This is a genomic window from Microbacterium phyllosphaerae (assembly GCF_050628115.1).
Classification (GTDB): Bacteria; Actinomycetota; Actinomycetes; order Actinomycetales; family Microbacteriaceae; genus Microbacterium; species Microbacterium phyllosphaerae_A.
In genome coordinates, this window is sequence record NZ_CP192502.1 from 3,207,020 (window position 1) to 3,318,203 (window position 111,184).

General features: G+C 67.6%; 110 protein-coding genes and 2 tRNA genes (2 of these 112 cut by a window edge). 40 read left to right on the forward strand and 72 right to left on the reverse strand.

The features are described from left to right. On the reverse strand, nt 1-145 hold the 5' portion of the coding sequence (locus ACQ4LY_RS15385; protein WP_431072868.1) for a cysteine desulfurase family protein. The gene continues 1,031 nt to the left of window position 1, outside the view; only the first 145 of its 1,176 coding nucleotides appear in the window; it begins with the start codon at nt 143-145; its stop codon lies beyond the left edge, outside the window. Between the two features lie 94 nt (nt 146-239). Between ACQ4LY_RS15385 and glgX the strand changes: the two genes are divergently transcribed. The 3 genes from glgX (at nt 240) to glgB (ending at nt 6,653) form a co-directional block, all read left to right on the forward strand. Further along, nucleotides 240-2,312: a glycogen debranching protein GlgX gene (gene glgX / locus ACQ4LY_RS15390; protein WP_431072870.1), complete on the forward strand. Its 2,073-nt coding sequence runs from the start codon at nt 240-242 to the stop codon at nt 2,310-2,312. A gap of 76 nt (nt 2,313-2,388) precedes the next feature. Beyond that, nucleotides 2,389-4,452: an alpha-1,4-glucan--maltose-1-phosphate maltosyltransferase gene (locus tag ACQ4LY_RS15395; RefSeq protein WP_431075703.1), complete on the forward strand. Its 2,064-nt coding sequence runs from the start codon at nt 2,389-2,391 to the stop codon at nt 4,450-4,452. Then, a complete protein-coding gene (glgB, locus tag ACQ4LY_RS15400) occupies nt 4,449-6,653 on the forward strand; it encodes a 1,4-alpha-glucan branching protein GlgB (RefSeq protein ID WP_431072872.1) in 2,205 nt (734 codons plus the stop codon). Before ACQ4LY_RS15395 ends, glgB begins: the two co-directional genes overlap by 4 nt. Nucleotides 6,654-6,668: 15 nt before the next feature. Here the strand turns inward: glgB and ACQ4LY_RS15405 are convergent, their stop codons facing one another. Continuing rightward, nucleotides 6,669-7,598, reverse strand: coding sequence for a tetratricopeptide repeat protein (locus ACQ4LY_RS15405; RefSeq protein ID WP_431072874.1), 930 nt, complete (start codon nt 7,596-7,598; stop codon nt 6,669-6,671). Then, nucleotides 7,595-9,583 carry a glycosyl transferase gene (locus tag ACQ4LY_RS15410; protein WP_431072876.1) on the reverse strand — a complete coding sequence of 663 codons (1,989 nt, stop codon included), beginning with the start codon at nt 9,581-9,583 and terminating at the stop codon, nt 7,595-7,597. The genes ACQ4LY_RS15405 and ACQ4LY_RS15410 overlap by 4 nt, the downstream gene beginning before the upstream one ends. A gap of 177 nt (nt 9,584-9,760) precedes the next feature. On the opposite strand from ACQ4LY_RS15410, the gene ACQ4LY_RS15415 reads away from it, so the two are divergent. Then, the gene (locus ACQ4LY_RS15415; RefSeq protein ID WP_431072878.1) at nt 9,761-10,822 is read left to right on the forward strand and encodes an AI-2E family transporter; all 1,062 of its coding nucleotides are present in this window, start codon (nt 9,761-9,763) and stop codon (nt 10,820-10,822) included. Here ACQ4LY_RS15415 and ACQ4LY_RS15420 read toward each other — a convergent pair. The 9 genes from ACQ4LY_RS15420 to rpsB form a co-directional block, all read right to left on the reverse strand. Next, the gene (locus tag ACQ4LY_RS15420) at nt 10,819-11,532 is read right to left on the reverse strand and encodes an alpha/beta hydrolase (protein WP_431075704.1); all 714 of its coding nucleotides are present in this window, start codon (nt 11,530-11,532) and stop codon (nt 10,819-10,821) included. The genes ACQ4LY_RS15415 and ACQ4LY_RS15420 overlap by 4 nt on opposite strands. A gap of 2 nt (nt 11,533-11,534) precedes the next feature. Continuing rightward, the gene (locus tag ACQ4LY_RS15425) at nt 11,535-11,822 is read right to left on the reverse strand and encodes a hypothetical protein (protein WP_431072880.1); all 288 of its coding nucleotides are present in this window, start codon (nt 11,820-11,822) and stop codon (nt 11,535-11,537) included. Between the two features lie 9 nt (nt 11,823-11,831). Continuing rightward, nucleotides 11,832-12,482 carry a transglycosylase SLT domain-containing protein gene (locus tag ACQ4LY_RS15430; RefSeq protein WP_431072882.1) on the reverse strand — a complete coding sequence of 217 codons (651 nt, stop codon included), beginning with the start codon at nt 12,480-12,482 and terminating at the stop codon, nt 11,832-11,834. A 66-nt stretch (nt 12,483-12,548) separates the two neighbouring features. Beyond that, nucleotides 12,549-13,133: a DivIVA domain-containing protein gene (locus ACQ4LY_RS15435; RefSeq protein WP_431075705.1), complete on the reverse strand. Its 585-nt coding sequence runs from the start codon at nt 13,131-13,133 to the stop codon at nt 12,549-12,551. Further along, nucleotides 13,133-14,272: a phosphatidate cytidylyltransferase gene (locus ACQ4LY_RS15440; RefSeq protein WP_431072884.1), complete on the reverse strand. Its 1,140-nt coding sequence runs from the start codon at nt 14,270-14,272 to the stop codon at nt 13,133-13,135. The genes ACQ4LY_RS15435 and ACQ4LY_RS15440 overlap by 1 nt, the downstream gene beginning before the upstream one ends. Nucleotides 14,273-14,277: 5 nt before the next feature. Next, nucleotides 14,278-14,832: a ribosome recycling factor gene (gene frr / locus ACQ4LY_RS15445; RefSeq protein WP_431072886.1), complete on the reverse strand. Its 555-nt coding sequence runs from the start codon at nt 14,830-14,832 to the stop codon at nt 14,278-14,280. Between the two features lie 66 nt (nt 14,833-14,898). Further along, the gene (gene pyrH, locus ACQ4LY_RS15450; RefSeq protein ID WP_056307902.1) at nt 14,899-15,615 is read right to left on the reverse strand and encodes a UMP kinase; all 717 of its coding nucleotides are present in this window, start codon (nt 15,613-15,615) and stop codon (nt 14,899-14,901) included. Between the two features lie 90 nt (nt 15,616-15,705). Next, nucleotides 15,706-16,533 (reverse strand): translation elongation factor Ts, encoded by an 828-nt coding sequence (gene tsf, locus ACQ4LY_RS15455; protein ID WP_056307904.1) that lies wholly within the window; start codon nt 16,531-16,533, stop codon nt 15,706-15,708. A gap of 44 nt (nt 16,534-16,577) precedes the next feature. Then, nucleotides 16,578-17,522, reverse strand: coding sequence for a 30S ribosomal protein S2 (gene rpsB / locus ACQ4LY_RS15460; protein ID WP_056307906.1), 945 nt, complete (start codon nt 17,520-17,522; stop codon nt 16,578-16,580). 306 nt (nt 17,523-17,828) lie between these two features. On the opposite strand from rpsB, the gene ACQ4LY_RS15465 reads away from it, so the two are divergent. After that, nucleotides 17,829-18,359, forward strand: coding sequence for a murein hydrolase activator EnvC family protein (locus tag ACQ4LY_RS15465; protein WP_431072889.1), 531 nt, complete (start codon nt 17,829-17,831; stop codon nt 18,357-18,359). Between the two features lie 52 nt (nt 18,360-18,411). Here the strand turns inward: ACQ4LY_RS15465 and ACQ4LY_RS15470 are convergent, their stop codons facing one another. The 9 genes from ACQ4LY_RS15470 to ACQ4LY_RS15510 all read right to left on the reverse strand — a co-directional run bounded on the left by ACQ4LY_RS15470 (nt 18,412) and on the right by ACQ4LY_RS15510 (nt 25,417). Continuing rightward, nucleotides 18,412-19,314: a tyrosine recombinase XerC gene (locus ACQ4LY_RS15470; RefSeq protein ID WP_431072891.1), complete on the reverse strand. Its 903-nt coding sequence runs from the start codon at nt 19,312-19,314 to the stop codon at nt 18,412-18,414. A 35-nt stretch (nt 19,315-19,349) separates the two neighbouring features. Continuing rightward, entirely contained in the window at nt 19,350-20,531 is a 1,182-nt protein-coding gene (gene dprA, locus ACQ4LY_RS15475; RefSeq protein WP_431072893.1) for a DNA-processing protein DprA, read from the reverse strand. Beyond that, nucleotides 20,528-22,057, reverse strand: a complete 1,530-nt coding sequence (locus tag ACQ4LY_RS15480; RefSeq protein ID WP_431072895.1) for a YifB family Mg chelatase-like AAA ATPase — start codon at nt 22,055-22,057, stop codon at nt 20,528-20,530. The genes dprA and ACQ4LY_RS15480 overlap by 4 nt, the downstream gene beginning before the upstream one ends. Then, on the reverse strand, nt 22,054-22,416 hold the full coding sequence (locus ACQ4LY_RS15485; protein ID WP_431072897.1) for a YraN family protein: 363 nt from the start codon (nt 22,414-22,416) through the stop codon (nt 22,054-22,056). Before ACQ4LY_RS15485 ends, ACQ4LY_RS15480 begins: the two co-directional genes overlap by 4 nt. Before the next feature lie 102 nt (nt 22,417-22,518). Beyond that, nucleotides 22,519-22,845, reverse strand: coding sequence for a DUF2469 family protein (locus ACQ4LY_RS15490; protein WP_042541663.1), 327 nt, complete (start codon nt 22,843-22,845; stop codon nt 22,519-22,521). A gap of 47 nt (nt 22,846-22,892) precedes the next feature. Next, nucleotides 22,893-23,552, reverse strand: coding sequence for a ribonuclease HII (locus ACQ4LY_RS15495; RefSeq protein ID WP_431072899.1), 660 nt, complete (start codon nt 23,550-23,552; stop codon nt 22,893-22,895). Continuing rightward, a complete protein-coding gene (gene lepB, locus ACQ4LY_RS15500) occupies nt 23,549-24,283 on the reverse strand; it encodes a signal peptidase I (protein WP_431072901.1) in 735 nt (244 codons plus the stop codon). Before lepB ends, ACQ4LY_RS15495 begins: the two co-directional genes overlap by 4 nt. A 118-nt stretch (nt 24,284-24,401) precedes the next feature. Beyond that, on the reverse strand, nt 24,402-24,749 hold the full coding sequence (gene rplS / locus ACQ4LY_RS15505) for a 50S ribosomal protein L19 (RefSeq protein ID WP_056311713.1): 348 nt from the start codon (nt 24,747-24,749) through the stop codon (nt 24,402-24,404). A 179-nt stretch (nt 24,750-24,928) separates the two neighbouring features. Beyond that, a complete protein-coding gene (locus ACQ4LY_RS15510; protein ID WP_431072904.1) occupies nt 24,929-25,417 on the reverse strand; it encodes an MFS transporter permease in 489 nt (162 codons plus the stop codon). A gap of 110 nt (nt 25,418-25,527) precedes the next feature. Here ACQ4LY_RS15510 and map point away from each other — a divergent pair, with 110 nt between their 5' ends. Next, nucleotides 25,528-26,310 carry a type I methionyl aminopeptidase gene (gene map / locus ACQ4LY_RS15515; protein WP_431072906.1) on the forward strand — a complete coding sequence of 261 codons (783 nt, stop codon included), beginning with the start codon at nt 25,528-25,530 and terminating at the stop codon, nt 26,308-26,310. Between the two features lie 15 nt (nt 26,311-26,325). On the opposite strand, the gene ACQ4LY_RS15520 is transcribed toward map, so the two are convergent. Then, on the reverse strand, nt 26,326-27,063 hold the full coding sequence (locus ACQ4LY_RS15520) for a class I SAM-dependent methyltransferase (RefSeq protein ID WP_431072909.1): 738 nt from the start codon (nt 27,061-27,063) through the stop codon (nt 26,326-26,328). A 69-nt stretch (nt 27,064-27,132) separates the two neighbouring features. Here ACQ4LY_RS15520 and ACQ4LY_RS15525 point away from each other — a divergent pair, with 69 nt between their 5' ends. After that, the gene (locus ACQ4LY_RS15525) at nt 27,133-27,726 is read left to right on the forward strand and encodes a histidine phosphatase family protein (protein ID WP_431072911.1); all 594 of its coding nucleotides are present in this window, start codon (nt 27,133-27,135) and stop codon (nt 27,724-27,726) included. Here ACQ4LY_RS15525 and trmD read toward each other — a convergent pair. Genes trmD through rpsP form a run of 4 tightly spaced genes read right to left on the reverse strand, consistent with a single transcriptional unit; the run spans nt 27,723 to nt 29,726 of the window. Further along, nucleotides 27,723-28,430 carry a tRNA (guanosine(37)-N1)-methyltransferase TrmD gene (trmD, locus tag ACQ4LY_RS15530; protein ID WP_431072913.1) on the reverse strand — a complete coding sequence of 236 codons (708 nt, stop codon included), beginning with the start codon at nt 28,428-28,430 and terminating at the stop codon, nt 27,723-27,725. The two genes, ACQ4LY_RS15525 and trmD, sit on opposite strands and share 4 nt — an antisense overlap. Nucleotides 28,431-28,450: 20 nt before the next feature. After that, nucleotides 28,451-29,053: a ribosome maturation factor RimM gene (rimM, locus tag ACQ4LY_RS15535; protein WP_431072915.1), complete on the reverse strand. Its 603-nt coding sequence runs from the start codon at nt 29,051-29,053 to the stop codon at nt 28,451-28,453. 1 nt (nt 29,054) lies between these two features. Continuing rightward, a complete protein-coding gene (locus ACQ4LY_RS15540; RefSeq protein ID WP_056307930.1) occupies nt 29,055-29,285 on the reverse strand; it encodes an RNA-binding protein in 231 nt (76 codons plus the stop codon). Nucleotides 29,286-29,291: 6 nt separating this feature from the next. Continuing rightward, nucleotides 29,292-29,726: a 30S ribosomal protein S16 gene (rpsP, locus tag ACQ4LY_RS15545; RefSeq protein WP_056307932.1), complete on the reverse strand. Its 435-nt coding sequence runs from the start codon at nt 29,724-29,726 to the stop codon at nt 29,292-29,294. A gap of 266 nt (nt 29,727-29,992) precedes the next feature. Here rpsP and ACQ4LY_RS15550 point away from each other — a divergent pair, with 266 nt between their 5' ends. Further along, entirely contained in the window at nt 29,993-31,087 is a 1,095-nt protein-coding gene (locus tag ACQ4LY_RS15550; protein ID WP_431075707.1) for a glutamate--cysteine ligase, read from the forward strand. A gap of 2 nt (nt 31,088-31,089) precedes the next feature. Here ACQ4LY_RS15550 and ACQ4LY_RS15555 read toward each other — a convergent pair whose 3' ends face one another. Further along, complete coding sequence (locus ACQ4LY_RS15555; protein WP_056307934.1) at nt 31,090-32,061, reverse strand: sugar-binding transcriptional regulator; 972 nt, start codon at nt 32,059-32,061, stop codon at nt 31,090-31,092. Nucleotides 32,062-32,161: 100 nt separating this feature from the next. On the opposite strand from ACQ4LY_RS15555, the gene ACQ4LY_RS15560 reads away from it, so the two are divergent. From ACQ4LY_RS15560 to glpK, 3 genes are all read left to right on the forward strand, one after another. Further along, the gene (locus tag ACQ4LY_RS15560; protein ID WP_431072918.1) at nt 32,162-33,874 is read left to right on the forward strand and encodes an FAD-dependent oxidoreductase; all 1,713 of its coding nucleotides are present in this window, start codon (nt 32,162-32,164) and stop codon (nt 33,872-33,874) included. A 92-nt stretch (nt 33,875-33,966) separates the two neighbouring features. After that, nucleotides 33,967-34,719, forward strand: a complete 753-nt coding sequence (locus ACQ4LY_RS15565; RefSeq protein ID WP_431072920.1) for an MIP/aquaporin family protein — start codon at nt 33,967-33,969, stop codon at nt 34,717-34,719. 29 nt (nt 34,720-34,748) lie between these two features. Further along, entirely contained in the window at nt 34,749-36,263 is a 1,515-nt protein-coding gene (gene glpK, locus ACQ4LY_RS15570; RefSeq protein ID WP_056307940.1) for a glycerol kinase GlpK, read from the forward strand. Nucleotides 36,264-36,265: 2 nt separating this feature from the next. Here glpK and ACQ4LY_RS15575 read toward each other — a convergent pair whose 3' ends face one another. After that, entirely contained in the window at nt 36,266-37,201 is a 936-nt protein-coding gene (locus ACQ4LY_RS15575; protein ID WP_431072922.1) for a LysR substrate-binding domain-containing protein, read from the reverse strand. A gap of 78 nt (nt 37,202-37,279) precedes the next feature. On the opposite strand from ACQ4LY_RS15575, the gene ACQ4LY_RS15580 reads away from it, so the two are divergent. Further along, nucleotides 37,280-38,191, forward strand: coding sequence for an EamA family transporter (locus ACQ4LY_RS15580; protein WP_431072924.1), 912 nt, complete (start codon nt 37,280-37,282; stop codon nt 38,189-38,191). Nucleotides 38,192-38,197: 6 nt separating this feature from the next. Here the strand turns inward: ACQ4LY_RS15580 and ffh are convergent, their stop codons facing one another. Then, on the reverse strand, nt 38,198-39,751 hold the full coding sequence (ffh, locus tag ACQ4LY_RS15585; RefSeq protein WP_431072926.1) for a signal recognition particle protein: 1,554 nt from the start codon (nt 39,749-39,751) through the stop codon (nt 38,198-38,200). A gap of 78 nt (nt 39,752-39,829) precedes the next feature. Continuing rightward, nucleotides 39,830-40,426 (reverse strand): TetR/AcrR family transcriptional regulator, encoded by a 597-nt coding sequence (locus ACQ4LY_RS15590; RefSeq protein ID WP_431072928.1) that lies wholly within the window; start codon nt 40,424-40,426, stop codon nt 39,830-39,832. A gap of 96 nt (nt 40,427-40,522) precedes the next feature. Between ACQ4LY_RS15590 and lipB the strand changes: the two genes are divergently transcribed. After that, nucleotides 40,523-41,176 (forward strand): lipoyl(octanoyl) transferase LipB, encoded by a 654-nt coding sequence (lipB, locus tag ACQ4LY_RS15595; protein ID WP_431072930.1) that lies wholly within the window; start codon nt 40,523-40,525, stop codon nt 41,174-41,176. Beyond that, complete coding sequence (lipA, locus tag ACQ4LY_RS15600; RefSeq protein ID WP_056509711.1) at nt 41,173-42,162, forward strand: lipoyl synthase; 990 nt, start codon at nt 41,173-41,175, stop codon at nt 42,160-42,162. The genes lipB and lipA overlap by 4 nt, the downstream gene beginning before the upstream one ends. 22 nt (nt 42,163-42,184) lie before the next feature. On the opposite strand, the gene ACQ4LY_RS15605 is transcribed toward lipA, so the two are convergent. The 3 genes from ACQ4LY_RS15605 to smc form a co-directional block, all read right to left on the reverse strand. Next, nucleotides 42,185-42,685, reverse strand: coding sequence for a DUF2004 domain-containing protein (locus ACQ4LY_RS15605; RefSeq protein ID WP_311245002.1), 501 nt, complete (start codon nt 42,683-42,685; stop codon nt 42,185-42,187). A gap of 44 nt (nt 42,686-42,729) precedes the next feature. Then, nucleotides 42,730-43,602, reverse strand: a complete 873-nt coding sequence (gene ftsY / locus ACQ4LY_RS15610; RefSeq protein ID WP_056509708.1) for a signal recognition particle-docking protein FtsY — start codon at nt 43,600-43,602, stop codon at nt 42,730-42,732. Nucleotides 43,603-43,699: 97 nt separating this feature from the next. Next, a complete protein-coding gene (gene smc, locus ACQ4LY_RS15615) occupies nt 43,700-47,245 on the reverse strand; it encodes a chromosome segregation protein SMC (RefSeq protein WP_431072933.1) in 3,546 nt (1,181 codons plus the stop codon). A 541-nt stretch (nt 47,246-47,786) separates the two neighbouring features. Here smc and ACQ4LY_RS15620 point away from each other — a divergent pair. The 5 genes from ACQ4LY_RS15620 (at nt 47,787) to ACQ4LY_RS15640 (ending at nt 52,349) form a co-directional block, all read left to right on the forward strand. Next, the gene (locus ACQ4LY_RS15620) at nt 47,787-48,068 is read left to right on the forward strand and encodes a hypothetical protein (protein WP_431072935.1); all 282 of its coding nucleotides are present in this window, start codon (nt 47,787-47,789) and stop codon (nt 48,066-48,068) included. A 13-nt stretch (nt 48,069-48,081) separates the two neighbouring features. Further along, entirely contained in the window at nt 48,082-49,170 is a 1,089-nt protein-coding gene (locus ACQ4LY_RS15625) for a GNAT family N-acetyltransferase (protein ID WP_431072937.1), read from the forward strand. Continuing rightward, on the forward strand, nt 49,167-50,246 hold the full coding sequence (locus tag ACQ4LY_RS15630) for a GNAT family N-acetyltransferase (protein WP_431072939.1): 1,080 nt from the start codon (nt 49,167-49,169) through the stop codon (nt 50,244-50,246). The genes ACQ4LY_RS15625 and ACQ4LY_RS15630 overlap by 4 nt, the downstream gene beginning before the upstream one ends. Nucleotides 50,247-50,334: 88 nt before the next feature. Next, the gene (locus ACQ4LY_RS15635; protein WP_431072941.1) at nt 50,335-51,030 is read left to right on the forward strand and encodes an ABC transporter ATP-binding protein; all 696 of its coding nucleotides are present in this window, start codon (nt 50,335-50,337) and stop codon (nt 51,028-51,030) included. Continuing rightward, nucleotides 51,027-52,349 (forward strand): permease, encoded by a 1,323-nt coding sequence (locus tag ACQ4LY_RS15640; protein WP_431072943.1) that lies wholly within the window; start codon nt 51,027-51,029, stop codon nt 52,347-52,349. Before ACQ4LY_RS15635 ends, ACQ4LY_RS15640 begins: the two co-directional genes overlap by 4 nt. Before the next feature lie 12 nt (nt 52,350-52,361). Here the strand turns inward: ACQ4LY_RS15640 and mutM are convergent, their stop codons facing one another. The 6 genes from mutM to ACQ4LY_RS15670 form a co-directional block, all read right to left on the reverse strand. Continuing rightward, the gene (gene mutM, locus ACQ4LY_RS15645; RefSeq protein WP_431072945.1) at nt 52,362-53,225 is read right to left on the reverse strand and encodes a bifunctional DNA-formamidopyrimidine glycosylase/DNA-(apurinic or apyrimidinic site) lyase; all 864 of its coding nucleotides are present in this window, start codon (nt 53,223-53,225) and stop codon (nt 52,362-52,364) included. After that, nucleotides 53,218-53,835: a ribonuclease III gene (rnc, locus tag ACQ4LY_RS15650; RefSeq protein WP_431072947.1), complete on the reverse strand. Its 618-nt coding sequence runs from the start codon at nt 53,833-53,835 to the stop codon at nt 53,218-53,220. Before rnc ends, mutM begins: the two co-directional genes overlap by 8 nt. Nucleotides 53,836-53,927: 92 nt before the next feature. Next, nucleotides 53,928-54,137, reverse strand: a complete 210-nt coding sequence (rpmF, locus tag ACQ4LY_RS15655) for a 50S ribosomal protein L32 (protein WP_017830754.1) — start codon at nt 54,135-54,137, stop codon at nt 53,928-53,930. Between the two features lie 2 nt (nt 54,138-54,139). Next, on the reverse strand, nt 54,140-54,688 hold the full coding sequence (locus ACQ4LY_RS15660) for a YceD family protein (protein ID WP_431075708.1): 549 nt from the start codon (nt 54,686-54,688) through the stop codon (nt 54,140-54,142). Between the two features lie 83 nt (nt 54,689-54,771). Continuing rightward, nucleotides 54,772-55,269, reverse strand: coding sequence for a pantetheine-phosphate adenylyltransferase (gene coaD / locus ACQ4LY_RS15665; RefSeq protein WP_259159297.1), 498 nt, complete (start codon nt 55,267-55,269; stop codon nt 54,772-54,774). A 30-nt stretch (nt 55,270-55,299) separates the two neighbouring features. Next, on the reverse strand, nt 55,300-57,474 hold the full coding sequence (locus ACQ4LY_RS15670; protein WP_431072950.1) for an ATP-dependent DNA helicase RecG: 2,175 nt from the start codon (nt 57,472-57,474) through the stop codon (nt 55,300-55,302). Between the two features lie 61 nt (nt 57,475-57,535). Here ACQ4LY_RS15670 and rsmD point away from each other — a divergent pair, with 61 nt between their 5' ends. After that, complete coding sequence (gene rsmD, locus ACQ4LY_RS15675; RefSeq protein WP_431072952.1) at nt 57,536-58,138, forward strand: 16S rRNA (guanine(966)-N(2))-methyltransferase RsmD; 603 nt, start codon at nt 57,536-57,538, stop codon at nt 58,136-58,138. Here the strand turns inward: rsmD and thiL are convergent. Next, nucleotides 58,108-59,103 (reverse strand): thiamine-phosphate kinase, encoded by a 996-nt coding sequence (gene thiL, locus ACQ4LY_RS15680; protein ID WP_431072954.1) that lies wholly within the window; start codon nt 59,101-59,103, stop codon nt 58,108-58,110. The two genes, rsmD and thiL, sit on opposite strands and share 31 nt — an antisense overlap. Before the next feature lie 23 nt (nt 59,104-59,126). On the opposite strand from thiL, the gene ACQ4LY_RS15685 reads away from it, so the two are divergent. Then, a complete protein-coding gene (locus tag ACQ4LY_RS15685) occupies nt 59,127-59,621 on the forward strand; it encodes a DUF3515 family protein (protein WP_431072956.1) in 495 nt (164 codons plus the stop codon). A 77-nt stretch (nt 59,622-59,698) separates the two neighbouring features. Beyond that, nucleotides 59,699-60,337: a hypothetical protein gene (locus ACQ4LY_RS15690; RefSeq protein WP_431072958.1), complete on the forward strand. Its 639-nt coding sequence runs from the start codon at nt 59,699-59,701 to the stop codon at nt 60,335-60,337. 53 nt (nt 60,338-60,390) lie between these two features. Here the strand turns inward: ACQ4LY_RS15690 and ACQ4LY_RS15695 are convergent, their stop codons facing one another. The 6 genes from ACQ4LY_RS15695 to leuC all read right to left on the reverse strand — a co-directional run bounded on the left by ACQ4LY_RS15695 (nt 60,391) and on the right by leuC (nt 66,743). Next, nucleotides 60,391-61,473 carry a D-alanine--D-alanine ligase family protein gene (locus ACQ4LY_RS15695; RefSeq protein ID WP_431072960.1) on the reverse strand — a complete coding sequence of 361 codons (1,083 nt, stop codon included), beginning with the start codon at nt 61,471-61,473 and terminating at the stop codon, nt 60,391-60,393. Then, complete coding sequence (locus ACQ4LY_RS15700) at nt 61,379-62,512, reverse strand: NAD(P)H-dependent glycerol-3-phosphate dehydrogenase (RefSeq protein ID WP_431072962.1); 1,134 nt, start codon at nt 62,510-62,512, stop codon at nt 61,379-61,381. Before ACQ4LY_RS15700 ends, ACQ4LY_RS15695 begins: the two co-directional genes overlap by 95 nt. Then, nucleotides 62,502-63,257: a lysophospholipid acyltransferase family protein gene (locus ACQ4LY_RS15705; RefSeq protein ID WP_431072964.1), complete on the reverse strand. Its 756-nt coding sequence runs from the start codon at nt 63,255-63,257 to the stop codon at nt 62,502-62,504. The genes ACQ4LY_RS15700 and ACQ4LY_RS15705 overlap by 11 nt, the downstream gene beginning before the upstream one ends. A 5-nt stretch (nt 63,258-63,262) precedes the next feature. Beyond that, entirely contained in the window at nt 63,263-64,630 is a 1,368-nt protein-coding gene (murA, locus tag ACQ4LY_RS15710; RefSeq protein WP_056307987.1) for a UDP-N-acetylglucosamine 1-carboxyvinyltransferase, read from the reverse strand. Between the two features lie 65 nt (nt 64,631-64,695). Next, entirely contained in the window at nt 64,696-65,295 is a 600-nt protein-coding gene (gene leuD / locus ACQ4LY_RS15715) for a 3-isopropylmalate dehydratase small subunit (RefSeq protein WP_431072966.1), read from the reverse strand. Between the two features lie 2 nt (nt 65,296-65,297). Then, entirely contained in the window at nt 65,298-66,743 is a 1,446-nt protein-coding gene (leuC, locus tag ACQ4LY_RS15720) for a 3-isopropylmalate dehydratase large subunit (protein WP_431072968.1), read from the reverse strand. 193 nt (nt 66,744-66,936) lie between these two features. Between leuC and ACQ4LY_RS15725 the strand changes: the two genes are divergently transcribed. Next, nucleotides 66,937-68,232 (forward strand): O-acetylhomoserine aminocarboxypropyltransferase/cysteine synthase family protein, encoded by a 1,296-nt coding sequence (locus ACQ4LY_RS15725; protein WP_431072970.1) that lies wholly within the window; start codon nt 66,937-66,939, stop codon nt 68,230-68,232. After that, nucleotides 68,229-69,542 carry an LLM class flavin-dependent oxidoreductase gene (locus ACQ4LY_RS15730; RefSeq protein WP_431072972.1) on the forward strand — a complete coding sequence of 438 codons (1,314 nt, stop codon included), beginning with the start codon at nt 68,229-68,231 and terminating at the stop codon, nt 69,540-69,542. Before ACQ4LY_RS15725 ends, ACQ4LY_RS15730 begins: the two co-directional genes overlap by 4 nt. Before the next feature lie 33 nt (nt 69,543-69,575). Here ACQ4LY_RS15730 and ACQ4LY_RS15735 read toward each other — a convergent pair whose 3' ends face one another. Then, a complete protein-coding gene (locus ACQ4LY_RS15735) occupies nt 69,576-70,073 on the reverse strand; it encodes a DUF427 domain-containing protein (RefSeq protein WP_431072974.1) in 498 nt (165 codons plus the stop codon). An 87-nt stretch (nt 70,074-70,160) separates the two neighbouring features. On the opposite strand from ACQ4LY_RS15735, the gene ACQ4LY_RS15740 reads away from it, so the two are divergent. Further along, nucleotides 70,161-70,754, forward strand: coding sequence for an LON peptidase substrate-binding domain-containing protein (locus tag ACQ4LY_RS15740; protein WP_431072976.1), 594 nt, complete (start codon nt 70,161-70,163; stop codon nt 70,752-70,754). Nucleotides 70,755-70,766: 12 nt separating this feature from the next. On the opposite strand, the gene ACQ4LY_RS15745 is transcribed toward ACQ4LY_RS15740, so the two are convergent. After that, a complete protein-coding gene (locus ACQ4LY_RS15745; protein WP_056308001.1) occupies nt 70,767-71,771 on the reverse strand; it encodes a TerC/Alx family metal homeostasis membrane protein in 1,005 nt (334 codons plus the stop codon). A 183-nt stretch (nt 71,772-71,954) separates the two neighbouring features. Between ACQ4LY_RS15745 and ACQ4LY_RS15750 the strand changes: the two genes are divergently transcribed. The 6 genes from ACQ4LY_RS15750 (at nt 71,955) to ACQ4LY_RS15775 (ending at nt 77,583) form a co-directional block, all read left to right on the forward strand. After that, a complete protein-coding gene (locus tag ACQ4LY_RS15750; RefSeq protein ID WP_431072979.1) occupies nt 71,955-72,596 on the forward strand; it encodes a TIGR00645 family protein in 642 nt (213 codons plus the stop codon). Between the two features lie 60 nt (nt 72,597-72,656). After that, entirely contained in the window at nt 72,657-73,214 is a 558-nt protein-coding gene (locus tag ACQ4LY_RS15755) for an RNA polymerase sigma factor (protein ID WP_431072981.1), read from the forward strand. Further along, on the forward strand, nt 73,211-74,305 hold the full coding sequence (locus ACQ4LY_RS15760) for a DUF4349 domain-containing protein (protein WP_431072983.1): 1,095 nt from the start codon (nt 73,211-73,213) through the stop codon (nt 74,303-74,305). The genes ACQ4LY_RS15755 and ACQ4LY_RS15760 overlap by 4 nt, the downstream gene beginning before the upstream one ends. 113 nt (nt 74,306-74,418) lie before the next feature. Continuing rightward, nucleotides 74,419-74,967, forward strand: a complete 549-nt coding sequence (locus tag ACQ4LY_RS15765; RefSeq protein ID WP_431072985.1) for an ArsR/SmtB family transcription factor — start codon at nt 74,419-74,421, stop codon at nt 74,965-74,967. Continuing rightward, nucleotides 74,964-76,205 carry an MFS transporter gene (locus ACQ4LY_RS15770; protein WP_431072987.1) on the forward strand — a complete coding sequence of 414 codons (1,242 nt, stop codon included), beginning with the start codon at nt 74,964-74,966 and terminating at the stop codon, nt 76,203-76,205. Before ACQ4LY_RS15765 ends, ACQ4LY_RS15770 begins: the two co-directional genes overlap by 4 nt. Nucleotides 76,206-76,263: 58 nt before the next feature. Beyond that, a complete protein-coding gene (locus tag ACQ4LY_RS15775; RefSeq protein WP_431072989.1) occupies nt 76,264-77,583 on the forward strand; it encodes an acyltransferase family protein in 1,320 nt (439 codons plus the stop codon). 74 nt (nt 77,584-77,657) lie between these two features. Here the strand turns inward: ACQ4LY_RS15775 and ACQ4LY_RS15780 are convergent. Continuing rightward, nucleotides 77,658-77,730, reverse strand: a tRNA-Glu gene (locus ACQ4LY_RS15780). A gap of 153 nt (nt 77,731-77,883) precedes the next feature. Here ACQ4LY_RS15780 and ACQ4LY_RS15785 point away from each other — a divergent pair. After that, the gene (locus tag ACQ4LY_RS15785) at nt 77,884-78,522 is read left to right on the forward strand and encodes an MBL fold metallo-hydrolase (RefSeq protein WP_431072991.1); all 639 of its coding nucleotides are present in this window, start codon (nt 77,884-77,886) and stop codon (nt 78,520-78,522) included. 2 nt (nt 78,523-78,524) lie between these two features. Next, complete coding sequence (locus ACQ4LY_RS15790; protein WP_431072993.1) at nt 78,525-79,403, forward strand: aminoglycoside phosphotransferase family protein; 879 nt, start codon at nt 78,525-78,527, stop codon at nt 79,401-79,403. On the opposite strand, the gene pepN is transcribed toward ACQ4LY_RS15790, so the two are convergent. Further along, the gene (gene pepN / locus ACQ4LY_RS15795) at nt 79,370-81,883 is read right to left on the reverse strand and encodes an aminopeptidase N (protein WP_431072996.1); all 2,514 of its coding nucleotides are present in this window, start codon (nt 81,881-81,883) and stop codon (nt 79,370-79,372) included. The genes ACQ4LY_RS15790 and pepN overlap by 34 nt on opposite strands. Nucleotides 81,884-81,985: 102 nt before the next feature. On the opposite strand from pepN, the gene ACQ4LY_RS15800 reads away from it, so the two are divergent. Next, on the forward strand, nt 81,986-82,432 hold the full coding sequence (locus tag ACQ4LY_RS15800) for a MarR family winged helix-turn-helix transcriptional regulator (protein WP_431072998.1): 447 nt from the start codon (nt 81,986-81,988) through the stop codon (nt 82,430-82,432). 35 nt (nt 82,433-82,467) lie between these two features. Then, nucleotides 82,468-83,325 (forward strand): 3-hydroxyacyl-CoA dehydrogenase, encoded by an 858-nt coding sequence (locus ACQ4LY_RS15805; protein ID WP_431073000.1) that lies wholly within the window; start codon nt 82,468-82,470, stop codon nt 83,323-83,325. A 7-nt stretch (nt 83,326-83,332) separates the two neighbouring features. On the opposite strand, the gene ACQ4LY_RS15810 is transcribed toward ACQ4LY_RS15805, so the two are convergent. After that, nucleotides 83,333-84,292, reverse strand: coding sequence for a DNA topoisomerase IB (locus ACQ4LY_RS15810; RefSeq protein WP_431073002.1), 960 nt, complete (start codon nt 84,290-84,292; stop codon nt 83,333-83,335). A gap of 160 nt (nt 84,293-84,452) precedes the next feature. Between ACQ4LY_RS15810 and ACQ4LY_RS15815 the strand changes: the two genes are divergently transcribed. Beyond that, nucleotides 84,453-85,370: a hypothetical protein gene (locus ACQ4LY_RS15815; protein WP_431073004.1), complete on the forward strand. Its 918-nt coding sequence runs from the start codon at nt 84,453-84,455 to the stop codon at nt 85,368-85,370. Nucleotides 85,371-85,421: 51 nt separating this feature from the next. Here ACQ4LY_RS15815 and ACQ4LY_RS15820 read toward each other — a convergent pair. From ACQ4LY_RS15820 to ACQ4LY_RS15855, 8 genes are all read right to left on the reverse strand, one after another. Beyond that, nucleotides 85,422-85,493 (reverse strand) — tRNA-Gln (locus tag ACQ4LY_RS15820). Nucleotides 85,494-85,676: 183 nt separating this feature from the next. After that, nucleotides 85,677-87,182: a glutamate--tRNA ligase gene (gene gltX / locus ACQ4LY_RS15825; protein ID WP_431073006.1), complete on the reverse strand. Its 1,506-nt coding sequence runs from the start codon at nt 87,180-87,182 to the stop codon at nt 85,677-85,679. Nucleotides 87,183-87,281: 99 nt separating this feature from the next. Continuing rightward, nucleotides 87,282-88,046: a class I SAM-dependent methyltransferase gene (locus ACQ4LY_RS15830; protein ID WP_431073008.1), complete on the reverse strand. Its 765-nt coding sequence runs from the start codon at nt 88,044-88,046 to the stop codon at nt 87,282-87,284. Continuing rightward, the gene (locus ACQ4LY_RS15835; protein ID WP_431073010.1) at nt 88,043-89,302 is read right to left on the reverse strand and encodes an MFS transporter; all 1,260 of its coding nucleotides are present in this window, start codon (nt 89,300-89,302) and stop codon (nt 88,043-88,045) included. The genes ACQ4LY_RS15830 and ACQ4LY_RS15835 overlap by 4 nt, the downstream gene beginning before the upstream one ends. Beyond that, nucleotides 89,299-90,075, reverse strand: a complete 777-nt coding sequence (locus ACQ4LY_RS15840; RefSeq protein WP_431073012.1) for a fumarylacetoacetate hydrolase family protein — start codon at nt 90,073-90,075, stop codon at nt 89,299-89,301. The genes ACQ4LY_RS15835 and ACQ4LY_RS15840 overlap by 4 nt, the downstream gene beginning before the upstream one ends. An 83-nt stretch (nt 90,076-90,158) precedes the next feature. Continuing rightward, complete coding sequence (locus ACQ4LY_RS15845) at nt 90,159-91,259, reverse strand: branched-chain amino acid aminotransferase (RefSeq protein WP_431073014.1); 1,101 nt, start codon at nt 91,257-91,259, stop codon at nt 90,159-90,161. Nucleotides 91,260-91,319: 60 nt separating this feature from the next. Continuing rightward, nucleotides 91,320-92,363: a 3-isopropylmalate dehydrogenase gene (locus tag ACQ4LY_RS15850; protein ID WP_431073016.1), complete on the reverse strand. Its 1,044-nt coding sequence runs from the start codon at nt 92,361-92,363 to the stop codon at nt 91,320-91,322. Between the two features lie 75 nt (nt 92,364-92,438). Next, on the reverse strand, nt 92,439-93,974 hold the full coding sequence (locus ACQ4LY_RS15855) for an MFS transporter (protein WP_431073018.1): 1,536 nt from the start codon (nt 93,972-93,974) through the stop codon (nt 92,439-92,441). A 111-nt stretch (nt 93,975-94,085) separates the two neighbouring features. Between ACQ4LY_RS15855 and ACQ4LY_RS15860 the strand changes: the two genes are divergently transcribed. Then, on the forward strand, nt 94,086-94,631 hold the full coding sequence (locus ACQ4LY_RS15860) for a TetR/AcrR family transcriptional regulator (protein ID WP_431073020.1): 546 nt from the start codon (nt 94,086-94,088) through the stop codon (nt 94,629-94,631). 79 nt (nt 94,632-94,710) lie between these two features. Here ACQ4LY_RS15860 and serA read toward each other — a convergent pair whose 3' ends face one another. The 3 genes from serA to ACQ4LY_RS15875 form a co-directional block, all read right to left on the reverse strand. Then, nucleotides 94,711-96,315, reverse strand: coding sequence for a phosphoglycerate dehydrogenase (gene serA / locus ACQ4LY_RS15865; protein WP_431073022.1), 1,605 nt, complete (start codon nt 96,313-96,315; stop codon nt 94,711-94,713). A 126-nt stretch (nt 96,316-96,441) separates the two neighbouring features. Next, nucleotides 96,442-96,777, reverse strand: a complete 336-nt coding sequence (locus ACQ4LY_RS15870; protein WP_431073024.1) for a hypothetical protein — start codon at nt 96,775-96,777, stop codon at nt 96,442-96,444. Then, the gene (locus tag ACQ4LY_RS15875; RefSeq protein WP_431073026.1) at nt 96,774-97,295 is read right to left on the reverse strand and encodes a hypothetical protein; all 522 of its coding nucleotides are present in this window, start codon (nt 97,293-97,295) and stop codon (nt 96,774-96,776) included. Before ACQ4LY_RS15875 ends, ACQ4LY_RS15870 begins: the two co-directional genes overlap by 4 nt. Before the next feature lie 77 nt (nt 97,296-97,372). On the opposite strand from ACQ4LY_RS15875, the gene ACQ4LY_RS15880 reads away from it, so the two are divergent. Then, complete coding sequence (locus ACQ4LY_RS15880; RefSeq protein WP_431073028.1) at nt 97,373-98,308, forward strand: hypothetical protein; 936 nt, start codon at nt 97,373-97,375, stop codon at nt 98,306-98,308. A gap of 62 nt (nt 98,309-98,370) precedes the next feature. Here ACQ4LY_RS15880 and ilvC read toward each other — a convergent pair whose 3' ends face one another. Genes ilvC through ACQ4LY_RS15915 form a run of 7 tightly spaced genes read right to left on the reverse strand, consistent with a single transcriptional unit; the run spans nt 98,371 to nt 107,130 of the window. After that, nucleotides 98,371-99,399 (reverse strand): ketol-acid reductoisomerase, encoded by a 1,029-nt coding sequence (gene ilvC / locus ACQ4LY_RS15885; RefSeq protein WP_431073030.1) that lies wholly within the window; start codon nt 99,397-99,399, stop codon nt 98,371-98,373. A gap of 47 nt (nt 99,400-99,446) precedes the next feature. Continuing rightward, on the reverse strand, nt 99,447-99,956 hold the full coding sequence (gene ilvN / locus ACQ4LY_RS15890) for an acetolactate synthase small subunit (RefSeq protein ID WP_056278631.1): 510 nt from the start codon (nt 99,954-99,956) through the stop codon (nt 99,447-99,449). Nucleotides 99,957-99,958: 2 nt separating this feature from the next. Further along, nucleotides 99,959-101,761: an acetolactate synthase large subunit gene (locus tag ACQ4LY_RS15895; RefSeq protein ID WP_431073032.1), complete on the reverse strand. Its 1,803-nt coding sequence runs from the start codon at nt 101,759-101,761 to the stop codon at nt 99,959-99,961. 59 nt (nt 101,762-101,820) lie between these two features. After that, nucleotides 101,821-103,539, reverse strand: a complete 1,719-nt coding sequence (gene ilvD, locus ACQ4LY_RS15900) for a dihydroxy-acid dehydratase (RefSeq protein WP_042541745.1) — start codon at nt 103,537-103,539, stop codon at nt 101,821-101,823. A gap of 9 nt (nt 103,540-103,548) precedes the next feature. After that, entirely contained in the window at nt 103,549-104,346 is a 798-nt protein-coding gene (otsB, locus tag ACQ4LY_RS15905; RefSeq protein WP_431073035.1) for a trehalose-phosphatase, read from the reverse strand. A 47-nt stretch (nt 104,347-104,393) separates the two neighbouring features. Next, a complete protein-coding gene (locus ACQ4LY_RS15910; RefSeq protein WP_431073037.1) occupies nt 104,394-105,803 on the reverse strand; it encodes an alpha,alpha-trehalose-phosphate synthase (UDP-forming) in 1,410 nt (469 codons plus the stop codon). A 52-nt stretch (nt 105,804-105,855) separates the two neighbouring features. Beyond that, on the reverse strand, nt 105,856-107,130 hold the full coding sequence (locus ACQ4LY_RS15915; protein WP_431073039.1) for an MFS transporter: 1,275 nt from the start codon (nt 107,128-107,130) through the stop codon (nt 105,856-105,858). Nucleotides 107,131-107,315: 185 nt separating this feature from the next. On the opposite strand from ACQ4LY_RS15915, the gene ACQ4LY_RS15920 reads away from it, so the two are divergent. Both ACQ4LY_RS15920 and ACQ4LY_RS15925 read left to right on the forward strand, forming a co-directional pair. Further along, nucleotides 107,316-108,521 carry a PLP-dependent aminotransferase family protein gene (locus tag ACQ4LY_RS15920; RefSeq protein WP_431073041.1) on the forward strand — a complete coding sequence of 402 codons (1,206 nt, stop codon included), beginning with the start codon at nt 107,316-107,318 and terminating at the stop codon, nt 108,519-108,521. Next, complete coding sequence (locus tag ACQ4LY_RS15925) at nt 108,518-108,796, forward strand: hypothetical protein (protein WP_431073043.1); 279 nt, start codon at nt 108,518-108,520, stop codon at nt 108,794-108,796. The genes ACQ4LY_RS15920 and ACQ4LY_RS15925 overlap by 4 nt, the downstream gene beginning before the upstream one ends. 14 nt (nt 108,797-108,810) lie before the next feature. Here ACQ4LY_RS15925 and ACQ4LY_RS15930 read toward each other — a convergent pair whose 3' ends face one another. The 3 genes in view from ACQ4LY_RS15930 to ACQ4LY_RS15940 are tightly spaced (at most 38 nt apart) and all read right to left on the reverse strand, a layout consistent with a single transcriptional unit that may run on beyond the window. Then, nucleotides 108,811-110,013, reverse strand: coding sequence for an acetyl-CoA C-acetyltransferase (locus ACQ4LY_RS15930; RefSeq protein ID WP_431073045.1), 1,203 nt, complete (start codon nt 110,011-110,013; stop codon nt 108,811-108,813). A 38-nt stretch (nt 110,014-110,051) separates the two neighbouring features. Then, a complete protein-coding gene (locus ACQ4LY_RS15935) occupies nt 110,052-110,702 on the reverse strand; it encodes a 3-oxoacid CoA-transferase subunit B (RefSeq protein WP_431073047.1) in 651 nt (216 codons plus the stop codon). Between the two features lies 1 nt (nt 110,703). Next, on the reverse strand, nt 110,704-111,184 hold the 3' portion of the coding sequence (locus tag ACQ4LY_RS15940) for a CoA transferase subunit A (protein ID WP_431073049.1). 293 nt of this gene lie beyond the right edge of the window; the window shows 481 of its 774 coding nt (coding positions 294-774); the start codon falls outside the window, past its right edge; its stop codon occupies nt 110,704-110,706.

Here is a 111,184-nt window from a genome sequence, read left to right on the forward strand (position 1 = left end):
GAGACTCCTCCAGCAGGCGCCTGGCGTCCTGCCCCGCTCCATGCGTCGATGACGCGTTGCCGACGATCGCGCTCGCATCCAGCCATGCCTCGCGCGCCTCCGGGCGCAGCGGGGTCGTGGCCGCGTGATCGAGATAGTGCTGCATCCCTCAACTCTCCCTCATATTCGCCCTCCGGAGCGCACATGGAACTGAGTGCATCGTGTCCTGAGACCCGAGCGCAGACCCCTATGGTGTATTCATGCCCGCGATCCGAGACATCACCGTGCCCGGCGGTACTGCACTCGACAACCTCGGCGTTCGCCTTCACGACGGCGTCGGAACCCTCCGCGTCTGGTCGCAGAACGCGTCGTCCATCGAGCTCGTCGTCTTCGATGCCACAGACCTGGACTGGGTGATCGATCAGGTCGACCTCGAGCGACTCCCCGGCGGCGTCTGGGAGGTCACGACCGAGCTGCTGCAGCCCGGCACCAGGTACGCGATCCGCGTCGGTGGACCGCACGGCCCCGGTAACACGTTCAACCCCGAGACCCTCCTCCTCGACCCGTATGCACGCGGACTCGCCCAGGGCGACGGCTACGAGGAGTGGCGATCCGTCGTGATCGTCGACGGTTTCGACTGGGGCGACTCGATCAAACCTCGAATCCCTCTCGATCGCACGGTCATCTACGAGGGCCATCTGAAGGGCCTCACCAAGCGTCAGCCGGACGTGCCCCCCGCACTGCACGGCACTTACGCGGGTCTCGCCCACCCCGCGATGATCGAGTACTTCCATGAGCTCGGCATCACCTCGATCGAGCTCCTTCCCGTGCATGCGTTCGTGCCGGAGCCTCGCCTGCTCGAGCGCGGGCTGACCAACTACTGGGGGTACAACACCCTCAACTTCTTCACGCCCCACAACGCGTATGCGACAGAAGACGCGCGAAAGGGAGGCCCCGAGGCAGTCCTCGCCGAGTTCAAGGGAATGGTGCGGCTGCTCCACGAGGCCGGACTCGAGGTCATCCTCGACGTCGTGTACAACCACACCTCGGAAGAGGGCCTCGGAGGTCCGCGCTCGAGCCTGCGGGGCATCGACAACGCCGGCTACTACCGCCAGGACGCGTCCGGGGCGTACATCGACACCACCGGATGCGGCAACACTCTCGACACCTCGACGGATGCCGGCGCCCGCCTCGTTCTCGACTCGCTGCGCTATTGGGCCCAGGAGATGCAGATCGACGGATTCCGGTTCGATCTCGCCGCCGCCATCGCGCGCGACGGCTCTCACACCTACACGCCCGAGCACCCGCTCCTCGTGGCGATCGCCGATGATCCGATCCTGAAGGAGACGAAACTCATCGCCGAGCCGTGGGACGTCGGCATGGGAGGGTGGCAGACGGGCAACTTCCCGAAGGGCTGGCTGGAGTGGAACGACCGGTACCGCGATCGGGTGCGCAACTTCTGGCTGAGCGACATCGACTATGCGCGCAGAGCGTCTGCCCCGGTCGGCATCGGTGGTTTCGCGACGCGTCTCGCAGGGTCTTCCAACACGTTCGCCGACGAGCGCGGCCCGCTCGCGAGCATCAACTTCGTGACCGCGCACGACGGCTTCACCCTGCACGACCTCGTCTCGTACGACGTCAAGCACAATGAGGCCAACGGCGAGCAGAACCGCGACGGCGCCGATATGAACCGTGCGTTCAACCACGGGATCGAGGGGCCGACGGACGACCCGGCCATCCTCGCGGCTCGCAGGAAGGCGATGCGCAACCTCCTGGGCACGCTTCTGCTGTCCGCGGGGATCCCGATGCTCACCGCGGGTGACGAGGTCGGGCGCACGCAGCGGGGCAACAACAACGCCTACGCCCAGGACTCCGCGATGACCTGGCTCGGATGGGATCCAGAGCCGTGGCAGGAAGACCTGCGAGCTCACGTCACGCGACTCATCCGGCTCCGGAGCGAGAACCCGGCCCTGCGCCCGAGCCGGTACGCCCGGCTCGGCGAGCACATTCCGAACGCCTCCGTCATGGACTGGTTCGACCAGAACGGCGAGACCATGGAGAGCGAGCAGTGGACCGATCCGGGAAACCGCACCCTGCAGTACGTCGCCGCCTCCACTCCGGACCGCGAGGCGGCGAATCGCATCCTCCTGATCGTGCATGGCACTGAGTCTCCGATCGACGTGCGACTGCCCGAAGAACTCGAGGATGCGACTCGGTTCGTATCGCTGTGGTCGAGCGCTGACGAGCGTCCCGGCGCCGACGGTGAGACATACGCGCCCGGCGACATCCTGCCGATCCCCGGCACCTCCATGCGACTGTTCCGAGTGGAATGACGGGCGGCGCGCCGGTGCCGTCTGCGAGCTACCCGCTCCACCTCGGGAGCGGTACATTCGGGGGGTGGCCGCACGTATGAGCAGCACCAGTCCGAAGGCTCTCCGAAGCCCTGCACAGATCCCGTCGCGCCCGCTGGGTGCGGCCTCGGACGGCGACGATCTCGTCGCGACCCGCATACCGCTGGTCGGCGGCACACCGTCCGTGCCCGGCGGATTCGCACCCAAAGCGTTCGTCGGAGAAGTGGTGCCCTTCAGCGTGGTCGCCTTCCGCGAGGGGCATGACCTGATCGGCGTGCAGCTCCGGCTGACCTCCCCCGACGGCGACGAGACTCTTCATCGCCTGACGCCCTTCCGGGACGGCAGTGACCGCTGGGGTACCGAGATCGCCGTGGACCTGCAGGGCAGCTGGACCTTTCGCTTCGAGGCGTTCTCCGACGACTTCGCGACCTGGGCTCACGCCGCCGAGGTGAAAGTGGCCGCCGGAGTGGACGTGCCCGTCATGGCGGCGCTCGGGGCTGAGCTTCTCGCGCGGGCCGCGACCGAGAAGGACCGCCCTGCTGCCCAGCGCAGACGCATGAGCGATCTCGTCGCCGCACTTGCCGGCGGCGATGCGGCGACCACTACCGCTGTCTCGACCGACGCCGAGCTCGCCGACCTCTTCCGAGACCGGCCGCTCATGACATTGCGGTCCGCGTCGGCCTCCCACACCCTGCTGGTCGAGCGGACTGCAGCAGGTGTCGGTGCCTGGTACGAGTTCTTCCCCCGCTCCGAGGGTGCGAAACGTCTCAAGGACGGCACGGTCAAGAGCGGTACGTTCCGCACCGCGGCGAAGCGACTTCCGGCCGTCGCCGCGATGGGATTCGACGTCGTCTATCTGGTTCCGATCCATCCGATCGGAACCACCAACCGCAAGGGACGCAACAACACCCTGACGACAGAGCCCGGAGACCCGGGTTCGCCCTATGCCATCGGCTCCGCTGACGGCGGTCACGACGCCATCCACCCCGAGCTCGGGAAACCGGCCGACTTCCGTGCCTTCGTCCGAGCCGCAAAGAACGAGGGGCTGGAGGTCGCCCTCGATCTTGCTCTGCAGGCGTCTCCAGACCACCCGTGGGTCGTCGAGCATCCGGAGTGGTTCACGACACTTCCCGACGGAACGATCGCATACGCGGAGAACCCGCCGAAGAAGTACCAGGACATCTACCCTCTGAACTTCGACAACGACCCTGCCGGGATCTATCAGGAGATGCTGCGCGTCGTGCAGCACTGGGTGCGCGAAGGCGTGAAGATCTTCCGAGTCGACAATCCGCACACCAAGCCGTTGCAGTTCTGGGAATGGCTCATCGCCACGGTGAACGCGCAGGATCCGGACGTGATCTTCCTCGCCGAGGCGTTCACGCGCCCTGCAGTCATGCGAGCGCTGGCTGCGGTCGGGTTCCAGCAGAGCTACAGCTACTTCACGTGGCGCAACACCAAGTCGGAGCTCGAGGAGTTCCTCACGAGCGTCTCGCACGAAACCAGCGACTACATGCGACCGAACCTCTTCGTGAACACGCATGACATCCTCACCGAGTATCTCCAGTTCGGCGGACGCGCCGCGTACCGCATCCGCGCGTGCATCGCTGCCACCGCAGCGCCGGTGTACGGCGTGTACGCCGGGTACGAGTTGTTCGAGAACGTCGCGCGGCCCGGTTCCGAGGAGAACATCGACAACGAGAAGTACGAGTTCAAGTTCCGCGATTGGGAGGGAGCCGACGCCGCCGGCGACTCGCTCGCCCCCCTCCTCCGTCGTCTGAACGAGATCCGACGCACACACCCGGCTCTCCGTCAGCTGCGCAATCTCTCGGTCCACTGGAGCGATGACGACTCGGTGCTCGTCTACAGCAAGCATCTCGACGCCGCGTTCACGGGAACAGGCACCGATGACACGATCCTCGTCGTCGCCAACGTCGATCCCCACTCGGTGCGTGAGACCACTGTTCACCTCGACACCACGATCTGGGGTGTTCCTCTCGGCGAACCATTCGAGGTCGAGGACCTTCTCACCGGAGCAGTCTGGACGTGGGCCGACCACAACTACGTGCGGCTCGACGCCTTCGCCGAACCGGTGCACATCCTGAAGGTGAGGAAGCATTCATGAGCTACCTGGAAGATGCGACGACGTCGTCGGAATGGGCCGCGGTGGCGGCAGGATCCCACCACGACCCGCATTCGGTGCTGGGGTCGCACCCGATCACTGACGCGAGCGACCGCACGGTCACCGTGATCCGCGCTCGCCGTCCCCTCGCCGCGACGGTGGCTGCCGTCTTCGGTGACGGCACCCGACTCGAGTTGAACCACGTCGCGCACGGCATCTGGGAAGGCCATCACGACGGCTCCCCTGTGCCGTATCGCCTCGCGACGGCGTACGGAGACGAAGCCGAGACCGTCAGCGGTGACCCGTACCGGCATCTCCCGACGCTGGGCGACGTCGATGTGCATCTGATCGCCGAGGGTCGTCATGAACGCCTCTGGCAGGTGCTGGGCGCACATCCCCAGAGCGTGGGAGGCGACACAGGCGTGGCCTTCGCCGTATGGGCTCCCAACGCCACCGCAGTTCGCGTGGTCGGTGATCACAACGGCTGGAACGGCGAGCCTCACGCCATGCGCTCGATGGGTGTGAGCGGGATCTGGGAGTTGTTCATCCCCGACCTCCCGGTCGGCACGACCTACAAGTACGAGATCAGGACGCGCGACGGTGCGTGGATCTTCAAGGCGGATCCGATGGCGCAGGCCGCGCAGGTCCCGCCGGAGACCGCATCCGTCGTCACCGAGTCCACCTACGCCTGGTCGGATGGCGCCTGGATGACCCGCAGGGCTGCAACCCATGCAGTCGCGCAGCCGCTGTCGGTGTACGAAGTGCATCTGGGATCGTGGCGAGGCGGACTGAGCTATCGGGATGCGGCTGAGCCCCTCATCGCTCACGTCGAGGAGGCCGGCTTCACCCATGTCGAGTTCATGCCGCTGGCCGAACACCCGTTCGGCGGATCCTGGGGCTATCAGGTGAGTGGCTACTACGCTGCCACCAGCCGCTTCGGCAGCCCGGACGACCTGCGCTACCTGATCGACCGCCTGCACCAGGCCGGCATCGGCGTGATCATGGACTGGGTCCCCGGCCATTTCCCGAAGGATGCGTTCGCGCTGGCGCGCTTCGACGGACAGCCACTCTATGAGCACCCGGATCCCCGGCGGGGCGAGCACCAGGACTGGGGCACGCTCATCTTCGACTACGGCCGTCCGGAGGTGCGAGGATTCCTCGTCGCGAACGCGTTGTTCTGGCTGAGCGAGTTCCACGTCGACGGTCTTCGCGTCGACGCCGTCGCCTCGATGCTCTACCTCGATTACTCCCGCAACGACGGCGAGTGGGAACCCAACATCCATGGCGGGCGCGAGAACCTCGAGGCGATCCGATTCCTGCAGGAGGTCAATGCGACCGCCTACCGTGTGCACCCCGGCGTGCTGATGATCGCCGAGGAGTCGACCAGCTTCCCCGGTGTCACCGCTCCCACCGATCATGCTGGTCTCGGCTTCGGCTTCAAGTGGAACATGGGTTGGATGAACGACTCGCTCCAGTACATCGAGCGAGACCCGATGTACCGCTCGCACCACGAAGGTGAGATGACGTTCTCCTTCGTGTACGCGTTCGGCGAGAACTATCTGCTGCCGATCAGCCATGACGAGGTCGTGCACGGCAAAGGCAGCCTGCTCGCGAAGATGCCAGGAGATCACTGGCACAAGCTCGCCAATGTGCGGGCCTACCTCGGGTACATGTGGGGACACCCGGGCAAGAAGCTGCTGTTCATGGGGCAGGAGTTCGGCCAGCTCGCAGAGTGGTCCGAGTCCCGTGAACTGGACTGGTGGCTGCTCGAGCAGCCGTCCCATGCCCAGTTGCAGAGCTTCGTCGGGCAGCTCAACCGCACCTATCGCGCGCAGGCTCCGCTCTGGGAGCGCGACAACGACGGCTCGTCGTTCTCGCGCCTCGGTGCGCCCAGCTGGGATCCGAACGTGATCGTGTTCGAACGCCGCGACGCCCACGGCGGCCGGCTGGTAGTGATCAGCAACTTCGCCGGGGTCGAGCGCAGCGGATATCGCCTCGCTCTGCCCAGCGCGGGAATCTGGCAGGAGATCCTCAACACGGATGCCGCAGAATACGGCGGACGAGGTTCAGGCAACCTCGGCGTGGTCGTCGCCGATCCCGCAGACGGCGGCACCCCGACGGCGACGATGACGATCCCCGCACTGTCGACGATATGGCTCCGCCATCAGAACGACCCGCACGTGCCGACGATCAGCCACGGCTGACCGCGGCACGCGCGGTCAGAACAACAGCGACGAGAGCCGGTTGCGTGCCGAGACGACACGCGGATCGGCCGCGCCGATGAGACCGAACAGTTCGATGAGCCGCTCCCGAACCGGCGTGCGCTGGTCCGAGGGAAGCTGAGCGAAAAGGTCGAGCAGGCGTCCGAACGCATCGTCGACGTGCCCGCCCGCGAGATCGAGGTCCGCGACGTCGAACTGCGCCCGGACATCGAGCGGACCGGCTGCCGCAGCTGCCCGAGCCTCCTGCAGATCGAGCTTCTGCACACGATCGAGCAGACGCACCTGGCCGAGACCGGCGATCGCGTCCTCGTCGCGAGGGTTCTCGGCGAGGGCCTTCTCGTAAGCGACGATCGCTGCGGCGTAGTCGCCGAGCTCGATCGCCGCGAACGCCTCCGCATGCAGAGGCGGCAGCGGCGGCTCCTCGGCGCCCTCCTCGGTCGCAGGGGCCTCCCCCACGTCCAGCGAGCCGGTGACACCGTTCTGCGCGGCGAGCTGAAGCAGCTGCGCGAAGACCTCGCGGACCTGCTGCTCGGGGACCGCTCCGGTGAACATCGGTACCGGCTGCCCCGCGATGAGAGCGACCACCATCGGAATCGACTGCGCACGGAAGCTCTGCGCGAGCTGGGGATTCGCGTCGACGTCGACCTTGGCGAGAAGTACCTTGCCACCGAGCTCGCGCGTCACCTTCTCGATGATCGGACTCAGCTGCTTGCAGGGTCCGCACCACTCGGCCCACAGATCGACGACCACGGGAACCGTCCGCGAGACCTCGAGGATCTGACCGAACGTCTCATCGGTCGCATCGACGACCACGTCGAGGACGCCCGCAGCGGGAGCGGGTGTTCCGGCCGCCGGCGCAGAAGGACGGTTGCGCAGAGTGGAGAGGTCGACGGCTCCTCGGAGCGCGGCAGGAGAGATATCGGTCACTTGATCACCTCGACGGAGAGAAGGTCCTGGCGCACGGCCAGGAGTCGGATCTGCTCCGTCGAACCCTGGGCGGGGACGGAGAAGAACAACTGGAATTCGTACTTGGTCGTCACGCCCTTGGCGGACTCGGTGACACCGGTCAACGCCTTCGCCTGGGCGTTGTCACCGAAACGGATCACCGCATCCGCAGAGGTCGGTGTGACCGTCTCGGTGTCGACCAGAGAGACGGCGACGATGGCACCGCTGCCCAGAGTGGTCATCGACACAGGAGCTGAGTCCGCCGGCGCTATGTCGAAGGCTGTCTGCGAAGTCGCGGCCGCACCGTTGTCGGCGAGGTTCTGCACCACAGCCTGGCGGCTGTCGCGGATCGACTTCGCGAGGTTCTGCGAGATCTCGTCGAACATTCCATACGACGCACTCTGCTCTCCCGCGTCGACGACGTCCGAGTACGTCGCCGCGAGTTCGCCCGGCGGCAGGCTGAGGAAGGCGGAGTCGTCCGGGACCATCGAGGTCCCGAGCCACGGAGCGGCCACCTCGGGAAAGACGGCGTCGGCCGACATCTCTGCCATGTTGTTGACCTTGTAGTTGGACCAGGGGTCCTGCTGGGTCATCGTCAGCACGACAGGGGGCACCGTGTCGTCACCGTCGCTCTTCGAGAGCATGAGAACAGTGCGAGGCCAGCGGTCGGTCGCCTCGGGCAGCATGACCTCGACGTCGTCGGTCGGGATGGCAGCGGGCACAGCGGTGTCAGGAAGTGCGGTGCGAAGCGCGTACTCGGTCTTGCGAGCCGTCAGCGCCGGACCGTCGAGGCGGGTTCCCGCCAGATCGATGTCCATGGCGGCATCGGCATCCGAGAGCGTCGCCGACACGTCCTGAAGGATGCGCTTGGCCTGAGCCTCGGTCACTGCCGGCGGCTTCTGGTTCTCGGGAGCGATCACGGTCGCGCTGGGCGAGGGACTGGGCGTCCCTTCACCGAACTGCGGCCAGGAGTCGGCCGAGCAGCCGGTCGCCAGCAGCGCGGTCAGCGCGAGAGCCGGGATGGCGATCATGCGGCGTCTACGGGTCGGCGACGCGGCACGCATCTCGGATCTGCGATCCCCGGCACTGTCTCCCTTCCTCGCAGAGTCAGGCTCTCCGTCACCCTGCGCGGTCTCCGCATCGACGGTGTGCTCGGCGGGAGCGGAGCCCGTGTCGGTCGCAGTCGTCGAGGATTCCTCGATCGCCTTCCGCTCCGACGGCGGCAACTGGGCCACATCGATCGGCTCGGTCGCAGGAAGGGGCCCAGGCCCCTTACGCCGGGGGCCGCGTCCGCGGCGCTGGTGGCGGATGCCGAGCACGTACAGGACGAGGCCGATCAGGAGCACGGCGGCACCGGCCGCCATGAGCGGACCCGCCAGAGGCGTCGACGTGTCGAGGGGCCACGACACCACGATGTCGTCAGGCGCGTCTGCAGTGCCGTCATGGGCGATGAGCAGGCTGACGCCCTCGGGGAGCTGCATGTCGGCGATGAGCGCGTCGGTGTCGGTGAACGAGTCGAGCCAGAGATCCGACCCAACCGGGCTGCGCCCGTCCTCGGCTGCGGCGCCGTCGTCTGCGGGCGTCTCCTCGGGAGCAGGGCTCGCCTCAGGGGCATCCGTGCTCGTGTCGTCGTCCTCCGCCGCGGCTGCATCGACGAGTTCGACGTCGAGCTCGCCGTCCTTGCCGACGGTGACGTGGTTGTACGAGGCGTCAGCCAGCCACGCCTCCATGTCGGCGGTGCGACCGTAGGCGGCGAAGATGTCGCCGTCGCCACGGACGAGCAGGGTCTGAGCGCCGGGGTGCTCCCTGAGGACGTCGCCGTCCATGAGCACATACGGCGCCGGTTCTTCCACGGCGACCGAGGTCTCCTGGGTCGACGGTCCCATGAAAACGGTTCGCTGCGCGATGCCCGCAGCGATCAGTCCCGCAGCCAGCACGAAGGCCACGACGGCCCATACGAAACGCACGAATAGTCTCCTCACGCAACCCGGACGAGCGCCCGAGTCACAACACTCGACATTTCAGACTAGCGAAATCACCTGTGTGTTGCCCACGAGGGCATGCCCGATCGTTCCGGCACGTCGTGACGATCAGGCATCCCGCGGTCGATAACCTTGCACCATCCGCATCTCCGAGGAGCACCGATGAAGATCCACAACCCGTTCCGCACCGCCCTCGTGGCGACGCTCGGCGTGGGGCTGGGAATCCTGCTGATCGGAAGCGTCGAGAGCCTGTCGACGGTTCTTCTCTACGTCGGCACGGCACTGTTCCTCAGCCTCGGGCTCGATCCGCTCGTGTCTTTCCTCGAACGCAAGAGGCTTCCCCGCTGGCTCGCGGTGCTGATCACCATCCTGGCCGTCCTCAGCATCTTCGCGGGCATCATCCTGATCGTGATCCCGGTGCTCGTCGACCAGATCTCCCAGCTGATCGCTCAGATCACGGCAATCGTCCAACGCGGCACCTTTCTCGCCGACCTCCGGGAGTGGATGGTCGACACCTTCCCCAACCTCAAGGTCGACGACGTGTTCGCCTACGTGACGAACTGGCTCGAGACGAACCTCACCCAGATCGGCGGGTCCATCGGGCAGAGCGTCCTCGCGGCCAGCGGCGCGGTCGTCAGCGGACTCTTCGGGGCATTCATCATCCTGATCCTGACGATCTACCTGACGGCTTCCACCCCCTCGCTGAAGCGAGCGGTGTACCAGCTCGCTCCCGCGTCGAAGCGGGAGCGCTTCATCGACCTCGCTGAGCAGATCACGGACTCGGTCGGTTATTACGTCATGGGTCAGGTGACACAGGGAGTCATCAACGGCATCCTGAGCATGATCTTCCTGACGATCATCGATGCGCCGTTCCCGGCCGTGCTCGCGGTCGTGGCCTTCTTCTTCTCGCTGATCCCGCTCGTCGGCACCCTGACGGGGTCGACGATCATCGTGCTCGTCTGCCTCATCCCCGGCCTCGGATCGCCCGCCACCGCGATCGCGGCGGCGATCTACTACCTCATCTACATGCAGATCGAGGCGTACGTGATCTCACCGAGGATCATGAGCCGCGCAGTCTCGGTCCCCGGAGCCGTCGTGGTGGTCGCCGCGCTGGCGGGAGGAAGCCTTCTGGGACTTCTGGGCGCGCTCATCGCGATCCCCGTCGCGGCCAGCATCCTGATCATCTACCGTCAGGTACTGATCCCCCGAATGAACGAGCTCTAAGCCACCGGCCACTCGTTCGGCAGTGGCAGCGCCGCAGGATTCACCGCAGCGACGATCTCGGTGAGCACGCGCCGGGTCTGACTCTCCCCCACCCAGAGATGCTTGCCGCCCTCGACCGCGATGAGCTTCGCGTGCGCGATCGCCGCGAACCGCTCTCGCGCCTCGGCAGGACGAAGATAGTCGTCAAGTTCGGGAACGAGGATGACGACCTCGACGTCGTCGTCCGCCCATGCGGCGACCTCGGCCTCCGTGGCTCGGTGGAGCGGCGGCGAAAGGAGGATGATCCCCTCGATGTCGTGCTTTCGTCCGTACTTGAGGGCGAGCTCCGTGCCGAAGGACCAGCCGAGCAACCACGGTCGCGGAAGGCCCCGCTCACGGACGAAGTCCATCGCCGCGGCGACGTCGAACTGCTCGGCTGCTCCCCCGTCGAACACGCCGTCGCTCGTTCCCCGAGGCGACGTCGTGCCGCGGGTGTTGAATCGCAGCACGGCGAGGTCGGCCAGCGCGGGGAGCCGTGCGGCCGCCTTGCGGATGATGTGCGAATCCATGAAGCCACCCGCTGTGGGCAGCGGGTGGAGCGTCACGAGCGTCGCGACCGGGGCGGACGACTCAGGCACCGCCAATTCACCCACGAGTGTCAGCTCATCCGCCGTCTCCAGGACGATGTCCTCGCGCCGAGCAGGAAGCTCCAGTGGTCCACGGATCTCGATGCTCACGCAATCCTCCAACAGTGTGTGTGCCAGTGCCGCCGGGCGGCGAGATCTGCGGCGTCACCGAGCACGCCGTCCGCGCGCCAGATCACGAGATGGGCGGTGCCCGGCGCGACGGAACGTCCGCAGCCAGGGCAGATGTACTCCTTGAGCGCCTGCGCCGCCGATACGGGCTGCACGGTCCACTCGGAGCCCCGGCGCACCTCAGTGCGCTTCCAGGAGGCCAAAAGGCGGTCCAGCGAGTCCTCGGTCTCAGGGCGCGCCGGACGGCGTCTGCGGGAGCGGGCCATGGCGGCCGCTCACCACCAGTGGTTGTTCGTCCAGAAGGCGTGCGCGCCGGCCCAGCTGCCGTATCGACCGGTGGCGTAGCCGGTCGCCCAGCGCAGGTTGTCGACCGGGTCGTATCCGTTGCCAGGCACCTTGCTGCAGGGCAGCGCCTGAACGAGACCGCACGCACCCGAGGACTTGTTCGTCGCGTTCGGGTTCCATCCGCTCTCGCGCGAGACGATGTAGTCGACGTATCCCCAGTCGGATTCGGCGATGCCCGCAGCAGCCATCCATTCGGCAGGCGCGCCGCCGCCGGTATAGAAGAGAGGCGCAGCACTGCTCGACTTCGAGGAGGACGCAGTCGTCGGTGTGGGCGTCGGCGTGGGCTTCGGCGTCACATAGACCGAGAAGGTTCCCCGCTGAATCGGTGCGATGGCGGCACCTTCGACGGACACGGTGAGGTTCTGGGTCTCCGTGAGTGCCACCGAGTACGCCGACTCGGGGCTCGCCTCGGCGGGCTGTTCTGCGAGAGCGACGCCTGTCGGAGCGACCATGGCCGCCGCGAAACCCACGACGGCGAGAGCGCTGAAGAATCCTACGACGCCGCGACGGCGGCTGCCCGTGCGCGCTGAAAGAGTCGCCGATGCGGGCACAGGCGTGACGTCGTTTCGCTGGGGAGTCATGTCGTTTCGGGAGTTCACGATGAGAGGGAGTCTACCCGCTACGGCCTGAGACGGCCATCGGAACGCTCAGCGAACCGCCAGGATCACATCGACGGCAGCGTCGAGCAGGGCATCGACGTGCTCTTCACGGTAGCCGCCACGCTGCATCCGGAATGCGGCGGCGCGCAACTGCTCGGCCGTCAGAGGCTCTCCGTCACGCAGGTAGCGAGCGATGCGCGTGCTCACATGATCGACCTCATCGATGCGGTAGCCGAAGGTGAGCACGCCGGTGCGCGCGAACCGGCGACGCTTCGGACGTGCCAGGTGATCGAGAATCACTTGCGCCTCGTCGCGTGCCTGCTCGACCCATGCACCCGCGCCGCGAGAGCGGACCACCCGATCACGAGCGCGCGCGGCCAGCGCGTCCTCGACCCGGCCGAGCGCTGCATCGACCTCCGCCACGACATAGCCGTTCTTCACCAGGGGGAACGACGCCACCCTCACGTCGGCCGCGTTCAGGTCGTCGGCGTCGCCCTCGAAGGCGGTACGCGCCGCCGCGAGGAAGGTGTCGACCGCTGCGCGGTGATAGCCACGGACGCGTCCGCTCGTGAGAGAGAAGGCGGGCGGCGCCTCCACGGCGCCGTCCGATATCTGTACGTCATCGGAGACCATCACAGCACCACCCAGGAGGAGAAGAGGAAATAGAGGCACAGCGCCGGCACCGTGGACGGCAGGATGCTGTCGAGCCGGTCGAGGAGTCCGCCGTGACCGGGAAGCCAGGAGCTCATGTCCTTGATGCCGAGGTCGCGCTTCAGCATCGACTCGCCGAGGTCACCCAGCGTCGCGGACAGCAGGATCGCGACGCCGAAGATCACTCCGATCCACCACGGGACATGGAGGAGGAAGATCGCGAGGAGCACGCCGGCCGCGATCGAACCGACGACCGCACCTCCGAACCCCTCCCACGTCTTCTTGGGACTGATCCTGGGAGCCATCGGATGCCGTCCGAAGGCGAGCCCTGCGGCATACGCACCGGTGTCGGCGACCACGGCGATCGCGATGAAGCTCAGCACCCACCACTGACCATCCTCCTGCTTGAGCAGGATCAGGGCGACTGAAGCGAGGAAGGGGACGTAGATCTGCACGAAGCCGCTGATGACGGCGTCCGTGAGCACGTCACCGTAGGTTCTGCCGTCCTTGGCGAGCATCTGGGCGACGAGTCGCCACACGATCACGAATGCGACGGCGAGGAACAGCATGACCCAGACGAGCCAGAGATCCAGGAAGAAGGCAGAGAGCACGAGAAGGGTGGCAGCGATGAACTGCGGCACCACGTCGATCCGCCGTCCCGACGCGCGGAGGGCGAGCGAGAGCTCGTAGACGCCGAGCAGTGCCGCTGCCAGCGCGAACGGCACGAACAAGACTTTGATGAAGAGCAGCGAAGCGAGCAGCGCGGCACCGAACGCCAGACCGATCAGAGTCGCGAGGATCAGGTCGCGGCCAGTGCGCTCCTTGATCCGCTCGTTGGCCTGATCGATCTGACCGCGAGCATGCGACACATGGTTGCCGAGCTCGTCTCTGGCCGCTCGCCACTGCTCGCGGATCGCGTTGTGGTCGGCAGTGTCCAGTGTGGGTGCCGTGACAGCGGGCCCCTCCGCGGGCAGCGGAGGCCGCGGAGGGATGCTCGTGGTGTCGAATGCCGGGAAGGCTTCGTCGACCAGAGGGATCCCGCCGGTCGGGGTCGACGAGTCGCGCGCCTCACGACGCGTCTGCGGCTTGTCGGTACCGTCACCGGTGGAGTCGTCGGACATGCCGCCTACACCTCGAGGAGTTCGGCCTCTTTGCGCTTGAGTGCGTCGTCGATCAGGTCGACGTGCTGGCGCGTGAGGGCGTCGAGTTCCTTCTCTCCCCTGGCGATCTCGTCTTCGCCGAGCTCGCTCTTCAGGGCGTCCAGTTCATCCTTGCCTTTGCGGCGGATGCCTCGGACGTGGACCTTGGCGTCCTCCGCCTTGGTCTTGACGAGCTTCACGTACTCCTTGCGACGCTCGGCAGTGAGCTCGGGCATCGTGACACGCACGAGGTTGCCGTCGTTGGTGGGGTTCGCGCCGAGGTTCGGCATGTCACGAATCGCCTGCTCGATGCCCTTCAACGCCGACTTGTCGTACGGCGTGATGATGAGCGTGCGGGCTTCCTGGTTCGCGAGTGAGGCGAGCTGCGCGAGAGGCGTCGGCGTTCCGTAGTAGTCGACGAGGACCTTCTGGAAGAGCTGCGCGTTCGCACGACCGGTGCGCACCGTGGAGAAGTCCTCCTTGGCGGCCTCGACGGCTCGTGCCATGCGGGAGGTGGTTTCAGCGAGGACATCCGCGATCACGGTGACTCCTATCGTCGGGGTGTTCTGAAATTCTATCGGGCCGGGCCCTCGAGCACCGGCAGGCGCTCAGGCCGTGACCAGAGTGCCGATGTGCTCGCCGAGAAGCGCACGCGTGACGTTGCCCGCAGGCTCCATGCCGAAGACGCGCATGTCCATGTTGTTGTCCATGCAGAGGCTGAACGCGGTCGAGTCGACGACCTTGAGTCCGCGTTGGAGCGCATCGCGATACGTAACGCGCTCGATGCGCTCGGCATCCGCGTGCTTGTTCGGGTCAGCCGTGTAGATGGCATCGACGCCGTTCTTGGCGACGAGGACCTCCTCCGCGCCGATCTCGAGAGCACGCTGTGCCGCGACGGTGTCGGTCGAGAAGTACGGCAGACCGGCGCCGGCGCCGAAGATGACCACACGACCCTTCTCCATGTGACGCTCCGCCCGCAGCGGGATGTACGGTTCGGCCACCTGAGTCATCGAGATGGCGGACTGCACGCGTGTGGGCGCACCCGCCTGCTCGAGGAAGTCCTGGAGAGCCAGAGCGTTCATGACGGTGCCGAGCATGCCCATGTAGTCGGCGCGACCGCGATCCATACCGCGCTGGCTGAGTTCTGCCCCACGGAAGAAGTTGCCGCCACCGACGACGATCGCGATCTCGACGCGGTCGACCGCTGCGGCGATGTCACGGGCGATCTGGCTGACGACGTCGGGGTTGACACCGAGCTGGCCGGCGCCGAACGCCTCGCCGGAGAGCTTGAGAAGAACGCGGCGGCGTCCTGTGCGGTCGGTCATGGGGTGATCCTCTCGTCCCGATTCAAGATAGTGCCTTCTGGGCATGAAGAAGGGGTCCGGATCGCGTTGATCCGAACCCCTTCGACGATGTTACGCGCCGACCTTGAAGCGCGCGAAGTCCGTCACGGTGATACCGGCGTCCTTCGCCACCTGGGCGACAGAGAGCTTGTTGTCCTTCGCGTAGTCCTGCTCGAGCAGGGCGACCTGCTTGATGAACGCGGAGACACGGCCCTCGACGATCTTGGGCAGAGCCGCTTCCGGCTTGCCCTCGTTGCGGGAGATCTCGGTGACGATCTCGCGCTCCTTCTCCACGGCGTCGGACGGAACGTCCTCGCGGGAGAGGTACGACGGGTTCGCGAACGAGATGTGCTGCGCGATGCTGCGAGCGGTCTCGGCGTCGTCACCCGAGTAGGCGACGACGACACCGATCTGCGGCGGCAGGTCCTTGCTCGTGCGGTGCAGGTAGACCTCGACCTTGTCGCCCGAGACCGTACGCACGCGACGCAGTTCGACCTTCTCGCCGATGATCGCAGCCTCTTCCGAGATGACCTGCTCGACGCTCTTGTCGCCCGCCTGGGCGGCAAGACCGGACTCGACCGAGTCCGCCTTGACTGCTGCGACGGCGTCGGCGACCTTGTCGGCCAGCGCGATGAAGCGCTCGTTCTTCGCGACGAAGTCCGTCTCGCAGGCGAGCTCGATCAGCGTCACTGCGCCGTCCTGCTCGCGAGCGACGATGAGGCCCTCGCTGGTGGAACGGTCGGCACGCTTCGCGTTGCCCTTGGCACCCTTCAGGCGCAGGATCTCGGTGGCCTTCTCGACGTCTCCGTCAGCCTCCTCGAGCGCCTTCTTGGTGTCGACCATTCCCGTGCCGAGCTGCTCACGCAGCGCCTTGAGGTCGGCGATGGTGAAGTTGGCCATGTGTGGTGGCTCCTTGCTTCGTGATGTGTGTGGTGGTCGCGGAATTACTTGGCGTCTGCTGCCTCGGCGGCGGCGACCTCAGAGGTCTCCTCACCGGAAGCGGCGGCGATCGCCTCGTCGTGTGCCTCAGCACCGGCCTCATCGGCAGCGGTCTCGTCAGCAGCCGGCGTCTCGACGACGGCAGCCTCATCGGCGGCGGCGTCGACGACCTCTGCTGCGTCAGCGGACTCCTGGACGGGAGCCTCGAGGAGCTCCTTCTCCCAGTCGGCGAGAGGCTCAGCGTCGCCCGTCTCGGGGTTGTGCTTCTGCTGCAGGCCCTCTGCCGCTGCATCCGCGATGATGCGGGTGAGCAGCGAGACCGAGCGGATCGCGTCGTCGTTACCGGGGATCGGGTACTGGAAGTCGTCCGGGTCGGCGTTCGTGTCGAGGATGCCGATCACGGGGATGCCGAGCTTCTTGGCCTCGTCGATGGCGAGGTGCTCACGCTTGGCGTCGACGACCCAGATGGCGGACGGCGTCTTGGTGAGGTTGCGGATACCGCCGAGCGACTTGTGCAGCTTGTCGAGCTCGCGCTTCTTGAGAAGCAGCTCCTTCTTCGTGAAGCCGCTGTTCGCCGGGGTCTCGTAGTCGAGCTCCTCGAGCTCCTTCATGCGTGCGAGACGCTTGGAGATCGTCTGGAAGTTGGTGAGGAGTCCACCGAGCCAGCGCTGGTTGACGAAGGGCTGGCCCACGCGGGTCGCCTGCTCGGCGAGGATCTCCTGCGCCTGCTTCTTCGTGCCGACGAAGAGGATCGTGCCACCGTGGGCGACGGTCTCCTTGACGAAGTCGTAGGCCTTGTCGATGTAGCCGAGCGACTGCTGCAGGTCGATGATGTGGATGCCGCTGCGCTCGGTGAGGATGAAGCGCTTGACCTTCGGGTTCCACCGACGGGTCTGGTGTCCGAAGTGCACGCCGCTGTCGAGCAGCTGGCGGATGGTGACCACAGCCATGGTCGTCTCCTTGTTCCGGCGCGGTTCTGCGCCATTGAGGTTGTCAAGTCGATCGGACGATCGAACTTCCTGGTGCCCGGCGCACACCCGCCTGCTCGGAAGCAGGACCTGTGGGAGCGGATGCCACGACCGGAGTCGCTCTGGGCACGCGTAGTCACCCCGAGATCGAGGTGCTCCCCCAGCATACAGGATGACGGGGTGCCACTCGCCCTGCACCGCGGAGCGAATCCGGGGACTCTGCACGGCTCCTGCGAGATTCGCCCCTCGTGTGAACCGAGCGAGACGCGCATCCCGGATCATGGCCCGATGCCCACCCGTCGCCGCCTGCTCGCCGTCCTCCTGATCGCCGCTCTGCTGGTCGTCGGACCGCACGCCGATGCGGATGCGGCCACGCCCTCCACTGCCACCGTCGCAGCCTCCGTGCCCTGGTCCTGGCCGATCGACGGGGTTCGCTCGGTCGCGATTGCGTATCGGGCGCCGGCCCATGAATACGGAGCCGGGCACCGGGGCATCGACATCGTTTCGGCGGTCGGCAGTGCGGTCCGCGCGCCGGCCGACGGCGTCGTCGCATTCCGCGGAACCGTGGTGGACCGGCCCCTGCTCACGATCGAACACCCCGAGGGATACGTGTCGACGTTCGAGCCGGTGATGTCCACTCTCTCCCCCGGCGATGTCGTGACGGCCGGGGACGATATCGGCGTCCTCTCGACGGGCGGCCATGCCTCGCGTGGCACGATGCATCTCGGCGTGCGGAGCGGCGGCGACTACATCAACCCGATGCTCCTGTTCGGAGAGGTGCCGCGAGCGGTGCTCCTCCCCTGCTGCGGTCCTCTGTGAGACGCGTCGGCGCGTCGCCCGCTGCACATCGCGGGTACCTGCCTCGGAGGACTCACGCCCGCGGATGCGCCAGCCGATAGGTCGCCGTGAGTCGCTCCGCGGAGACGTGCGTGTAGATCTGGGTGGTGCCGAGGCTGGCGTGCCCGAGTATCTCCTGCACCGCGCGCAGATCGGCGCCGCCGTCGAGCAGGTGCGTCGCAGCGGTGTGTCTGAGCGCGTGCGGCCCGACGGTGTCGGCTCCGACGTAGGGCGCGAGCACTTCCGCGACGAGTGAGTACACCGCGCGCGGCCCCACTCGCGCACCCCGCGCACCGAGGAACAGCGCGGGAGACGGACGGGTGGCGCGTGCGGCCAGAACAGGGCGACCGCGCGTGAGATAGGCGCCGATGGAGCCTCTCGCGGGCGCGCCGAACGGCACCACGCGCTCTTTCGATCCTTTACCGAGCACACGGGCGGTGCCACGGTCGAGGTCGAGATCGTCGATGTCGAGTCCGCAGAGCTCGGAGACACGGATCCCTGCACCGTAGAGCAGCTCGAGGATGGCATGGTCCCGCAGCGGGCTCGGCTCCCCTGTCGACGCCGCCGTCCGTTGCGCATCGAGAAGGGTGGTCATCGCATCCTGAGAGGCGATCGTCGGCAGAGTGCGTCCGCGCTTCGGTGCCACGAGGCGCAGGCTCGGATCGTGCGGGACGAGCTCCTGCTCCTGCGCCCAGGAGAAGAACGATCGGGCTGCAGCGGCTCGTCGTGCGAGTGTCGAGCGGGCGTCGCCGCGCTGAGTCGCCCGCCAGAGCCAGTCACGCAGCGTCTCGAGCGACACGTCTTCCACGCGAAGCCCCCCGACCGTCTGCGCCAGATCGCGCAGGTCGGACCGGTATGCACGAACCGTCGCGGGTGACAGCCTCCGCACCTGCTCGAGGTGATCGGTGAAGGCCTGTGCCGCAGCCGCGAACTCCATGGATCAAGCTTGCAGGAACGGTCCTCGGCATCACGTCAGCCGCGCCGCCTTGATCCGCCCGTCTTCTGCCACCCACCCTCGACCCGCCTGACCACCCCGTCGAGCTCAAGCACCCCGAGCATCGCGCTCACCTTCTCAGGAGCGAGTCCCGAACGCCGACAGATCTCGAGAATCGGTAGCGGCGAGCGACCGGTTATTGCATCGAGCAATCGCACCTGATCGGGGTCGGATCGCTCACCTTCTTCCGGCGCTTGCAGCGCGCCTCCCCAGAGTTCACGGATCTCCGCAGGAGTCGTCACGCACCGCGCGTCATACTCGCGCAGAAGGCGGTGACACCCGGCAGAGGCCGCAGACGTGACCGGACCAGGCACTGCGCCGAGGGGGCGACCCAGCGCTGCCGCGTGTCCTGCCGTGTTGAGCGAGCCGCTGCGCCACCCCGCCTCGACGACGACCGTCGCCTGGCTTGCTGCGGCGATGAGTCGATTCCTCGCGAGGAATCGCCATTTGGTCGGCGCAGTACCGCAGGGCACCTCGCTCACCACGGCGCCCGTGTCGACGATGCGTCGCAGCAACTCCCTGTGGCCTTGGGGGTAGGCGCGATCGACTCCGCCGGCCAGGAACGCCACTGTGCGCCCGTCCACGCCGAGCGCCGCCCGGTGGGCGGCGCCGTCGATGCCGTACGCACCACCTGAGACGACGACCGCGCCGCCCATGGCCAAGTCACCCGCGAACTCTGCGGCGAGCATCTCCCCGTAGCCGCTCGCCGCACGAGCACCGATGATCGCGACGCGCGGCTCGGCAGAGAGGAGCCGTGGGTCACCTCGCACCCAGAGCAGCGTGGGCGCGTGCTCGCCGAGGTCGTCGAGAGCGATCGGCCAGCCACCGTCGCCCGGAAGGACGAGTCGCGCACCGACATCGCGCGCACTTCGAATCGCCTGCGCCACGGCGCGCGTATCGGCACGCGCCCGCCACCGCGCGCGTCCCTCAGCGAGTGCCCGTCCGCCCACCCCCGACTGCGCACCATCTCGGTCTGCAAGTGCGAGTTCCAGGGACTCGTGCGCGCCGAGCTCGGCGATGAGAGCGCCCGCCACGCCGTCACCCGGTTCCGCGAGAACCGACCATGCGACCCTCGAGAGCGCGTCCTCCGCCTGGCCGTGCGGCCGCATCGCGTCGAGCGCCGCACGGACATCTGGGTCTTGCCTCAGCGATTCGATCATGATGTGTATCCCCTTTTCAGAAACAGAGCACGCCCGACCTCGTCGCGCCCCGGCTTGTCGATCCCCGCCAGGTCCGCCATCGTCCACGCCAGCCTCAGAACGCGGTCGTAGCCCCGGAGGGTGAGCGCGCCCCGTTCCAACGCACGGTCGAGCGGTGCTCGGGCAGGCGGTGCTAGTCGCAGATCGGGCTGACGCAGGCGCGTCCCCGGCACTTCTCCGTTGCGATGCCACGGCGTTCCTCTCCAGCGCGCGACGGCTCGCTCTCGCGCACCGATGACGCGTTCGCCCGCCAAGGCGCTCGTGACGGAAGTCCGTTCTGCGGTCATCGCCCGGACTGCGGAGACGCGCGCCACCTGCAGCTCGATGTCGATACGGTCGCGCAGCGGACCTGACAATCTCGTCGCGTATCTGCGGATCGCCAGAGACGGACACACGCATTCGGCACCCCGCACCCCGTAATTGCCGCAGGGGCACGGATTCATGGCGAGGATGAGCTGGAACCGCGCCGGGAACAGGGCAGTGACGCCTGATCGGCTCACTTCGATCGATCCGGATTCGAGCGGCTGTCGTAACGCGTCGAGTGCGACGCGTGAGAACTCCGCGGCTTCGTCGAGGAACAGCACCCCGCGGTGCGCTCGTGAGATGGCGCCGGGGCGGACCGCTCGTGATCCCCCGCCCACGAGAGCGGCTACCGAGGCGCTGTGGTGCGGCGATTCGATGGGCGGCGTGACGTCGAGACGTCGCACCGGCTCACCGGCGAGGGAGCGGATCGAGGCCACCTCCAGTGCCTCCGCCTCGGTGAGCTGTGGCAGGATCCCGGGGAGACGCCTCGCGAGCATCGTCTTGCCGGCACCCGGTGGACCACTCAAGAGCAGATGGTGGCCGCCGGCAGCCGCGACGATGAGCGCCTGGACAGCATCCTCCTGGCCGACGACCTCGGACAGGTCCAGCGACTCGACCGGCTCATGGGCGGAGGCGGCTGCGACGACAGGGTCGCCATCGAGCACGTCGACCTCCGCTCCGTGCCAGACGGCGACCTGCGAGAGCGTCGCAGCCGGGCGTACCTCGATACCGGGCACAAGTGCCGCCTCGGCCTCGTTCGCCGAGGGGACGATCACCGTCGCGAAGCCGGCGCGCTCAGCCGCGAACACGGCGGGCAGCACGCCGGGCACTGGCCGTAGCCTTCCGTCGAGCCCCAGCTCGCCGATGTGCACGGTTCGCGCGATGGACGTTCGCGAAAGCGAACCGCCGGCAGCCAGTGCCGCCACGGCGATGCTCACGTCGAAGCCCGAGCCCTGTTTGGGGAGGCTCGCCGGCGAGAGATTGACCGTCAGTCGGCGGCGCGGAAGATCGAGCGCGCTGTTCTTGCACGCGTTGTGCACGCGCTGCACAGCTTCTGCGAGGGACTTGTCGGGAAGCCCGATGATCTTGAAGTCAGGCGTCTGGTTCGACAGGTCCGCTTCGACCTCGACCATGTGGCCGTCGACACCGGTCAGGGCGACAGCCCAGGTTCGCGCCGTCGTCACGACAGCGCCACGAGGTGCTCGAGAGTGCCGCGCGAGGGATCTGCGCCGATGATCCCGATCGCGTCGATCCGAATGGTCATCCCTTGCGCGCTCTCGGCATGATTAGCAGCCCAGGCGTGAGCCAGCTGCCACAGGCGGCGTAGCTTGCGCGCGTCCACCGCCTCGAACGGGTGCCCGAAGGAGTCGCTTCGTCTCGTCTTCACCTCGACCACCGCGAGATGCGAACCGTGGGATGCGACGATGTCGATCTCGCCCTGGGCACACCGCCAGTTGCGATCGAGAACCTGATACCCGAGCATCGTCAGGTACCGAACAGCCTGCTCTTCACCGGCTCTGCCGAGATCGTCTTTCGCTGCCATGACGACAGCCTGCCGACCGCAGTCGATGATCTTCGCGGCGCATGTGCCGTTCGCCCAGGGTTCAGTGAGAGCCCGTCAGAACGAGCGATTGTGCAGAAGGGGTCATTCCCCGTCGAGCGACAGCTCCTGCGGCAGCTCGAACTCGCGGCGCTGGAGTTCTTCGACGTTGACATCCTTGAAGGTGAGCACGCGCACAGCCTTCACGAAGCGGTCGGCGCGGTAGATGTCCCACACCCACACGTCGCTCATCGAGATCTCGAAGTAGAAGTCGTGCTCGGTATCGCGGCGCACGACATTGACCTCGTTGGCCAGGTAGAACCGGCGCTCGGTCTCGACCACGTACTGGAACTGAGCGACGACGTCGCGGTATTCGCGGAACAGAGCCAGCTCGAGCTCGCGGTCGTAGTCGTCGAAGGCTTCCTCATCCATGATGTCTCCATCCTAGAGTCGGCGGCGCATCGATGCCGCACGGAGCCTCAGAACAGCGTCGGAGCATCGGTGATCGCCCAGGAGGAACGATGATGCGGGGACAGCCCGAGAGCGCGGATCGCATCACGGTGCTCCAGACTCGCGTAGCCCTTGTTCCTGTCCCATTGGTAGGCCGGATGCCGCTCATGCAACTCGGTCATGTAGGTGTCCCGCGCGACCTTCGCGATCACGGACGCCGCTGACACCGACGCGCAGTCCCTGTCCGCTTTGACCACCGGACGGACGCGAAGCGGCACAGGATGCACAGCAGACACGTAGTCGTGATTGCCGTCCAGCAGTACGAGTGCACTCTCGATCGCTACGCCCTGGTCGACGATGCTCTGCACGGCTCGAGAGGCAGCCAGTCCCAGCGCACGCATGATGCCGACCTCATCGACCTCTGCAGAACTCGCCCAGCCGACGCCGGAGGCCTGGACCCAGGCGGCCGCTCTGGCGGCGACGTCGGGTCGTCGCTTCTGCGTGACGAGCTTCGAGTCCCGCAGGCCCTCGGGGACGCGACGACGTGATCCGGCGGCGTCCATCGCCGCGGCTCCGACCGCCACGGGACCGGCCAGCGCTCCGCGCCCGACCTCGTCGAGGGAGATGACCAGGTCACACTCGGTCAGCAGTCGACGCTCCAGGGTGAGCTTGGGGGCGACGACGGTCATTCCGAGTCCGGAACGCCGTTGAAGCTGTCGTGATGTCCGTCGATGGTCCCCATGCGGTCGAAGGGCCACGTCGTGAGGAAGGCCTTGCCCACGAGATTCTCGAGGGGGACGAAGCCACCGCTGGGGAGGTCCTGATGCGCCCGCGAGTCACGCGATCGATCGCGGTTGTCGCCCATCACCCAGATCGACCCCTCGGGAACGACGACGTCGAACGGCTCATTCGAGGCCGCCGTGTCGCCGTCAGGGAGATTGAGATAACTGAGCTCGTCGATCGGAGCCCCGTTGACCGTGATCTGGCCGAGCGCGTTGCAGCAGACGACATGATCTCCGGGAAGCCCGATCACACGCTTCACCAGATGATCCTGCGAGTCGGTCGCCGAGATGCCGACGACGTTGAGAACCCAGTCGAACGCCTGGATCAGAGGGGGCTGTGCGGGAGTCTGCACCTGTCCGTCGAGCCAGCCGCCCGGGTCTTTGAAGACCACGACGTCGCCACGCTCGTACGAGGTCCATCGCGGCGTGAGCTCATCGACGAGGATCCTGTCGTTGACGAGCAGCGTGCGCTCCATCGAGGCCGACGGGATGTAGAACGACCGGACGACGAACGTCTTCACCACGAAGGATACGAGCGCGGCGATGACGATGATCACGAGGACGTCGCGCAGGAACACCAGGAATCCACGACGACGCTTGGTCGGCGGTGTGGACGCAGGCGCGGAGTCAGTCGTCATCAAGGTTCCTTCACAGTCTCGCACCGCTCGGAGACGGCAGTAACTAGGGTCGCACACCCAGGGGAAAACACAGCACCCCGGGACATCGTGTCCCGGGGTGCTGTGGAGAACCTGCGCGTCAGTTGAAGCGCTTCTCCTTGATCTTCGCCTTCTTGCCACGGAGCTGGCGGAGGTAGTAGAGCTTCGCGCGACGCACGTCACCGCGGGTGACGACCTCGATGTGGTCGATCACCGGGGAGTGCACCGGGAACGTACGCTCGACGCCGACCTGGAAGCTGATCTTGCGAACGGTGAAGGTCTCGCGCACGCCATCGCCCTGGCGGCCGATGACGACGCCCTTGAAGACCTGGATACGCGAGCGGGTGCCCTCGGTGATGTTCACGTGCACGTTGACCGTGTCACCGGGGTTGAATACGGGAACGTCGGAACGCAGCGATGCTGCGTCGACGGCGTCGAGGATCTGCATGATCGTCTCTCTCTGCACTCGCCTCAGGACGGATGCATGATGTAGGAAGGAACAAGAAGGGGTGTGTGCTGAACGGCGCCTAGGCGTCCGCGGGCTCCCCTGAGGCAGAACCGGTCACGGCACAAACACTCATTCTGCCATGGATGCCGCACGCGACCAAAACGTCACGTGCTGCGGTGTCAGTCCCGAGCGTCGCTCTCCCGCACCACGATGACCTCATGCGCCCGCGTCGCGGGCGCCGGCTCATCGACGCCGGGGGCGGTGGACCAGGCGATGGTCTCGCGGAATCGCGCGCCACTCCCCTTTGCCTCGTTCCACAGCTGCCACAGCTGCAGCCACACGAGGCCGATGCCGACGACGATCGCGGCGGCGAGCAGCCAGCCGAATGCGCCGTCGATGAAGCATCCGACGGCGATCGTCAGACCGTGCCAGAGGGTGAAACCTCCGACATCCCACCACGACACGGCGCGGTCGGCGCGCACCGAGGGGCGGGAGCGCGTGAGGAGCGTGAGGAGAAGCTGCCCGACAAAGACGGACGGGATCGCGATGAACAGGACCCAGAGGATCGTCCACCCGCCCTGAAAGACGCCCCAGCCGATCAGGAGCCAGAGCGGCAGCAGGAACGCGGCCGGAACCAGCCACCGGAAGAACGCCTGACGCAACCACATGTCACAGATCGTACGACGCCCCGTGAGCCGCCGCCCCGGTGTTCGCTGTGAGCGCGCGGACGCCGGAGGCGCACGCATCGGAGAGAATGGAAAGGACGAGAGGACACCCGATGATCGAACTGCGCACCCCTGCCGAGATCGACGAGATGCGAGCCGCCGGGCGCTTCGTGGCCGAGACGCTGGCGACCCTGCGAGACGAGACGAAGGTCGGCACCAACCTGCTGTCGATCGATCGCCGAGCGCACGACATGATCCGGAAGGCGGGAGCGGAATCGTGCTACATCGACTACCACCCCTCGTTCGGTGCGAGCCCCTTCGGCAAGGTGATCTGCACGTCGATCAACGACGCCGTGCTGCACGGACTCCCCCACGACTACACGCTCCGTGATGGGGATCTGGTCTCGCTCGACTTCGCCGTGTCCGTCGACGGATGGGTCGCGGATTCGGCTGTCTCCTTCGTCGTCGGCACTCCGCGTGACGAGGATCTCAGACTCATCGACACGACCGAGCGCGCCCTCGACGCCGCGATTGCGACTGCCGTCGTCGGCAACCGGATCGGTGACATCTCCGCGGCCATCGCCGCTGTGTCGCACGGCGAGGGGTATTCGATCAACACCGATTTCGGCGGGCACGGCGTCGGCCGCATCATGCACGGCGACCCGCACGTCCCCAACGACGGGCGCGCAGGACGAGGCTTCCCGCTTCGTGAGGGACTCGTGTTCGCACTCGAGCCCTGGCTGCTCGAGACGACCGACGAGCTCGTCACCGACCCTGACGGCTGGACGCTTCGCAGCGTCGACGGATCCCGAGGCGCTCATTCGGAGCACACGGTAGCCGTCACGGCCGACGGCCCGATCATCCTCACCGACCGCACATTCCTCGGCGTCGACTGAGCACGTGCCCTCGGGTCAGGCGCGTCGGTAGACGAACGCGTCCGTCACGATGGGCAGGTCGAAGTCGTCGCGACCACGCGTTTCGGGGTCGGCGTCCAGGACGGCCTCGATCGCGGCGAGGATGTCCACGCGTTCCTCGTCATCCGCCACGAGAAAGCTGCTCACCGTCGACCACCGCTTGAGGTAGTCCGTCCGTCGGATCCGCTCCGTCCAGTGGATCTGCTCCTGCCGGACGTGGACGAAGCCCGGCAGCTCGTCCGCGGCTGAGCTCGTCGTGCCGTCCTCCGCCGCCACCGCGGGGTGCGCGATGCGGTGCGCCGCCCTGTCCCAGCTGCAGGCGGGGTCGGAGTGGTTCCAGACCAACCCGAGGATGCCGCCGGGCACGAGCACCCGAGCGATCTCCGCGCAGGCGGCCTCACGATCGAACCAGTGGAACGCCTGCGCGACGGTCACGACGTCGACGCCGCCGTCGACGACCGGAATCCGCTCGGCGCTTCCGTGCAACGCCTCAGCTGACGGAAGCTTCACTCTCAGAACGTCGAGCATCGCCGAGGAAGGCTCGACCGCGATGACGTGCTCGGCGCGGCCCTGGAGCAGTTCCGTGAACTTCCCGGTGCCGGCTCCCAGGTCGAGCGCAGTTCGCACGGGTGTCGGCACGATCAGGTCTGCCGACGCCTGCGGGAAACCCGGGCGGTAGCGGTCGTAGTCCGCTCCGATACGTTCGAAGGACTTCGCCAGAACCTCGTCGACCATGCTCCGACGGTATCAGCCGAGGGCGGGATCACTCCGCCGCGGCCGCGGCGGCTGTGCCATCCTGAGTCCATGATTCCGCAGGATCGCCACGTGCCGGAGCACCTGTTCCTGGTGAGGCATGGGCAGACGCGGTGGAATCTGGAACACCGTCTGCAGGGACAGCTGGACTCGCCGCTGACAGACGACGGCATCCGTCAGGCGAAGAGCATCGCCGAGCGCCTCACCGGACGAGGGATCACGACGATCTGCTCGAGCCCGCTCGGCCGGGCGCTGCGAACCTCCGTCATCATCGCCGATCGCCTCGGCGCCGATCTCGTCGAGGTCCCTGAACTCGCGGAGGTCCACCACGGCGACATGGCCGGCCTGACCTGGGATGAGATCGATCGACGATTCCCCACCGCGCGCGAGGACCGGGCAGCGAACCGCTATGGATGGGCCTTCCCTGGAGGGGAGAGTTATGCGCAGGCGCGGGCGCGAGCACGCCGGGCGCTGTCGTCGTGCGGATGGGCGACGGCCGGCATCCCCCTCCTGGTGAGCCACGAGATGCTCGGCAGGATGCTGCGGGCCGACCTCCGGGGCCTGGATGCAGCGTCCGCGTTGTCGCTCCGGCACCCGCATGATGTCGTGTTCGAGATCGAGCACGGCAGCGAGACCATGCTCTAGGCGGCGTCCTCCGGAAGCAGGTCGGGACGCCGGCGACGTGTGCGCTCGATCTGCTGCTCTCGCCGCCACGAGGCGATGACGGCGTGGTTGCCGCTCAGCAGCACGTCGGGGACCGAGCGATCGCGCCAGACCGACGGCTTCGTGTACGACGGATACTCGAGCAGGCCGTCCTCGTGGGACTCCTCGATCAGGCTCTCGGGATTGCCGACCACTCCGGGGATGAGTCGGCCGATGGCCTCGATCATCGCCATGGTCGCCACCTCACCACCGTTGAGGACGTAGTCGCCCAGGCTGACCAGACGGACCTCACCCAGTGACGCCGCGTACTCGAAGACCCGCTCGTCGATGCCCTCGTACCGGCCGCAGCCGAAGATCAGGTGATCGCGGGTGCTCAGGTCGCGCGCAGTGGCCTGAGTGAAGACCTCGCCGGCCGGCGAGGGGAAGATGATCGTGGGTCGCGTCTGCGTCGCGCCGCTCGATGATGCGAGCTCGTCGAGCGCGAGCCCCCAGGGCTCGGGCTTCATGACCATACCGGCGCCGCCACCGTACGGGGTGTCGTCGACCGTGCGGTGGCGATCGGAGGTCCACTCCCGGAGATCACGCACTCGGAGGTCGAGGATGCCGGCGCTCTGCGCCTTCCCGAGCAGGGAGAGCGTCAGTCCGTCGAAGTACGACGGGAAGATGGAGAGGACGTCGATGCGCACGGGAGGAACCGTACCAGCGGTCACTCGGACGCGTCGGAGCCCGAGGACTCTCCCGCATCCGCTGTGTCGGTCGTGTCCGGGAGCTCTTCGAAGAGGCCCGGAGGCGGAGTCACGATGACTCGCCCCGCTCTGACATCGACGCTCGGGACGATCGCCTGGACGAACGGCACCATGATGTCCTGATCGCCGGATCGGACGATGAGCAGATCCTGCGCCGGGAAGTGCTCCACGCGCACGACCTTGCCGACGACGACCTCATCGCGGACCACATCGAGACCGACGAGCTGGTGGTCGAACCACGCGTCGTCCTCGACCTCGTCGTCATCCTGATCGATCCAGAGGATCGCCCGGACGAGGGTCTCGGCACCCTCGCGATCGTCGACGTCCTCGAGGAACACGACAGGGTTGCCGTTCATCACGCGGTATTCGCGGACGACGACGGTCTTGCCGTGCCACGGAGATGCCTCGGGCACCTGCAACGTGAACTCGGCCCCCGGAGTGAAACGGCGCTCCGGGTTGTCGGTGTAGAGCTCCAGCTTGAGCGCGCCCTTGAGGCCGTGGGCCTTGACGAGACGCCCTACGCGCAGCTGATTCTTGCCCTGGTTGCGATCTTTCGCCACCACGTCAGTCGTCCGCGACGTCGACGCGGACGCGACGCCCATCAGCCAGCGCGGAGATGAGCGTACGCAGTGCCTTGGCGGTGCGGCCGCCGCGCCCGATCACGCGTCCACGATCATCGGGGTGCACACGCACCTCGAGGAGATCGCCTCGCGGCGAGGTGGACGAGTTGATACGCACATCCTCCGGGTGATCGACGATCCCCTTGACGATGTGTTCGAGCGCGGCGGCGAGCACGACGGATTACTCCGAGTCGGCGGCGGGAGCCTCAGCGGCCTCCGCGTCGGCCTTGGCGGGAGCCTCCTCTGCAGGAGCCTCCACCTTCTTCTCGGCCTTGGGCTTGACGACGGACTTCTTGGACGCGTCGATCTCGAACGGAACCTTGGGCTCCTTGACCTTGAGCGTGGACTTGGCGTCCTTGTCGCCCTTGAACTTGCCCCAGTCGCCCGTGATCTTGAGAAGGGCGGCGACCTGCTCGGTCGGCTGTGCGCCGACGGAGAGCCAGTACTGCGCACGCTCGGAGTCGATCTCGATGAACGAGGGCTCCTCGGTGGGGTGGTACTTGCCGATCTCCTCGATCACGCGACCATCGCGCTTGGTCTTCGAGTCGGCGACGACGATGCGGTAGTACGGCGCACGGATCTTGCCCAGGCGCTTGAGACGAATCTTGACAGCCACGATTCTCCTGAATTGTGTGGAAGTTGACGAACCGATCGCCTGGAGAGTGGGGTGCACACCCGGCGGAAGCTCAAAGAGGGAGGACGAATGCTGGATAGAGGGTCGAGCACGTCGTCCGACCTTCTATTCTGCCAGATGCGCGGCCCAGGCGCGAAACGCGGCGACACGACGGTTGCCGTGTCGCCGACAGCGCGTGTCAGACTGTGCTCGTGAAGCTCGATTTCGCGCCATCGGCGCGGTCCACCGTCGGCCTGGAGTGGGAGATCATGCTCGCCGATCCGGTGAGCGGTGATCTGGTCGGTCGTGCGCCGGAGCTGCTCTCGGCGCTGGAAGCCGAAAGCGAGGATGAGCGGCACACCGTGACCGGCGAGCTGCTCACCAACACCATCGAGGTCACCAGTGGGATCGGAGACTCCGTCGCGCATGCCGTCGATGACATCGCCAATGCGATCGCGGCCGTGCGAACCGCCACCGACCCCGCCGGCATCGAGCTGCTCTCCGCCGGCAGCCACCCGTTCGCCCAGTGGTACGACCAGGAGGTGACCGACAAGACCAGGTATCACACCTTGATCGAGCGGACTCAGTGGTGGGGTCGCAACATGATGATCTGGGGCATCCACGTGCACATCGGGGTCGAGGACCAGCGCAAGGTCATTCCGATCATCAACGCCCTGTCGGGCTACCTACCCCACCTTCAGGCGCTTGCTGCGTCGAGCCCGTTCTGGGCCGGAGAGCGCACCGGATACGCCTCGAACCGTGCGCTCGTCTTCCAGCAGCTGCCCACCGCCGGACTCCCCTGGCCTCTCCAGGACTGGTCGCAGTACGAGGCCTATCTCGACGACATGGTCCGCACCGGTGTCATGGCCGATGCCACGGAGGTGCGCTGGGACATCCGTCCGGCGCCGCGCTGGGGCACCATCGAGATCCGTGCGTGCGACGGACTGTCGACACTTCCGGAGCTCGCGGCCGTCGCTGCTCTGGTCCAGGTGCTCGTGGAGCATCTCTCACGAGAGCTCGACGAGGGCCGGACCCTGCCGCAGATGCCGGCCTGGTACCACCGCGAGAACAAGTGGCGTGCGGCGCGCTACGGCCTCGATGCTCGCGTGATAGTGGACGCCGCCGGCACGCAGCGCCCTGTCCGCGACCACCTCGCGCAGGTGATCGAAGACCTGGCCCCGGTCGCCGTGGAACTCGGCTGCGTGCGCGAGTTCGGCAGCATCGGGACCATCCTGAGCGAGGGCGCCAGCTACGAGCGCCAGTTGACCATCGCGAATGCGACCGGCGGCGATCTCGCGGCCGTCGTGCAGCATCTGATCCGCGAGTTCCGCTCCGGCCCCGAGGCCTCGACGGAAGAAGGCTGAGCTCAATCCTCGACGAGCCGCCGCGCCAAGCCCTCATCGAGCACCACGTCGGTGATGAGCTCGGCGGCGATCGCCGCCCGCAGGCTCACGAGCTTGGGGACGCCGGACACCACGCACACGCGTCTCGGCACGCGGCGGAGCCGGTCGAGCCCTGGTCCGGTCGCCCGCGCGTTCACGCGGATGTCCCTCCACGAGCCGTCCGCGCGGAAGAACACCGTCGCCACGTCGCCGATCGCGTGATCCTCCCGCAGGCTCCGGTAGTCGTCGCGCCCGAGGTAGCCGCCGACGTAGACCCGGCTGGGGACCTCCGCGGCGGGCGAGCCGAGGCTGAACACCGCGATGTCCATCTTCGACTGCAGGTCGAGCACACGTCGAGTGCTGCGCTCACGCCACATCGCCTCGCGCGTCGACGGATCGTCGAAGAACGCCGGCACCGGGAACTGCTGCACCTGCGCGCCGAATGCACTGCCGAAGCGCTGCAGGATGTCACTCGAGTACTCCACACCGCTGGTCTGCGTGTTGCCAGCGCCGTTGAGCTGCACGAATGTCGTGTTGTGCGTCTCCTTCTGCGTGAGACCACGACTGACGGCGCTGATCGTGGACCCCCAGGCGACGCCGACAATCATGTTCGAGTCGACGAACTGCGACAGCAGCCGCCCGGCGGTCAGCGCGACGCGCTCGAGGCGCTCCACCTCGCTGACGATCTCAGGAATCGGCACGACGTGCGCGACGACGCGGTAGCGATCCCTGATGTGCTGCTCGAGCATCCCGAGTCGTTCCAGTGGGGAGTTGATCCGGATGTCGACGAGACCGCTCTCCCTGGCGAAGCTGAGGAGTCGTGAGACGGACGATCTCGAGGTCTTCAGCTCCTGCGCGATGACCTCCATCGTCTTGTCCTGCATGTAGTAGAGCTGCGCTGCGGTGAGCGCGGCGATCAGCTTCGAGTCGCGTGATCCTGCGTCCGAGTGGCTCATGACGACCTCCTCACCTCGATCTTTGCACATATGTGCAGCGGGCTTGCGCGCGCTGGCCACAAGGGTCGAAGCTGGGGGCACGCACAGAGAAGGGTCGAAGATGATCGAGTCGACACACTCATCACCGGAACGCGCCGAAGTCCGCGCGGTCCGTGAATCGGGACGCACGACCGTCCTTGTCATCGGAGCGGGGATCAACGGCATCTCCACGTTCCGTGACCTCGCACTGCAGGGCGTCGACGTCCTGCTCGTCGAACGCGGAGACTTCGCCTCCGGCGCGTCGGCGGCGTCGAGTCACATGATCCACGGGGGCATCCGCTACCTCGAGAACGGCGAGTTCCGACTGGTCCGCGAGTCCGTCGAGGAGCGCAACGGTCTGCTCAAGATCGCACCTCACTATGTGAAGCCGCTCGAGACGACGATCCCGATCTACTCGACCTTCTCGGGCATCCTGTCCGCTCCCCTGCGCTTCCTCACGCACAAGAGCGGGAAGCCCCAGGAGCGCGGCGCGTTCCTGATCAAGGTCGGCCTCACGATCTACGACACGTTCTCACGCGACGGCGGCATGGTCCCCCGTCACCGGTTCCTCGGCCGCAAGCGCTCTCTGGCCGAGCTCCCCTCGCTCGACCCGAACATCAAGTACACGGCGACGTACTACGACGCCTCCATGCACGACCCCGAGCGCCTTGCGCTCGACGTCCTGCAGGACGGACGCGCCGCACATCCGGGCGGCGCCATCGCGCTGAACTACGTCGAGGCCGTCGCGCGCGACGGTGCGAACGTCGTGCTCCGCGACCGCGAGAGCGGCACAGAGTTCACCGTGACCGCCGACGTGGTCGTCAACGCCTCCGGTCCCTGGACCGACCTCACGAACGACGCCCTCGGCGCCGACACCCGGTTCATGGGCGGCACCAAGGGGTCGCACATCGTGCTCGATCACCCCGAGCTCCTCGAGGCGACCCGTGGACGCGAGATCTTCTTCGAGCACTCAGACGGCCGCATCGTTCTGATCTACCCGCTCAAGGGACGAGTCCTCGTCGGCACGACCGACATCGACGCGGATCCCCGCGAGGTCCCGGTGTGCACGGAGGAGGAGATCGACTACTTCTTCGACCTCATCCACCACGTGTTCCCGCAGATCGACGTGACGCGCGAGCAGATCGTCTACAACTTCTCCGGCATCCGCCCGCTTCCTCGCCACGAGGACACGGCTCCCGGTTTCGTCTCCCGCGACTACCGCATCGAGGTCGACGAGAAGGGCGCAGCGCCCCTCGTCAGCCTGGTCGGCGGCAAGTGGACGACCTTCCGCGCGCTCGGAGAGTCGCTGTCCGACGTCGTACTCGGTCTGATCGGCCGCACCCGCACCGTATCGACGGCCGGACGCGCGATCGGCGGAGGCCGCGACTTCCCGCGCACCGAGAAGGCCCGACGCATCTGGATCCAGGAGAACCTTCCTGGAGCCGGAGAGCGCGCCGAGCGCCTGCTCGCCCGCTACGGCACCCGCGCAGCGCAGGTCTGGGAGTACATCGAACAGGGCGACGATGCTCCCCTCGCCGGTGGCGACCTCTCGACGCGCGAGCTCGCCTGGATGGTGGAGAACGAGATGGTCGCGCGCCTGCAGGACGTCATCCTGCGCCGCACCAGCATCGCGTTCATCGGTCACGCCGACGCGGATGTGCTCGAAGAGCTTGCCGATGCACTGGCTCCTCTGCTCGACTGGGATCGCGAACGCCACGATGCCGAGCTGGATCAGACGCGCACGCTGCTGAACGAGCGACATGGACTGAAGATCTCGTCCCGCACACGCGGCTGACGAGACATCCGAACACCGCCCTCCACGCGGTGTAACTCCCAACAAGTGCCAGGGCTAAGGGGCCCTGGCACTCAAGAAAGGTCAATGAAGACATGACTGATGTGAATCTCGGTCTCTACTTCCTCTCGGAGTTCGTCGGCACAGCGATGCTGATCCTCCTCGGATGTGGTGTGGTCGCCAACGTCGCCCTCGCGAAGAACAAGGGCTTCGGCGGTGGCTTCCTGATGGTCAACTGGGGATGGGGTCTCGCGGTCTTCGTGGGTGTCCTCGCCTCCGCATACTCGGGCGCGATCCTGAACCCGGCCGTCGGCATCGGCCTCCTCGTCGGAGGGAAGATCGACTTCTCGCAGTTCGCCGTCGCGACCGGCGCCGAACTCCTCGGAGCGATCGTCGGTGCGGTCCTCACCTGGCTCGCCTACAAGCAGCACTTCGATGAGGAGCCGGAGGCCGCCAACAAGCTCGGCGTTTTCTCGACCGGCCCCGCGATCCGCTCCTACGGCTGGAACCTCGTCACCGAGGTCATCGGCACCTTCGTGCTCGTGTTCTCGGTCTTCGCGTTCGCGGACTACGGCGTCGCCGACATCGGCACCCCCGGAGGCCTCGGACCGCTCAGCGCGCTCCCCGTCGCACTCGTCGTGGTCGCCATCGGCGCCTCGCTCGGCGGACCGACCGGCTACGCGATCAACCCTGCACGTGACCTCGGTCCGCGTATCGCCCACGCCATCCTGCCGATCAAGGGCAAGGGTTCCAGCGACTGGTCCTACTCGTGGGTCCCCGTGGTGGGTCCGCTCATCGGTGGTGTCCTCGCCGCCGTCGCCGCACCCGTCCTGCTGAACCTCGCCTGAACCAGAACCTGACTTCAAAGGAGAACACAATGGCCGACTACATCATCGCCATCGATCAGGGCACCACCTCCAGCCGCGCGATCATCTTCGACAAGAAGGGCAGCATCGTCGCGACCGGTCAGAAGGAGCACGAGCAGATCCTGCCCAAGGCCGGTTGGGTCGAGCACGACCCCGCCGAGATCTGGCGCAACGTGCAGGAGGTCATCGGACTCGCCCTGAGCCGAGGCGACCTGACGCGTCACGACATCGCAGCCGTGGGCATCACCAACCAGCGTGAGACCGCCGTGGTCTGGGACAAGACGACCGGCAAGGCCGTCTACAACGCCATCGTCTGGCAGGACACCCGGACGCAGGAGATCGTCGACCGCCTCGCGGCGGATGGCGGCGTCGAGCGGTTCAAGCCCGTCGTGGGCCTGCCCCTCGCCACCTACTTCTCGGGCACCAAGATCGCGTGGATCCTCGAGAACGTCGAGGGCGCGCGCGAGAAGGCCGAGGCGGGCGACCTCATCTTCGGCACGACCGACAGCTGGGTGCTGTGGAACCTCACGGGTGGTGTCGACGGCGGTGTGCACGTGACCGACGTCACCAACGCCTCGCGCACCATGTTCATGGATCTCGAGACGCTCGAGTGGCGCGACGACATCCTCGAGGCATTCGGCGTGCCGCGCTCGATGATGCCGGAGATCCGCTCCTCCTCCGAGGTGTACGGCGCCGCAGAGGACTCGTCGCTGCTGCGCGAGACGCCGATCGCCGGCATCCTGGGCGACCAGCAGGCCGCGACGTTCGGCCAGGCCGCCTTCAACACCGGTGAGAGCAAGAACACCTACGGCACCGGATGCTTCCTGATCTTCAACACGGGCGAGGAGATCGTCCACTCGAAGAACGGGCTGCTCACCACCGTCGGCTACAAGCTCGGCGACGGACCGACGCACTACGCGCTCGAGGGCTCGATCGCCGTCACCGGGTCCCTGATCCAGTGGCTCCGCGACCAGCTCGGCATCATCGGATCCGCTCCCGAGGTCGAAGAGCTCGCGAAGCAGGTCGACGACAACGGCGGCGTGTACATCGTGCCCGCGTTCTCGGGTCTGTTCGCTCCGTACTGGCGTCCTGACGCACGCGGCGCGATCGTGGGCCTCACCCGCTACGCGAACAAGAACCACATCGCTCGCGCAGCGCTCGAGGCCGTCGCATTCCAGACCCGCGACGTGCTCGACGCGGTCAACGCCGACGCAGGCGTCGACCTCACCGAGCTCAAGGTCGACGGCGGCATGGTCGCGAACGACGCGCTGATGCAGTTCCAGGCCGACGTCCTCGGTGTGCCTGTCGTGCGCCCGGTCGTCGCCGAGACGACGGCACTCGGCGCCGCGTACGCCGCAGGACTCGCCGTGGGCTTCTGGAACGGCCTGGACGACCTGTCCGCCAACTGGCAGGAGGACCGCCGTTGGGAGCCGTCGATGGAGGACGCCGAGCGCGACCGCCAGCTTCGTCTGTGGCGCAAGGCCGTCAGCAAGTCGATGGACTGGGTCGACGAAGACGTGAAGTGACCTCAGAGTGCTGAGGAGGCGGGCCCGGAGGATTCCTCCGGGCCCGTTTCGTCTCCCCCGGCGCCTGTCGCGGAGTCGAGGACACGAAGGAAGGCGGTCGCGACGCTGCGCGGCGCACGGTCGTCCCACGCGACGTACTGGACTCGGACCGGGCCGTCGCCCAGCTCGACGGCGACCGCATCCGTGGACGACGCGGCGATCACCCCCGGCGCGAGGAGCGCGACCGCGAGACCCTCCGAGACGAGTCCGAGGAGCAGCTCCGACGAATCGGCCTCGAAAGCCACATCGCGCGAGATACCGGATGCCGCGAATGCCGCGTCTCCCTGCGCACGCCCTGACGTGCCGGCGGGGAAGTCCGCGAAGACCTCATCTGCGAGGTCAGCGAGCCGGACGCGGGCCCGAGCCGAGAGGAGATGCGTCGGCGGCACTGCGACGACCAGGCGCTCGCGACCGAGCTCCCGGAAGGAGACCCCGGTCGGCACGGACTCCTCGCGCAGGCCCAGCAGCGCGATATCGAGCTCGCCCCGCCGCACTGCGTCTGCGAGGGCGTTGCTGTTGCCGACGGAGAGCTCGACCCGAGCATCAGGATGCGCCTCGCGGAAGCCGGAGATGACCCGCGGCACTGAAACCGCACTCGCTGTCGGAATGACGCCGAGGCGGAGCGTGCCCACGACCCGGCCAGCAGCCGCGGCCGCGGCCTCACGGGCCTCGTCGGCCGCCATCACCGCCGTCTTCGCGTGAACGAGGAAGGCCTCCCCCGCCTCGGTCGTCCGGACACTGCGGCTCGTGCGGACGAAGAGACGCTGCCCGAGCTCCCGCTCGAGGGCAGCGATCTGATGGCTGAGCGCGGACTGCGTGACGAAGCACCGTTCGGCAGCTCGCGTGAAGCTCGACGCGGACGCCACCTCGACGACATACTTCAGCTGCTGGAGATCCACATCTTCATGATCTCTCTTCATGAAAGCCGTGACAACCATGGCTTGGACTCATCATGAGAAAGAGTTCAGGCTGAAGACATGACACGCATGTCCGTCCTGCTCCTCACGGCGCTGGCGCCACTCTCCTGGGGCACCACGTACCTCGTGACGACGGAGCTGCTCCCCGCTGGCCATCCCCTCCTGGCTGGGCTGCTCCGCGCGCTCCCCGCGGGGCTCATCGCCCTGATGATCGGCAGGACCCTCCCGTCGGGCGGCTGGTGGCTGAAGTCCCTCGTGCTCGGAAGCCTCAATATCGGGGCGTTCTTCCCCCTGCTCTTCCTGGCCGCCGAGCGACTGCCCGGTGGAGTCGCCGCGGCCGTTGCGGGAGCACAGCCGATGATCATCCTCGGCATGAGCGCGCTCGTGCTCCGCGACCGGATCCGCCCGCTCACCGGCGCTGCTGCCGTCGCGGGAACGGGGGGCGTCGCTCTCGTCGTGCTGGGTCCGGCCGCGCAGCTCGACGCCCTCGGCATCCTCGCGGCGCTCGGGGGCGTGACCGCCACCGCTCTCGGAATGATCCTCACCAAGCACTGGGGCCGTCCTGCAGGCGTCGGAGCGCTCGCATACGCAGGGTGGCAGCTGACCGCGGGCGGTCTCGTCCTCCTCCCGCTCACCCTGCTCCTCGAAGGTGTTCCTGCCACCATCGACGGCAGCGCGGTGCTCGGATACGTGTGGCTGGGCTCGGTGGGAGGACTGCTGGCCTACCCGCTGTGGTTCCGCGGGATCCAGCTGTTGCCGGTCATCGCCCCCGGGCTGCTCGCTCTGCTCTCCCCTGTGGTCGCGACGCTGCTGGGCACATTCGTGGCCGCCGAGTCGTTCACACCGCTTCAGGCGCTCGGAATCGCTCTGGTACTGGTCGCCCTCGTCGTGGGACAGCTGACGACACTCAGAACGCCGCGCCGGTCACCGACCCTTGCTCGGGAGCACTCGCTGCCTGCATCCCGCGCCTGAGTGACGTCAGTTCTTGCCGAAGAGCTTCTGGATCTCGGCGAGGTCTGCCTCGCTGGGCGCCTTCGCCCCGCCCAGACCGAATCCGGACCCGGTCGGGGTGGACGCGGTGGCGAGCCCCGCGTTCTCGGCCGCTCGCTTCGCCGGGTTGCCCGAGCGGGACCCTCCGGACGACTTGCCCTTCTTGCCACGCTTCGACGACGCCCCGGGCTTGCCCATGCCGGGCATCGATCCCATTCCCGGGATGTTCGGGGTGCCACCGCGGGCGACCGTCTTCATCATCTTCGCGGCCTGGTCGAAGCGCTGGACGAGCTGGTTGACGTCGGTCACGGTCATACCGGAACCACGCGCGATGCGCAGACGACGCGACCCGTTGAGGACCTTGGGGTTGCGGCGCTCACCAGGGGTCATCGAGCGGATGATCGCCTCGGTGCGATCGATCTCCCGCTCGTCGAAGTCCTCGAGCTGCTGCTTCATCTGTCCCATGCCGGGGAGCATCCCCAGCATCTTCTTCATCGACCCCATCTTCTTCATCTGCTGGAGCTGGTCGAGGAAGTCCTCGAGCGTGAACTGCTCTGTGGCGAGCTTCTCGGCCATCTTGACGGCCTCGTCCTCGTCGAAGGCCTGCTGGGCCTGCTCGATGAGGGTGAGGATGTCGCCGAGGTCGAGGATCCGACTGGCCATGCGGTCGGGGTGGAAGGGCTCGAGATCCTCGAGACGCTCTCCGGTCGACGCGAAGATGATGGGCCGACCGGTGACCGACGCCACAGACAGCGCGGCTCCACCGCGCGCGTCGCCGTCGAGCTTCGACAGGACGACACCGGTGAAGTCGACACCCTCCTGGAATGCCTTGGCCGTGTTGACCGCGTCCTGACCGATCATGGCGTCGATGACGAACAGCACCTCATCCGGGTCGGTCGCCTTGCGGATGTCGGACGCCTGCTTCATGAGCTCGGCGTCGACGCCGAGACGGCCGGCGGTGTCGATGATGACCACGTCGTGCTGCTGGCGGCGGGCGTACTCCACGCCGTCGCGGGAGACCTTGACCGGGTCGCCGACGCCGTTGCCCGGCTCGGGAGCGTAGACGGTGGCACCGGCCTGCTCCGCCACGACCTGGAGCTGATTGACGGCGTTCGGGCGCTGGAGGTCGGCGGCGACGAGGAGGGGCGTGTGCCCTTCACCCTCGAGCTGCTTCGCGAGCTTGCCCGCGAACGTGGTCTTTCCCGATCCCTGGAGACCGGCGAGCATGATCACGGTCGGTGCGGTCTTGGCGAACTGGAGTCGATGCTGCTCGCCGCCGAGGATCTGGACCAGCTCCTCGTTGACGATCTGCACGACCTGCTGCGCCGGGTTGAGCGCCTTGTTGACCTCGTCGCCGAGAGCGCGCTCGCGCACCTTGGCGGTGAACTCCTTCACGACGGAGAGCGCGACGTCGGCGTCGAGCAGGGCGCGACGGATCTCGCGCACAGTGCCGTCGACGTCGGCCGCGGTGAGCTTTCCCTTCGTGCGCAGATTGCGGAAGGTCTCGGTGAGCCGATCGGAGAGCGTGCCAAAGGTAGCCATGGTGAGACCGAGTTTACGCGAATCTCACCGGTTCTCCGCGCTCACGGCGCACTCAGGCGGTTTCGTCTGTGTCGTCGGTCAGGCGGGTGCGGAACCCCAGGGGAGCCGGTCGATCATGCGAACCGCTTCGGCGAACCTGTCGCCCACCGATCCGCGTCCTGCACCACCCTCCGCCCATGCCCGCACGGCAGCGAGAACCGCGGCAGACCAGGTCGCAGCCACGATGTCGGCCGGAAGAGGCGCGACGCCCGAGCGGCGCGCGAGATCCGCGAGCGCCGCCGCGAGTCGGGCCTGGCGCAGCGCGGCATCCTGTTCGAGCTCGTCGTCGAGCCCCATCGCCGACGAGTTCGTCATCGCCAGAGCGAGGCTGTCGGGAGCGAAGCCGTCGACGAGGCCCGTCAGGATCCGCCGGACCTCCGTCCCATCGCGATCGGCGGGGACCGTGACGAGGTCCTCGACCGCGCTCGAGATGCGGTCATCCAGCCCGGACCACAGCACGTCGCTCTTGGATGAGAAGTAGTTGAAGAAGCTCGAACGGCTCACTCCCGCTCGCTGAGTGATGTCGGCGACGGATGTCGCGTCGTAGCCGCGCTCGAGGAACAGCTCGCAGGCAGCCTCGGCGAGGGTCTCGCGCGAAGACGCCTTGGGGCGCCCTGCTCGGCTCGTGCTGCTCATGCTCACACGCTACCGCGCGTCGCTGCCGCGTGCCGGGGATCGAGAGGTGGAGTATTCTTAGACGCAATCCAATTATTGAATGAGAGCGACCTCATCATGCTCGACATCCTGACCCCCGGACTCGCTCCGGCCTACGTTCCCTACGCGGACGGGTGGGATCTGCAGCGCCGCACCCACGCCGATGTGGTGGACGGCACGCGCCCTGACACCCTCATCCTCCTCGAGCACGAAGCCGTGTACACCGCCGGGAAGCGCACGGAACCGCGGGAGAGACCGCAGGACGGCACTCCGGTCATCGATGTCGACCGCGGCGGCAAGATCACATGGCACGGGCCGGGGCAGCTGGTCGGGTATCCGATAGTCCGGCTGCCGGAGCCCATGGACGTCGTCGCACACGTCCGCCGGCTCGAGCGCATCCTCATCGATGTCCTCCGACCGCTCGGTGTCGACGGATACCAGGTGGATGGCCGAAGCGGCGTGTGGGTGCGTCGCCCCCTCTCCGAAGACAAGGTCGCTGCCATCGGCGTGCGCGTGCAGCAGGGAGTCACGATGCACGGGTTCGCGATCAACTGCGACAACAGCCTCTCGGGATTCCAGGGCATCATCCCCTGCGGCATCACCGACGCCGGAGTGACGACCGTCAGCGAGGTCGTCGGCGCCGATGTCTCCCCCACGGACATCGTCGACGCAGTCTCCGCCGCCTTCCTCGCCGAATACTCGCCCGCCGACCACGCAGGAGTTCCCGCATGACCGCCGCACCCGAAGGGCGCAAGCTCCTCCGCCTCGAGATCCGCAACGCCGAGACCCCCATCGAGCGCAAGCCCGAATGGATCAAGACGAAGGCGAAGATGGGGCCCGAGTACACGGCTCTGCACTCGCTCGTGAAGAGCGAGGACCTTCACACGGTCTGTCAGGAGGCCGGCTGCCCCAACATCTTCGAGTGCTGGGAGGACCGGGAGGCGACGTTCCTCATCGGCGGCTCGCAGTGCACTCGGCGCTGCGACTTCTGCCAGATCGACACCGGCAAGCCCGACGCCTACGACACCGACGAACCGCGACGAGTCGCGGAGAGCGTCGTGCGCATGAACCTGCGCTACGCCACGGTCACGAGCGTCGCGCGGGACGACCTGCCGGACACGGGCGCATGGCTCAACGCCGAGACGGTCCGCAAGATCCACGAGCTCAACCCGAACACGGGCGTCGAGCTGCTCGCCAACGAGCACAACGCCGACCCGGCTTTCCTCGGGCAGATCTTCGACGCCCGCCCCGAGGTGTTCGCCCACAACGTCGAGACCGTGCCGCGCATCTTCAAGCGCATCCGCCCGGCCTTCCGCTACGAGCGCTCACTCGACGTGATCACGCAGGGCCGGAACGCCGGACTCATCACCAAGTCGAACCTGATCCTCGGAATGGGCGAAGAGCCCGAAGAGGTCGTCCAGGCTCTCAACGACCTGCACGACGCAGGATGCGACATCATCACCATCACGCAGTACCTGAGGCCGTCGCCTCGCCATCTGCCGGTCGCCCGCTGGGTCAAGCCGACGGAGTTCGTGGAGTTCAAGGAAGAAGCCGAGCGGATCGGCTTCCTGGGTGTTCTCGCGGGGCCCCTGGTGCGTTCCTCGTACCGCGCGGGCCGGCTCTGGGCGCAGTCGATGGTGTCGAAGGGGCGCGAGATCCCCGCGCATCTGGCCCACATCGCCGACAGCGCCGATCTCGGCTTCGCTCAGGCGGTCTGAAACGCCTGAGCGGTCATGAGCGTCAGTCGGCGCTCATGACCGATTGCACGCTGCCGTCGGAACCGAGGTTCACGAGCAGCACGTCATCGGTCGTGCCGGCGTCGAGCGCGTACTCGAGGACGGCGAAAGGCTCGGAACCTCCGTGCTCATCGGCCAGGATCGTCATGCTCATCAGCCGCAGCGAGCGGATGATGTCGACGGCGGCGTCGCCGCTCACATCGACCAGGACGTCTTCGAGCTCGTCTCCGTAGGCCTCCTGCTGCTGCAGGATGTACTCGGTCACCTCGCTCGTGCGATCGTCGACCTCCGAGAGCATGCCGCGCCGTGATGTCGCGTCGACGCTCTCGAGCCCGGCGATGAGGGACGCCGCGATGTCGAGGGCGTCAGCGGAGACGTCGTCCTGGTCAGGAGCCGTGAGATCGACGGTGACGCTCTGGTCGCCGAGCTCCACCGTCTCAGACCAGAAGATCGAGCCGTCCGGTCCCGAGGACAGGAGTCCGAAGTAGTCGTGTTCGATCGCCATAACGCTATGAAACCAGCCTCGTGCTCGCGGCGGTAGTCCTGTGCTCAGCCGACGAGCGACTGGACGAAGACATGGGGGGTGAATCCGGTGAGATCGTCGATGCCCTCGCCCTGTCCGAGCAGCTTCACGGGGATGCCGGTGCGCTCCTGCACGGCCAGCACGAAGCCGCCCTTCGCGGAGCCGTCGAGCTTGGTCAGGACGAGGCCGGTGACACCCGCGTGCTCGAGGAACGCCTCGGCCTGCATGACGCCGTTCTGGCCCGTGGTGGCATCGAGGACGAGCAGGACCTCGCTGATCGGCGCCTGCTTCTCGATGACCCGGCGGATCTTGGTGAGCTCGTCCATCAGGCCGCCTTTGGTGTGCAGCCGGCCGGCCGTGTCGATGATCGCGATCTCGATGCCTTCACGCTGCGCGTACTCGATGGTCTGGTATGCGACGGAGGCCGGATCCTGGCCCTCCTGCTGTGGGCGGACGATGGCCGCTCCCCCGCGCTGCGCCCACGTGGCGAGCTGGTCGACGGCGGCCGCGCGGAACGTGTCAGCGGCGCCGACGACGACGCTGCGCTGGAAGCCGCGCAGGAACTTGGTGAACTTGCCGATGGTGGTGGTCTTGCCGACCCCGTTCACGCCGACGACCAGCACGACGGCGGGGCGTTCGGTGAGCTTCAGGGTCGTGTCGAACTTGGCGAAGTGCTCCTCGAGGGTCTCGCGAAGCATCCGCTGCAGGTCCTGGGGGTCGGTCGTGCGGAACCGCTCCACCTTCTCGCGGAGCTCGTCGACGACGCGCTCGCTGATGTCGGGGCCGAAGTCGGCGGTGATGAGCGCCGTCTCGAGATCTTCCCACGTCGTCTCGTCGATCGTGGGCTTGACGAACATCCCGCGCAGCGCACGGGTGAGGGACCAGGACTTCTCCGCCATGACTCCAGCCTACGGGTAGCGCCTCGAGCGCTTGCGGCCCACGCCTACGCTCTGAGCACAACTTCGGAGTTCTGCGGATATACACCTGCTCCTCGGGTCAGCCGGCGGCAGCTGCGCGGTCCCCGACACGCTGACCGACGACAGCGGATACGCCGTCCTGTCGCATCGAGACGCCGTATAGGGCGTCCGCGATCTCCATGGTGCGCTTCTGGTGCGTGATCACGAGCAGCTGCGAACTCTCGCGGAGCTGCTCGAAGACCGTGAGCAGTCGGCCGAGGTTGGCGTCGTCGAGGGCAGCCTCGACCTCGTCGAGGATGTAGAACGGGCTCGGGCGCGCCTTGAAGATGGCGACCAGCAGGGCGACCGCCGCGAGCGAGCGCTCGCCACCAGAGAGCAGCGACAGACGCTCGATCTTCTTGCCCACGGGACGCACCGAGACCTCGATGCCCGTCGTGAGCATGTTGTCGGGATCGGTCAGCGAGATGCTTCCCGATCCGCCGGGGAACAGCAATGGGAAGACCTCGCCGAAGGCCAACCTGGTGTCCTCGAACGCGCTCGCGAAGATCGTCTGCATGCGCTCGTCGAGGTCGGCGATGATCGTCAGCAGATCCTGTCGGGTCTGCGTCAAGTCGGCGAGCTGCTCAGTCAGGAACGCGTGACGCTGTTCGAGCGCCGCGAACTCCTCGAGCGCCAGCGGGTTCACGCGTCCGAGCTGTGCGAGCTTGCGCTCGGCATCGGCGAGGCGACGCTGCTGGATGCGCCGATCGAACGGGATCGCGGTGTCGTCTGCGAGCTCGTCTTCGGTGTGCTCGACACCCGGATCGCGGGGAACCAGCTGGTCGGGACCATATTCCGCAACGAGAATATCTTCGTCGAGCGCGAGCTCGGACGCGACGCGCTCCAGCAGGCTGTTGAGGTGGAGCTTCTTCTCGTGGATCTGCAGTTCGAGCCCGTGCACGCTCTCGGTGAGCCCGGCGAGCCGTTCTCGAAGAGACGTCTCCTGTACTCGCAGAGCGGTGAGTTCCTGGTTCTGTGCGGATCGCGCGGCCTCGGCCTCGGCCAGGGCGACCCGTGCTTCCGTGACCGATCGGTCGATCGAGTCGAGAATGCGCGGGAGCTCGTCGGCGACGCCGGACGCCGCCTCTCGCTGTGCACGCCGGATCACGGCGCGGCGGGCGGCCTCAGCGGCCGCGTCGCGCTCCTGTTCCCGTTGACGTTCGAGGCTCGCGACACGCGCCTGCGCAGCGCGCACCCGCTCGCGCAGCGTCTCGATCTCGAGCCGTGCTCGGACCTCACCCTCGCGTGCGAGTTCGAGGGCGTCGAGCAGCCCGTCACGCGCTGATGCGTCCAACACCGGTCGCGGTGCCGACACCGCCGCCTCGAGTTCGACCTTGGCTGCCTCGGCCTTCGCCTCGGCATCCTCGACCGCGGACTGAGCCTGAGCGAGGCCCACTTCCAGACGCTCGCATTCAGCGACGGCGGACTCGTGCATCACCGTGATGCGGTTGATCTGCTCGGCGTGGCTCGCAAGGGCAGCATCGTGTTCGCGAAGCGATCGAAGGGCGTCCTTGGCGTTGCGGCGGGTGCTCTCGACGGACTCGTTCGCGTCTTCGCGCGCTTCTCGCAGTGAATCGACGATGACCTGAACCTCTGCGAGACGATCGTTCGCCGCATCGCGCTCGGCCGCGAGCTCGAGACGCGAGCGCTCTCCTCCGGAGCCCGTTCGCAGTGTCTGGGCGGTGATCACATCGCCCCCGGTGGTGACGATGGTCGTCGTGGTGTCGCCGGTCGCGTCGAGCGCCGCGCGGGCCGTGCGCGCAGCGTCGAGCCCTTCGGCGATCAGGACGTGCGACAGTATCCCGAGCACCCCGTCCGGAGCGGTCACCGTGTCGATCGCGCGCGTCACTCCGTCGAGGGAGGGCAGATCGACAGCGGGTCGCATGGCTTCGGCGACGACGAAGTCGACGACCCCCCGGCGCTGCTCCGCAGCCTCGTTCGCGAGAACGAAGGCGTCAGATGCCCGGTCCACGAGCACCCCTTCGGCGAGAGGACCGAGCACTGCCGCGATCGCGGCTTCGAACCCCGCTCTGACCTGGACGGAGTCACCAACAAGTCCGCGGATGCCGGCGCCCCCGCTCTTCACGATCTCGGCCGCGCCGCCCGAGATCGCGAGCGCGCTTCCGAGTGCCGCCGACTTCGCCGTGAGCGAGTCGACCTCGCGCTCGGCCGCATGCAGTCGCTCCCTGAGCGTCTCGCGTTCGGTCTCCGCGGCTGTCGCGGCCCGCTGCGCGGTCTCGTATGCGGCCGCGTGCTCCGCCGCCGTACCCTCGGGCGCTTCGGCCTCATCGACCGACTCGAGTGCCTCGGCGGCCTCGCGACGACGTGCGTTCGCGGCCTCCAGAGCGTTCTCCTGACGCAGCACCGCACCGCGAACCGCGGCGAGGGCCGATGCCGCAGCATCAGCCGTCCCACGAAGCGCGCTGAGCCGCATGTCGTACTCAGACACCAGGGCGCTCTGCTCGGCGATGTCCACATCGAGCGTGTCGAGCTCGGCTCGGGCGTTCACGACCTCGCGGCTCGCGACCGCCGCCGCGTCCTGGGCGTCGCCGAGGCCCGCTGAGATCGCGGTGATCTCGTCCTTCGCCTCGTCGATCGTGCTCTGCGTCACCGTCACGGCGGTCACCGAAGCGTCATCCTCTTCGGATCCGAGGAGCGCGAGGCGCTGATTTGCGAGGGTGTAGAGCCCTCGCATCCGCTCCTGCACCTGCTCGAGGCCGAAGGCGACTCCCCTCGCCTGGTCGACGGCGACCGAGTTCTGGTCCTGCTCGAGGCGCGCGATGCTTCCGCGCACCGCCTCCGCCTGGTCAGACAGCACCAGACGCTCGGTATGCCGTTCGTGCTCGGTGCGCGTGTGGTCGGCGAGAGCAGTGCGCAGCGCCACGACGTCGTCGGCGAAGATACGCGCCTTGGCGTCGCGGACGACGGCTGCGATGGTCTGCGCCTCGCGCGCGATCTCCGCCTGCCGTCCGAGCGGCTTCAGCTGGCGCCGGATCTCACCGGCGAGATCGCTCAGGCGGGTGAGGTTCGTCTCCATCGCATCGAGCTTGCGGAGTGTCTTCTCCTTGCGGCGCCGGTGCTTGAGGATTCCCGCGGCCTCCTCGATGAAGCCCCGACGATCCTCGGGCGATGCCTGGAGCACGGTGTCGAGACGTCCCTGACCGACGATGACATGCATCTCGCGACCGAGTCCCGAGTCGCTGAGCAGCTCCTGCAGATCGAGCAGTCGACAGTTCTCGCCGTTGATCGCATATTCGCTCGACCCGTTGCGGAACAACGTCCTGCTGATCGTCACCTCGGCGAACTCGATGGGCAGAGCCCCGTCGCTGTTGTCGATCGTGAGCTGCACCTCTGCGCGGCCGAGCGGGCCCCTGGTCGAGGTACCGGCGAAGATGACGTCCTCCATCTTGCCGCCGCGAAGAGTCTTGGCGCCCTGCTCGCCCATGACCCAGGCCAGGGCGTCGACGACATTGGACTTGCCCGACCCGTTGGGTCCGACGATGCAGGTGACACCCGGTTCGAACACGAAACTCGTGGGCTGCGCGAAGGACTTGAACCCCTTGAGGGTCAGGCTCTTCAGATGCATGCGCGTACCGCGCTTCGGGGGTGAATCACGCCCATACGCTACCGGAATCGCGCCTCAGGAACGGCATCCCTCGCGGGTCCCGATCGAACCGGGACAGGGCGCGACACGCCGATCCACGCCGAAGGTGCTTGACGGACACGCCCGGGTTTCGCTACCGTAACCTCCGGATCGCCACACGAAAGGAGGTTACCGATGATGATCACACTCACCGCACAGGCCACTGGCCTCGCCGCGCCATTCGCGCCGCGTCTTGCGCACTCGGTAACCGCCGGCGTCCGCACCACTGCGCTCTCGTAGAACCGCAGCCCGAGGACTCTGCCCTGCGCCAGCCGCAGGTCGCCGCCCCGTGAGGGGCATCCCTCAGCCGCGTGTCACCGCGCCCATCCTCTGATCCGTCCTCGGATCACGGATCCCCGCCGATCCCGGCGATCGCCTTCTCGCGACCCGGGCTCTCGACTCTCCGCACCCGCCACGACACCTCTCGGTGCTCTGCGCCGGTGCTCGCTTCACCCATCCACACCACTCATCTCGAAGGATCACCGTGAATACCACGCTGTACCGCAACATCACCCACCCTCCGGATACCGAGGGCCAACAGGTCCTCCACATCCCCGCACCCGACGAACTGCGGCGCCTCGCGCTCGCGGACCGTCTCTCCCTCCGGATCGGCCTGTGGCTGCTCCAGAGGGCTCAGCGTCCTCGCCGGGAACGCCGCACGTCGGCTCCGGTCTACTCGGACGGCTCGCCTCTCGAACGTCGAGACCGCGCAGCCGTCGAGACGCTCGCACTGCTCACGTACGACCTGCAGCGTCAGCTGCGCTGACCTGGAGATCACCATGGGCATTCCCCTCACCGATGATGCATCGCTGCATCCGCTCGTGCTGCCGGCACGGGCGGATGCAGCGGACGCGGGCGAGTTCCGCGAACTCGCCCGCGTCCGCAACGCCGTCTACCGCGAACTCACCGGCCGCACCGACCAGGACCTCACACCTGAGGCGCTGCTGCCTCTGCTGCGTTCCCGCAAGGAGCGCACCACTGTGGTGTGGGCCGTCAGAGTCGGTGACGAGACGGTGGGCCGCGCCGTCGTCGACATCCCCCATGAGGAGGGATCTCGAGTGGCGATCGCGTCGATCGAGATCCATCCGCGGGTCTGGGGGCGCGGGATCGGCACGGCCGCCCTGCCTCATATCGAGGCCGTCGCACGGGAGCACGGTCGCACCGTCATCCAGAACTGGACGGAGCAGCCGGCGAGCGACGGTCCGCGGCTGAAGGCTCGCACCGGCTTCGGCAGTGTGCCGGATGACCATGTTGCCCGGTTCCTCACACGCCACGGCTTCGCCCTCGAGCAGGTGTATCGGGTGAGCCGCCTCGATCTCGCATCGGAGACCCTCGCTGGCGCGCGAGCACTGTACGAGGAGGCCCGCGCGTTCTCGTCGGACTACCGCGTGATCCAGTGGATGCTTCCCACCCCGCCCGAGCATGTCGACGGCTACGCGTGGCTGAAGTCCCGCATGTCGACGGACGCCCCGTCCGGCGACCTCGAGACCGACGAGGAGGCCTGGGACGCCCAGCGTCTGATCGACGGGGAGAAGCGCATCGACGAGATGGGCCAGACGATGCAGGTCACGCTCGCCCAGCACATCCCCACGGGTGAGCTGACCGCGTTCACCGAACTCGGAATCGGACCGGTGCTCACCGCGACCACGCACCAGCACGACACTCTCGTGCTGGTCGAGCATCGCGGGCACCGTCTCGGGCAGCTCGTGAAGTGCGCCGCCCTGCTCGCCTGGCGCGACGTCGCTCCGGAGTCGCGGGAAGTGATCACCTACAACGCGGAGGAGAACCGCCCCATGCTCTCCATCAACGAAGCCATGGGCTTCGCCGCCATCGCCTACGAAGGCGCCTGGAAGAAGGAACTGATATGACGACCATCGCACTGACGATCTCTGCGTTGAACATCCCGAAATCGCTGGACGATGCCGACGGCGCCGACTTTCGTGCGTACGGGAACCTCAACCGCCAGATCTGCGACGAGCTGGTCGGTCTGCCCGACATCGCGCCCGAAGCCGCTCAGCTGCTGGCCGGGTGGCAGGACAGCACCGACACTCTGCATACCGGGTTCGTCGCCCGCCTCGGAGACGAGATCGTGGGGATGATCACGATCGACTACGCGCAGGAGGAGGACGCCCATGCGGCGGAGGTGGATCTGATGGTGCCGGAGCGCCACTGGGGACGCGGCGTCGAGGATGCGCTGCTCTCGCTCGCGGAGACGGAGGCGCGCGCGCACGGTCGCTCACTCATGCAGATCTGGACGCTCCACCGCCCGGTCGAAGCCGAGCGGATGATCGTTCCGCGAACCGGATGGGGACGCATCCCGGCGATCCCGCTGTCGGATGCCCTCGAGGCCCGTGGTTACGAGTTCGAGCAGGTCGAGCGCAACAGTGAGTTCGATCTGCGCTCGGACCCGGCTCCCCTCCGCGAGGCGATGGAGACCGCGCAGGCCGCGGCAGGACCCGACTACCGGGTGCTGCAGTGGCTCGCTCCGACGCCACCCGAGCACCGCGAGGGCTATGCGGCGATCCTCGCACGTCTCTCGACGGACGCACCGAGCGGCGAGATGGACTTCGTCGCCGAGGTCTGGGACGCCGACCGCGTCGTCCGACGGGAGAAGCGCCTCACCGGCGCGGGTCAGGCACTGTCGGTCGTCGCGGTGCAGCACGTCCCGAGCGGCGACCTCGTCGCCTACAACGAGCTCCTGATCGCGTCGGACCGCACGGGGGTGACGCATCAGCTCGGGACGCTCGTCTCGAGCGAGCACAGGGGGCACCGTCTCGGAGCACTCGTCAAATGCGCCAACCTCCTGAATTGGCGCGAGCTGATGCCCCTCTCGCCTGTGGTCTCGACGTTCAACGCCGAGGAGAACCGTCCGATGCTCGGCATCAACGAGGCGATCGGGTTCACCGCGGTCTCCTACGCGGGAGCGTGGCAGAAGAGGATCTGACCGAGATCATCCGATCGGTGTACGCGGTTCGACGGGGATCATCCGCCGGGCCGATGCACCGGTCGGAGCCGCTCGCGAGGCTGGAAGCATGAACGCATCCGTCCTCGAAGCCCGATCCCTCACGAAGTCCTACGGCACCACTCGCGCACTCGCCGGAGTCGATCTCGACATCCATCGTGGCGAGTCCGTGGCGATCATGGGTGCATCCGGATCCGGGAAGACGACACTCCTCCACGTGCTCGCCGGGATCATCACCCCCGACAGCGGCACTGTGTCCTTCCAGCCCTCCAGCGGCGGTCCGGTCCAGCTCGCCGGCCTCGGCGAATCGGCACGGTCGCGGCTGCGACGCGAACGGTTCGGGTTCGTCTTCCAACAGGGTCTGCTGATTCCCGAACTCACCGCAGTGGAGAACGTCGCGCTGGCCTCGATGATCAACGGGGTGAAACGAGCGGATGCCGTGGCGCACGCGGCGTCATGGCTCGCCGCTCTCGGGCTCGCCGGAATGGAGGACCGACGGATCGGTGAGTTGTCGGGCGGGCAGGCGCAACGCGTCGCGATCGCTCGCGCCCAGGCCACCGGCGCCGACCTCGTGTTCGCCGACGAGCCGACCGGTGCGCTCGATTCGCACACATCGCAGGAGGTGATGAACGCGTTGCTCTGGTCGACCACCGGACAGGGCCGGACCCTGCTCGTCGTCACGCATGATCCGGAGGTCGCAGCGCGTTGCTCGAGGATCGTCTCGGTCCGCGACGGCCAGATCACGACGTCGGCGGTGCAGGCATGAATACGTCTGTGCTCGGTCTCCTGCTCCGTCCTGCCAAGGGGCAGACCGCTGTGATCGTCCTTCCCGCCACTGCCTTCTCGATCGTCACGGCTCTCGTGCTCACCGTCGTCGGCGGAGCGCAGTCCTTCTGGACATGGACGGACGGCTACGGTCCTCTGTATCAGGCTCTCGCCGCCATCGCACTGGTGCTCCTGGTGGTCCCGCTCGCGAACCTCGGCGGTGCCGCAGCCCGGCTCTCCGCGCGGCGCCGGGACGAACGGCTGTCGACCCTCCGCCTTCTCGGCGTCACGCCGCTGGGCGTCAGCGTGGCTACCGTGATCGAATCCGTCCTCGTCGCGGCTGTGGGCGCGCTCGTGGGGATCTTCGCGTATCTCGCGATCTCTCCCCTCATCGGACTCATCCCCTTCCGTGGGGCGGCGCTCGGCCTCGACGCAGTGCTGCTGCCACCGGTCGGCGTCCTCGCTGTCGTAGGCGGAATCCTGCTCGTCGCCGCCGGCAGCGCCGCGCTCGGACTCCGGAGGGTCATCATCTCGCCCCTCGGCGTGCGGCTTCGCACGACCACCTCGTCCGTGCACTGGTTTCGCGCGATCATCGGAGTCTCGGTGATCGCGATCGTCTTCGTCCTCGTGAAGATCTTCCCCTCGATCGCGGGCTTCACGACCACGATCGTCGTGCTGGCGGTCCTGTTCGCGGTCGCTCTGGCGGTCCTCAATGTGATCGGTCCGTGGGTGCTCAAGGTCACCGCCTCCCGTCAGCTGCGGCGCGCCGAGAGGGCGGATCGGCTGCTCGCGGCGCGGATGGTGCTGGACTCTCCGAAAGCCGCATGGCGCCAGGTGAGTGGAATCGCGATGGCCAGCTTCATGGCGGTGTTCGCCGGGACCGGCGTCTCCCTGATGAACGTGATGGGCAGCGAGGGACTCGACGGCGCGGATGCCGCTCTCGCGGCTGACATGCGAACCGGCCTTCTCATCACCCTCGTCGCCTCGTTCCTCATGGTCGCGGCATCGGTCGGAGTGAACCAGGCCGCATCGGTACTGGATCAGCGCGACCTGCACCGGAGCCTGCACCACCTCGGGATGCCGCTGGAGACCGTCGACAGCGCACGGAGAAGAGCGATCATGTCGCCTCTGCTGATCACCGCACTCGGTTCAGCGCTCTGCGCTGCGGTGCTGGTCTTCCCGCTGCTCGGCATCGCTCTCATCACAGCTCCCGAGTCGCTGCTGACCATCGCGGTCGTCGTGAGCGTGGGCATCGCCGTGGTCTGGACGAGTACCCGCGTCACCAAGCCGCTGCTCGCGCAGTCCTTCCACGCGGCCTGACAGCGCGGTCGTTCAGCGTCGTCGCTGACAGCGGGGGCAGTAGTGACTCGATCGGTTCATGAACGCCTCACGCCTGATGAGCCCACCGCACCGAGGGCACGGCTGCCCGCCACGACCGTAGGCGTTGAGCGAGTGAGCGAAGTAGCCCGCCTGACCGTTCACGTTCACGTACTGCGCGTCGAAGCTTGTACCGCCCTCGGCGAGGGCCTTGGCGAGCACCGTTCGAACCTCGGCGAGGAGGCGCATCGCCGCCTGCGTGGAGAGCGAGCTCGCCCGTGTCTCCGGGTGGATCCGTGCAGCCCACAGCGACTCGTCGGCGTAGATGTTTCCGACCCCGCTGATGACCTGCTGGTCGAGGAGAACCCGCTTGATCGCACTCCCCCGCCGCCGCAGCGTGAGAAGGAACCCGGTGTCGTCGAAGTGGGGATCCATCGGGTCGCGAGCGATGTGCGCGACCTGGGTGGGCACGGGAGTCGGCCCGTCGAGCACCAGCCGATCGACGGCGAGCGATCCGAACGTACGCTGGTCGGCGAACACGATCGCAAGCTCACCGTGACGCGGATGCTCGATGTTCATCCGGATCCGCTCGTGCCGCTCTGCAGAGGCATCCGGGGAGCGGAGCAGCATCTGACCGCTCATCCCGAGGTGAGCGATCAGCGCCGAGTCGTCGGAGTCGAGAGGAAGCCAGAGGAACTTTCCTCGACGGGAGGCGTCTGTGAAGGTGCGCCCTTCGAGACGAGCGACGAAGTCGGCAGGCCCCGCAGCATGGCGCGTCAGCGCCCGCTCGTCGAGGACGGTGACCGCCGTGATGACGGAACCGATCGCGGCAGGAGCGAGCCCCGCACGGACGACCTCGACCTCGGGGAGCTCAGGCACGCTCGTTGAGGAAGCGCCAGGCGCTGAGCGCCGCCGCCATCTCGGCCGTCTTCTTGCTGCTGCCCTTGCCTGTCATCGCGACGTCGCCGACCGCGACGGTGGCGACGAATCGGCGATCGTGGTCGGGGCCGCTCGCCTCGATCGAGTAAGCGGGAGGCGTCGCGCCGAGTCGCGCGGCCAGCTCCTGAAGACTCGTCTTAGGATCCATGGCCGCGCCGTACCGCTCGGGGTCGGCGAGCAGCGGCTCGGTGAGTCGCAGCACGAGGTCGGTGGCAGCATCGGGACCCGCCGACAGGTAGGTCGCCCCGATCACCGCTTCCATCGTGTCCGCGAGGATCGAGTCCTTGTTTCGACCGCCGGTCTGCTCTTCTCCGCGACCGAGCAGCAGATGGCTGCCCAGATCGAGGCCTCGAGCGACCTCCGCGAGGGCGACCGTCGACACCACGCTCGCGCGCCGCTTGGCGAGCTCCCCCTCGTCGAGACCGGGATGGGTCGTGAAGAGCATCACGGTCACGGCCTGACCGAGCACGGAGTCTCCGAGGAACTCGAGACGTTCGTTATGCGGGATCCCGCCGTGCTCGTACGCATAGGAGCGATGGGTGAGTGCCAACTCCAGAAGCTCCGCGTCGATATCGACGCGGAGCTTCTCTGGGAGCGGTCTCGTCCCCCCAGGGACCTTCGTCACAGTCGTGAAGTCGCGACTCAGACGTCGGCGACCTTGCGGCCCTTGTACTCGAGGAACAGCTCGGTGCCCTGCGAGTCGGTGACGACCTTCGCCTGGTGGGGACGGCTGTAGACGACCTGACCGTTCTCGATCGTCTTGACGAGCGCGACGGGCGCCGCCTTCCACTGCGCACGGCGCGAGCGGGTGTTCGAACGGGATACCTTGCGCTTCGGGGGGTTACCAGCCATGACTAGCTCTCTTCTTTCTCGGCGGCACGAGATTCTTCCGTGCCGTCTTGGTCTGTGATGTTCTGGAGCGCACTCCACCGAGGATCGATGGGAGCGGCCTGCTCCGTTCCGGTGCTCGCGGTCAGTCTCTCGCCCGTTTTCGGATCGAGTCCGGGGCAATCCGGCTGACACACCGGCTGAAATGGAAGCGACAACACGGCCGCATCCCTGACTAGAGTTTCAAGATCCACGTGGTCGTCTTGAACCTCGAAGTCAGTTTCTTCCTCACCAGGATACGCGAAAAGCTCCTGGAACTCGACTTCGACGGGCCGAGCGATGTCGATCAGGCATCTTCCGCACACCCCGGAGTACTCCGCATCGGCCGTTCCAGACACGAGGATGCCCTCGTGAACCGACTCCAGACGCACATCCAGGTCGAGCTCGGAACCTGCTTCATACGCCACGATCCCCTCACCCCACGCTTCGCGCAGGGTCACGGAGAACTCATGCTCGCGCATCTCGCCCGGCTTGCGGACGATGTCGCGGACGGGGAGGACGAAAGGGCCACTCATTCGGGAACGCACCCAGCAATGGTACCGGCTCTGCGTCGCGCGGGGCTGGTTCCGCGCTGTGCGCGATGCCTCGGCCGTGAAGCTCAGATGCCGCGCGACCCCGTGTCGAGGAACGCCGCGACCGCAGGCGGGACGAACGGTGAGACATCTCCGCCGAGCCCCGCGACCTGACGCACCAGTGAGCTCGACACCAGCGCATGCGCGGGGTCGGGCAGCAGGAAGACGGTCTCGATGTCGGCGAGGTGACGGTTGACGATCGCCATGGGCGATTCGTAGGCGACATCGATCTGCGAACGGATCCCCTTGACCAGGACCCCTGCGCCCACGTCTCGCGCATAGTCGACCAGGAGCCCCATGCTCCAGGAGCCCACGACGACATTGTCGCCGATGCCCTCTTCGGCGATGGACTGCTCGATCAGCGACATCCGCTGCGCGATCGGCAGCATCGCCTCCTTGCCCGGGTTGTGCACGACGAGCACATGGAGCTCGTCATACAGCTTCGCCGCACGACGGATCACGTCGAGGTGACCAAGGGTCGGCGGGTCGAAGGACCCCGGGACGACGGCGATCCGGCTGCTCATGCCACCAGCCTAGGGCACGTCGTCTGCAGGTCAGTTCTTCGCCAGCGCCGCACGATCGTCGTCGCTCACGCGTCGCTCGATCGCCGATCGCAGGCCGGCGTTCGCCTCGAGATCCGGATCTGCGGCGAGGATCGCCTCGGCCAGTTCGCGCGCCCTGACGATCAGACCGGAGTCCTTGACCACCCGGAGCAGCTTGAGAGACGAACGGACGCCCGCCTGGGCGGCACCGAGCACGTCGCCCTCTCCTCGGAGATCGAGGTCGACCTCCGCCAAGGCGAAGCCGTCGAGGGTGGCAGCCACCGCGTCGACCCGCTCGCGTGCGACGGACCCGGCTTCGGCCTCGGTCACCAGCAGGCAGAGGCCCGGGACTCCTCCTCGGCCGACGCGGCCGCGCAACTGATGCAGCTGCGACACTCCGAATCGATCGGCATCGAGCACGATCATCGTCGAGGCGTTGGGAACGTCGACTCCGACCTCGATCACGGTGGTCGCGATCAGCAGGTCGATCTCTCCGCGGGCGAAGGCCTGCATGATCGCATCCTTCTCGTCCGACGGCATGCGTCCGTGCAGCACAGCCCTTCGCAGAGCACCCAGCTTCGGATGCGTCTTGAGCGCCTCGTCGAGTTGCACCACGCCCCACCGGGGACCGGATGCACCCTCGGGCTGGACGAGCGGCTGCTCCCCCGCCTCCGCCGTCTTCTTCGTCGTGTCGATCGCGGCGCACACCGCGAACACCTGGCGTCCCTGAGCGATCTCCTCGGCCGCGCGCTCCCACACCCGGTTGAACCATCCCGGGTGCTCGGACAGCGGCGCGACGAAGGATTCGATCCCCGCTCGCCCCTTCGGCATCGTCCGGATGACCGAGGTGTCGAGGTCGCCGAACACCGTCATGGCCACAGTGCGCGGGATCGGTGTCGCTGTGAGCACCAGCGCGTGCGGGCTCGATCCCTTGGCCCGCAGCGCCTCACGCTGCTCGACTCCGAACCGGTGCTGCTCGTCGACGACCACGAGACCCAGATCGGCGAAGGTCGTCTTCTCGCCGAGCAGCGCATGCGTGCCGACGACGATCAGCGCCTGCCCCGACGCCACCCGGAGCGCGGCCTTGCGGCGCTCCGCCGCCGGCATCTGGCCGGTCAACAGCGTCGGCATGACCAGCGGGCCCAGCTGCGGTCCGAGCATCTTCGCGATCGACCGCAGGTGCTGCCCAGCGAGCACCTCGGTCGGCGCGATCAGAGCGGCCTGTCCCCCGGACTCGGCGACCTGCAGCATCGCCCGCAGAGCGACCAGTGTCTTTCCCGAGCCGACCTCACCCTGCACGAGCCGGTTCATCGGCCAGGATCCGACGAGATCCTCGGCGACCTGCGCGCCGACCGTCTGCTGATCCGGGGTGAGTTCGTACGGCAGTGAGGCGTCGAATCGTTCGAGCAGCCCGCCGGGCGTCGCCGGTCGGGCCGTCGCCGAGAGCGCCCGGACGGCATCACGCTGCTGCAGGAGCGCGGTCTGCAACGTGAGCGCCTCATGCATGCGCAGCGTGCGGACGGCCGGATCAATGTCGTTGCGCGTCTGAGGACGGTGGATCTGCTCGATCGCCTCGCGCGCTGTCAACAACTCCTCCCGGGTGCGGACCTCCGCGGTCAGCGGCTCAGGCACCTCTCCGAGTCCGTCGAGCACGCGCGTGATGAACTTCGCGATCTGCCAGGTCTGCAGACTCGCCGTGGCCGGGTAGATGGGTATCAGCACGGCCGCCCGAGCATCGGCCCGACGCCGCGCGGCATCCTCGTCATCGAAGAGCTCGTATTCCGGGTGCGCGAACTGCGTCATGCCGTTGAACTCGCCGACCTTGCCTGAGAAGACACCACGGCGCCCGACGGCCAGGTCTTCCGAACGCCATTTGGCGGCCCCCAGGTTCTTCGCGAAGAAGGTGAGGGACATCTTGCCGATGCCGTCGCCGATCACGACGTCGACCATGGCTCCTCGGCGGTTTCGCATCGCCCTGGCGCTCGAGGACAGCACCTCGGCGACGATCGTCACCGTCTCGCCGAGAGGGAGTTCGCGGATCGGGGTCAGCTCACCGGGATCGGCGTACCGCCGCGGATAGTGCGAGAGCAGATCGCCGACGGTCTTCATGCTGAACGCGCGATCGAGGGTCTTCGCAGGGGTGGCGCCGAGCGCCTCCTCCAGAGACGAATCGAGCGTGAGCGACATGCTCCGAGTCTAGGAGGCTCCACGGACACGGCGTGCGCCCCGGCTGTCGTATCGTGAACGGGTGACGAGGATCATCGCCGGGAAGGCACGTGGAGCAAGACTGGACGTGCCGCACGCGGGAACACGACCGACCAGCGACCGCGTGCGCGAGTCCCTCTTCGGAGCGCTGGAGTCGATGGATGCGATCGACGGAGCGCGCGTCCTCGATCTCTACGCCGGATCGGGCGCGCTCGGCCTGGAGACTCTCAGCCGCGGAGCGGCGAGTGCCGACCTCGTCGAGAAGGGCCGTGAGGCGGCGGCCGTCGTGCGACGCAATGTCGCAGTCCTCACCAAGGCCGGAGTGCCCGCGGCCCGAGTGCATCAGAGTGCGGTGCGAGCCTTCCTGCAGCGAGCGACGGGGCCGTACGACCTCGTGTTCTCCGACCCGCCTTACGACCTCGACGACGAGGCGATGGACGCCGATCTCTCGGCACTCTCCCCGTTGCTCTCCCCCGATGCTCTGGTCGTCATCGAGCGGGCACGCCGCTCCACGCCGCCCGATCTCGTCGCGGCGGGACTCGACCTGATCCGGGAGAAGACGTACGGCGACACGACGCTGTGGTGGGCTGAGCCCGCACAGTCCGCGGACGCGGCTCAACCCGACGTCGAGTCCCAGTCCCGGTAGGGATCCCAGCCGGACACATCTGCGGGAGCACCGTCGACCAGAAGGTCTTGGTCCCCCCGTGGAATGACCGCGCCGATGATCCGGAACCCCGAGGGAGGCATCCCGGGCGGGAATGTCGCGAGCAGCGCATGGTCCTCACCTCCGGCGAGGGCACGCAGCGGGTCCTCTCCGAGCGAAGCGCCGTCCAGGGCGAGCGTGACCTCGGAAGCCGCGGCCATCCGCCGGGCATCGAGAGCGAGCCCATCGGAGACGTCCATCATCGCGGTGGCGCCCGCAGTCGCGGCGAAAGGGCCGAGACCGATGGGCGGCGACGGCCTCAGCTGCGCATCGAGGGCGGCTCTCTCTCCCGGTGCCAGCGCGTCGGCATTCACCGGAACCGGCTGCTCTCCGTCGCGGAATCGCCCGAAGAGCACCGAGAGTCCGTGAGCGGCGTGGCCGAGCTCTCCCGCGACCGCGACGACATCACCGATGCGCGCTCCGGAACGGGTCACGGGCTCCCGTCCCTCGAGGTCGCCGAGCGCGGTGACGGCGACGGTGAGCACGTCGGACACTGTGAGATCACCTCCGACGACCGCGCACCCAGGAGCGAGAGCGGCGCACGCGTCGCGGAACCCGTCTGCGAGCCGTTCGACGAACGAGAGCCGAAGGTCGCGAGGAACGGCCAGCGCCACGAGCAGAGCGGTCGGTCGAGCGCCCATGGCTGCGACGTCTGCGAGGTTCACCGCTGCCGCCTTCCAGCCGAGGTCGTACCCCGATGACCACGCGAGTCGGAAGTCCGGTCCGTGCACGAGGGTGTCCGTCGTCGCGACCACGGAACCCGACGGGGCCGCGATCACCGCCGCATCGTCTCCGGGGCCGATCAGCGTGTGCGTGGCCTGCGCGGTGCGCGCGAGGATCGCTCGGAGGATCTCCCCCTCGGACAGTTCGCCGAGGGTCGGATCGTCATCGCGAGGTCGGGAGGGCATGCAGTCAAAGGTAGCCTGGAAGCATGCCCCGTTCTCGCCGTCTCGCCGTCGTCGCGGGCTCTCTGGCCCTCGTGGCGGCTCTCTCCGGATGCTCCACCACTGTCCATCTGGAGCCGGCAGACGACGCGAACGATCCCGCGTGCGCCGAGGTCTCCGTCCTGCTCCCGGACGCCGTGGGGGATCTCGACCGCGTCTGGACCGACGCCCAGGCGACCGGGGCGTGGGGAGATCCGACCGTGGTGCTCCGCTGCGGCGTCGAGCCGCCAGCTCCGTCGACCGAGGTGTGCACCACGATCGGCAGCGTCGACTGGCTCGTCCTCGACCAGGAAGAGGAGCGCCAGCGTCTGGTGACCTACGGTCGCGACCCCGCGGTCGAGGTGATCATCCGGCGCGGTGAGGAGATCGACTTCCGCACCGTCGTCGAGAGTCTCTCCACCAGCATCCAGTCCGGTCTCGAGCCTGCCACCGCGCGCTGCACGGACAGAGTTCCCACCGCCGACGACTCCGACGAGGGCTGAGCGGACTCCGCCGGGCGAACCGACGACGCGCGGAGCGTGCCGCTGAGGCACTGACGAATGACCCCTAGACTCGCCGCATGATTCCCAACCCCGCACGCAGAACCTCCGTCGTCGCAGCGATCCTGGTCGGGGTGGGGGCGTTGCTGAGCAGCTTCATCACCTATCTCACCCTGCTGTGGGGGCTCCCGAACGTCCCTCGCGTGTTCGTCCTGCAGGATCCCATCGGCTTCGCGCTGCGCCCGAATGCGCAGCCGATGGCTCTCGTCGCGATGTTCGTCGCATTTCTCGTCCTGACAGGACTGACGTGGATCTTCGTGCGTTCTGTCACACGTGCGGCGCTGCCGGGCCGGGGCGCCGCAGTCTTCTTCGGCACCTGGGGCGCTGTGATCGTCGCGGCCGCCATCGCCGGGGCCGCACGCGCGCCGCTCGTGGTCATCGCGCTGAGGCTCCCGACGGAGCAGGCGGAGTACGCGATGACGCAGTACTACCAGATCGCCACCGCAGGCGTGTCGTGGGGACTCACCTGGGGATGGCTGGCCGCGCTCGTGGTGGCCCTGATCCATCGGGCGGCGCCCGCTCCGACAGTGCTCGACCGGACCGCCCAGGTCGCAGCGACCGGCCAGGCCGCGACGGGGCCCTACGCGTACCCGCCGCAAGCCGGCCCGGCTGCCCCGACGAGCGGCACGTACCCGCCCCAGCCCCCGCACGCAGGCTAATCGACGCGTGTTCGCACGCGGCGTGGCGGCTGTGACGGCCGCCACGCCGGACTTCAGCGGCGGAGTCCCGCCTCGATCAGCTCGGAGATCAGGTCGCCGTAGCTGAGGCCCGACGCGACCCAGCACTTCGGGAACATCGAGATCGGCGTGAACCCGGGCATGGTGTTCAGCTCGTTCACGACGAGCTCACCTGAGGGCGTGAGGAACATGTCCACCCGAGCGAGGCCGCGGCCGTCCACGGCCTCGAACGCCCGGATCGCGGCGTCCTGGATCGCGGCGATCTCGGACTCCTCGAGCTCGGCGGGGCACACCACATCGACACCGTCACCACCGAGGTACTTGCCCTCGAAGTCATAGAATCCGCGCGAGGTGAGCACGATCTCACCCGGGAGCGATGCACGCACGCCGTCTGCGCCCTCGAGTACCGCGACCTCGATCTCACGGCCGACCACGCCGGTCTCGATCAGAACCTTGTCGTCCTCGGCGAAAGCGATCGCAAGAGCGGCATCGAGCTCGTCGGGCCGCTCGACCTTCGAGACCCCGACGCTCGACCCGGCCCTCGCCGGCTTGACGAACAGCGGCAGCCCGAGCTCCGCGGCCGAATCCCGGACGGCAGCGGCGTCCTGGGCCCACTGCCGTGCACGTACCGTCAGTCCGGCGGCCACAGAGAGCCCAGCGGCACGCAGCGCGATCTTCATGAAGTGCTTGTCCATGCACAGGGCAGAGTCGAGCACCCCACCACCGGCGTAGGGAACCTCGAGCGTGTCGAAGTACCCCTGGATCGTGCCGTCCTCGCCGTGCGGACCGTGCAGGATGGGCAGCACGATGTCGATCTCGCCGAAGCTCTCGGTTTTGCCGTCGGGCCGCACCACGCGCAGAGTCCGGTCTCCGCCGGGCTCGGGCCAGAGCACGCGACTTCCGTTGTCCGCCACCTCAGGAAGATGCGCGGCATCCAGCGGGAACTTCGCCGGGTCGTCGTCTTCGAGGACGAACGCACCCTCACGCGTGATCCCGACGGGGATCACCCGATAGCGGTCGCGATCAATCGCGCCCAGCACTCCGCCCGCCGTTGCGGAACTGATCGAATGCTCGCTGGAGCGCCCTCCGAAGAGCACCACCACCGTCTGCTTGTCCATGGTTGGTCCTCTCACCCTGGGGGGTGTCGTCGTCCGTCGTCAGGTGGGGTGCGATGTCGCGCGGGTTCATCTTCCCGTCGAGCACCATCTTCACCTGTTCGACGATGGGCATGTCCACCTCGGACTCGCGGGCGAGCTGCAGCACAGGCGCGACGGACGCGAGGCCCTCGGCGGTCTGCTGCATCTGCTTCACGACGTCCTGGAAGCTGTATCCCTGGCCGAGCAGACGCCCGGCGGTGTTGTTTCGGCTGAGGGGCGACTGGCAGGTCGCGATGAGGTCCCCGAGGCCCGCGAGACCCTGCAGGGTCTCCGGATGGGCGCCGTTCGCGACTGCGAAGTCGGTCATCTCGACGAGACCGCGCGTGATGATCGACGCCTTCGTGTTCTCGCCGTATCCGACGCCGTCGACGATCCCGATCGCGACGGCGATGAGGTTCTTCAGCACCCCTCCGAACTCGGTCCCGATCACGTCGGTGTTCACGAAGGTGCGGAAGTAGCTGTTGCGCGCGGCCCTGGCGACCTCTTCGGCCGTCTCCTGGCTGCGCGAGGAGATCACGGCGGCCGTCGGCTGCTCACGGGCGATCTCGAGTGCGAGGTTCGGTCCCGACGCGACGGCGATGCGGTCGGGGTCGCAACGCAGCTCCTGTTCGATGACCTGGCTCATGCGAAGACCCGTGGTGCGTTCGACGCCCTTCATCAGGCTGACGATCTTGGTGTCGCTGTCGTCGAGCAGCGGGCGCAGGGCCTTCAGATTCTCGCGCAGCGACTGGCTCGGGACCGAGAGGTAGACCTGGTCGACGTCCCGCATCGCGATGGCGAGCTCGTGCGTCGCCGACATCGTGCGCGGCAGATTGATGCCGGGCAGATAGCGGGAGTTGCGCTTGGCCTCGTCGATCTCGTGGGCGAGCTCGGCTCGGCGCGCCCACATCGTGACCTGCGCCCCACCGTCGGCGAGGATCTTCCCGAACGTGGTGCCCCAGCTGCCGGCACCGATCACCGCGACGCGTGGTCCTGCGGGCGCGTTGCGCTTAGGAGTCAAGGCGACCCGTCTCCTTCTGTCCGTGGGCGGACGGGTTCCAGCGCTCAGCCGGAGCCTTCTCGTCACGCAGGTCCTCGAGCAGGGCCGTGATGGCCTGCATCAGTCGTTCGGTGGCTTCGTTCAGTGCCGCTGCCTCACCGGCGCGACCACGGAGGTCCGACAGATCGACGGGATCGCCGATGACGACGTCCACGGGCTTGCGCAACGGCCAGAGACTGAGCCCCTTCTGGTAGCGCCCCATGATCCGCTGGGTGCCCCAGTGGGCCATGGGGATGAGCGGGATGCCGTCGGTCAGCGCGAGCCGAACGGCCCCGGATTTTCCGCGCATCGGCCACATGTCGGGATCGCGGGTCAGCGTGCCCTCCGGATAGACGATCACACCGCGACCGTGCTCGACGAGCTCGGCCGACTGCTTGAGCGTCTGCTTCGCCGCGGATGCCGAGGATGCGCGTGCCACGGGCACCATTCCTGTCGCGCGGAGCACGGCACCGAGCACGGGCACCTTGAAGAGGCTCTCCTTCGCCATGAAGCGCGGCGCACGACCGATGCGCCACACCGCGAGTGCCACCACGAGCGGATCGAACTCGGAGTAGTGGTTCGGCGCGAGCACGAACGCTCCCTCACGCGGGAGCTTCTCGCTTCCGGTGATGCGGAGCTTCGCGACGAGCGAGATCAGCGGCACGGCGATCGCCGCGACCGGCCAGAACGCACTCGGTCGCGTGGTCTCCGTCGAGCGGGAACCCATCGGGGTCACCGGATGACGTCGAAGTCGGCGCCCACGGCATCGAGCTTGGCGAGGAACTTCTCGTATCCGCGGCTGAGGATGTCCACTCCGGACACCCTCGACTCGCCCTCGGCGGTCAGAGCTGCGATGACGTGGCTGTACCCGCCGCGGAGGTCCGGCACCACGATGTCTGCAGCGTGCAGCGGGGTGGGTCCGGTGATGACCGCGGCCTGCTCGAGGTCCCGGCGCGGGACGCGACGGGCTCCGTCCTGCAGTCCGCGGGGGTGCACGACGATGTCGGCGCCCATCTTGACGAGCGCCTCGGTGAAGCCCAGACGGTTCTCGTAGACCGTCTCGTGCACCACCGAGCGGCCCTTGGCCTGGGTGAGCGCCACGACGAGAGGCTGCTGCCAGTCGGTCATGAATCCGGGGTGCACGTCGGTCTCGACGATGACCGGCTTGAGTTCGCCGTCGCGACGGAACAGGATCCCGTCCTCCTGGATGTCGAACCATCCACCGGCCTTGCGGAACACGTTGAGGAACGTGAGCATCTCCTGCTGCTTCGCCCCGCCCACGAAGATCTCTCCGTCCGTGGCGAGTGCGGCCGACGCCCAGGAGGCGGCCTCGTTGCGGTCGAAGATCGAGCGGTGGTCGTATCCACGAAGCGTCTCTACGCCCTCGATGAGGATGACGCGGTTCGGCTCGTACGAGATGATCGCGCCCATCTTCTGCAGCACCGCGATCAGATCCATGATCTCGGGCTCGATGGCGGCGTTGCGCAGCTCCGTGGTGCCCTCGGCACGGACGGCGGTGAGCAGCACCTGCTCGGTCGCTCCGACGCTCGGGTACGGGAGGTGGATGTTCGCGCCGTGCAGGCGTGCCCCGCCGGTCGAGAGACGGATGCCGCTGGGCAGCTTCTCGACGATGGCGCCGAACTTGCGGAGCGCATCCAGGTGGAAGTCGATGGGACGGTCGCCGATGCGGCATCCGCCCAGGTCGGGGATGAACGCCTGACCGAGACGGTGCAGCAGAGGCCCGCAGAAGAGGATCGGGATGCGGGACGCGCCGGCGTGCGCGTCGATCTCCTCGAAGTGAGCGGACTCGACGTCGCTCGGGTCGAAGACGAGCGCACCGGGCTCATCGCCGTCGGAGACGCGCACGCCGTGGACCTCGAGCAGCGAGCGGACGACAGCGACGTCGCTGATGGCGGGGACGTCGCGCAGCACGCTGACGGTCTCACCGAGCAGGGAGGCCACCATCGCCTTGGTCGCGAGGTTCTTCGCGCCCTTGACGTCGACACGGCCGCGCAGGGGGCGCCCTCCGCGAATGGCGAGGACGTCTCCGGTGAGTGGGGGAACTCCGTCCGGAAGAGCGTCGCGCACAGGTGTCGTCATTCGGAGCCTCACTTCATTCAACGGAATTCGGGGCGGGGTCGCCCTCGGCTCCCCCGCCTCGCCGTTCACTGCTGAACGGGAAGGGTCCGGGGCCGCCACGACTCGCGACGGGCCTCGAACTGCGCGATCTTGTCTTCGTTGCGCAGCGTGAGCCCGATGTCATCGAGCCCTTCGAGGAGCCGCCATCTAGTGTAATCGTCGATCCCGATGTCAGCCTGGATCTCACCGATCGACGCGATGCGCGCCTGGAGGTCGACGGTGATGGACGCCCCGGGATTCCGGTCGATCTCGGCCCAGATGCGCTCGAGATCCTCTTCCGAGATCGTCGCAGCGAGGAGCCCCTGCTTGCCCGAGTTGCCCCGGAAGATGTCCGCGAAACGCGGGCTCAGGACCACCGCGAAGCCGAAGTCGCGCAGTGCCCAGACCGCATGCTCGCGGCTCGATCCGGTACCGAAATCGGGGCCTGCGACCAGGACGGATGCGCCCTGGAAAGCGGGCTGGTTGAGCACGAACTCCGGATCCTGGCGCCAGCCGTGGAACAGCGCGTCCTCGAATCCGGTCTTCGTGACCCGCTTCAGGAACACCGCGGGGATGATCTGGTCGGTGTCGACGTTCGAGCGCTTCAGCGGAGCGGCGATACCCGTGTGTGTGGTGAACTTCTCCATGGTCAGACCTCCGCCATCTCGTTCAGGTCGCTGGGACTCGAGAGGGTGCCGCGGATCGCGGTCGCCGCAGCGACCAGCGGTGACACCAGGTGCGTGCGCCCGCCCTTGCCCTGTCGACCCTCGAAGTTGCGGTTGGAGGTCGACGCGCAGCGCTCCCCCGGAGCGAGCTGATCGGGGTTCATCCCGAGACACATCGAGCAGCCGGCGAATCGCCACTCGGCGCCGAAGTCCTTGATGATCTTGTCGAGCCCCTCCGCCTCCGCCTCCAGCCGCACACGGGCAGAGCCGGGAACGACCATGACTCGGACTCCGTCCGCCTTCTTCTTTCCTTCGACGATCGATGCGAAGGCGCGGAGGTCCTCGATGCGGCTGTTCGTGCACGAGCCCATGAAGACGGCGTCCACCGGCACCTCCTTGAGAGGCGTGCCCGGTGTCAGATCCATGTACTCGAGGGCCCGCTCGGCTGCCGCGCGCTCGTTGGCGTCGACGATCTCGGCGGGGTCGGGGACGGCGGCGGAGAGGGAGCTGCCCTGACCGGGGTTGGTTCCCCAGGTCACGAACGGCTCGAGCTCGTCGGCGTCGATGAAGACCTCTGCGTCGAACGTCGCCCCCTCGTCGGTGGGGAGCGTGCGCCAGTACGCGACCGCGTCGTCCCAGTCCTGACCCTTGGGTGCGTGCGGGCGCCCCTTCAGGTACTCGAAGGTCGTCTCGTCGGGGGCGACCATGCCTGCGCGGGCACCGGCCTCGATCGACATGTTGCAGATCGTCATGCGGCCCTCCATCGACAGCGCGCGGATCGCGCTGCCGCGGAACTCCAGGACGTAGCCCTGACCGCCGCCGGTGGTGATCTTCGCGATTACGGCGAGGATGATGTCCTTCGCCGTGACACCGGGACGCAGGGTTCCTTCGACGTTGATGGCCATCGTCTTGAACGGCTTCAGCGGCAGCGTCTGGGTCGCCATCACGTGCTCGACCTCGCTCGTGCCGATGCCGAACGCCATGGCCCCGAAAGCGCCGTGGGTGGATGTGTGCGAGTCACCGCAGACCACGGTGATTCCCGGCATCGTGAGCCCGAGCTGCGGGCCGACGACGTGCACGATACCCTGCTCGGCGTCGCCGAGCGAGTGCAGACGCACTCCGAACTCGGCGGCGTTGCGGCGCAGCGTCTCGATCTGCGTGCGACTGGTGAGGTCCGCGATGGGCTTGTCGATGTCCCACGTCGGGGTGTTGTGGTCCTCGGTGGCGATCGTGAGATCGAGCCGGCGCAGGGGGCGGCCTTCGGAGCGCAGGCCGTCGAAGGCCTGCGGGCTCGTCACCTCATGCACGAGGTGCAGGTCGATGTAGATGAGGTCCGGCTCGCCGTTCTCACCCTTGACGACGAGGTGATCGTCCCAGACCTTCTCGGCGAGGGTCCTGCGGCGTGCGGGAGCAGAGTCTGCTGCGGGCATGTTCATTGCGTTTCTCCTGAAGCTGGCGGTTCGGCCCACGTTGGACTCCGCGACGAGGAGGGGCTCAGAACGAGGTCTCGTCGCGGCCGCTAAGAAGGAGCACGATCCGCATGACGTCAGATTACCACCGCTTCAGCGCGCCGAGTCGCCGCGTGACACGCTACTGTCACCCGCACCTTCGAGAGGCACCCGCATGACCGACGACACCACCGGCTTCGCCACCAGGGCCGTCCACGCCGCCAGGAATCAGGGCGCCGCCTCATCTCGGGCGACTCCCATCTATCTGACCGCGGGCTTCGAGTTCGACGATTTCGATCATGCGGCGAACCACTTCGGCACGGGTGCAGGCTTCGGCTACACGCGCACCGGCAATCCCACGATCTATGCCGTCGAACGCCAGCTCGCCGCGCTCGAGTCCGCAGCGGACGCGGTTCTCGTCGCCAGCGGCCAGGCGGCGGTCGTCACCGCACTCCTGACGGTGGCGGGAGCAGGCGACCACATCGTCTCGTCCACGCATATCTACGAAGGCACCCGCGGGCTCCTGCTCGACAATCTCGCCCGCCTCGGCATCGACGCCACGTTCATCGACGACATCGGGAACCCTGAGGCATGGCGACAGGCCATCCGCCCGAACACCAGAGCACTGTTCGCCGAGTCGATCGCGAACGCCCGCAACGACATCCTCGACATCGCAGCCGTGAGCGCCGTCGCGGACGACGCGGCGATCCCGCTCATCGTCGACAACACCCTCGCCACGCCCTTCCTCGTGCGTCCTCTGGAGCATGGCGCCGCGATCGTGGTGCACTCCGCCTCGAAGTTCCTCGCCGGCCACGGCTCCGTCCTCGGCGGGGTCGTCGTCGACGACGGACGCTTCGACGCCGAGAAAGCCGGTCACAACGCGCCGCACCTCGTGCTCCCTGGCCGCGGTGGTCTTCCGAGCGTCGCCTCCCGGCACGGGGGCAAGGCCCGCATCGCCTATGCGCGCGAGTCCGTGGCACCCCGCTTCGGGGCGTCACCGTCTCCTCTCAACGCGTTCCTGATCGGGCAGGGCGCCGAGACGCTCGGTCTGCGGGTGGAGCGTCAGTCCCGCAACGCCCTCGAGGTGGCCCGCTGGCTCGCCGCGCAGGACGCGGTCGAGAGCGTCGACTACGTCGGTCTCGAGACCCACCCCGATCACGCGCTCGCCCAGAAGTACCTGCACGGCGGCCACGGCTCGATCTTCACGTTCACCCTCCGCGGCGGGCTCGACGCGGCACGTGACTTCGTCGAGAGCGTCGACGTCTTCACGCACATGACCCACATCGGCGATGTGCGCTCGCTCGTCCTCCACCCTGGCACCACCAGCCACGCCCACCGCACGCAGGAGGAGCGGGACCTCCTGGGCGTCCGGCCCGGGACTCTGCGTCTCTCGATCGGCATCGAGGACGTCGCCGACCTCATCTCGGACCTCGCCCGTGTGCTCGAGCCCGCACGGGAGGCCGTCGCATGAGCGGGCCCCAGCACTTCGGCTGGTTCCTCGCTCGCGGCTTCGGACCGCAGGGGTGGGGATACCCGTCGCTGGACTGGGACTACGACTGGACGCGTCCCGAGATCTATCAGGAGGCCGCTCGCACTCTGGAGCAGGCGGGTTTCGACCTCGTCATCATCGAGGATGCGCCCTCTCTCGGATCCGCCGACACCATCGACCTGCGGGTGCGCCACGCGTTCGGCGGCCCGAAGCACGATCCCCTGCTCCTCGCTCCCTATCTCTTCCAGGCCACCCGCCATCTCGGCGTCGTGCCCACAGTCAATCCTGCGGCGTACCTTCCCTACACGGCGGCACGGCAGTTCTCGACGCTGCAGCATCTCAGCGGCCACCGGCTCGGGCTCAACGTCGTCACGGACACCGGGAGCGCGCGTCACTTCTCCGCAGCGGACCAGCTCGGCCATGACGCCGCCTACGACCGCGCCGAGGAGTGGCTCGACGGCATCCGATCGCTCTGGCGGAGCTGGGGCGAAGGTGCGCTGGTGCAGGACCGCGAGACAGGGGTGTTCGCCGACGGATCGAAGCTGCGCGCCGTCAGACACCGTGGGGAGCACTTCGCGTTCGACGGCCCTCTGAACGCGGTTCCCTTCACGGATGGCGAACCGGCGATCGTCTCGCCCGGGGGCTCTGGACGCGGTCTCGGCTTCGCCGGCGCCAACTCCGATGTGCAGCTCGCACTGGCACCGCTGGACGAAGCGTCCGTTCGCTCGTACCGGGCGAAGATCCATCACGCGGCGATCGCTGCGGGCCGCTCCCCCGCCGACATCACCATCCTGTTCGCGATCCAGCCGGTCATCACGTCGTCGCCGGAGGAGGCGGATCGCGTCGTCGCCGCATCCGCCGATCCTGATGACGCGGCCCTGGTGCAGATCGCTCGCAAGCAGTCGAGCGATCTCGAGACCGATCTGACGGCGCTCGACCTCGATGGCCCGCTCGACCTGTCGATCTTCGGCGAGCATGTCTCCCAGGGCAGCATCCGGCGCCTGATCGGCGACCGCGGGGACGATGCCCCGCTGCGCGCACATCTGACTGCCCTCGCCCGCACCGGTCGGATCGCCGACCGATCGGGGTTCGTCGGAACGGCAGAGGAGTTCGCCGACCTCATCGAGGAGCTCGGCGACTGGGGCAACGACGGCGTGCTCCTGTGGGGCGACTTCCATCCCGTGTCGCTGCACCGCACGCTCGACGAGCTCGTGCCGGTTCTTCGTCGCCGCGGCCTACTACGCCGCGAGTACGTCGATGGCGGACTACAGGCGAATCTGCGCGCGTTCTGAGCGAACGGCGCCCACCGACTACCAGCGCACCGACTACCAGCCCATGGAGCCCGGCACGCCCTTGAACGGCCCGACGATCGACGACGTCACCCAACCTCCGTAGAACCCGCCCGGCTGCGGAACGACGGTCTCGCCTCCGACCGTGCACTCGTCCATCGGCCCCGCGTACACGGCGACGCTGTCCGCCAGCATCTCGAAGCCAGGCGTGGGGTTCGGGTAGTTCCAGGCCGCTCCCGCCGCCACGAGGGATCCGCCGCGCACATCGAGATACCGGGCGGCACCCTTGAACTCGCAGAACGACGAGCCGGGGGCATCAGCGAGTGCTCCGTCGACGAAGTCGGCGATCGGCAGGTAGAACACGGGAGCATGACTCGTCTCGAGCACCCGCACCGCATCGCGCGTGTCGGCGATGAGTTCACCGCCCAGGCGGATGGTCACGCGTTGCGGCACCCGCTCGACCCTGGGCGGCCGAGGGTAGTCCCACACGGATTCCTGTCCGGGGGCCGGGGCGATCGGGTCGGGTCTGCGCATGTCCTCACTGTACGGCGCTGCTCGTCGCTCGGCGCTGCCCGTCGATCGACGCTGTTCACAGGAGGGCGTGCGGTGTTGACTGGGGCCATGGTCGCTCTCCCCATGTTCCCGCTCGGCTCGGTGCTCTTTCCGCACACGCCGCTGCTGCTCCGGGTGTTCGAACCGCGGTATCTGACGATGATCGGACAGCTCCTCGACCAGGACGATCCGCGGTTCGGCGTCGTGCTCATCGAGCGCGGTCACGAGGTCGGCAGCGGCGATCGCCGAACCACCATCGGCACGACCGCCAGGCTCGCCACCGTCTCGGCGGATGCCGACGTGCTGCACATCGTCGCGATCGGCACCGACCGCTTCACGGTCGAGCAGTGGAGGGGTGACGAGCCGTATCCGCGTGCCGAGGTCTCGCCGCTCCCGGAGCTGATCTGGAATGATGCGCTCACCCCGCTGCGCACCGAAGCCGAGGCGATCGTGCGGCGCGTCCTCGCCCGTGTCGAAGGGCCGTGGGATCCCGCGACCGAGCTGTCGGACGATCCGCTCGCGGCGTCGTGGCAGCTCGCCGCCATCGCACCGCTCGGAGAGTACGACCGGCATACGCTGCTGAGGTCGACGACCGTCGGCGCGTTGCTGCGTCAGGTCATCGACCTCACGCTCGAGGCCGAGCTGCTCTGGTCGGCCGAGTGATGGGCCCTGCTCCTACTCGACGATCGCCGCCTTCTTCGCGGCCGACTTCTCGCGCGACGCCGCGATGAGGCTCGCCACGGTCGCGACCGTCATCGACACGACGATCACGCCGAGCGAGACGAGGTTGTCGATGTCCGGCACCCACTCGACGTGCTGGCCACCGTTGATGAACGGCAGCTCGTTCTCGTGCAGCGCGTGCAGGATCAGCTTGATGCCGATGAAGCCGAGGATCACCGCGATGCCGTAGTGCAGGTAGCGCAGGCGGTCGAGCAGGTCGCCCAGCAGGAAGTAGAGCTGGCGGAGACCCATCAGAGCGAAGATGTTCGCCGCGAAGACGAGGAATCCGTTGGTCGTGATCTCGAAGATCGCGGGGATCGAGTCGATCGCGAAGATCAGGTCGGTGACGCCGATCGTGATGAACACGATGACCATCGGCGTCCACATGCGCTTGCCGTCGACCGTCGTGCGGAGCTTCGATCCGTCGTACTCCTCGCTGATGTCGATCCTGCGACGGAGCAGACGCACGATGAAGTTCTCGCGCTTGACGTCGTCTTCGTGCTCTCCCTCCGGCATCGCCTGCTTGATGGCGGTGTAGATGAGGAAGGCTCCGAAGATGTAGAAGATCGGCGAGAAGTGCTCGATGACCGCCACACCGACGAGGATGAACGCGCCGCGCAGAACGAGGGCGATGATGATGCCCACCATCAGCACCTGCTGCTGCAGACGTCGCGGCACCGCGAACTGGGCCATGATCAGCACGAAGACGAACAGGTTGTCGATCGAGAGACTGTATTCCAGCGCCCAGCCGGTGATGAAGTCCCCGGCATTGCGCCACCCCGCCACATTCCCGAGCAGCACGGCGAAGAGCAGCGCGAGACCGACGTAGAACACGACCCACAGCGTCGACTCCTTGGTCGAGGGGATGTGCGGGCGGAGTCGGATCAGGAGCAGGTCGCCGATCAGGATGATCGTGAGCACGATCATCGAGGTGATCTCGAACCAGACAGGAATGTCCACGGGTGCTCTGCACCTTTCGGGAGGGGTCGGAAAACAGCCGAAAGTCTCTCCCACGCATGGAATGCGTCGCACGACCGGAGCAGCGATGACGGTGCTCGTGATGACGGTGGATGCGCTTGCGGGATACTCCCTCTCGCGTCACCGATTGTAGCGGAGCGAACGCGGCATGGTGGAATGGTTCGCGTGACCGCGACCCCCACCTCCTCCACTGCAGAACACGGCCTCGCTCCCCTCGACACTCCGCCGCGGAATCCGTGGGCGCGGTCGATCGGATCGCTCATCTTCGTCAGCCGCTGGCTGCAGGCCCCGCTGTACATCGGCCTCATCGTCGCCCAGCTCGTCTACGTCGTCGTCTTCATGGTGGAGCTCTGGCATCTGATCGAGGGTGTCATCGGCGACATCTCGCATCTCGACGAGGCCGTCATCATGCTCGCCGTGCTCGGCCTGATCGACGTCGTCATGATCGCGAACCTGCTCATCATGGTCATCATCGGCGGCTACGAGACGTTCGTCTCGCGGATCAACGTCGACGGGCACCCCGATCAGCCGGAATGGCTGTCGCACGTGAACGCCAACGTGCTCAAGGTCAAGCTGGCGATGGCCATCATCGGCATCTCCTCGATCCACCTGCTCAAGACCTTCATCGAGGTCGGCGGCATGAGCGAGAGCGGGATCAGCACCGACGGCGAGAAGTACACACCGACCGGCGTCCTCTGGCAGGTCGTCATCCACATGGTGTTCATCGTCTCGGCGGTCGCGCTGGCGTGGATCGACCGCATGTCGCAGCAGACGCTCGCGAAGGCGCACGCGACCCCCGCACACTGATCTGAGACGATGGGGCATCCGTCGACACTTCCCTGGTGAGAGACACCGAACGGAAACAGGATGCCCGTGCAGACGAGTGATCAGAAATGGGTGGCGCAGGCCGCGACAGGTGACGAGAGCGCCTTCCGCGAGCTGTACCGCTCACATGTCAGACCGGTCTACTGGATCGCCCACGGTCTGCTCGGCTCGCCTGCCGACGCCGAGGACGTGACCCAGGAGACATTCGTCACCGCGTGGCGCAAGCTCCCGGGGCTCGAGCTGCAGGGCGAGTCCCTGCTCCCGTGGCTCGCGACGATCTGCCGATTCCAGGCCGCGAACCGGCTGCGACAGCGCAGGCGCGACCGGGCGAACACGACGGATGCCGTCGATGACACGATCGCCTCGACGATCAGCGTCGAGGAGCAGGTGATCACCGCAGCCCTGGCGGCGCGGATCGCGGCAGAGGTCGGCACCCTGAGCGACCTCGACCGCGAGATCTTCCGCCTCTGCGCCGCAGAGGGATACGCCTACCAGGCCGCGGCCGAGGAGCTGGGCGTGAGCCACGCGATCGTCCGTAACCGTCTCTCCCGAGTCCGCACCCGACTGCGCGGTGCCGTGAAGGAAGCGAGCGACGCATGAACGACAAGAACACCTCCGACGACCTCCCCGATCTCTCGGATGCTGCGATGACCCGCATCGAGCGCTCGGTGTTCGCGGAGATCGCGACCGAACGCCTCCGCGAGACCCCCACCGCAGCCCGCTCGCGAGCGCGCCGCCGCCGCTGGCTGACCGGTACAGGGATAGCCGCTGCGTTCGTGGTGGGCGTCCTGGTCACTCCCCCGATCCTCGGCATCGTGGGCGGCAGCGCCATGAGCACTGCGGAGGGCGGAGGAATGCCCGCCGGCGTCGCTCTGGAGGACTCGCGGTCCGGATCCATCGATCAGAGCGCGCCCGGAGGCGCCTCCGACTCCGCGGAGTCATCGAACCCGGTGCCGGGCGCCGTCGACGTCACCGACCGCGAGATCATCGCGACGGCGAATGCCACGGTGCAGGTGAAGGACGTCGGGGACGCCGCTGCCGCGCTCTCCGCACTCGCCGAGTCGCACGGAGGTTTCGTCGAGAGCACCGAGATCGGTCAGAGCGTCGCCGTCGACGGCACAGCGGAACCGGCGCCCTCCGACCCCGGGTACGGCTGGATCAGCATCCGCGTGCCCTCGGCCGACCTCGCCGCGGTCATCGACGAGCTCGCGGATTCGGGCGAAGTGCTCTCCTCGTCGATCTCGAAGCAGGATGTCACCTCGACGGCGATCGATCTGCGTGCGCGCGTGGACGCCACCAGGGCATCTGTGCAGCGACTCACAGAGCTGATGTCGCAGACCGGGACGGTCGCGGAACTGATCGAGGCCGAGGTCGCGCTCACGGATCGTCAGGCGCAGCTCGAGTCCTACGAGCAGCAGCTCGCCTCTCTCGACGACCAGGTCGCCATGTCGAGCCTCCAGGTGCAGCTGACCCGTGCGACGCCGCCGACGACCGCCGATCCGGCCGGCTTCGGAGACGGCCTCCTCGCCGGCTGGAACGGCCTCGTGGTGTCGCTGAACGCGCTGGTCGTGGCTGTCGGCTTCATCCTGCCGTGGCTCGCCCTGGCCGGCGCGGTCGTGCTGGTGATCTGGCTCATCCGGCGTGCACGGCGCACTCGCCGGGCAGCCGGCGAACCGCCTGCCGAGGACTGATCCGCATCCTCCGAAAGGGCCGCCGCTCTCAGTGAGAGGCGGCCCTTTCGTTGTCTTTCCGGGATATACAAGAAGTCTTGTGGGAACTCGGAACCGGTCCTACCGTTGCGTGCATGGAAGACATCTCGGTGATCACGGCCGTGCACCACCCTCTGCGCCGTCGCATCTACGACTACCTGCTGCTGTACGGCACCACGAAGGTCACCACGCTCGCACGATCGCTCGGGAGCCAGGTCGGGAGCATCAGCCACCACCTGCGGATGCTCGAACGAGCCGGGCTCGTCGAACGCGAGGAAGATCCCTCCGGCGACCGTCGCACCAGCTGGTGGAAGCTCGCTCGACGTGGGCTCACCTGGTCGGCGGAGGACTACGCCGACTCCCCCGCCGACGCTCTGCTCGCACGGGAGGCACAGCGCCAGGGCATCCGGATGCAGATCGATCGCCTTCAGCGGTGGCAGCGCCGCCATCAAGACCCCGCCTATGCCGCGTACGACGCCTCGAACACCGAGACGACCGCCTGGGCGTCTCCTGACGAGCTCCGGGATCTGAGCGCGCGCGTTCTGCGCACGATGGACGAATGGCGGGCGTCCGTCGATCTCGAGGACGGGCAGGAGCGCACGCCGATATTCTTCTTCGCGCACGCGTTCCCGACGACGCCATGAGCGCCACGGCCGAACCGGTGCAGCTGTCGGAGCCGCCACCGTTCCGACGAGACCGTCGTGTACACGCCTGGATCGGCGTCAAGGCGCTCTCGGATGCCGGGGATGCCCTGTGGACCATCGCCCTCGCCTGGACGGCCGTGCAGACCGCCTCGCCGGCGGTCGCGGGGCTCATCGTCGCCGCCGGCACGATCCCCCGGGCGATCGTGCTGCTCTTCGGCGGTGTGATCGCCGACCGCGCCGATGCCCGCCGGGTGATGATGCTCTTCACCGTGCTGCGGGTCGGAGTGCTCGTCGTCGTGGCCCTCTGGGTCCTCGCGACCCCGCCGAGCGTCGGCGTCCTGCTGTTCGCGGCGATCGCCTTCGGGATCTGCGACGCGTTCTACGAGCCGTCGGCCGGAACCGTCGCCCGCCAGCTCGTAAGACCGGGTGATCTCCCCTCGTACGGAGCGCTCGCGCAGACCACGTCACGCCTCGGCACGATGGCCGGTGCGGCGATCGGCGGCGTGCTCGTCGCCTACACGGGACTCGTCGGCAGCGCGGACGTCAACGCCCTCACCTTCAGTCTCGTCATCGCCTTCATCGCGATCTGGCTGAGACCGCGCTTCCTGCTCGCGCGCGCGGCGAGGGAGTCTGTGCTGCACGGCATCGCCCGCGGGTTCTCCCACCTCGGCACCCACCCGACGACCCGCACGCTCGTCATCGCGCTCTCGGGACTCAACCTCGCGGTCGGCCCGGCCGTGGGGATCGGGCTCGCGCTGCGCGCGCACGACGAGGGATGGGGCGCCCAGGCGGTCGGACTGTTCGAGGCGCTGCTCGGGCTGGGAGCGGCGCTCGGCGCCGTGTCGGTCGTGAAATGGCGGCCGCGAAGAGAGGCATTCGCCGGCTTCTGGGCGCTCGTCGTCCAAGGCGCCGGCATCGTCGCACTCGGCTGGGGCGCTGCATGGACGGTCGCGACCGCGGCCTTCGTCATCGGCGCGACCGCGGGGTACGCCTCGGTGCTCCTGAGCGCCACCTTCTCTGCCACGGTCGACACCGCCTACCTCGGCAGGATGGGCTCGATCACCCGTCTCGGCGACGACTGCATCATGCCCCTCGCCATGGCCGGATTCGGCCTGCTCGCCTCGATCACAGCGGTCTGGGTGCCTTTCGCTCTCTTCGGCGGCATGATGATGGCGCTGATGGCTCTGCCACTGAGCAACCGTACGTTCCGACAGCTCAGCCTCGCGCCGACGACCTGAGCCCCGCTCCGGCGGTCGTTCCCGTCGACGGCCTCCCGCCGCCGCTAGAGTCGTCGGCATGAGCAGCGCCGCCACCGACTCGACGACCCGCACCGTCCCCGCGGGCCGCGATCTCACCCTCGATCTGGCGCGGGTCGTGTGCGTCGTCCTGGTCGTCTTCGTGCACATCCTGTTCACGGGTGTCGGCCGGGCGGCTGACGGGTCGCTGCTGATCGAGCGCACCGTCGAAGCGCAGTCCTGGTTCACTGCGGCGTCCTGGATCGCGAACATCATGCCGCTGTTCTTCGTCGTCGGCGGCTACGCGGCCCGTGCGGGATGGCGATCGACGTCGGCCCGCGGAGACTCCGCGGAGGACTTCGTGCGCGTGCGCCTCCTGCGACTCGCGCGCCCCGCGCTCCCGCTCTTCGTCTTCTTCACCGTCGTCCTCGGCGCCACGCGGTTGATCGGCGTCGATCCCGCGCTCGTCGACACGGTCGCGATCGGCGTCGGCTCTCCGCTGTGGTTCCTCGCCGCCTACATGATCGTCCAGGCGCTCGCTCCGGCGATGATGAGGCTGCACGAGAGATTCGGCGCCTGGGTGCTTCTCGGCCTCCTCGCGGGTGCCGTGCTCGTGGACACGTTCCGGTTCACCGTGATCGGCGGCTTCCTCGGCATCCAGCCTGTCGCCGGTACGGGTTACGGTCTCGGCCAGGAGCTCTTCGGAATCCCGAACATCGTGTTCGTCTGGCTGTTCGCGCAGCAGATCGGCTTCTTCCTGTTCGACGGCTGGTTCGGTGCGCGCCGCTGGTGGCAGCTGCTGCTGCTCATCGGCGCCGGCTACGCGGCGCTCTGGGGGCTCGTCTCGATGGGCGGATACTCATGGAACATGCTCGGCAACCAGTGGCCTCCGACCACAGCCATGGTCATGCTCGCCGTCATCCAGGCCGCCGCCCTCACGCTGCTGCACGCACCTCTGACGGCACTCATGAGGCATCGAGCGGCCCAGGGCGTGGTCTTCCTGATCGGCTCACGGCTCATGACCATCTATCTCTGGCATCTGCCGATGATCATGGTGCTGATCGGCATCCAGATCGCACTCCCCTTCCCGCTCCCTGCACCGGGAAGCGCGGTCTGGTGGTGGACCCGGCCGTTGTTCCTCCTCGTCGTGCTCGCCGCCGTCTGGGTGCTGTCGCTCTGGCTGATCCGGTTCGAGAAGGCTCCGGCCGCGGGTCCGGCACGGTTCTCATCGACGGCCGCTGTGGTCACCGCGGTGCTGGTGTTCATCGCACCGATCATCGCGATCACCGCGTACGGACTCGACTTCCCGCTGGCCGCGATCGCGCTCGCGTGCACAGCTCTCGCGCTGTGGCTGACGGGGGCACGCCGGAACGCGGCCTGACCGTCCTCCCAAGCGGCGATGCACCCCGGATACGACGAAAGCCCTCAGAGAACCGAGGGCTTTCGTGTGTTGTGTGACCCCAGCGGGATTCGAACCCGCGTTACCGCCGTGAGAGGGCAGCGTACTAGGCCGCTATACGATGGGGCCGTCTGGCGGAACGTTTCCGTGCCGCGACAACTGTTCAAGTATGCCACGACGATTCTCACGTCGCCAAATCGAGCCCGACCCTCATCGATTCCCGGGCGTGGCGCGACCGCAGGACGGTTTGCCAGGGACGCCGGGAAGGAGTTGACTCATCCCATGCGCGTCACGAAATTCGAACATGCCGCTCTTCGCATCCAGCAGGGCGATGACATCCTTCTCGTCGATCCGGGTTCGTTCACCGCTCCGCTGAACGATCTCGCCGGCCTCGTCGCCGTCGTCATCACCCATGAGCATCCGGACCACTGGACCCCCGAGCACCTCGACCGCATCCTCCGCGCGGCTCCCGGCACGCCGATCTACGCACCGGCCGGCGTCGCGCGCGCGGCAGACGGGTATGAGATCTCGGTCGTCGCACCGGGCGACACCGTGGAGGTCGGAGCGTTCTCACTCCGCTTCTTCGGCGGCACGCACGAGGTGATCCACTCGTCTCTCCCGGTTGTCGAGAACGTCGGGGTGCTGGTGAACGGCGAGTTCTACTACCCCGGAGACTCCTACGCCGTGCCCGAGGGCATCGAGGTCGGCACCCTCGCCGCCCCCCTCGGCGCTCCATGGTTGAAGATCGGCGAGGCGATGGACTACGTTCTGGCGGTGAAGCCGCGTCGCGCGTTCGGCACCCACGACATGACGCTCTCCGTGGCAGGCAAGACGATGCACCGTCAGCGACTGCAGTGGGCGACCGAGCAGGGCGGCGGCGAGTTCTCGGTGCTCGAGCCGGGCGAGTCGCTCGACATCTGAGCATGGCCGACTCCCCCTCGGCGGAGTACTCGCTCGACGAGGACGGCGTGCGCGCGCTGCTCCGCGCGGCGGCGCCACACCTGGCCGATCTTCCGCTCAGTCTCTTCGCCGAAGGATGGGACAACGCGATGTGGCGCCTGGGTGCCGATCTCGCCGTGCGGCTGCCCAGACGCGCTCTCGCAGTGCCGCTCATCGCGAACGAGCAGCGCGCCCTGCCCGAGATCGGGCCGTCGCTGGCGGTGCTCGGAGTCCGGACGCCCGTCCCCGTGCTCGCCGGAGCTCCGAACGACATGTTCCCCAGGCCGTGGTCGGTGATCCCCTGGATCGACGGATCGAACGCCCTCGCGTTCTCGCGGGCCGATAACTCTTCGTGGGCGCCGCGGCTCGCCGAGGCGCTTCGTGCCCTGCACGCTCCGGCTCCTGACGACGCTCCGGTCAATCCCGTGCGCGGTCGAGAGCTGACCACGCGCGACGGCGCCATGCGCCCTCGCCTCGATGCCCTCTCGACCCGGTCGGCACTGCGCGCGGCGTGGGACGAAGGACTGGCGGCAGCGCCGAGTGTCGAACAGGTCTGGATCCACGGCGATCTCCACCCCGGCAACATCCTGGTGCACGGAGGCTCGCTCTCGGCGCTCATCGACTTCGGCGACGTCACCATCGGCGACCCCGCCTACGACCTCGCGTCGGCATGGATGCTCTTCGACGCGCCGGGGCGCGAGGCGTTCCGCGCTGCCACAGGTTCTCGCTACGACGACGCGACCTGGGTGCGCGCACGTGCCTGGGCCGCCTACATCGCGCTCGTGCTGGTGACGCAGAGCGACGACCGACCGGACCACCTCGCCGTGGGTCAGAGCACCGCCGAGGAACTCGACTCCGACTGAGCCTGTGCTGCCCGCACGCGAAGCTCACGTGCGAGGTGATCGCGCTGCTCGACGACGAGACGTCGCAGAGCGGCGGGTGCCGAGGCGTTGTCGGCGATCCAGGCATCCACCGGCGCAAGGCTCGGCGCGGCCGGGAACAGCCCCACCACCAGGCGCCGCGCCAGCTCGATGCTCCGCTCCGACCAGGCGTCGCCGATCCTTGCGAAGTACTCGTCGTCGAAGCCCGCGATCAGGTCGCGTCGTCCGCCCGCGCGGAATCCGCTGATGACCGCGTCGAGATGATCGTTGCTGAGCGACTCGTCGTTCCACGCCTTCTCCCAGGCCTCGGCGCGCACGGCGGCGTCCGGAACCGACGCGAGGGCGCGGCGCGCGGCGGTGCGGCCGCTCCCGGTGTCATCGGCCTGCTGCTCCGCCGTGATCTCGTCCACGCCGGCATGACCCGTCGTCACGAGCGCGGTCAGCAGCTGCCAGCGGAGGTCCGGGTCGACGACGAGCCGCTCGGGCGTCTCTCCGTCCAGGATCGCGCGGATGTCTCGTGCGCGGGCGTCATCGAAGGCAGAGGCCGTCGCGAGAGCGCGTGCCCACGAGAGCTGCGCATCACTGCCGGCATCCGCCGACTGGAGTGCACTCCACGCCGCCTCTACCCACTGCCTCTGCTCCCGTGCCCTGTCGCCCTCCGCGACATAATGCCGGATCGCGAAGAGCGCGTTCGCGAGTACGCCGCCCAGGAGACCGATGTTCGTCTCATGAGGCGCATGCGCCCGCACGATCGAGGTGTACCGTGTCGCGGCGAGTTCTCCGTCCCTGGCGGCGTTCCAGAGAGACGACCAGATGACCGCTCGCGCGAGCGGATCCTCGACGGCGGAGAGCGAGTTCTGCACGGTCGTCAGCGATGCCTCATCGAGGCGCACCTTGGCGTAGGTGAGATCGTCGTCGTTGAGCAGCACGAGGGCGGCGTCTGGGAGCTCCACCGGAGTGCGCTCGTCGTGGATGTCGAGCGTGATCTGGTCACGGCGCACGACGCGGCCGTCGACGTCGTCGTACAGACCGATGCGCAGGCGATGGGGGCGCGGGTCGGTCTGGACGAGCACGGATGCTCCTTCTGCATTCTTCTCGATCCAGAGTGTCGAGACTCCGGTGGTCTGCAGCCAGGCGCGCGACCACTCGGACATGTCGCGGCCGGACACCGCGCTGAGCTGCACGAGGAAGTCGTCGAGCGTCGTGTTCCCGAACGCGTTCTGGGCGAAGTACCTGCGCGCGCCGTCGAAGAACGCGTCATCGCCGACGAAGGCGACCAGCTGCTTGAGCACAGCGGCACCCTTGGCGTACGTGATCCCGTCGAAGTTCAGCTTGGCTGCTTCGAGGTCGGTGATGTCGGCGACGATCGGGTGGGTCGTCGGCAACTGGTCCTGCTGGTACGCCCAGGCCTTGCGGTTGGCGGCGAATTTCACCCAGGCGTCGTGGAAGCGCGTCGCGACAGCGGACGCATGCGAGCCCATGTAGTCGGCGAAGGACTCCTTGAGCCACAGGTCATCCCACCACTTCATGGTCACGAGGTCACCGAACCACATGTGCGCCATCTCGTGCAGGATCGTGTTCGCCCGAGCCGCCCGCTGGGCGTCCGTCGCCGCACCTCGGGAGAGGTAGGCCTCGGTGAAGGTGACGAGCCCGGGGTTCTCCATCGCGCCGAGGTTGTACTCGGGGACGAAGATCTGGTCGTACTTGCCCCAGGGATACGGGTACGCGAAAGCATCCGTGAAGAAATCCAGGCCCTGACGCGTGACCTCGAGGATCTCGTCCGACTCCAGATACTGCGCCAGCGACTGCCTCACGAACACGCCCAGCGCGATGTGCTGCTCTTCGCGCCGCCAGTCGCCGTCCACGCGGGCATAGGGCCCCGCGGCGACCGAGGTGATGTAGCTCGAGATCGGCAGCGTCGGGGCGAACTCGACGCGCTGCACCCCGACGCCGGCGTCGACCGTCGCCGCGGACTGGTTCGAGAGGACCTCCCATCCCGCAGGCGCGTCGATCACGAACGTGTAGGGAGCCTTGATGTCCGGTTGCTCGAAGCACGCCATGACACGCCGCGAGTCTGCGGGCTCGTACTGCGTGTAGAGATAGGTGCGGTCATCGACAGGATCGTGGAAACGGTGCAGCCCCTCACCCGACCGACTGTAGATCCCGACTGCCTCGACGCGGATCGTGTTCACGTCCGCGAGATCGTGCACGGCGATCCGGGCGCCGTCGTAGACGACCTCCTGGTCGACGCCGTTGACGACGACGCGGTCCACGCTCTCGCCGATGAAGTCGAGCCAGGTCGACGGGGTCGTCGATGCGAAGTCGAGCGTCGTGACCGTCGGGAACCCGCTCCGAGCCCGCTCGGGCGCTCCGGTCAGATCGAGTTCGACGCGGATGCTGCGAACGGAGACGGCGGCGGATCGCGCCGCGGTCTCCTCTCGCGTGAGGTTGGCGGTATGCATGTCTCCATCCTTTCATCCGGCGCGGAAGATCATGCCCGTGTCCAGAACGCCGGACGCCGCCCCTACGTTGCATTATGCAACAGTCGGGTCTAGAGTTGCGGTATGCAACAGATCGATGATGCGGACGCACGAGGTCAGGACAGCACGACGGTGCTGCGGTCGCTGCTGGCGATCACCCGCCGCGGCCTGGTCGATGCACGGTCCGGCGAGACGCCGCTCTCGATCACCGACCAGTCGATCGTGATGGCCATCGCCGACGAGCCGGGAATCCGCTCCACCGACATCGCCCAGATGTTCCGGCTGAACCGATCCACGGTGTCGAGGCAGCTCTCGTCGCTCATCGCCCTCGGGCTCGTGCAGGAGATGCCCGCCACGGCGGGGCGCGGGCGCCCGCTGGCACTCACGCGCGAGGGCGAAGAAGCCTTCCTGGGAACGCTCGACACGCTGCAGCACGTGATCGACACCCATCTCGAGCAGTGGTCGGATGCGGAGGTGTCGCGCTTCGCGCACGACCTCCAGCGCTTCGACCGCGGCGACGCCCCATCATGACCCCGGCCCACAAGGCCATCAGAGAAGGAAGAGAAATGAAGAGCATCACCGTTCTCGGCACCGGCGTACTCGGATCGCAGATCGCGTTCCAGACCGCCTTCCACGGATTCGACGTCGTCGCATACGACATCGATCAGGCAGCGCTCGACCGTGCTGCGGAGCGTTTCGATGCGCTCGCCGCGCGCTACGTGGCAGACGGCATCGAGAACGCGGCGGACGGTGGCGCGCAGGCGGCCGTCGGTCGTATCCGCCTCACCTCCGACCTCGCGGATGCCGCTGCGAACGCCGATCTCGTGATCGAGGCCGTCCCGGAGAACCTGGAGCTCAAGCAAGGCATCTACCGCACCCTTGCGAACACGGCACCCGCGACGACGATCTTCGCGACGAACTCCTCGACACTGCTGCCCAGCGCTCTGTCAGAGTCCACCGGACGCCCGGAGCGCTTCCTCGCGCTGCACTTCGCGAACGAGATCTGGTCGCACAACACCGCAGAGGTGATGGGCACGCCCGATACCAACCCTGCCGTCTACGAGAAGGTCGTCGAGTTCGCCACGCAGATCGGCATGGTCCCGATCCAGATCAAGAAGGAGAAGGCAGGATACCTGCTGAACTCCCTCCTCGTGCCGTTCCTCGAAGCGGGAGCTGGGCTCCTCGTCGATGGGATCGCCGAGCCGGACGCGATCGACGCGACCTGGCGCATCGGCACCGGCGCTCCCGCAGGCCCCTTCGAGATCTACGACATCGTGGGTCTGACGACTGCCTACAACATCTCGCGCATGGGCGGCGAGAAGCAGCAGCGCTTCGCCGACCTGCTCAAGGAGCAGTACATCGACAAGGGCAAGCTCGGCGTCGCCACCGGTGAGGGTTTCTACACCTACCCGCGCGAGAGCTGAGCAGTCGTCAGCGCCCGAGCAGCCTGCGGATCGCGGTCTCGGGCGACACGGTGAGATCGAGGGTGCGACCCCGCGCGTAGAGACGGAACACGCGAGGGTCGATGTAGCTCCCTCGAGCCACCGCGAGGGTGTTGCCGAGCGCCGAGGCCGTGGCCTGCACGGCCAGGCGCTCGGCACGGCGCCGCTCGTTCTTCGTCTCGAGTCGACCGATACGCGCCAGCGCATCCGCCGCGAGGATGGTGCCGTGCAACGTGCGGAAGTCCTTCGCGGTGAAGGCGGCTCCCGCCACCTCGCGCAGATAGTCGTTGACCTCTCCCGATGTCAGGCGCACCCTCCGCCGCCCCTTCCGGTATGCCAACAGCGGCGCACGCGGGGATCCGACGGAGAACTCCGACAGCGCCTCGGCCAGCGGAGCATCAGTGATCTCGATCGACGCCAGCTGCTTGCTCTTCGCCGGAAAGCTCAGTGCGACCGTGCTTCCGTCGATACGGACGTCGCGGCGTCGAAGCGTGCTGAGACCACGGCTGCCATGCTTCACGAGGTACCGTTCCGAGCCGATCCGCAGAGCGGCGTCGTCGAGGAGCCGGAAAGACACCGCGAGAGCGCGTCCACGTGTGAGACCGGTTTCGCCGATCGCGCGCGTCACCTTCGCCCTGGCCGCAGGTAGAGCCTCGGCCAGCCGCAGCGCGCGGGCGAACTTGCGCTGATCCCTCCCTGTCCGCCACAGCGGATGGTAGAGATACTGCCGCCGTCCGGCGTCGTCGGTGCCGACAGCCTGGATGTGCGCCAGCGGATCGGCGGCGATCCAGACATCCGTCCACGCCGGTGGGATCGCGAGGTCGTGGATCCGCTCACGATCGGCCTCCGACACCGCCTCACCGCCGGCGTCGAGGTAGCGGAAGCCGGATCCCGAGCGTCGACGACGTATGCCGGGTTCTTCTCCGGGCACGACTCTTCTGAGTGCCATCCGTCTGACTCCTGTCGGCAGTGTGGGCGCGTGTGCGACCACGATGCCGCGACCGACCCGGCGCGTGAAGGGCATGGCGCTGCGGGGAGGCGACCTGCTAAGCGAACCCCACGCGGATTGTCGACCGGTATGAAGGTCTGCCATTCTCTTGACTATGACGATGTCACTCGAGGAATTCCGTGAGTCCCTGACGAGACCTGATCTGCGCGGCGCCCTCGGGCTACAGCTCACCGACCTCGAGGCGCAGCAGGTCGCAGCCGACCCCGCCTCGACGCAGAGCTGGTACTCCTACTGGCTCACCACGATCCCGACTCCCCCGCCGCCCGCGCCCTCGTCAGGAGAGACGCCGCCGCCCGCATACGACGCTCCGCCCCCGGCTTACGACGCTCCACCACCCGCATACGACGCTCCGCCCCCGGCATACGACGCTCCGCCGCCCGCATACGGAGGTGCTCCGGGTTCCGAGCAGGCTCAAGATCCTGCGTTCGCCGCGACGGCTCCGTACCCGGGATACGAGGGCGCCGCGGGCGCCACAGCGGTCTACCCCGGCTACGCTCCGGCAGCCGATGCCGAACCGCGCAAGAAGAGCAGGGTCGGTCTGTGGGTCACGCTGTCCATCCTCGGGGCTCTGCTGCTGATCGCTGCCATCGTGGTCGTCGTCGCCTTCACCACCGCCCGGCACTGGACCAAGACCGACGTCCCCGAGAAGCCGGAGACGTTCCACAGCGAGGAGTACGAGACCGGACGCTACGACGTCTCGATGGACGCCGTGAACCCGTGCACGGTCAACCAGGACTGGACGGACTGCACGAACCTCATGGTCGCGACCTACACGGCCGCCTGCGTCGGCGTCGAGCTCACCGAGACGGCCACGCTGCTCTGCACCGACTACAGCGGGGCGATCGATGAGATGAAGGCACTGGACGGCGACGGGTACTACGTGGCCACCCTCGGCACCTACGGCAGCCTGACCCGCACACCGGAGATGGACACGCGCCAGGTCTCGAACGACGACTACGAGCCCGCGGTGACCCACGAGGCCGTGTGCTACCTCGAGTTCATCGGGGAGTGCGAGTAGGAACTCTCCCGGATACGACAAAACCCCCGCTTGCGCGGGGGTTTTGTCTTGCTGGGGTACCTGGACTCGAACCAAGAACAACGGAACCAGAAACCGCCGTGTTGCCAATTACACCATACCCCAAGGGCGAAACCGGAGCCTCGCACCGAGAGTCAAGCCTACCCGAGCCTCGGCCCGAATGCCAAAACGCCTTGCTCCGTCCGGGCGCGTCGCGCGAGATCGCCGCTCCTGCGCAACACCCGCGGCCGGTGACGCGAAGAGGGAGAGCACCTCTCGGCTGCTCTCCCTCTTCACTGCTGCTCGATGTCAGTTCGCGAGGAACTCCGAGAGTGCGCGAAGTCGTCGCAGCGACTCGTCCTTGCCCAGCAGCTCCATCGACTCGAACAGCGGCGGGGAGATCCGACGCCCGGTGATGGCGACGCGCGGAGGACCGTAGGCGATGCGCGGCTTGAGCTCGAGCTTCTCGACCAGAGCTCCGGCGAGAGCCTCCTGGACCTTCTCGGGAGTGAACTCGGTCACCGGCTCGAGAGCCGCGACACAGGCGTCGAGCACCTCTGCCGCGTTGGCGGGGAGACCTTTGAGCGCGTCGGCGTCATAGGAGACGTCGTCACTGAACAGGAAGCCCACCATCCCGGGCACCTCACCCAGCAGCTGAACGCGCTCCTGCACCAACGGCGCGACGCGGAACGCCATCACGAGCTGCTCGTGCGTGGGCTCGTCGAAGAGGCCCGCGGCCGCGAGATAGGGGATCGTCCGCTCGGCGAAGTCCTTCTCCCCCAGCGTGCGGATGTGGTCGCCGTTGATCGACTCGGCCTTCTTCTGGTCGAAGCGGGCCGGGTTCGGGTTGACGTTCACGATGTCGAACGCCTCGGTGAACTCCTCGAGCGAGAACACGTCGCGGTCGGGACCGATCGACCAGCCCAGAAGGGCCAGATAGTTGAGCAGTCCCTCGTGGATGAATCCGCGATCGCGGTGCAGGAAGAGGTCCGCCTGCGGGTCGCGCTTGGAGAGCTTCTTGTTGCCGGTCTCCCCCAGCACCAGCGGCATGTGGGCGAAGCGCGGCACGAACGTGGTGACGCCTGCCTCGATGAGAGCCGCATAGAGCGCGAGCTGACGCGCCGTGGACGGCATCAGGTCTTCACCGCGGAGCACGTGCGTGATGCCCATGAGAGCGTCGTCGACCGGGTTCACGAAGGTGTACAGCGGGATGCCGTTGGGGCGTACGACCACGAAGTCGGGGAACGACCCGGCCGGGAAGGTCACCTCGTCACGGATGAGGTCGACGTAGGTGAGGTCCTCTTCGGGCACGCGGAGACGAAGCGCGGGCTGACGTCCCTCGGCCCGGAAGGCGGCCTTCTGCTCGTCTGTCAGAGTGCGATCGAAGTTGTCATAGCCGAGCTGCTTCGCGCGGCCGGCGGCCTCGTTTCGGGCGTCGATCTCCTCGGCCGTCGAGTAGCTCTCGTAGAGCGCACCGGTGGCGAGCAGCTTGTCTATGACGCCGCGATAGATGTCATGACGCTCGGACTGCCGGTACGGGGCGTGCGGTCCGCCGACCTCGACGCCCTCGTCCCAGTCGATCTTGAGCCATGTGAGCGCGTCGACGAGCTGGCGGAAGCTCTCCTCGCTGTCACGGGCGGCGTCGGTGTCCTCGATGCGGAACACCATCTTCCCGCCCGTGTGGCGGGCGTAGGCCCAGTTGAAGAGCGCGGTGCGGACCATGCCGACATGCGGCAGTCCGGTCGGCGAGGGGCAGAAGCGGACGCGGACGTCGGCGCCACTGGCGGTCGTGGTGAGGGGGTGCGGAGTAGCCATATCCCTCCGATTCTAGTTGCCGGTGCGGCGCGCCACAGGGGCGCACGACGAAGCGGCGCCGGACGAGACCGCGTGCTCGCCGCTCGCGACGCGCGGGTCTCAGCGGTGCGAGCGGATCGCCATGGCAGCAGAATGCTCCAGCGGGACGCGACCGTCGATGATCCGCTCTGAGCACACTGCATCGAAGGCCGCTCGGAATGCGGCGCGGTCCGCCCCGTCTAGCTCACGGTAGAACTGGCCGGCTCCCCCGACGCCGCCTTCTGCGGACACCCACAGCGCCTCGACACCGGCCCACCACGTCCAGGTGATCTCCGACGCTCGAGTGCCCTTCCAGCCCGCGTCGTCCAGCATCCGTGCGAAGCCGTCGACCGTCCGCTCGAAGTCCTGCTCCGGGGGCAGTCGCTCCCCCGCCGACGGTGTGAGTCCCGCCCGGTCGCAGACCTCGCGCCACAGCCACGTCGGCGAGTTCGTCCAGACGGTCGCCACCACGACGTCGGCCGACACTCGCGAGAGCTCTCGAGCCGCCCTCCGCGGTTCGGCGACATGATTCAGCACGAAGTTGGCGACGACCGCGTCGAAGGCCCCGTCCTGGAACGGCAGCTGCGGCAGCGCACCGTCGACCACGGGAATCCCCGCGTGCTCTTGTACCGCGATCTCTCGCATCGTCGGCTCCGGCTCGCATCCGGTGACGTTCCAGCCGGCGCCCGCGAACGCCGCGGAGAGCGATCCTGTGCCAGAGCCCACATCGAGCAGGGAGCGTCCACGCGCTTCTCCGAGCTCGTCGAGCACGAAGCCTGCGGTCCCGACACACAACGCGGCGTACGAGTCGGCGTATGCGCGCCCCGTGCCCGCCCAGTCCTTCATCGCGTTCGGGAGCGGGCGAGAGGCGAGAGCGCGACGATCGCGATCACCAGCAGGGATGCCGCGATGCCGAGCCCCGCGTACTGATAGTTCGACAGGATCACTCCGGCGAGCACCGCGCCCGCCGCAGCCGACAGGCTCATCAGCGAGTCGCTCCGGCCCTGTCGTCGTGTTCGCAGCTCGGGCGCGCTCGATTCGGTGAGCAGCGCCGCTCCGGCGACGGTCGCCGCACTCCATCCGAGACCCAGCAGTATCAGCGCGACCATCACACCCCACTCCTGATCGTTCACGAACACGGCGAAGGCGAGCGCCCCGCCCAGGAGCAGCTGTCCCAGCAGCACCACCCGCAACCGCCCCCAGCGGTCCGCGAGGATGCCGAAGAGCGGAGAGAGCGCGTACATGCCGCCGACGTGCAGAGCGATCGTGATGCCGACGAGTGCTGAGACATCAGCCGGCGTGGGTGCCATGCCTTCGCTGCCGTGCGCCATGTGCGCGAGGTGCACGGGAGTCATCGCCATGACGGATGCCATCACGACGTGCGAGCCTGCGACCGCGAAGATCGCGTATCGAGCCACCACCGGACGATCGACCGGCACCTGCCCGATCACCGCTGCCGCCGCTCTGGCGAGGCCTTGAGCGGCGAGAAGAGGATCGGGCCGCAGCGCGATCAGGTAGAGGATGAGCGCCGCGCACTGGGCAACGAAGGAGAACGCGTAGGAGCCGGTCTGCGGTGGCATGCCGATGGCCTCGCCGACGATCTCGCCCGGGCCCAGCAGCAGCGGCCCCGCCACGCCGCCGATTGTCGTCGCCCACACGACGATAGAGAGATCGCGCCCTCGGTGCTGCGGAGCGGCGAGATCCGTCGCGGCGAAGCGGGACTGGAGGTTGCCGGCATTCCCCGCGCCGATCATCAGGATGCCGACCAGCAGCAGAGGGAACACTCGCAGAGACGCCGCCAGGATCACCACTGCGATCCCGACCAGCGCGAACAGGTTGCCGAGTGTCAGCGCACGCCGCCTGCCGACCCTGGCAGCCAGACGGGCGAGCGGGATCGCGCACAGCGCCGCACCGAGGGTGACCGACGCGGTGGCGAGGCCCGAGAGAGCGTCGCTGCCCGAGAGGTCGGCGGCGAGCAGCGCGCCGAGCGACACCGTCGCGCCGAAGGCGATCCCGCCGAGCACCTGCCCGAGAGAGAGCACCAGGACGGTTCGTCGCTGAACGGCCGCCTGCTCGGTCGCCGTCAGCGCGACGACGGTCATGATGCGCGCACGGCGTCGCGCACGGTGTTGCGCAGGATCCCCAGTCCCGTGATCTCGACCTCGACCGTGTCACCGGCGTCGAAAGTGCCGACACCCGCGGGGGTGCCTGTGAGGATGACGTCGCCGGGCAGCAGGGTGAACACGGCCGACGCGTGTTCGATGATCGCTGCCACGGAGTGGATCATGTCGGTCAGAGGCGCCTTCTGGCGAGTCTCGCCATTCACCCTGGTCTCGATCGTCGCGACCGACGGGTCGAAGTCGGTGCTGATGGTGGGGCCGAGGGGGCAGAACGTGTCGAAGCCCTTCGCGCGCGACCACTGGCCGTCTTTGCGCTGCAGGTCACGGGCGGTGACGTCGTTGGCGATCGTGTACCCGAGCACATGATCGAGCGCATCCGCCTGGCTCACGTTCTTGGCGACCTTGCCGATCACGACGGCGAGCTCGCCCTCGTACTCGGTCTGGTCCGAGATCGACGGACGCACGATCGCATCGCCCGGGCCGATCACCGCGGTGTTGGGCTTGAGGAACAGCAGCGGTTCCTCAGGCGCCACTCCCCCCATCTCGGCGGCGTGATCGTGATAGTTCTTGCCGACGCAGACGATCTTCGAGCGCGGGATCACCGGCGCCAGGATCACCGCGTCCGCGATCGGCACGCGATCGCCGGTCGGCTCGTATCCGGCGAAGAGCGGATCGCCCGAGAGGACGACGAGGTCGGTGTCATCGACGATCCCGAAGAGGATGGCGTCGTCATGGCTGAATCGGGCGATCTTCATTCCCTCAGCCTATCCAGGGGCCACACACGAGCAGACCCCGCTTTGCCGATTTCGCGAAGCGGGGTCTGGGAAGTCCGTCGACCTCAGGCGTCGAGACGCAGGAGCCAGCCGTGCCTGTCGTCGCGACGGCCGTACTGGATGTCCGTGAGCTCTTCACGCAGCGACAGAGCGAGCTCGCCGAGCGGCTGCGGCTCGTCGAATCCTTCGCCCACCAGGGCGCCGATCGGCGTCACGACAGCGGCGGTGCCGCAGGCGAAGACCTCGACGATGTCGCCGGATGCCACGCCCTCGCGCCACTCGTCGATCGAGATCGGTCGCTTCTCGACCGTGTAGCCGCGGTCCTCCGCGAGCTGCAGCAGGGAGTCGCGCGTGATGCCCTCGAGGATGCTGTCGGACTCGGGCGTGACGACGCGGCCGTCCTTGAACACGAACACGACGTTCATGCCGCCGAGCTCCTCGACATCGCGCTCTTCATTGAGGAACACGACCTGGTCGCATCCCTTCGACGAGGCCTCGCTCTGGGCGAGCAGGCTCGACGCGTAGTTGCCACCGGTCTTGGCCTTGCCTGTGCCTCCCTTTCCGGCACGCGCGTAGTCCTCGGAGAGCCAGATGCGCACGGGCTTCACGCCGCCGCTGAAGTAGGCGCCTGCGGGGCTCGCGATCACGTAGTAGGCGACCTTCTGCGCCGCGCGGACACCGAGGAAGGCCTCCTTGGCGAACATGAAGGGGCGGAGGTACAGGCTCTGGTCCTCACCGGACGGAACCCAACGCCCATCGACCTTGACGATCTCGCGCAGCGACTGGATGAAGTACTCGGTCGGCAGCTCCGGCAGCGCGAGACGGCGGGCGCTGGCCTGCAGACGGGCTGCGTTGCGGTCGGGACGGAAGGTGTGGATCGATCCGTCGGCATGACGATAGGCCTTGATGCCCTCGAAGATCTCCTGCGCATAATGCAGCACGGATGCGGCGGGGTCGAGCGGGATCGGTCCGTACGGCTGCACGCGGGGACGGTGCCATCCGCCCTTGACCGACCAGCAGATGTCCACCATGTGGTCGGTGAAGACAACACCGAATCCGGGGTTCTCATGAACCTCGGCGACTCGACCGGGGGTCGCGGCTGTCAGGTTCTTGGTCACCGCGAACTCCAGCGGAGCCACGGTGGTCTCGGCGTCGATGGTCGTCATCTCGTCATCCATTCCTCGTGCGGCGCGCAACCTCGCGCCGTCCCAGCCTACGCCTGTCGCTCAGAGCAGAGCGGTGATAGCGGAACCGACCTCCGCGGTGGTGCGCGCCCCGGTGCGGGACGCGATGTCGGACTCGACGGCGGTGCTCACGCGAGCAGCCTCTTCAGTGAGTCCGAGGTGGTCGAGCAGCAACGCGACTGAGAGGATCGCTGCGGTGGGGTCGGCCTTCTGCTGACCCGCGATGTCGGGGGCGGACCCGTGCACCGGCTCGAACATCGACGGGAACGCCCCCGTGGGGTTGATGTTACCCGAGGCGGCGAGCCCGATTCCGCCGGTGACCGCTCCCGCGAGGTCGGTGAGGATGTCGCCGAACAGGTTGTCCGTCACGATCACGTCGAAACGGGAGGGATCGGTGACCAGGAAGATCGTCGCGGCATCGACGTGCAGGTAGTCCACGGCGACGTCGGGATGCTCGGATGCGACCTCGTTCACGATGCGCTGCCAGATCGCACCCGCATGCACGAGCACGTTGGTCTTGTGCACGAGCGTGACCTTCTTGCCGCGCCGCTCGGCGAGGTCGAAGGCGTAGCGCACGACCCGCTCGACGCCGAAGGCGGTGTTGACCGAGGTCTCATTGGCGACCTCGTGCGGCGTGCCCTTGCGGATCGCGCCGCCATTGCCGACGTAGGGTCCCTCTGTGCCCTCTCGCACGACGACGAAGTCGATGTCGCCCGGGTGCGCGAGTGGCCCCGCAGCTCCGGTGAACAGCTTCGAGGGACGCAGGTTCACGTAGTGGTCGAGCGTGAAACGGAGCTTGAGCAGCAGCCCGCGCTCGATGTTCGCGTCCTTGAGTCGCGGATCGCCGGGAGTGCCCCCGACGGCTCCGAGCAGGATCGCGTCGTGCTCCGAGATCGCCTGGAGGTCGTCGTCTGTGAGCGTGTCGCCCGTCTCGAGGTACCGAGCGGCGCCGAGCGAGAAGCGGGTCTTGTCGAATGTGACGTCGCTCGATGCGGTGACCGCGTCGAGGACCTTCTCCGCTTCGGCGACGACCTCGGGGCCGATTCCGTCACCGGGGATGACGGCCAACTTCACGACACGCGACATGACACTCCTTGCATCGGGATGAACCAGCCGACGCTCGAGCGGTTGCCGAGCGGGCCGGTTCTCCCAGCGTACTGGTCAGTGCGAGGGGGTCTTGCGCAGTGTGACGGCCGCGATCAGGCCCGCCAGCACGACGAGCCCCGCACCGATGAGCGAGGTCACCAGGACACCTGAGCCGAAGGCCGCGGATGCGGCATCCCAGAGCGCGTCGCCGAGCTGTGCCGGCAGATCCTGGGCGGCAGTGTAGGCGCCGGCGAGCGTCTCCTTCGCAGCGTGCGCCGCATCTGCGGGAATGCCTGGTGGAATGACCAGCGCCCCGCGGTAGAACGCGGTGATCAGGCCACCGAGCACGGCTGTGCCCAGCACAGCGCCGAGCTCGTAGGCCGTCTCGGACACCGCGCTCGCGGCCCCCGCCTTCTCGGCGGGCGCGCTGGAGAGGATCAGCTCGTTCGAAATGGTCTCGGCCCCGCCGATGCCGATGCCCAGCACCACGAAGGCGATGATGAGCGGCACGACGCCGTGATCGGAGGTCGTGAACGCGACGAGCAGGTACCCGGCGAGGGAGAAGACGAGTCCTGCCGGCACCAGGATGTGCGGGCGCACCCGACGCGAGATCGGGACCACCGAGAGCCCGGCCACGATCATCGCGATCATGCCGGGCACGAGTGCTGCCCCCGCGGTCATCGGCGAGAGGCCGAGGACCAGCTGAAGGTGCTGTGACACGAAGTAGAGGAAGCCCACGAGCGCGACGACGCTCAGCAGGTTCACCAGAATCGCTCCCGAGAACGAGCCCCGGCGGAACAGCGCCATGTCGAGCATCGGGACCTCTGCATGCAGCTGTCGCCGAACGAACAGGTAGCCCATCACGATGCCGAGCAGCGCCCAGCCGCCTGCCGTGAGGCTCGGGCCCTCGACCGCGAGCGACTTGATCGCGTAGACCACGGGAATCATCGCCGCCATCGACAGCACGATGCTCACGATGTCGATGCGACCGGGGTTCGGGTCACGGCTCTCGGGCACGAGCAGCGGCGCGGCGATGAGCAGCGGGATGAGCACCGGGACGGCGATCAGGAAGACCGAGCCCCAGTCGAAGTGCTCGAGCAGGAACCCGCCCACGATCGGCCCGAGAGCGGATCCGGCGGAGAACGCGGACGCCCACACGGCGATCGCGAGGCGACGCTGATCCCGGTTCTGGAAGATCGAACGCAGGAGCGAAAGGGTCGACGGCATCAGCATTGCGCCGAAGAAGCCGAGGAGGGCGCGGGCGGCGATCAGCAGGCCGGCGGTCGGGGCGAAGGCCGCGAGGGCCGACACCGCCGCGAAGCCGGTCGCGCCGATCAGCAGCATCCGCCGACGTCCGAAGCGGTCGCCGAGGGTGCCCATGGTCACCAGGAGTCCGGCCAGCACGAGCGGGTAGACGTCGATGATCCACAGCTGCTCGGCGCCGGTGGGCGCGAGCGCGATGGATATCTCGGGGAGCGCGAAGCTCAGCACCGTGTTGTCCACCGACACCAGGAGCACCGGCAGCATGAGGACGACGAGTGCCGCCCAGCCTCGGGCTCCGACGCGGGGAGCTTCCGTCTCTGTCGTCGGGATCGACGCAGTACGGGTCATGGAACACCTCTCAGGATCGCGACGGCCTCGTTACTAAACCGTCCAGATGGTATAGTAACAGAATCGTCACACTGCCGCGCTACTGTGATGCAAGACGAACAGAGGACCCCGATGCCCCGACCTCCCCTGGCCCGAGAACGTGTTCTCGACGCCTTCGAAGCGATCGTCATCGAAGACGGTGAGCGCGCAGCCACCCTCGACGCGACAGCCAAGGCCGCCGGCGTCTCGAAGGGTGGGCTGCTCTACCACTTCGGATCGAAGGAAGATCTGGCCGCAGGCCTGATCGAACGCCTCGACGCGCTCACGACGGCAGATCTCGAGCGCATGACGACGGCCGAAGAGGGGCCGGTGGCATACTACGTGCGCACCTCCGTCATGGAGGACGATGCGCTGGATCGCGCGCTGATCGCTGCGACGCGACTCGCCCAGGGCGGCTCGGCACCGGCAGCCGACGCGCTGCGGAGGAACCGGGACCGATGGGAAGACACGATCCGCCCCCATGTGCGCGATGCGGCGAGCCTCGATCTCGTGATGCTGCTGAGCGACGGGCTCTATTTCAACAACTCACTCGATGTGCACGGACCGGAGCGACTGGTCCCCCGCAGCGACGAGCTCTCCGATCTGATCGCTCTCGTGCTCCGCGCTACGGCACCCTGACACCCGACCCCGCACGCAGAAAGCGGGAGGGCGGCCTTTCGGCCTGCCCTTCCGCTCCGCTGATCCGGGTCGGCGCTGCTCAGACCTCGGTGATCTCGATCTGACGGAAGAGATCCGCGTCGATGGATCCGCGCAGGTCGTCGAGCAGGTCGTCCGACACCGGCGAGTCCAGCGTGAGCACGCTGAGCGCCTGGTCTCCGGCGCCGAGGCGCGAGATCTGCATGCCGGCGATGTTGATGCCGGCTTCACCGAACTTCTGACCGTAGACCGCCACGATTCCGGGGCGGTCGGTGTAGAGCATCACGACGTGGTGCTTCTCGATCGGCAGCTCGAGCGCGTGGTCGTTGATGGCGACCAGCTTCTCGGCCTGCTTCGGTCCGGTGAGCGTGCCCGACACCGAGAGCTGCGAACCGTCGGAGAGAGCGCCGCTGAGGGTGATGACGTTGCGGTACTCGTCGCTGACGTCGTCTTTGAGGAGGCGCACCGCGATGCCGCGCTGATCCGCCAGCAGCGGTGCGTTGACGTAGGAGACCGTCTCGCTGACGATGTTCGTGAAGACGCCCTTGAGAGCGGCGAGCTTGAGAACGCTCACGTCATACTCGTTCAGCTCGCCGTGCACCTCGACGTCGAGGCTCGTGAGCGGCGATGTCGCGAGTGCGGCGAAGATCTGGCCGAGCTTCTCGACGAGCGAGATGCCGGGGCGGACGTAGGGGTCGATCACGCCACCGGCGACGTTGACGGCATCAGGCACGAGGTCCCCGCCGAGGGCCAGGCGCACGGAGCGGGCAACCGACACGCCGGCCTTCTCCTGCGCCTCCTCGGTGCTCGCTCCGAGGTGCGGGGTGACTACGACGTTCGGAAGGTCGAGGAGCGGACGCGCGGTGCCGCCCTCTGCCGGGGGCTCAGAGGTGAAGACGTCGAGGCCGGCGCCGGCGATCTCACCGGCGACGAGGGCTGCGTGCAGCGCCTCCTCATCGATCAGTCCGCCGCGAGCGACGTTGACGACGAACGCCGTCGGCTTCATGGCCTTGAACTGCTCGGCACCGATCATCCCGGTGGTCTCAGGCGTCTTGGGCATGTGGATCGTCAGGAAGTCGGACTCAGCGACGAGCTCGTCGAGCGTCAGCAGCTGGACGCCCAGCTGCTGGGCGCGCGCCGAGGTCACATAGGGGTCGTAGGCGACGACGCGCATGTCGAAGGCGGCGAGGCGCGCGGCGACGAGAGCACCGATGCGGCCGAGGCCGACGATGCCGACGGTCTTCTCGAACAGCTCGGCCCCCGTGAAGGAGCTGCGCTTCCACTGACCTGCCGACAGCGACGCGTGTGCGGCAGGGATGCGACGGGCGAGGCTGAGGATGTGACCGACCGTGAGCTCTGCGGCGGAGACGATGTTCGACGTCGGCGCGTTCACGACCATGACGCCGGCCGTCGTGGCCGCCTTGATGTCGACGTTGTCGAGACCCACACCCGCGCGGGCGACGACCTTCAGCTTCGGCGCGTGGGTCAGCGCCTCTTCGTCGATCTGCGTCGCCGACCGGATCAGCACGGCGTCGGCATCCGCGAGCGACGCGAAAAGCGCCTCGCGGTCGGTGCCGTCGACGTTGCGAACGTCGAAGTCGGGGCCGAGGGCCTCGATCGTGGCGGGTGAGAGAACTTCGGCGAGGAGCACGACGGGCTTCGGCACAGGGATCCTTCGGGGCAGCGCGACAGGGGGCCGATGCGCCGCACACCGTGGGGGCGCGATCACCTCAACTGTACCCGAGCGGCTCCGCTGCTCCGTGCCGTGTGACGTCGAGCGACCGCGGAATCGCTAGGACGCCGCGAGGGTCAGGCTGTATGCGAGCAGACTCAGCCAGAACACCGCGACGACGCCGAGGCCCGCCAGGAGTACGAGTGCGAGCTCCCCTGCGGACCGCCGCCTTCCGATCAGATAGGCGAAGACGAACACGATCGCGGGAAAGACGATGCCGAAGAGCAGTGTGGCCCAGCCGACGCCGCTCAGTCCGACCTGCGCCATGGTGATGAGGTGCGCCACGGCGTTCCAGATCGCGTAGGCGTAGAAGAGCCCCGCCAACCCGAGGACGAGCCCGGTGAGCCATCGAGGCGATACCGCCGGGGCCGACTGTGGCATCTGTGTCCCGCTCATAGTCCGATCGCTCCCACCGTCACGAAGGGCCAGGGCACGAGGAGCACGACTCCGAGGAGGAGTGCGGATACCCGGATCCACCCGGCCTTGCCGCGCGTGAGCACCCAGCTCGCCAGGAACCACAGCAGAGGAGCCGCCACGGCGAAAACGAACCAGGGCAGGAACATCGCGTCCGCCACGAAGAAGTTCGCGAGCGGCTTGAGGCGCAGCCCGCCGACGACCCAACCGACGCTGTAGAGAAGATAGACACCCCCGACGATGCCCAGGATCAGCAGCATCGCGGTGCTCAACGGCTGGTGCTCCTCATCGTCATCGCCGCCCAGGCGTCCGACCGCAGCGCTCCCCCTGCCGACGGCATTCCAGCCCTCAGGCAACGCGGGGTCGTCGGCCGGGCGCTCGGTCTGGGCGGCCGCCGTCGTCTCGGAGCGCGTCTCAGCAGGCTTCTTCGAAGCGGGCCCCGTGGGGGCGCCGACCTCGTCGCCGTCCCAGCTCAGGGCGTCGTCGGAATCGGAAGTCATGTCCCCAGCGTATGACACGGCGTCCACTATGCTCGGTGGCATCTGGGCCGAAGGTGCCCTGCCCTGGAGGGACCACCGTGGCCGAGCAGAACAAGAACGTCGATCAGAGCGCACCGAGCGGCTCCGTCGACGGACCCGCCGCAGGCTGGAAGCCGACCGCCGCCGCGAAGTCGAAGGCTACGACCTTCCGCTGGATCGCGGTCGCCCTGTGGGTCATCGCGATCGCCGCTGAAGCCGTCGGCATCTTCTGGCTGCTCCGCCAGCGCGTGTACGTGGGCGAGGACGGCACGCTCGTGCGCGACCCCGACACCGGCCTCCTCGAAGAACAGGGTGTCACCGCCCAGTTCCCGCAGTGGGCGTTCATCACGCTTCTGGTACTGCTCGTGGTCATCGCCGCGCTCGCCATCACCGGCTCGATCCTCTGGAAGAAGGCGAACCGCCTGGATCCGGCTCGGAAGTCCGAGACGCTGCGGTTCTTCGTGCAGAACCAGCTCGGAGCGATCATCGCGATCATCGCGTTCCTCCCGCTGATCATCCTCATCTTCCTCAATAAGGACATGGACAAGGGACAGAAGGCGACCGCAGGCATCGTCGGCATCGCCCTCGCCGTCCTCGCCACGGTGATCGGTGTGGACTTCACCCCGCCGTCGGTCGAGCAGTACACGGCCGACCAGTCCGCGGTCATCCAGCTGCTCGGCAAGGACGAGGTCGTCTGGGTCGACGGCGGCGCCGTTTACCACGTGTGCGACGAGGTGTCCGACATCCAGACCGGAAGCGAGAAGCGCACCGGCACCACAGCCGAGGCCGTCGAAGCAGGCAAGAGTCGGCTGACCCTGAAGTTCGCGTCGGAGCTCAAGGCTTGCGGCCTGGCGGTACCCGAGAATGCCGACGAGATCGAGGACGCACTGCGCGAGATCCAGGGCGGCGCCGTCGACACGCTGCTGCCCGCTCCCGTGTGGGCGGACCCCGCCGACGCGCCGATCGAGGTCGAGGACGCTGCCCCCTCGGAGTGATCACTCGCAGACGATGAAGGGGCCCGGTGCGATTCGCACCGGGCCCCTTCTGCGTCTCTGAATCAGCGCGCAGCGCTGCCGTCGACGTAATCTTCGTCCTGCTGCTTCCATGCGAAGAGCGAACGCAGCTCCTTGCCGGTGGCCTCGATGGGGTGCGTCTCCTCCTTGGCACGCAGCGCCAGGAACTCCTCGGCGCCGTTGTCCTGGTCGTCGATGAAGCGCTTCGCGAAGGCGCCGTTCTGGATGTCGGCGAGGATCGCCTTCATCGACTCCTTGACCTCAGGGGTCACGACGCGGGGACCCGAGACGTAGTCGCCGTACTCGGCGGTGTCGGAGACCGACCAACGCTGCTTGGCGATGCCACCCTCCCACATGAGGTCGACGATGAGCTTGAGCTCGTGCAGGACCTCGAAGTAGGCGATCTGCGGCTGGTAGCCGGCCTCGGTCAGGGTCTCGAAGCCTGCCTGCACGAGGTGGCTGACGCCACCGCAGAGCACTGCCTGCTCGCCGAACAGGTCGGTCTCGGTCTCTTCGGTGAACGTGGTCTTGATGACGCCGGCGCGCGTGCCGCCGATGGCCTTCGCGTACGAGAGGGCGGTCGCCCAGGCGCTGCCCGATGCATCGCGCTCGACGGCGATGATGTCCGGGATGCCGCGACCGGCCACGAACTCACGACGCACGGTGTGACCGGGCGCCTTCGGAGCGACGAGGATCACGTCGACGCCCTCGGGGGCGTCGATGTAGCCGAAGCGGATGTTGAAGCCGTGCGCGAAGGCGAGCGTCTTGCCCTCGGTGAGGTTCGGGGCGATGGACTCGCTGTAGATGGTGCGCTGGTGCTGGTCCGGCGCCAGGATCATGATGAGGTCGGCCCACTGGGTGGCGTCAGCGACGGTCTTGACCGCGAAACCGGCCTCCTCCGCCTTCGGCGCCGACTTCGACCCCTCCTTGAGGGCGATCGCGACCTCGACACCCGAGTCGCGAAGGTTCTGCGCGTGCGCGTGACCCTGCGAGCCGTAGCCGACGATGGCGACCTTCTTGCCCTGGATGATCGACAGATCGGCGTCTGCGTCGTAGAAGATCTCGGTGCTCACTGGTTTTCTCCTTGATTGATGTTCGTGTACGTGTGTGATGTCTGGGTTCAGCCGCGCAGTACGCGCTCGGTGATGCTCTTGCCGCCGCGACCGATGGCGAGGAGGCCCGACTGCGCGATCTCCTTGATGCCGAAGGGCTCGAGGGCGCGCAGCATGGCATCGACCTTGCCCCGGTCTCCGGTGACCTCGATCACCAGCGCGTCGGACGCGTAGTCGACGACCGAGGCGCGGAACAGGTTCGCGACCTCGATGACGTTCGAGCGGGTCGCATTGTCGGTGCGCACCTTGACGAGCATGTGCTCGCGCTGCACGGACGTCGGGAAATCGAGCTCGACGATCTTGATGACGTTGATCAGCTTGTTGAGCTGCTTGGTCACCTGCTCGAGAGGAAGGTCCTCGAGGTCGACGACCACCGTGATGCGCGAGATTCCCGGCACCTCGGTCACGCCCACCGCGAGCGAGTCGATGTTGAAGCCGCGGCGGGCGAAGAGCCCTGCGACTCGGGTCAGCAGACCCGGGGTGTTCTCCACGAGGAGGCTCAGCACGTGAGTCGACATGGTCAGTCCTCCTCGTCGAATGCGGGCGCGTGCTCGCGGGCGTACTGGACGTAGCTGTTGCTCACGCCCTGGGGAACCATCGGCCAGACCATGGAGTCCGCGCTGACGACGAAGTCGATGACCACGGGGCGGTCGTTCGTCTCGAGGGCGAGCTTGATCGCGGCATCCACCTCCTCTTCCTTCTCCACGCGGATGGCGAGGCAGCCGTAGGCTTCCGCCAGCTTCACGAAGTCGGGGATGCGCACGGTTCCGTGTCCCGTGTTGAGGTCGGTGTTCGAGTGGCGTCCGTCGTAGAACAACGTCTGCCACTGGCGCACCATGCCGAGCGACGAGTTGTTGATGATCGCGACCTTGATCGGGATGTTGTTGATCGTGCAGGTGGCGAGCTCCTGATTCGTCATCTGGAAGCATCCGTCACCGTCGATCGCCCACACGACGCGGTCGGGCTCCGCCACCTTCGCCCCCATGGCAGCCGGGACGGAGTAGCCCATCGTTCCCGCTCCCCCGGAGTTCAGCCAGGCGTTGGGACGTTCGTACTTGATGAACTGCGCGGCCCACATCTGGTGCTGTCCGACGCCTGCCGCGTAGATGCCCTCGGGGCCCGTCAGCTCGCCGATCCGCTGGATCACGTACTGCGGCGCGAGCAGACCGTCGGTCGTCGGCGCGAACCCCAGCGGGAACTCGTTGCGGAGTCCGTCGAGGTACGACCACCATTCCTCGGTGTCAGGTGTGGTCGTGGTCGTCGCCGTGCGGAAGGCGGACTCCAGGTCGACGAGCACATCGCGGACGTCGCCCACGATCGGCACGTCGGCCGTGCGGATCTTCGAGATCTCAGCCGGATCGATGTCGACGTGCACGACCTTGGCGTTCGGGGCGAACAGAGCGGCCTTGCCGGTCACACGGTCGTCGAAGCGAGCGCCGAGCGACACGATGAGGTCGGCCTCCTGCAGCGCGAGCACCGCGGGGACGGTGCCGTGCATACCCGGCATGCCGAGGTGCTGCTGGTGAGAGTCCGGGAACGCGCCGCGCGCCATGAGAGTCGTCACGACGGGCGCGTTGGTCGTCTCGGCCAGGGTGAGCAGCTCGGCCGATGCGCGACCGCGGATCACTCCGCCGCCGACATACAGCACCGGCTTCTTGGCGTCGGCCAGCAGTGCGGCCGCAGCCTGGATCTGCTTTCCGTGCGCCTTGGTCACCGGACGGTAACCCGGGAGATCGAACTTCGCCGGCCAGATGAACGGCGCCATGGCCTGCTGAGCATCCTTGGTGATGTCCACGAGCACCGGGCCGGGGCGACCGGTCGAGGCGATCTCGTACGCGGCGGCCAGGGCGCCGGGGATCTCAGAAGCATCCTTCACGAGGAACGAGTGCTTCGTCACCGGCATCGTGATGCCGACGATGTCGGCCTCCTGGAACGCGTCGGTGCCCATCAGCGTCGAGAAGACCTGTCCGGTGATCGCGAGCAGCGGCACCGAGTCCATGTAGGCGTCGGCGATCGCGGTGACGAGGTTGGTGGCACCGGGTCCCGAGGTCGCGATGCACACGCCGACCTTGCCGGACGAGGAGGCGTACCCCTCGGCCGCGTGGCCGGCGCCCTGCTCGTGACGCACCAGGATATGCCGGAGCTCCGAGGCGTCCATGAGCGGGTCGTAGACGGGCAGGATCGCGCCGCCCGGGAGGCCGAAGACGTCCTTGACGCCGAGGAGCTCGAGCGTGCGGACCACGGCCTCGGCTCCGGAGATCTCCGGTGCGGCGGACTTGGGTGCGGGCGGCCTCGGCACAGCCGAGACGGTGTCAGCAGTCATGACACTCCTTCTGATGGTCTGCAGGCGACGTCGGAGGCGGATGCCGGAGCCGACGCGGATCAGCCGGTCGTCGCGCCCTCGGCGGCGGACCGCACGAGACGCGAGTACTTGGCAAGAACGCCACGGGTATAGCGCGGGGGTAGCGGCTCCCAGCCAGAGCGGCGGGAGGCGAGCTCCGCCTCGTCGACGAGTAGGTCGAGAGAGCGAGCTGCGATATCGACCCGTATCAGATCACCATCGCGCACGAAGGCGATAGGACCTGCGTCCACCGCTTCGGGTGCTATGTGGCCGATGCACAGGCCGGTTGTGCCGCCTGAGAATCGTCCGTCAGTCAAGAGTAGTACATCTTTTCCGAGGCCCGCGCCCTTGATGGCCGCGGTGATCGCGAGCATCTCTCGCATACCCGGTCCGCCCTTGGGCCCCTCGTATCGGATCACGATGACCGTGCCCGCCTCGATCTCACCGTTGGCGACGGCATCCATGGCCGCGCGCTCGCGCTCGAAGACGCGGGCCGGACCTTCGAAGACGGCTGCGTCGAAGCCCGCGGTCTTGACGACGGCCCCCTCGGGAGCGAGCGATCCGTGCAGGATCGTCAGGCCGCCGGTGGCGTGGATCGGGTTGTCGAACGTGTGGATGACCTCGCCGTCGATCGGCTGAGGATCGAGGTCTGCGAGGTTCTCGGCGAGCGTCTTGCCTGTGACCGTCAGAGCGTCGCCGTGCAGGAGGCCCTCATCGAGCATCGCCTTCATGATGACCGGGATGCCACCGTGGCGGTCGACGTCGTTCATGACGTACTTGCCGAACGGCTTCATGTCCGCGACGTGCGGAACCTTGTCGCCGATGCGGTTGAAGTCGTGCAGACTCAGCTCGACATCGGCCTCGCGAGCGATGGCGAGGAGGTGCAGCACGACGTTCGTCGAGCCGCCGAGAGCCATTGCGAGCGCGATCGCGTTCTCGAACGCCTCCTTGGTGAGGATGTCGCGGGTCGTGATGCCCTGACGGAGCAGGTTCACCACGGCCTCGCCAGAGCGGTGCGCGAAGTAGTCACGACGACGGTCCGCCGCGGGCGGAGCAGCCGAGCCCGGAAGACTCAGGCCCAGAGCCTCGGCGACCGATGCCATCGTGTTGGCGGTGTACATGCCACCGCAGGCACCCTCGCCCGGGGCGATCGCGCACTCGATGCGCTTGAGGTCCTCCTCGCTCATGAGGCCGGCTCGGCAGGCACCCACGGCCTCGAACGAGTCGATGATCGTGACGTCCTTCTCGGTGCCGTCCGAGAGCTTGACCCAGCCCGGTGCGATGGAGCCGGCGTAGAGGAACACGCTCGACAGATCGAGGCGCGCGCTGGCCATCAGCATTCCGGGGATCGACTTGTCGCATCCGGCGAGCAGCACGGAGCCGTCGAGGCGCTCGGCCATCATGACCGTCTCGACCGAGTCGGCGATGACCTCGCGCGAGACGAGCGAGAAGTGCATTCCCTCGTGGCCCATCGAGATGCCGTCCGAGACCGAGATCGTGCCGAACTGCAGCGGGTACCCGCCGCCGGAGTGCACGCCCTCCTTCGCACCCTGCGCGAGCCTGTCGAGGCTCAGGTTGCAGGGCGTGATCTCGTTCCAGCTGGAGGCGATGCCGATCTGGGGCTTGTCCCAGTCGGCGTCGCCCATGCCGACGGCACGGAGCATGCCTCGGGAGGTCGTCGCCTCGATGCCGTCGGTGACGACGCGGCTGCGGGGCTTGATGTCGATGGGCGCGCTGGTGGAGGGATCATGCGAGGACATGACGGAAGTCTATTCCCGCTGAGAGGTGCGCTCGTCCGCGAGCGCCTCCAGAAGCTGAGCCATCTCTTGTGGATTCCCCACACGGAGCACGGCGGCGCTCTCCCCCGGGCCCACCCGCACGCCGAGATCGCCGTCTGCGAGCACCCGCATCGCGTCCTCATCCGTGACGTCATCCCCCGCGAACAGGATGCCGGTCGCATCGAAATGCTCACGGAGCGCTGCCATCGCGGCATCCTTGCCCTCGTTCCTCGACGAGAACTCGAGCACGCGGTGCCCTGCGCGTCGGCGCCAGTGCGGGAAGCGTTCGGCGACCAGGGCGTCGATCTCGGCGAAGACCTCCTTCTCGACCTCGCGCGTGGCCGTGCGGGTGTGCACGCCCATCCCGAATGTCTTGGGCTCGAACTCCGCACCCTCGTGTCGGTCGATGATCGGTCGCGCCGCCGCCCACAGCTCTTCGCGGTCGCCAACTGCCGTGTCGGGCCCGGTGGCGTCCGAGTCGCCGATGCCGGGGTACCAGTACTGAGCGCCGTGCGAACCCGCCAGAGCGATCGGCGAATCGTCCGTGTGCTCGGTGATCACGCGGAGGTCGTGCATGCTGCGCCCGGACACGTACGCGACGACCGTGTCGGGGAGGGCTGCGAGCCGTGCGACCTGGACAGCGACCTCTGGCAGAGCCCGGGCGGCCATCGGATCCGGAACGAGCGGAGATGCCGTGCCGTCGAAATCGAGGGCGACGACCAGTCTCGGGGTCGCGGCGATGGCGCTCAGCGCCGCGTCAGCGGATCCGGGGGTCCAGGTGCGGGTCACAGGGGTCTCCAATCGAGGCGGGTTCCCTCCCAGTATGACCGCCTCGATCAGCGCTTGCGGACCTCGTCGAGGGCGCGCAGGAACGACGACGACCACGCGTTGACGTCGTTCTCGAGCACCCGACGCCGCAGCGACCGCATCCTCTTGCCCTGCTCCGCGGGCGGCATCGCGACGGCCGTCATGATCGCGTCCTTGAGCCCGGCGATGTCGTGCGGGTTCACCCGCACCGCCTGGCGCAGCTCGTCCGCGGCCCCCGTGAACTCGCTCAGCACGAGCACTCCACGGTTGTCGGCGCGCGTGGCGACGTACTCCTTCGCGACGAGGTTCATCCCGTCCCGGAGCGCCGTGACGAGCATCACGTCCGCGGCGAGGTAGAGCGCGACCATCTCCTCGCGCGGGTATCCCTGGTGCAGATACCGGATCGCCGTGTGGCCCATGGTGTCGTGATCGCCGTTGATGCGACCGACCGCGAGCTCGATCTCGTCCCGGAGGTGCACATAGGCGTCCACGCGCTCGCGGCTCGGACTCGCGACCTGCACGAACGTGACGTCATCGACGCTCAGCTGGCCGTCTTCGAGAAGCTCTCCGTAGGCCTTGATGCGATGACGGATGCCCTTGGTGTAGTCGAGACGGTCGACGCCCAGGAGGATCTTCTTCGGGTTGCCCAGGCTCGCTCTGATCTCGGCGGCCCGCGCACGCACGTCCGGCCTGGCTGCGAGCTCGAGGTAGGGAGCCGTGTCGATCGAGATCGGGAACGCGCGGGCCACTGCGGTGCGTGTGCCGCCACCGTCGGTCGGGATCGTGACGGCAGAGCCCTTGACGTCGTGGCGCAGGCGACGGCGCACGGCAGTGAGGAAATACGTGGCGTCCTGTGCCCGCTGAAATCCGATGACGTCGGCGCCGAGGAGTCCTCGGAGAACCTGATCACGCCAGGGCAGCTGTGCATACAGTCCGTGTGCCGGGAACGGGATGTGGTGGAAGTAGCCGATCGTCACATCGGATCGAAGCTCACGGATCATCTGCGGGACCAGCTGCAGCTGGTAGTCGTGCACCCAGACCGTCCCGTTCGGAGCCGCGACAGCCGCGGCCGCCTCGGCGAAGCGCCGATTCACCTTGACGTACGCCTCCCACCACTCGCGGTGATACTGCGGGGGCGCGATCACATCGTGGTACAGCGGCCAGATCGTGTCGTTGGCGAAGCCCTCGTAGTAGTCCTCGACCTCGTCTGCGCTCAGCGCGACGGGCACCAGGTCGATGCCGTTGATCTCGAACGGATCGAGCTCGACGTCCGGCTGACCGGGCCACCCCACCCAGGCACCGCGTGCGCTGCGCATCATGGGCTCGAGCGCCGCGACGAGTCCGCCGGGAGATGTGCGCCACTCCTCGTCGCCGTCAGGTCCGACGACGCGGTCGACGGGAAGTCGATTGGCGACGACGACGAATTCTGCGTCTGACATGGGGTGGGTGCTCCTGACGCTGCAGTGGTGGTGCTCCTCAGGGTACAGAGGCTCAGTCCGAGGCTACGCGACGTCCGGGCATACTCAGTCGCCAGTTGACAAGCCCCGCGGCGAACGCTATCGCCGCAGCGATGATCGGGAGGACGAGCGCGCTTGCTGTGCCGACGTTCTCGGCGAGCTCACCGGCCACCGCCGCTCCGAGCGACTGACCGACGACGATGCCCGAGCCGAGCATCGTCATGACGGTGGCGGAGCGCCCGAGCGGGCTGCGGGCCGCACCGAAGCTGTACTGGGTGACCAGCGTCGGTCCGATGCCGATGCCCATGATCGCCAGCGCAACCATCATCATCCCCGGAGAGTCGACGAACAGGAGCAGGACGCTTCCTGAGAGCAGGATGCCGGAGAACACCAGCCATCTCGCACGCAGCGAGAAGCGCACGGGAAGCCATGCGACACCGAGCGCGAGGATCGCCGAACCCACGCCCATGACCCCGTAGAGGAGCCCCGCCTGCTCCGGTGCGCCTCGGTCGGCCATGAAGGACGTCAGCGACGTGAGCATCGTGCCGAAGAACATCCCCACCCCGAGGATTCCGACGACGACGATCATGACCTTCGGCGTGAAGAGCTCGGCGACGGATGACGGTGCGCGACCGTCGCTGCCTCGGTGCACGGACACGGCCCGCGCGCTCGGGTGCAGGGCGAATGCGCCGACGAACACCACGGTGAGGACCGCAGCGCCCACGAGCGGCGCCCAGGGTGAGAGCGCCGATGCCAGGATGCCGACGATGAAGGGTCCGAAGACGAACACGGTCTCATCCGCCGCCGACTCGTAGGCCATCGTGCCCGAGAGCGTGCGGCCGCGCACGGCTTCGGGCATCCGGTCTGTGATCATCGTCACGAGTCGGGATCGCGACATGGGCGCGACCTGCGGCGCCGTGGCGCCGATGCCGAAGGCGGCGACGAGGACGAGCACGTCCGCGGCACCTGCGTAGACGACGACGGTGAACAGCACGAGCATCGCACCGTTGGCGATCGCGAGGATCAGCAGGACCATGCGCTGTCCGAAGCGGTCGGCCGCCGCACCCAGCAGCGGCCCGAAGCATGCCGTTCCGAGGCCGACGGCGGCGGAGGTCAGTCCGCCGAGCGAGAGCGATCCTCGCGCCGAGACGACGACCGTGAGGACGCCGACGACCATCATCGCGAACGGCAGCCGTGCGATGAAGGCGATGAGGAAGTACGGAAGCCCCGCGATGCGGAGGAGACCGGGGCCCTCCGTCGGAGGAATCGAGGAGTGATGCTCTGGTGTGGGAGTCGTTGCGTGCGTCATGGCTCTCGCGCGCCCAGGGGACGCGGGGTCGGGTGCCGCCGCTGTCCGCCGGAAAGCCGGCGGCCGGTAGATACACGGATTGCGGCCGCGGACCAGCCGCGACCTCTCCATGGTACCGCGCCTGCGGAACCGGCGCCTGGGCGTCGGCAGTACTGTGGTGGCACCCTGACCACGAGGAGGATCCCATGCCCGCCCCCGAGACCCTCACCGCTCTTCCCGAGCGCTCGCAGCGCGCGGGCTCCGCCAAGACGTCGCCGGTGCGAGACCTGCTCGCCCTGACCAGGCGACCCGAGGTGATCTCGTTCGCCGGCGGACTGCCCGCGCCGGAGCTGTTCGACCTCGATGGGATCCGCGAGGCCTACGACCAGGTGCTGCGCTCCCCCGCCGTGCTGCAGTACTCGACCTCTGAGGGCGATCCCGCTCTGCGCGAGGAGGTCGCCCGGCAGTACTCCGTCGACGGTCTCTCCACCGACGCCTCGGACCTCATCGTCACCACCGGCTCGCAGCAGGGCCTCGGGCTGCTGTCCACGGCGCTGCTCGATCCGGGCGACGTGATCCTCGTCGAGGAGCCCTGCTATCTCGCAGCCCTCCAGACGTTCGCGCTGGCGGGAGCCCGTGTCATCGGCGTCCCGTACGTCGGCGACGCCCTCGACATCGACGAGCTCGAGCGGCTCGCCGCCGAGCACCGCCCCAAGTTCTTCTACACGGTCCCGACGTTCCAGAACCCCACCGGCCGCACCCATGGTGTCGTGGAGCGCCAGCGGATCGCGACCGCCGCTCAGCGGCACGGATTCAGGATCATCGAGGACGAGCCCTACCGTCAGCTCCGCTACGACGGAGAAGCGCTGCCCTCGCTCGCGACGTTCGCCCCCGAGCATGTGCTGAGCCTCGGGAGCTTCTCCAAGGTGATCGCACCTGGGCTCCGGATCGGATGGGTGCGCACGACTCCCGACATCCGGTCGACCGTCACCATCGCCAAGCAGGCCGCCGATCTGCACACCTCCACCGTGGACCAGGCGGCGGCGGCCCACTACCTGACGTCCGGGCGGGCGGAGGGCGCACTCGGCCGCATCCGCTCCGCCTACTCCGAACGGCGCGATGCGATGCTCGCCGCACTTCCCGAGTCTCTGCCGGGCGGCAGCACCTGGAACAGCCCGGACGGAGGGATGTTCGTCTGGGCGCGCCTCCCCGAGGGGATGGACGCCACCGCGGCCCTGTCGGGAGTGCTGCAGCACGACGTCGCGTACGTGCCGGGGGCGCCGTTCTTCGCCGGGCGGCCGGACGAGCGTGCGCTGCGACTGTCGTTCACCACGTACGCGCCTGACAGAATCCGCACCGGGTTGTCAAGGCTGGGCGCGGCATGGCCCGCGCCGGGTAGCGTGAAGGCATGAACTACCTCTCGGGTACCGGACTCATCGGCGCGATCATGACCGGCGTCACCCTGCTCCGCGGCTCTCGCGAGACGAAGATCACATGGCGATCCGCCCTCGCCTGGGTGAGCTGGGGCATCAGCCTCGCTCTCGCCATCGGTGCCGTCATCGACACGCGGCGTGCGAGGCAGGGACGCCCCGTGTCGCCCGACTCCCCCGTCTACGCGAAGCAGCAGAAGGCTTACGAGAAGGAAGCGAAGAAGAACCCGCGGGACTTCACGCCCTCGAAGCGCTGACACCGGAGCGGCGCTCAGCGCGTGAGGATCAGTGCCTCTCCCTGACCGCCGCCGCCGCACAGTCCGACAGCCGCCGTACCCGCACCGCGCCGCGCGAGTTCGTGAGCCGCGTGCACGACGAGGCGAGTGCCGGATGCGCCGATCGGATGTCCGATCGCGATGCCCCCGCCATGGATGTTGACGATCTCGCTCGACAGCCCCAGTTCGACCTGCGACCGCGCCACGACTGCACCGAAGGCCTCGTTGATCTCGACCAGGTCGAGATCCGACGGTGAGATCCCCTGCTTTTCGCATGCCTTCTCGATGGCTCGCGCCGGCTGCGCCTGCAACGAGTTGTCCGGACCCGCCGTCTGCCCACTGGCGCCGATCGTCACGAGCATCGGCCACCCCTTCGCCTCCGCCACTGCGCGGGTGGTGACGACGACCGCTGATGCACCGTCGGAGATCTGCGAGGAGTTGCCGGCGGTGATCGAGCCTCCCTCGGCGAACGCCGCCCGAAGGCCGCCCAGCGATTCGACGGTCGTGTCGGGACGGATGCCCTCGTCTGCCGACACGCGGAGGTCCTCGCGACGACGCTGAGGCACCGAGACAGCGACGATCTCGTCGTCGAACACTCCGGCCTTCTGCGCCGCGGACGCTCGCTGATGAGACAGTGCGGCGACCGCATCCTGCGCCTCGCGCGTCAGCTCGTAGCGGGAGTTGTGTCGCTCGGTGGAGGCCCCCATGCTCTCGCGGTCGTATGCATCGGTGAGACCGTCGTAGGCCATGTGGTCGAGCACCTCGACGCTCCCGTACGTCCAGCCGTCGCGAGAGCCCATCAGCAGATGAGGAGCGCGGGTCATGGATTCCATCCCGGCCGCGACGACGACCTCCGCGTCTCCCGTGCGGATCATCCGGGCCGCATCGATGATCGCGGTGAGGCCGGAGAGGCAGACCTTGTTCACCGAGTGCGCAGGCACGTCCCAGCCGATACCCGCACCGATCGCGGCCTGACGTGCGGCGTTCTGTCCTGAGCCCGCGGCGAGCACCTGACCGACGATCACCGCGTCGACATCGGCCGGATCGACGGATGCCTGCTCGAGGGCTCCGCGGATCGCGAACGCTCCGAGCTGCGGCGCGGTGAAGCTCGCCAGCTGGCCCTTCAGCCGCCCCTGCGGGGTGCGGGCTGCGGCGACGATGACGATGTCCTCGCGGTCGGTGTGATCGTGTGCGGTCATCTCTGTCCCTCTGTCCTGTCGTTCATGAGTCCTGACGTTCAGCCCCGGTGCAGCGCGTCGGCGATGAGGAGCGGCGGTTCGGTCGCGGCCACGACCTGCTCCACGGTGGCTCCCGGTGCCAGCTCGACGAGCACGAGCCCTCCCTGTGTGACGTCGATCACTGCGAGGTCGGTGATGATCCGATCCACGACTCCCCGCCCGGTGAGCGGGAGCGAGCAGTCCCGGACGATCTTCGCCGAGCCGTCCTTGGCGACGTGCTCCATGAGCACGATCACGCGGCTTGCGCCGTGCACGAGATCCATCGCCCCGCCCGGGCCCTTCACCATCTTTCCAGGGATCATCCAGTTCGCGAGGTCACCCATCGCCGACACCTGCATCGCTCCGAGGATCGCCGCGTCGATCTTGCCGCCGCGGATCATCCCGAAGCTCAGGGCCGAGTCGAAGAACGCCGCCCCGGCAAGGACGGTCACCGTCTCCTTGCCCGCATTGATGAGGTCCGGGTCCACCGAGTCCTCCTGCGGATACGGACCGACACCCAGGATTCCGTTCTCCGACTGCAGGACCACGGTCACCCCCTGCGGCACATGATTCGGAACGAGCGTCGGCAGACCGATGCCGAGGTTGACGTACGAGCCGTCCTGCAGTTCGGCCGCTGCGCGAGCGGCCATCTCGTCACGCGTGAGCGCCATGTCAGGCTCCTTCCGCGGCGACCGTGCGCCGTTCGATGCGCTTCGCGATGTCGCCGCCGACTTCGACGACCCGATGCACGAAGACGCCGGGCAGGTGGACGCGATCGGGATCGAGCTCGCCGGGTTCGACCAGCTGCTCGACCTGAGCGACGCAGATCCGCCCGGCCATCGCGGCGAGCGGGTTGAAGTTGCGTGCGGCCTTGTTGAAGATCAGGTTGCCGTGCCTGTCGCCGACGAGCGCGTGCACGAGGGCGAAGTCGGTGCTGATCGCCTCTTCGAGCACATACTCATGCGGCTCTCCCGCGACCTCGAAGCTGCGCACGTCTTTGGGAGCGGATGCCACGGCCACCGTGCCATCCGGATTGTAGCGTCGGGGCAGCCCGCCCTCGGCGACCTGGGTCCCCACTCCGGTCTGCGTGTAGAACGCGGCGATCCCGGATCCGCCCGCGCGGAGCTTCTCGGCGAGCGTTCCCTGGGGCGTC

Bases quoted from the DNA above. Each gene is read 5' to 3' on its own strand.
- smc (WP_431072933.1), bottom strand. From the start codon at position 47,245: ATGCATCTGAAGAGCCTGACCCTCAAGGGGTTCAAGTCCTTCGCGCAG.
- ACQ4LY_RS15670 (WP_431072950.1), bottom strand. From the start codon at position 57,474: ATGTCGCTCACGCTCGATTCGTCTCTGGAGGAGGCGCTCGGCGCCACC.
- ACQ4LY_RS15925 (WP_431073043.1), top strand. From the start codon at position 108,518: ATGAACTACCTCTCGGGTACCGGACTCATCGGCGCGATCATGACCGGC.
- ACQ4LY_RS15920 (WP_431073041.1), top strand. From the start codon at position 107,316: ATGCCCGCCCCCGAGACCCTCACCGCTCTTCCCGAGCGCTCGCAGCGC.
- leuC (WP_431072968.1), bottom strand. From the start codon at position 66,743: ATGCCCGCAGCAGACTCTGCTCCCGCACGCCGCAGGACCCTCGCCGAG.
- ACQ4LY_RS15705 (WP_431072964.1), bottom strand. From the start codon at position 63,257: ATGGGTTCCCGCTCGACGGAGACCACGCGACCGAGTGCGTTCTGGCCG.
- ACQ4LY_RS15870 (WP_431073024.1), bottom strand. From the start codon at position 96,777: ATGAGCGGGACACAGATGCCACAGTCGGCCCCGGCGGTATCGCCTCGA.
- pyrH (WP_056307902.1), bottom strand. From the start codon at position 15,615: ATGACCGACCGCACAGGACGCCGCCGCGTTCTTCTCAAGCTCTCCGGC.
- ACQ4LY_RS15525 (WP_431072911.1), top strand. From the start codon at position 27,133: ATGATTCCGCAGGATCGCCACGTGCCGGAGCACCTGTTCCTGGTGAGG.
- ACQ4LY_RS15415 (WP_431072878.1), top strand. From the start codon at position 9,761: ATGAAGATCCACAACCCGTTCCGCACCGCCCTCGTGGCGACGCTCGGC.
- glgB (WP_431072872.1), top strand. From the start codon at position 4,449: ATGAGCTACCTGGAAGATGCGACGACGTCGTCGGAATGGGCCGCGGTG.
- ACQ4LY_RS15640 (WP_431072943.1), top strand. From the start codon at position 51,027: ATGAATACGTCTGTGCTCGGTCTCCTGCTCCGTCCTGCCAAGGGGCAG.
- dprA (WP_431072893.1), bottom strand. From the start codon at position 20,531: ATGATCGAATCGCTGAGGCAAGACCCAGATGTCCGTGCGGCGCTCGAC.
- ACQ4LY_RS15835 (WP_431073010.1), bottom strand. From the start codon at position 89,302: ATGACCGTCGTCGCGCTGACGGCGACCGAGCAGGCGGCCGTTCAGCGA.
- ACQ4LY_RS15590 (WP_431072928.1), bottom strand. From the start codon at position 40,426: ATGAGCAGCACGAGCCGAGCAGGGCGCCCCAAGGCGTCTTCGCGCGAG.
- gltX (WP_431073006.1), bottom strand. From the start codon at position 87,182: ATGGCTACTCCGCACCCCCTCACCACGACCGCCAGTGGCGCCGACGTC.
- ACQ4LY_RS15685 (WP_431072956.1), top strand. From the start codon at position 59,127: ATGCCCCGTTCTCGCCGTCTCGCCGTCGTCGCGGGCTCTCTGGCCCTC.
- ACQ4LY_RS15630 (WP_431072939.1), top strand. From the start codon at position 49,167: ATGACGACCATCGCACTGACGATCTCTGCGTTGAACATCCCGAAATCG.
- tsf (WP_056307904.1), bottom strand. From the start codon at position 16,533: ATGGCCAACTTCACCATCGCCGACCTCAAGGCGCTGCGTGAGCAGCTC.
- ACQ4LY_RS15690 (WP_431072958.1), top strand. From the start codon at position 59,699: ATGATTCCCAACCCCGCACGCAGAACCTCCGTCGTCGCAGCGATCCTG.
- glgX (WP_431072870.1), top strand. From the start codon at position 240: ATGCCCGCGATCCGAGACATCACCGTGCCCGGCGGTACTGCACTCGAC.
- ftsY (WP_056509708.1), bottom strand. From the start codon at position 43,602: ATGGCGGAGAAGTCCTGGTCCCTCACCCGTGCGCTGCGCGGGATGTTC.
- ACQ4LY_RS15565 (WP_431072920.1), top strand. From the start codon at position 33,967: ATGACTGATGTGAATCTCGGTCTCTACTTCCTCTCGGAGTTCGTCGGC.
- ACQ4LY_RS15810 (WP_431073002.1), bottom strand. From the start codon at position 84,292: ATGGCACTCAGAAGAGTCGTGCCCGGAGAAGAACCCGGCATACGTCGT.
- ffh (WP_431072926.1), bottom strand. From the start codon at position 39,751: ATGGCTACCTTTGGCACGCTCTCCGATCGGCTCACCGAGACCTTCCGC.
- ACQ4LY_RS15490 (WP_042541663.1), bottom strand. From the start codon at position 22,845: ATGGATGAGGAAGCCTTCGACGACTACGACCGCGAGCTCGAGCTGGCT.
- ACQ4LY_RS15725 (WP_431072970.1), top strand. From the start codon at position 66,937: ATGACCGACGACACCACCGGCTTCGCCACCAGGGCCGTCCACGCCGCC.
- ACQ4LY_RS15465 (WP_431072889.1), top strand. From the start codon at position 17,829: ATGCCCACCCGTCGCCGCCTGCTCGCCGTCCTCCTGATCGCCGCTCTG.
- ilvN (WP_056278631.1), bottom strand. From the start codon at position 99,956: ATGTCGACTCACGTGCTGAGCCTCCTCGTGGAGAACACCCCGGGTCTG.
- ACQ4LY_RS15850 (WP_431073016.1), bottom strand. From the start codon at position 92,363: ATGTCGCGTGTCGTGAAGTTGGCCGTCATCCCCGGTGACGGAATCGGC.
- ACQ4LY_RS15550 (WP_431075707.1), top strand. From the start codon at position 29,993: ATGCTCGCCGATCCGGTGAGCGGTGATCTGGTCGGTCGTGCGCCGGAG.
- leuD (WP_431072966.1), bottom strand. From the start codon at position 65,295: ATGGAGAAGTTCACCACACACACGGGTATCGCCGCTCCGCTGAAGCGC.
- map (WP_431072906.1), top strand. From the start codon at position 25,528: ATGATCGAACTGCGCACCCCTGCCGAGATCGACGAGATGCGAGCCGCC.
- ACQ4LY_RS15805 (WP_431073000.1), top strand. From the start codon at position 82,468: ATGAAGAGCATCACCGTTCTCGGCACCGGCGTACTCGGATCGCAGATC.
- ACQ4LY_RS15915 (WP_431073039.1), bottom strand. From the start codon at position 107,130: ATGACGCACGCAACGACTCCCACACCAGAGCATCACTCCTCGATTCCT.
- coaD (WP_259159297.1), bottom strand. From the start codon at position 55,269: ATGAGCAGCCGGATCGCCGTCGTCCCGGGGTCCTTCGACCCGCCGACC.
- lepB (WP_431072901.1), bottom strand. From the start codon at position 24,283: ATGACGACTGACTCCGCGCCTGCGTCCACACCGCCGACCAAGCGTCGT.
- ACQ4LY_RS15740 (WP_431072976.1), top strand. From the start codon at position 70,161: ATGGTCGCTCTCCCCATGTTCCCGCTCGGCTCGGTGCTCTTTCCGCAC.
- ilvD (WP_042541745.1), bottom strand. From the start codon at position 103,539: ATGTCCTCGCATGATCCCTCCACCAGCGCGCCCATCGACATCAAGCCC.
- ACQ4LY_RS15605 (WP_311245002.1), bottom strand. From the start codon at position 42,685: ATGGCGATCGAACACGACTACTTCGGACTCCTGTCCTCGGGACCGGAC.
- ACQ4LY_RS15440 (WP_431072884.1), bottom strand. From the start codon at position 14,272: ATGTCCGACGACTCCACCGGTGACGGTACCGACAAGCCGCAGACGCGT.
- ACQ4LY_RS15840 (WP_431073012.1), bottom strand. From the start codon at position 90,075: ATGAAGATCGCCCGATTCAGCCATGACGACGCCATCCTCTTCGGGATC.
- ACQ4LY_RS15765 (WP_431072985.1), top strand. From the start codon at position 74,419: ATGGAAGACATCTCGGTGATCACGGCCGTGCACCACCCTCTGCGCCGT.
- ACQ4LY_RS15660 (WP_431075708.1), bottom strand. From the start codon at position 54,688: ATGAGTGGCCCTTTCGTCCTCCCCGTCCGCGACATCGTCCGCAAGCCG.
- ACQ4LY_RS15395 (WP_431075703.1), top strand. From the start codon at position 2,389: ATGAGCAGCACCAGTCCGAAGGCTCTCCGAAGCCCTGCACAGATCCCG.
- ACQ4LY_RS15775 (WP_431072989.1), top strand. From the start codon at position 76,264: ATGAGCAGCGCCGCCACCGACTCGACGACCCGCACCGTCCCCGCGGGC.
- ACQ4LY_RS15580 (WP_431072924.1), top strand. From the start codon at position 37,280: ATGACACGCATGTCCGTCCTGCTCCTCACGGCGCTGGCGCCACTCTCC.
- murA (WP_056307987.1), bottom strand. From the start codon at position 64,630: ATGACGACACCTGTGCGCGACGCTCTTCCGGACGGAGTTCCCCCACTC.
- ACQ4LY_RS15895 (WP_431073032.1), bottom strand. From the start codon at position 101,761: ATGACTGCTGACACCGTCTCGGCTGTGCCGAGGCCGCCCGCACCCAAG.
- ACQ4LY_RS15435 (WP_431075705.1), bottom strand. From the start codon at position 13,133: ATGGTCTCCGATGACGTACAGATATCGGACGGCGCCGTGGAGGCGCCG.
- ACQ4LY_RS15755 (WP_431072981.1), top strand. From the start codon at position 72,657: ATGCCCGTGCAGACGAGTGATCAGAAATGGGTGGCGCAGGCCGCGACA.
- thiL (WP_431072954.1), bottom strand. From the start codon at position 59,103: ATGCCCTCCCGACCTCGCGATGACGATCCGACCCTCGGCGAACTGTCC.
- lipB (WP_431072930.1), top strand. From the start codon at position 40,523: ATGCTCGACATCCTGACCCCCGGACTCGCTCCGGCCTACGTTCCCTAC.
- ACQ4LY_RS15930 (WP_431073045.1), bottom strand. From the start codon at position 110,013: ATGACCGCACACGATCACACCGACCGCGAGGACATCGTCATCGTCGCC.
- ACQ4LY_RS15855 (WP_431073018.1), bottom strand. From the start codon at position 93,974: ATGACCCGTACTGCGTCGATCCCGACGACAGAGACGGAAGCTCCCCGC.
- ACQ4LY_RS15800 (WP_431072998.1), top strand. From the start codon at position 81,986: ATGCAACAGATCGATGATGCGGACGCACGAGGTCAGGACAGCACGACG.
- ACQ4LY_RS15425 (WP_431072880.1), bottom strand. From the start codon at position 11,822: ATGGCCCGCTCCCGCAGACGCCGTCCGGCGCGCCCTGAGACCGAGGAC.
- rpmF (WP_017830754.1), bottom strand. From the start codon at position 54,137: ATGGCTGGTAACCCCCCGAAGCGCAAGGTATCCCGTTCGAACACCCGC.
- ACQ4LY_RS15555 (WP_056307934.1), bottom strand. From the start codon at position 32,061: ATGAGCCACTCGGACGCAGGATCACGCGACTCGAAGCTGATCGCCGCG.
- rpsB (WP_056307906.1), bottom strand. From the start codon at position 17,522: ATGGCTGTGGTCACCATCCGCCAGCTGCTCGACAGCGGCGTGCACTTC.
- glpK (WP_056307940.1), top strand. From the start codon at position 34,749: ATGGCCGACTACATCATCGCCATCGATCAGGGCACCACCTCCAGCCGC.
- ACQ4LY_RS15815 (WP_431073004.1), top strand. From the start codon at position 84,453: ATGTCACTCGAGGAATTCCGTGAGTCCCTGACGAGACCTGATCTGCGC.
- lipA (WP_056509711.1), top strand. From the start codon at position 41,173: ATGACCGCCGCACCCGAAGGGCGCAAGCTCCTCCGCCTCGAGATCCGC.
- ACQ4LY_RS15845 (WP_431073014.1), bottom strand. From the start codon at position 91,259: ATGACGACCATCGACGCCGAGACCACCGTGGCTCCGCTGGAGTTCGCG.
- ACQ4LY_RS15830 (WP_431073008.1), bottom strand. From the start codon at position 88,046: ATGAAGGACTGGGCGGGCACGGGGCGCGCATACGCCGACTCGTACGCC.
- ACQ4LY_RS15695 (WP_431072960.1), bottom strand. From the start codon at position 61,473: ATGGACAAGCAGACGGTGGTGGTGCTCTTCGGAGGGCGCTCCAGCGAG.
- ACQ4LY_RS15770 (WP_431072987.1), top strand. From the start codon at position 74,964: ATGAGCGCCACGGCCGAACCGGTGCAGCTGTCGGAGCCGCCACCGTTC.
- ACQ4LY_RS15785 (WP_431072991.1), top strand. From the start codon at position 77,884: ATGCGCGTCACGAAATTCGAACATGCCGCTCTTCGCATCCAGCAGGGC.
- ACQ4LY_RS15735 (WP_431072974.1), bottom strand. From the start codon at position 70,073: ATGCGCAGACCCGACCCGATCGCCCCGGCCCCCGGACAGGAATCCGTG.
- ACQ4LY_RS15560 (WP_431072918.1), top strand. From the start codon at position 32,162: ATGATCGAGTCGACACACTCATCACCGGAACGCGCCGAAGTCCGCGCG.
- ACQ4LY_RS15495 (WP_431072899.1), bottom strand. From the start codon at position 23,552: ATGACCGTCGTCGCCCCCAAGCTCACCCTGGAGCGTCGACTGCTGACC.
- ACQ4LY_RS15790 (WP_431072993.1), top strand. From the start codon at position 78,525: ATGGCCGACTCCCCCTCGGCGGAGTACTCGCTCGACGAGGACGGCGTG.
- ACQ4LY_RS15485 (WP_431072897.1), bottom strand. From the start codon at position 22,416: ATGGCAGCGAAAGACGATCTCGGCAGAGCCGGTGAAGAGCAGGCTGTT.
- ACQ4LY_RS15935 (WP_431073047.1), bottom strand. From the start codon at position 110,702: ATGGCGCTCACGCGTGACGAGATGGCCGCTCGCGCAGCGGCCGAACTG.
- ACQ4LY_RS15625 (WP_431072937.1), top strand. From the start codon at position 48,082: ATGGGCATTCCCCTCACCGATGATGCATCGCTGCATCCGCTCGTGCTG.
- ACQ4LY_RS15430 (WP_431072882.1), bottom strand. From the start codon at position 12,482: ATGACTCCCCAGCGAAACGACGTCACGCCTGTGCCCGCATCGGCGACT.
- ACQ4LY_RS15910 (WP_431073037.1), bottom strand. From the start codon at position 105,803: ATGTCAGACGCAGAATTCGTCGTCGTCGCCAATCGACTTCCCGTCGAC.
- ACQ4LY_RS15520 (WP_431072909.1), bottom strand. From the start codon at position 27,063: ATGGTCGACGAGGTTCTGGCGAAGTCCTTCGAACGTATCGGAGCGGAC.
- ACQ4LY_RS15860 (WP_431073020.1), top strand. From the start codon at position 94,086: ATGCCCCGACCTCCCCTGGCCCGAGAACGTGTTCTCGACGCCTTCGAA.
- ACQ4LY_RS15470 (WP_431072891.1), bottom strand. From the start codon at position 19,314: ATGGAGTTCGCGGCTGCGGCACAGGCCTTCACCGATCACCTCGAGCAG.
- ACQ4LY_RS15730 (WP_431072972.1), top strand. From the start codon at position 68,229: ATGAGCGGGCCCCAGCACTTCGGCTGGTTCCTCGCTCGCGGCTTCGGA.
- ACQ4LY_RS15875 (WP_431073026.1), bottom strand. From the start codon at position 97,295: ATGACTTCCGATTCCGACGACGCCCTGAGCTGGGACGGCGACGAGGTC.
- ACQ4LY_RS15510 (WP_431072904.1), bottom strand. From the start codon at position 25,417: ATGTGGTTGCGTCAGGCGTTCTTCCGGTGGCTGGTTCCGGCCGCGTTC.
- ACQ4LY_RS15635 (WP_431072941.1), top strand. From the start codon at position 50,335: ATGAACGCATCCGTCCTCGAAGCCCGATCCCTCACGAAGTCCTACGGC.
- ACQ4LY_RS15760 (WP_431072983.1), top strand. From the start codon at position 73,211: ATGAACGACAAGAACACCTCCGACGACCTCCCCGATCTCTCGGATGCT.
- rplS (WP_056311713.1), bottom strand. From the start codon at position 24,749: ATGCAGATCCTCGACGCCGTCGACGCAGCATCGCTGCGTTCCGACGTT.
- pepN (WP_431072996.1), bottom strand. From the start codon at position 81,883: ATGCATACCGCCAACCTCACGCGAGAGGAGACCGCGGCGCGATCCGCC.